Origin of the sequence: Winogradskyella sediminis (assembly GCF_003387355.1) — a bacterium.
GTDB lineage: Bacteria > Bacteroidota > Bacteroidia > Flavobacteriales > Flavobacteriaceae > Winogradskyella > Winogradskyella sediminis.
This window is the reverse complement of the sequence record NZ_QUNH01000002.1, coordinates 214,620-329,962: the sequence shown is the minus strand read 5'-3', so window position 1 is coordinate 329,962 and position 115,343 is coordinate 214,620. Positions and strand designations below refer to the sequence as shown.

Annotated in this window: 110 protein-coding genes, 1 tRNA gene, 3 pseudogenes and 1 riboswitch (2 of these 115 cut by a window edge); of the genes and pseudogenes, 50 read left to right on the top strand and 64 right to left on the bottom strand. The window is 33.6% G+C overall.

From position 1 onward, the window contains the following. From C8N41_RS08805 to C8N41_RS16940, 6 genes are all read left to right on the top strand, one after another. Positions 1-393 carry the 3' portion of a glutathione peroxidase gene (locus C8N41_RS08805; protein WP_115838998.1) on the top strand. Its footprint begins 96 nt before the window's first position, so only the last 393 of its 489 coding nucleotides appear in the window; its start codon lies beyond the left edge, outside the window; its stop codon occupies positions 391-393. Between the two features lie 6 nt (positions 394-399). Next, positions 400-864 (top strand): TspO/MBR family protein, encoded by a 465-nt coding sequence (locus tag C8N41_RS08800; protein WP_115838997.1) that lies wholly within the window; start codon positions 400-402, stop codon positions 862-864. 37 nt (positions 865-901) lie between these two features. Then, complete coding sequence (locus C8N41_RS08795; RefSeq protein WP_115839530.1) at positions 902-1,369, top strand: SRPBCC family protein; 468 nt, start codon at positions 902-904, stop codon at positions 1,367-1,369. 50 nt (positions 1,370-1,419) lie between these two features. Beyond that, positions 1,420-2,721 carry a cryptochrome/photolyase family protein gene (locus C8N41_RS08790; protein ID WP_115838996.1) on the top strand — a complete coding sequence of 434 codons (1,302 nt, stop codon included), beginning with the start codon at positions 1,420-1,422 and terminating at the stop codon, positions 2,719-2,721. A 230-nt stretch (positions 2,722-2,951) separates the two neighbouring features. Continuing rightward, complete coding sequence (locus tag C8N41_RS08785; RefSeq protein ID WP_115838995.1) at positions 2,952-3,305, top strand: nuclear transport factor 2 family protein; 354 nt, start codon at positions 2,952-2,954, stop codon at positions 3,303-3,305. A gap of 49 nt (positions 3,306-3,354) precedes the next feature. Next, complete coding sequence (locus C8N41_RS16940) at positions 3,355-3,492, top strand: hypothetical protein (RefSeq protein WP_170137108.1); 138 nt, start codon at positions 3,355-3,357, stop codon at positions 3,490-3,492. 83 nt (positions 3,493-3,575) lie between these two features. Here the strand turns inward: C8N41_RS16940 and murA are convergent, their stop codons facing one another. The 3 genes from murA to C8N41_RS08770 form a co-directional block, all read right to left on the bottom strand. After that, positions 3,576-4,892 (bottom strand): UDP-N-acetylglucosamine 1-carboxyvinyltransferase, encoded by a 1,317-nt coding sequence (gene murA, locus C8N41_RS08780; RefSeq protein ID WP_115838994.1) that lies wholly within the window; start codon positions 4,890-4,892, stop codon positions 3,576-3,578. A 6-nt stretch (positions 4,893-4,898) separates the two neighbouring features. Continuing rightward, positions 4,899-5,558, bottom strand: a complete 660-nt coding sequence (locus C8N41_RS08775) for a DUF4290 domain-containing protein (protein ID WP_115838993.1) — start codon at positions 5,556-5,558, stop codon at positions 4,899-4,901. Positions 5,559-5,648: 90 nt separating this feature from the next. Further along, a complete protein-coding gene (locus C8N41_RS08770) occupies positions 5,649-5,942 on the bottom strand; it encodes a DUF493 family protein (protein ID WP_115838992.1) in 294 nt (97 codons plus the stop codon). A 78-nt stretch (positions 5,943-6,020) separates the two neighbouring features. Here C8N41_RS08770 and C8N41_RS08765 point away from each other — a divergent pair, with 78 nt between their 5' ends. The 5 genes from C8N41_RS08765 (at position 6,021) to C8N41_RS08745 (ending at position 10,773) form a co-directional block, all read left to right on the top strand. After that, positions 6,021-6,563, top strand: coding sequence for an AAA family ATPase (locus C8N41_RS08765; protein WP_092443768.1), 543 nt, complete (start codon positions 6,021-6,023; stop codon positions 6,561-6,563). Positions 6,564-6,717: 154 nt separating this feature from the next. After that, the gene (locus C8N41_RS08760) at positions 6,718-8,607 is read left to right on the top strand and encodes a RecQ family ATP-dependent DNA helicase (RefSeq protein ID WP_115838991.1); all 1,890 of its coding nucleotides are present in this window, start codon (positions 6,718-6,720) and stop codon (positions 8,605-8,607) included. After that, the gene (fmt, locus tag C8N41_RS08755) at positions 8,604-9,563 is read left to right on the top strand and encodes a methionyl-tRNA formyltransferase (RefSeq protein ID WP_115838990.1); all 960 of its coding nucleotides are present in this window, start codon (positions 8,604-8,606) and stop codon (positions 9,561-9,563) included. Before C8N41_RS08760 ends, fmt begins: the two co-directional genes overlap by 4 nt. Positions 9,564-9,760: 197 nt before the next feature. Further along, the gene (locus C8N41_RS08750; protein WP_092443773.1) at positions 9,761-10,033 is read left to right on the top strand and encodes an HU family DNA-binding protein; all 273 of its coding nucleotides are present in this window, start codon (positions 9,761-9,763) and stop codon (positions 10,031-10,033) included. Between the two features lie 185 nt (positions 10,034-10,218). Next, positions 10,219-10,773, top strand: coding sequence for a YqgE/AlgH family protein (locus C8N41_RS08745; RefSeq protein ID WP_092443775.1), 555 nt, complete (start codon positions 10,219-10,221; stop codon positions 10,771-10,773). A gap of 228 nt (positions 10,774-11,001) precedes the next feature. On the opposite strand, the gene C8N41_RS08740 is transcribed toward C8N41_RS08745, so the two are convergent. Further along, positions 11,002-11,856 carry an aminotransferase class IV gene (locus tag C8N41_RS08740; RefSeq protein ID WP_115838989.1) on the bottom strand — a complete coding sequence of 285 codons (855 nt, stop codon included), beginning with the start codon at positions 11,854-11,856 and terminating at the stop codon, positions 11,002-11,004. A 166-nt stretch (positions 11,857-12,022) separates the two neighbouring features. Then, positions 12,023-12,415 (bottom strand): START-like domain-containing protein, encoded by a 393-nt coding sequence (locus C8N41_RS08735; protein WP_092443779.1) that lies wholly within the window; start codon positions 12,413-12,415, stop codon positions 12,023-12,025. A 182-nt stretch (positions 12,416-12,597) separates the two neighbouring features. Between C8N41_RS08735 and C8N41_RS08730 the strand changes: the two genes are divergently transcribed. After that, a tRNA-Met gene (locus tag C8N41_RS08730) sits at positions 12,598-12,671 on the top strand. Positions 12,672-13,733: 1,062 nt separating this feature from the next. On the opposite strand, the gene C8N41_RS08725 is transcribed toward C8N41_RS08730, so the two are convergent. The 12 genes and pseudogenes from C8N41_RS08725 to C8N41_RS08675 form a co-directional block, all read right to left on the bottom strand. Then, entirely contained in the window at positions 13,734-14,105 is a 372-nt protein-coding gene (locus tag C8N41_RS08725; RefSeq protein WP_115838988.1) for a hypothetical protein, read from the bottom strand. 93 nt (positions 14,106-14,198) lie between these two features. Further along, entirely contained in the window at positions 14,199-17,102 is a 2,904-nt protein-coding gene (locus tag C8N41_RS08720; protein ID WP_115838987.1) for a type I restriction endonuclease subunit R, read from the bottom strand. Beyond that, a pseudogene (locus C8N41_RS08715) lies at positions 17,099-17,320 on the bottom strand (GIY-YIG nuclease family protein); the annotation flags it as partial. The pseudogene C8N41_RS08715 and the gene C8N41_RS08720, both read right to left, overlap by 4 nt. A 176-nt stretch (positions 17,321-17,496) precedes the next feature. Further along, positions 17,497-18,741: a restriction endonuclease subunit S gene (locus C8N41_RS08710; protein WP_115838986.1), complete on the bottom strand. Its 1,245-nt coding sequence runs from the start codon at positions 18,739-18,741 to the stop codon at positions 17,497-17,499. A gap of 101 nt (positions 18,742-18,842) precedes the next feature. Beyond that, positions 18,843-20,447 carry a type I restriction-modification system subunit M gene (locus C8N41_RS08705; RefSeq protein ID WP_115838985.1) on the bottom strand — a complete coding sequence of 535 codons (1,605 nt, stop codon included), beginning with the start codon at positions 20,445-20,447 and terminating at the stop codon, positions 18,843-18,845. 127 nt (positions 20,448-20,574) lie between these two features. Further along, positions 20,575-21,189 (bottom strand): hypothetical protein, encoded by a 615-nt coding sequence (locus C8N41_RS08700; protein WP_115838984.1) that lies wholly within the window; start codon positions 21,187-21,189, stop codon positions 20,575-20,577. A gap of 7 nt (positions 21,190-21,196) precedes the next feature. After that, positions 21,197-21,991, bottom strand: coding sequence for a hypothetical protein (locus tag C8N41_RS08695; protein WP_115838983.1), 795 nt, complete (start codon positions 21,989-21,991; stop codon positions 21,197-21,199). Positions 21,992-22,057: 66 nt separating this feature from the next. Then, positions 22,058-22,225 (bottom strand): hypothetical protein, encoded by a 168-nt coding sequence (locus C8N41_RS16935; protein WP_170137107.1) that lies wholly within the window; start codon positions 22,223-22,225, stop codon positions 22,058-22,060. A gap of 58 nt (positions 22,226-22,283) precedes the next feature. Further along, positions 22,284-22,757 (bottom strand): hypothetical protein, encoded by a 474-nt coding sequence (locus C8N41_RS08690; RefSeq protein ID WP_147298946.1) that lies wholly within the window; start codon positions 22,755-22,757, stop codon positions 22,284-22,286. A 50-nt stretch (positions 22,758-22,807) separates the two neighbouring features. Next, positions 22,808-23,026 (bottom strand): hypothetical protein, encoded by a 219-nt coding sequence (locus C8N41_RS08685; protein ID WP_115838981.1) that lies wholly within the window; start codon positions 23,024-23,026, stop codon positions 22,808-22,810. A gap of 526 nt (positions 23,027-23,552) precedes the next feature. Then, positions 23,553-24,353 carry a hypothetical protein gene (locus tag C8N41_RS08680; RefSeq protein WP_115838980.1) on the bottom strand — a complete coding sequence of 267 codons (801 nt, stop codon included), beginning with the start codon at positions 24,351-24,353 and terminating at the stop codon, positions 23,553-23,555. Positions 24,354-25,202: 849 nt separating this feature from the next. Then, positions 25,203-25,715, bottom strand: coding sequence for a DUF421 domain-containing protein (locus C8N41_RS08675; RefSeq protein WP_115838979.1), 513 nt, complete (start codon positions 25,713-25,715; stop codon positions 25,203-25,205). A 206-nt stretch (positions 25,716-25,921) separates the two neighbouring features. On the opposite strand from C8N41_RS08675, the gene gntA reads away from it, so the two are divergent. Genes gntA through C8N41_RS16930 form a run of 3 tightly spaced genes read left to right on the top strand, consistent with a single transcriptional unit; the run spans position 25,922 to position 27,438 of the window. Then, the gene (gntA, locus tag C8N41_RS08670; protein WP_115838978.1) at positions 25,922-26,605 is read left to right on the top strand and encodes a guanitoxin biosynthesis heme-dependent pre-guanitoxin N-hydroxylase GntA; all 684 of its coding nucleotides are present in this window, start codon (positions 25,922-25,924) and stop codon (positions 26,603-26,605) included. Next, positions 26,602-27,222, top strand: a complete 621-nt coding sequence (locus tag C8N41_RS08665; protein WP_092443807.1) for a DUF1989 domain-containing protein — start codon at positions 26,602-26,604, stop codon at positions 27,220-27,222. The genes gntA and C8N41_RS08665 overlap by 4 nt, the downstream gene beginning before the upstream one ends. A gap of 54 nt (positions 27,223-27,276) precedes the next feature. Beyond that, complete coding sequence (locus tag C8N41_RS16930; RefSeq protein WP_170137106.1) at positions 27,277-27,438, top strand: hypothetical protein; 162 nt, start codon at positions 27,277-27,279, stop codon at positions 27,436-27,438. A gap of 97 nt (positions 27,439-27,535) precedes the next feature. On the opposite strand, the gene C8N41_RS08660 is transcribed toward C8N41_RS16930, so the two are convergent. Next, positions 27,536-27,892, bottom strand: coding sequence for a hypothetical protein (locus C8N41_RS08660; RefSeq protein ID WP_092443809.1), 357 nt, complete (start codon positions 27,890-27,892; stop codon positions 27,536-27,538). A gap of 289 nt (positions 27,893-28,181) precedes the next feature. Here C8N41_RS08660 and C8N41_RS08655 point away from each other — a divergent pair, with 289 nt between their 5' ends. Both C8N41_RS08655 and C8N41_RS08650 read left to right on the top strand, forming a co-directional pair. Beyond that, positions 28,182-29,414 carry a cation:proton antiporter gene (locus tag C8N41_RS08655; protein ID WP_115838977.1) on the top strand — a complete coding sequence of 411 codons (1,233 nt, stop codon included), beginning with the start codon at positions 28,182-28,184 and terminating at the stop codon, positions 29,412-29,414. Between the two features lie 128 nt (positions 29,415-29,542). Next, complete coding sequence (locus C8N41_RS08650) at positions 29,543-29,986, top strand: hypothetical protein (protein ID WP_115838976.1); 444 nt, start codon at positions 29,543-29,545, stop codon at positions 29,984-29,986. 55 nt (positions 29,987-30,041) lie between these two features. On the opposite strand, the gene C8N41_RS08645 is transcribed toward C8N41_RS08650, so the two are convergent. From C8N41_RS08645 to C8N41_RS08595, 11 genes are all read right to left on the bottom strand, one after another. Further along, positions 30,042-30,404, bottom strand: coding sequence for a hypothetical protein (locus C8N41_RS08645; protein WP_115838975.1), 363 nt, complete (start codon positions 30,402-30,404; stop codon positions 30,042-30,044). Positions 30,405-30,712: 308 nt separating this feature from the next. Further along, positions 30,713-31,378: a DNA-binding response regulator gene (locus C8N41_RS08640; RefSeq protein ID WP_115838974.1), complete on the bottom strand. Its 666-nt coding sequence runs from the start codon at positions 31,376-31,378 to the stop codon at positions 30,713-30,715. Positions 31,379-31,380: 2 nt separating this feature from the next. After that, on the bottom strand, positions 31,381-33,036 hold the full coding sequence (locus tag C8N41_RS08635) for a tetratricopeptide repeat-containing sensor histidine kinase (RefSeq protein ID WP_115838973.1): 1,656 nt from the start codon (positions 33,034-33,036) through the stop codon (positions 31,381-31,383). Positions 33,037-33,289: 253 nt separating this feature from the next. After that, the gene (locus tag C8N41_RS16925; protein ID WP_170137105.1) at positions 33,290-33,436 is read right to left on the bottom strand and encodes a hypothetical protein; all 147 of its coding nucleotides are present in this window, start codon (positions 33,434-33,436) and stop codon (positions 33,290-33,292) included. A gap of 211 nt (positions 33,437-33,647) precedes the next feature. Next, positions 33,648-35,108, bottom strand: coding sequence for a hypothetical protein (locus tag C8N41_RS08625; protein ID WP_115838971.1), 1,461 nt, complete (start codon positions 35,106-35,108; stop codon positions 33,648-33,650). Positions 35,109-35,343: 235 nt separating this feature from the next. Continuing rightward, a complete protein-coding gene (locus C8N41_RS08620; RefSeq protein WP_115838970.1) occupies positions 35,344-36,918 on the bottom strand; it encodes a T9SS type A sorting domain-containing protein in 1,575 nt (524 codons plus the stop codon). Positions 36,919-37,329: 411 nt separating this feature from the next. Then, the gene (locus C8N41_RS08615) at positions 37,330-38,058 is read right to left on the bottom strand and encodes a LytR/AlgR family response regulator transcription factor (protein ID WP_092443827.1); all 729 of its coding nucleotides are present in this window, start codon (positions 38,056-38,058) and stop codon (positions 37,330-37,332) included. Beyond that, positions 38,039-39,091 carry a sensor histidine kinase gene (locus C8N41_RS08610; protein ID WP_092443829.1) on the bottom strand — a complete coding sequence of 351 codons (1,053 nt, stop codon included), beginning with the start codon at positions 39,089-39,091 and terminating at the stop codon, positions 38,039-38,041. The genes C8N41_RS08615 and C8N41_RS08610 overlap by 20 nt, the downstream gene beginning before the upstream one ends. Before the next feature lie 16 nt (positions 39,092-39,107). Beyond that, on the bottom strand, positions 39,108-39,458 hold the full coding sequence (locus tag C8N41_RS08605) for a DUF4907 domain-containing protein (protein ID WP_115838969.1): 351 nt from the start codon (positions 39,456-39,458) through the stop codon (positions 39,108-39,110). 130 nt (positions 39,459-39,588) lie between these two features. After that, positions 39,589-40,587, bottom strand: coding sequence for a Kelch repeat-containing protein (locus tag C8N41_RS08600; RefSeq protein ID WP_244266703.1), 999 nt, complete (start codon positions 40,585-40,587; stop codon positions 39,589-39,591). Positions 40,588-40,597: 10 nt separating this feature from the next. Next, positions 40,598-41,497, bottom strand: a complete 900-nt coding sequence (locus C8N41_RS08595) for a hypothetical protein (protein WP_115838968.1) — start codon at positions 41,495-41,497, stop codon at positions 40,598-40,600. Positions 41,498-41,711: 214 nt separating this feature from the next. On the opposite strand from C8N41_RS08595, the gene C8N41_RS08590 reads away from it, so the two are divergent. Together C8N41_RS08590 and C8N41_RS08585 are read left to right on the top strand one after the other, a co-directional pair. After that, positions 41,712-43,010: a DUF4270 family protein gene (locus C8N41_RS08590; RefSeq protein WP_115838967.1), complete on the top strand. Its 1,299-nt coding sequence runs from the start codon at positions 41,712-41,714 to the stop codon at positions 43,008-43,010. Beyond that, positions 43,003-44,238 carry a hypothetical protein gene (locus C8N41_RS08585; RefSeq protein WP_115838966.1) on the top strand — a complete coding sequence of 412 codons (1,236 nt, stop codon included), beginning with the start codon at positions 43,003-43,005 and terminating at the stop codon, positions 44,236-44,238. The genes C8N41_RS08590 and C8N41_RS08585 overlap by 8 nt, the downstream gene beginning before the upstream one ends. 7 nt (positions 44,239-44,245) lie before the next feature. On the opposite strand, the gene C8N41_RS08580 is transcribed toward C8N41_RS08585, so the two are convergent. Together C8N41_RS08580 and C8N41_RS08575 are read right to left on the bottom strand one after the other, a co-directional pair. Continuing rightward, the gene (locus tag C8N41_RS08580; protein WP_115839529.1) at positions 44,246-45,247 is read right to left on the bottom strand and encodes a PorP/SprF family type IX secretion system membrane protein; all 1,002 of its coding nucleotides are present in this window, start codon (positions 45,245-45,247) and stop codon (positions 44,246-44,248) included. A 7-nt stretch (positions 45,248-45,254) separates the two neighbouring features. After that, positions 45,255-51,320, bottom strand: coding sequence for a PKD domain-containing protein (locus tag C8N41_RS08575; protein ID WP_115838965.1), 6,066 nt, complete (start codon positions 51,318-51,320; stop codon positions 45,255-45,257). A gap of 450 nt (positions 51,321-51,770) precedes the next feature. Between C8N41_RS08575 and C8N41_RS08570 the strand changes: the two genes are divergently transcribed. Then, complete coding sequence (locus C8N41_RS08570; protein ID WP_115838964.1) at positions 51,771-55,022, top strand: LamG-like jellyroll fold domain-containing protein; 3,252 nt, start codon at positions 51,771-51,773, stop codon at positions 55,020-55,022. Between the two features lie 59 nt (positions 55,023-55,081). On the opposite strand, the gene hisS is transcribed toward C8N41_RS08570, so the two are convergent. Continuing rightward, a complete protein-coding gene (gene hisS / locus C8N41_RS08565) occupies positions 55,082-56,782 on the bottom strand; it encodes a histidine--tRNA ligase (protein WP_115838963.1) in 1,701 nt (566 codons plus the stop codon). A gap of 279 nt (positions 56,783-57,061) precedes the next feature. On the opposite strand from hisS, the gene C8N41_RS08560 reads away from it, so the two are divergent. Further along, positions 57,062-58,303 (top strand): ABC transporter permease, encoded by a 1,242-nt coding sequence (locus C8N41_RS08560; protein WP_115838962.1) that lies wholly within the window; start codon positions 57,062-57,064, stop codon positions 58,301-58,303. Positions 58,304-58,471: 168 nt separating this feature from the next. Here the strand turns inward: C8N41_RS08560 and C8N41_RS08555 are convergent, their stop codons facing one another. The 5 genes from C8N41_RS08555 to rpsF form a co-directional block, all read right to left on the bottom strand. Next, on the bottom strand, positions 58,472-58,954 hold the full coding sequence (locus tag C8N41_RS08555; RefSeq protein ID WP_092443848.1) for a DUF6495 family protein: 483 nt from the start codon (positions 58,952-58,954) through the stop codon (positions 58,472-58,474). Between the two features lie 144 nt (positions 58,955-59,098). Then, entirely contained in the window at positions 59,099-59,971 is an 873-nt protein-coding gene (locus tag C8N41_RS08550; protein WP_115838961.1) for a glycerophosphodiester phosphodiesterase family protein, read from the bottom strand. 112 nt (positions 59,972-60,083) lie between these two features. After that, positions 60,084-60,545 carry a 50S ribosomal protein L9 gene (gene rplI, locus C8N41_RS08545; RefSeq protein ID WP_115838960.1) on the bottom strand — a complete coding sequence of 154 codons (462 nt, stop codon included), beginning with the start codon at positions 60,543-60,545 and terminating at the stop codon, positions 60,084-60,086. A gap of 12 nt (positions 60,546-60,557) precedes the next feature. Then, positions 60,558-60,857, bottom strand: a complete 300-nt coding sequence (rpsR, locus tag C8N41_RS08540) for a 30S ribosomal protein S18 (protein ID WP_172837628.1) — start codon at positions 60,855-60,857, stop codon at positions 60,558-60,560. Then, positions 60,857-61,207 carry a 30S ribosomal protein S6 gene (gene rpsF / locus C8N41_RS08535; RefSeq protein ID WP_092443854.1) on the bottom strand — a complete coding sequence of 117 codons (351 nt, stop codon included), beginning with the start codon at positions 61,205-61,207 and terminating at the stop codon, positions 60,857-60,859. Before rpsF ends, rpsR begins: the two co-directional genes overlap by 1 nt. Before the next feature lie 199 nt (positions 61,208-61,406). Between rpsF and C8N41_RS08530 the strand changes: the two genes are divergently transcribed. Beyond that, the gene (locus C8N41_RS08530) at positions 61,407-62,102 is read left to right on the top strand and encodes a LytR/AlgR family response regulator transcription factor (RefSeq protein ID WP_092443855.1); all 696 of its coding nucleotides are present in this window, start codon (positions 61,407-61,409) and stop codon (positions 62,100-62,102) included. Positions 62,103-62,208: 106 nt separating this feature from the next. On the opposite strand, the gene priA is transcribed toward C8N41_RS08530, so the two are convergent. The 5 genes from priA to C8N41_RS08505 form a co-directional block, all read right to left on the bottom strand. Then, positions 62,209-64,662 carry a replication restart helicase PriA gene (priA, locus tag C8N41_RS08525; RefSeq protein ID WP_092443857.1) on the bottom strand — a complete coding sequence of 818 codons (2,454 nt, stop codon included), beginning with the start codon at positions 64,660-64,662 and terminating at the stop codon, positions 62,209-62,211. Next, the gene (locus tag C8N41_RS08520) at positions 64,662-65,087 is read right to left on the bottom strand and encodes a DUF2147 domain-containing protein (protein ID WP_115838959.1); all 426 of its coding nucleotides are present in this window, start codon (positions 65,085-65,087) and stop codon (positions 64,662-64,664) included. The genes priA and C8N41_RS08520 overlap by 1 nt, the downstream gene beginning before the upstream one ends. 136 nt (positions 65,088-65,223) lie before the next feature. Further along, a complete protein-coding gene (locus C8N41_RS08515) occupies positions 65,224-66,105 on the bottom strand; it encodes a tetratricopeptide repeat protein (RefSeq protein ID WP_115838958.1) in 882 nt (293 codons plus the stop codon). Between the two features lie 23 nt (positions 66,106-66,128). After that, complete coding sequence (locus C8N41_RS08510) at positions 66,129-66,566, bottom strand: hypothetical protein (protein WP_092443863.1); 438 nt, start codon at positions 66,564-66,566, stop codon at positions 66,129-66,131. Between the two features lie 33 nt (positions 66,567-66,599). After that, complete coding sequence (locus C8N41_RS08505) at positions 66,600-67,133, bottom strand: hypothetical protein (RefSeq protein WP_115838957.1); 534 nt, start codon at positions 67,131-67,133, stop codon at positions 66,600-66,602. A gap of 178 nt (positions 67,134-67,311) precedes the next feature. Between C8N41_RS08505 and C8N41_RS08500 the strand changes: the two genes are divergently transcribed. Further along, the gene (locus tag C8N41_RS08500; protein ID WP_115838956.1) at positions 67,312-69,099 is read left to right on the top strand and encodes a tetratricopeptide repeat-containing sensor histidine kinase; all 1,788 of its coding nucleotides are present in this window, start codon (positions 67,312-67,314) and stop codon (positions 69,097-69,099) included. A gap of 1 nt (position 69,100) precedes the next feature. Continuing rightward, entirely contained in the window at positions 69,101-69,835 is a 735-nt protein-coding gene (locus tag C8N41_RS08495; protein WP_170137104.1) for a LytR/AlgR family response regulator transcription factor, read from the top strand. On the opposite strand, the gene C8N41_RS08490 is transcribed toward C8N41_RS08495, so the two are convergent. Together C8N41_RS08490 and nadC are read right to left on the bottom strand one after the other, a co-directional pair. Further along, complete coding sequence (locus C8N41_RS08490; protein ID WP_092443871.1) at positions 69,828-70,817, bottom strand: YihY/virulence factor BrkB family protein; 990 nt, start codon at positions 70,815-70,817, stop codon at positions 69,828-69,830. The genes C8N41_RS08495 and C8N41_RS08490 overlap by 8 nt on opposite strands. Before the next feature lie 67 nt (positions 70,818-70,884). Further along, positions 70,885-71,742, bottom strand: coding sequence for a carboxylating nicotinate-nucleotide diphosphorylase (nadC, locus tag C8N41_RS08485; protein ID WP_092443873.1), 858 nt, complete (start codon positions 71,740-71,742; stop codon positions 70,885-70,887). A gap of 198 nt (positions 71,743-71,940) precedes the next feature. Here nadC and rlmH point away from each other — a divergent pair, with 198 nt between their 5' ends. Then, positions 71,941-72,414, top strand: coding sequence for a 23S rRNA (pseudouridine(1915)-N(3))-methyltransferase RlmH (gene rlmH, locus C8N41_RS08480; RefSeq protein WP_115838954.1), 474 nt, complete (start codon positions 71,941-71,943; stop codon positions 72,412-72,414). A 46-nt stretch (positions 72,415-72,460) separates the two neighbouring features. On the opposite strand, the gene C8N41_RS08475 is transcribed toward rlmH, so the two are convergent. The 3 genes from C8N41_RS08475 to C8N41_RS08465 all read right to left on the bottom strand — a co-directional run bounded on the left by C8N41_RS08475 (position 72,461) and on the right by C8N41_RS08465 (position 76,068). Further along, the gene (locus C8N41_RS08475) at positions 72,461-72,760 is read right to left on the bottom strand and encodes an HPF/RaiA family ribosome-associated protein (RefSeq protein ID WP_092443876.1); all 300 of its coding nucleotides are present in this window, start codon (positions 72,758-72,760) and stop codon (positions 72,461-72,463) included. Between the two features lie 126 nt (positions 72,761-72,886). Continuing rightward, positions 72,887-75,046: a prolyl oligopeptidase family serine peptidase gene (locus C8N41_RS08470; RefSeq protein ID WP_092443879.1), complete on the bottom strand. Its 2,160-nt coding sequence runs from the start codon at positions 75,044-75,046 to the stop codon at positions 72,887-72,889. Between the two features lie 71 nt (positions 75,047-75,117). Beyond that, a complete protein-coding gene (locus C8N41_RS08465) occupies positions 75,118-76,068 on the bottom strand; it encodes a DUF4421 family protein (protein ID WP_115838953.1) in 951 nt (316 codons plus the stop codon). A gap of 93 nt (positions 76,069-76,161) precedes the next feature. Here C8N41_RS08465 and C8N41_RS08460 point away from each other — a divergent pair, with 93 nt between their 5' ends. From C8N41_RS08460 to C8N41_RS08445, 4 genes are all read left to right on the top strand, one after another. Continuing rightward, positions 76,162-76,731 carry a non-canonical purine NTP diphosphatase gene (locus tag C8N41_RS08460; protein ID WP_115838952.1) on the top strand — a complete coding sequence of 190 codons (570 nt, stop codon included), beginning with the start codon at positions 76,162-76,164 and terminating at the stop codon, positions 76,729-76,731. A 121-nt stretch (positions 76,732-76,852) separates the two neighbouring features. Continuing rightward, positions 76,853-77,614 carry a YoaK family protein gene (locus tag C8N41_RS08455; RefSeq protein ID WP_092443885.1) on the top strand — a complete coding sequence of 254 codons (762 nt, stop codon included), beginning with the start codon at positions 76,853-76,855 and terminating at the stop codon, positions 77,612-77,614. A gap of 279 nt (positions 77,615-77,893) precedes the next feature. Further along, entirely contained in the window at positions 77,894-79,771 is a 1,878-nt protein-coding gene (locus tag C8N41_RS08450) for a DEAD/DEAH box helicase (protein ID WP_092443887.1), read from the top strand. A 210-nt stretch (positions 79,772-79,981) separates the two neighbouring features. Then, on the top strand, positions 79,982-80,713 hold the full coding sequence (locus C8N41_RS08445; RefSeq protein WP_317124575.1) for a carboxypeptidase-like regulatory domain-containing protein: 732 nt from the start codon (positions 79,982-79,984) through the stop codon (positions 80,711-80,713). 74 nt (positions 80,714-80,787) lie between these two features. Here C8N41_RS08445 and C8N41_RS08440 read toward each other — a convergent pair whose 3' ends face one another. Continuing rightward, positions 80,788-81,150, bottom strand: coding sequence for a VOC family protein (locus tag C8N41_RS08440; protein WP_115838951.1), 363 nt, complete (start codon positions 81,148-81,150; stop codon positions 80,788-80,790). Positions 81,151-81,184: 34 nt separating this feature from the next. Then, positions 81,185-81,841, bottom strand: a complete 657-nt coding sequence (locus C8N41_RS08435; protein ID WP_115838950.1) for a TrmH family RNA methyltransferase — start codon at positions 81,839-81,841, stop codon at positions 81,185-81,187. Positions 81,842-81,931: 90 nt separating this feature from the next. Here C8N41_RS08435 and C8N41_RS08430 point away from each other — a divergent pair, with 90 nt between their 5' ends. After that, positions 81,932-82,618 carry an SIR2 family NAD-dependent protein deacylase gene (locus tag C8N41_RS08430; protein ID WP_115838949.1) on the top strand — a complete coding sequence of 229 codons (687 nt, stop codon included), beginning with the start codon at positions 81,932-81,934 and terminating at the stop codon, positions 82,616-82,618. 42 nt (positions 82,619-82,660) lie between these two features. Further along, the gene (locus C8N41_RS08425; protein ID WP_115838948.1) at positions 82,661-83,524 is read left to right on the top strand and encodes an RluA family pseudouridine synthase; all 864 of its coding nucleotides are present in this window, start codon (positions 82,661-82,663) and stop codon (positions 83,522-83,524) included. A gap of 136 nt (positions 83,525-83,660) precedes the next feature. Here C8N41_RS08425 and C8N41_RS08420 read toward each other — a convergent pair whose 3' ends face one another. Both C8N41_RS08420 and C8N41_RS08415 read right to left on the bottom strand, forming a co-directional pair. After that, complete coding sequence (locus tag C8N41_RS08420; protein ID WP_115838947.1) at positions 83,661-83,861, bottom strand: helix-turn-helix transcriptional regulator; 201 nt, start codon at positions 83,859-83,861, stop codon at positions 83,661-83,663. After that, positions 83,861-84,310: a hypothetical protein gene (locus C8N41_RS08415; protein WP_147298945.1), complete on the bottom strand. Its 450-nt coding sequence runs from the start codon at positions 84,308-84,310 to the stop codon at positions 83,861-83,863. Before C8N41_RS08415 ends, C8N41_RS08420 begins: the two co-directional genes overlap by 1 nt. Positions 84,311-84,489: 179 nt before the next feature. Between C8N41_RS08415 and C8N41_RS08410 the strand changes: the two genes are divergently transcribed. The 7 genes and pseudogenes from C8N41_RS08410 (at position 84,490) to C8N41_RS08385 (ending at position 90,753) form a co-directional block, all read left to right on the top strand. Next, positions 84,490-84,795 (top strand): ArsR/SmtB family transcription factor, encoded by a 306-nt coding sequence (locus C8N41_RS08410; RefSeq protein WP_115838945.1) that lies wholly within the window; start codon positions 84,490-84,492, stop codon positions 84,793-84,795. Positions 84,796-84,847: 52 nt separating this feature from the next. Next, positions 84,848-85,084, top strand: a complete 237-nt coding sequence (locus tag C8N41_RS08405) for a thioredoxin family protein (RefSeq protein WP_092443904.1) — start codon at positions 84,848-84,850, stop codon at positions 85,082-85,084. A gap of 11 nt (positions 85,085-85,095) precedes the next feature. Beyond that, complete coding sequence (locus tag C8N41_RS08400) at positions 85,096-85,503, top strand: OsmC family protein (RefSeq protein WP_115838944.1); 408 nt, start codon at positions 85,096-85,098, stop codon at positions 85,501-85,503. Then, the gene (locus C8N41_RS08395) at positions 85,496-86,470 is read left to right on the top strand and encodes a permease (protein ID WP_115838943.1); all 975 of its coding nucleotides are present in this window, start codon (positions 85,496-85,498) and stop codon (positions 86,468-86,470) included. Before C8N41_RS08400 ends, C8N41_RS08395 begins: the two co-directional genes overlap by 8 nt. A 201-nt stretch (positions 86,471-86,671) precedes the next feature. Then, positions 86,672-86,929, top strand: a pseudogene (locus tag C8N41_RS17145) (nitrophenyl compound nitroreductase subunit ArsF family protein); the annotation flags it as partial. Next, positions 86,930-87,639 (top strand): annotated as a pseudogene (locus tag C8N41_RS17250) (aromatic aminobenezylarsenical efflux permease ArsG family transporter). It abuts the pseudogene before it with no gap. A 156-nt stretch (positions 87,640-87,795) separates the two neighbouring features. Then, on the top strand, positions 87,796-90,753 hold the full coding sequence (locus tag C8N41_RS08385) for a DUF7619 domain-containing protein (RefSeq protein ID WP_115838942.1): 2,958 nt from the start codon (positions 87,796-87,798) through the stop codon (positions 90,751-90,753). A 7-nt stretch (positions 90,754-90,760) separates the two neighbouring features. Here the strand turns inward: C8N41_RS08385 and C8N41_RS08380 are convergent, their stop codons facing one another. Together C8N41_RS08380 and C8N41_RS08375 are read right to left on the bottom strand one after the other, a co-directional pair. After that, complete coding sequence (locus tag C8N41_RS08380; protein WP_115838941.1) at positions 90,761-91,993, bottom strand: glycosyltransferase; 1,233 nt, start codon at positions 91,991-91,993, stop codon at positions 90,761-90,763. Positions 91,994-92,073: 80 nt separating this feature from the next. Further along, complete coding sequence (locus C8N41_RS08375; RefSeq protein ID WP_115838940.1) at positions 92,074-92,547, bottom strand: heme-binding domain-containing protein; 474 nt, start codon at positions 92,545-92,547, stop codon at positions 92,074-92,076. Positions 92,548-92,599: 52 nt separating this feature from the next. On the opposite strand from C8N41_RS08375, the gene C8N41_RS08370 reads away from it, so the two are divergent. The 3 genes from C8N41_RS08370 (at position 92,600) to C8N41_RS16810 (ending at position 94,855) form a co-directional block, all read left to right on the top strand. After that, positions 92,600-93,187: an adenylosuccinate lyase gene (locus C8N41_RS08370; protein WP_115838939.1), complete on the top strand. Its 588-nt coding sequence runs from the start codon at positions 92,600-92,602 to the stop codon at positions 93,185-93,187. 84 nt (positions 93,188-93,271) lie between these two features. Continuing rightward, positions 93,272-94,615 (top strand): adenylosuccinate lyase, encoded by a 1,344-nt coding sequence (purB, locus tag C8N41_RS08365; RefSeq protein ID WP_115838938.1) that lies wholly within the window; start codon positions 93,272-93,274, stop codon positions 94,613-94,615. Positions 94,616-94,627: 12 nt separating this feature from the next. Further along, positions 94,628-94,855 (top strand): hypothetical protein, encoded by a 228-nt coding sequence (locus C8N41_RS16810; RefSeq protein ID WP_147298944.1) that lies wholly within the window; start codon positions 94,628-94,630, stop codon positions 94,853-94,855. A 13-nt stretch (positions 94,856-94,868) separates the two neighbouring features. On the opposite strand, the gene C8N41_RS08360 is transcribed toward C8N41_RS16810, so the two are convergent. Genes C8N41_RS08360 through C8N41_RS08345 form a run of 4 tightly spaced genes read right to left on the bottom strand, consistent with a single transcriptional unit; the run spans position 94,869 to position 96,998 of the window. Beyond that, a complete protein-coding gene (locus C8N41_RS08360; RefSeq protein WP_115838937.1) occupies positions 94,869-95,414 on the bottom strand; it encodes a DUF4252 domain-containing protein in 546 nt (181 codons plus the stop codon). A gap of 13 nt (positions 95,415-95,427) precedes the next feature. Continuing rightward, the gene (locus C8N41_RS08355; protein WP_092443924.1) at positions 95,428-95,997 is read right to left on the bottom strand and encodes a DUF4252 domain-containing protein; all 570 of its coding nucleotides are present in this window, start codon (positions 95,995-95,997) and stop codon (positions 95,428-95,430) included. Between the two features lie 13 nt (positions 95,998-96,010). Further along, complete coding sequence (locus C8N41_RS08350; protein ID WP_115838936.1) at positions 96,011-96,502, bottom strand: hypothetical protein; 492 nt, start codon at positions 96,500-96,502, stop codon at positions 96,011-96,013. Continuing rightward, positions 96,489-96,998 (bottom strand): RNA polymerase sigma factor, encoded by a 510-nt coding sequence (locus tag C8N41_RS08345; protein ID WP_092443928.1) that lies wholly within the window; start codon positions 96,996-96,998, stop codon positions 96,489-96,491. The genes C8N41_RS08350 and C8N41_RS08345 overlap by 14 nt, the downstream gene beginning before the upstream one ends. Positions 96,999-97,163: 165 nt before the next feature. On the opposite strand from C8N41_RS08345, the gene C8N41_RS08340 reads away from it, so the two are divergent. Beyond that, complete coding sequence (locus C8N41_RS08340) at positions 97,164-98,594, top strand: S41 family peptidase (RefSeq protein WP_249033260.1); 1,431 nt, start codon at positions 97,164-97,166, stop codon at positions 98,592-98,594. Positions 98,595-98,702: 108 nt separating this feature from the next. Here C8N41_RS08340 and C8N41_RS08335 read toward each other — a convergent pair whose 3' ends face one another. Next, the gene (locus C8N41_RS08335; protein ID WP_249033259.1) at positions 98,703-99,749 is read right to left on the bottom strand and encodes a YncE family protein; all 1,047 of its coding nucleotides are present in this window, start codon (positions 99,747-99,749) and stop codon (positions 98,703-98,705) included. Positions 99,750-99,759: 10 nt separating this feature from the next. Further along, positions 99,760-101,610, bottom strand: a complete 1,851-nt coding sequence (locus tag C8N41_RS08330; protein WP_115838934.1) for a TonB-dependent receptor plug domain-containing protein — start codon at positions 101,608-101,610, stop codon at positions 99,760-99,762. Between the two features lie 29 nt (positions 101,611-101,639). Continuing rightward, positions 101,640-101,867, bottom strand: a riboswitch (cobalamin riboswitch). Between the two features lie 242 nt (positions 101,868-102,109). Between C8N41_RS08330 and C8N41_RS08325 the strand changes: the two genes are divergently transcribed. From C8N41_RS08325 to C8N41_RS08295, 7 genes are all read left to right on the top strand, one after another. Next, entirely contained in the window at positions 102,110-103,258 is a 1,149-nt protein-coding gene (locus tag C8N41_RS08325) for an ABC transporter substrate-binding protein (RefSeq protein WP_115838933.1), read from the top strand. Continuing rightward, on the top strand, positions 103,259-104,290 hold the full coding sequence (locus tag C8N41_RS08320; protein WP_115838932.1) for a FecCD family ABC transporter permease: 1,032 nt from the start codon (positions 103,259-103,261) through the stop codon (positions 104,288-104,290). Continuing rightward, on the top strand, positions 104,291-105,085 hold the full coding sequence (locus C8N41_RS08315; protein ID WP_115838931.1) for an ABC transporter ATP-binding protein: 795 nt from the start codon (positions 104,291-104,293) through the stop codon (positions 105,083-105,085). It begins immediately after the preceding gene. 84 nt (positions 105,086-105,169) lie between these two features. Next, positions 105,170-106,555, top strand: a complete 1,386-nt coding sequence (gene rmuC, locus C8N41_RS08310) for a DNA recombination protein RmuC (RefSeq protein ID WP_092443940.1) — start codon at positions 105,170-105,172, stop codon at positions 106,553-106,555. A 105-nt stretch (positions 106,556-106,660) separates the two neighbouring features. After that, positions 106,661-107,272: an HMG-box domain-containing protein gene (locus C8N41_RS08305; RefSeq protein WP_115838930.1), complete on the top strand. Its 612-nt coding sequence runs from the start codon at positions 106,661-106,663 to the stop codon at positions 107,270-107,272. Beyond that, the gene (locus tag C8N41_RS08300; protein ID WP_317124572.1) at positions 107,269-107,985 is read left to right on the top strand and encodes a DUF3307 domain-containing protein; all 717 of its coding nucleotides are present in this window, start codon (positions 107,269-107,271) and stop codon (positions 107,983-107,985) included. Before C8N41_RS08305 ends, C8N41_RS08300 begins: the two co-directional genes overlap by 4 nt. Next, on the top strand, positions 107,978-108,517 hold the full coding sequence (locus C8N41_RS08295) for an acyl-CoA thioesterase (protein WP_092443944.1): 540 nt from the start codon (positions 107,978-107,980) through the stop codon (positions 108,515-108,517). The genes C8N41_RS08300 and C8N41_RS08295 overlap by 8 nt, the downstream gene beginning before the upstream one ends. Before the next feature lie 57 nt (positions 108,518-108,574). On the opposite strand, the gene C8N41_RS08290 is transcribed toward C8N41_RS08295, so the two are convergent. The 3 genes from C8N41_RS08290 to rpmH form a co-directional block, all read right to left on the bottom strand. Next, complete coding sequence (locus tag C8N41_RS08290) at positions 108,575-108,925, bottom strand: T9SS type A sorting domain-containing protein (RefSeq protein WP_092443946.1); 351 nt, start codon at positions 108,923-108,925, stop codon at positions 108,575-108,577. 166 nt (positions 108,926-109,091) lie between these two features. After that, positions 109,092-111,947: a carbamoyl-phosphate synthase large subunit gene (gene carB, locus C8N41_RS08285; RefSeq protein WP_092443948.1), complete on the bottom strand. Its 2,856-nt coding sequence runs from the start codon at positions 111,945-111,947 to the stop codon at positions 109,092-109,094. Between the two features lie 118 nt (positions 111,948-112,065). Continuing rightward, positions 112,066-112,227: a 50S ribosomal protein L34 gene (gene rpmH / locus C8N41_RS08280; protein ID WP_091426250.1), complete on the bottom strand. Its 162-nt coding sequence runs from the start codon at positions 112,225-112,227 to the stop codon at positions 112,066-112,068. A gap of 172 nt (positions 112,228-112,399) precedes the next feature. Here rpmH and C8N41_RS08275 point away from each other — a divergent pair, with 172 nt between their 5' ends. Beyond that, positions 112,400-112,978 (top strand): tetratricopeptide repeat protein, encoded by a 579-nt coding sequence (locus C8N41_RS08275; RefSeq protein ID WP_092443950.1) that lies wholly within the window; start codon positions 112,400-112,402, stop codon positions 112,976-112,978. 4 nt (positions 112,979-112,982) lie between these two features. On the opposite strand, the gene cls is transcribed toward C8N41_RS08275, so the two are convergent. Continuing rightward, on the bottom strand, positions 112,983-114,431 hold the full coding sequence (cls, locus tag C8N41_RS08270) for a cardiolipin synthase (RefSeq protein ID WP_092443952.1): 1,449 nt from the start codon (positions 114,429-114,431) through the stop codon (positions 112,983-112,985). A gap of 3 nt (positions 114,432-114,434) precedes the next feature. Continuing rightward, positions 114,435-115,343: the 3' portion of a lytic transglycosylase domain-containing protein gene (locus tag C8N41_RS08265; RefSeq protein WP_092447698.1), read on the bottom strand. The gene runs 45 nt beyond the window's last position; the window shows 909 of its 954 coding nt (coding positions 46-954); its start codon lies off the right edge, out of view — the gene reads right to left on this strand; it ends in the stop codon at positions 114,435-114,437.

Sequence of the window (115,343 nt, the reverse complement as noted above, 5' to 3'; positions counted from 1 at the left end):
TTATTTGTAAATGTAGCTTCTAAGTGCGGCTTTACGCCACAATATCGAGATTTACAGAAACTACTAGATAAGTATAAAGAGACACTCGTCATCATTGCCTTACCGTGTAATCAGTTTGGAAAGCAGGAACCTGGTACTGCTAAGGAGATTCAAGAATATTGCGAAATTAATTATGGAATTTCATTTTTAATTACTGAAAAAATTAAAGTTAAAGGAGCAGACCAACATCCTTTATATCAGTGGTTGACGAAGAAAGCACTCAATGGAAAACAAAATACGACTGTAAAATGGAATTTTCAAAAGTATTTAATAGACGAAAACGGTGAATTCTTAAACTATTATTATTCAATCACTAACCCTACAAGTTCTAGAATTACGAAATATTTAAAATAATGTAAATTGAAAGAATTATATCTTTTCATACTATTTCTAGTAATCAATTTTGGTGCACTTGCATTAGGTAATTATTTTATGGGAGATGCCGTTTCTGGGGAATGGTATAAAGATTTAAATAAAGCTCCCTGGACACCTCCAGGATGGGTTTTTGGAGCAACTTGGACCTTGATTATGATTTGTTTCTCTGTTTATCTGAGCTTTTTATTTTCTATTCGTAATTCAAAATATGTTGTATTTGTATACGCTCTGGCTTGTGTATTGAATGTGAGCTGGAATTATATTTTTTTTAATCAACATTTAATACAATTGGGATTTGTAAATATTATACTTCTCACACTGGTTATTCTGTACTTCTTTATTTCATTTTGTGACGATACATTAAGCAAACTAAAATACTTGTTATTACCATATATTATTTGGCTCTGTATAGCTATATCTTTAAATGGATATATCTTGTTTAATAATTAGACTTAATAAACGTATTAATACCCTCTTTTTAAGCCTTATGAAAATATATACTTTACACAAAAAACAGAACCTTCCTATATCAGTTGATGCTGCTTGGGATTTTTTGTCAGATCCTGAAAACTTAAAAACTATTACACCAGATTATATGGGTTTCAATATATTGTCTGGAGCAGATAGACCAATGTTTCCTGGTCAAATTATACAATATATAGTGACACCTGTATTGGGTATTAAAACAAAATGGGTCACAGAAATTACACATGTTAAAAATCGAGAGTATTTTGTAGATGAGCAACGATTTGGTCCCTACTCCTTATGGCATCATAAACATTTTATAAAGGAAATAGATGGTGGTGTAGAAATGGAAGATATTATTGATTATAAAGTTCCATTGGGCATACTAGGACAACTTGTGCATCCAATTCTTGTAAAACCTAAGCTTGAAGAAATTTTTAATTATAGAACCAAAAAGCTACAAACCTTGTTTGGAACCTATGACAACTAGTTTTTTGCACTACAAGCAAGTTTTTAATATTCTAAACACTTATACATTATATGCAAAAGATTAATATTTTTTGGTTTCGAAGAGATCTTAGATTAGATGATAACCTCGGATTTTATGAAGCTTTGCGAAGTGATTATTCAGTTCTTCCAATTTTTATTTTTGATACTGAAATCTTAGAACATCTACCTAAGGACGATGCTCGGGTGACGTTCATACATCAAACACTACAAAGTATGAGGCAAACTTTGCAGCAAGAGCATCAAAGTAGTATCGCTTTGTATCATGGCAAACCAACAGATATCTTTAAATCCTTAATAAACGATTACGAGATTGAAACTGTTTTTACGAATCATGATTATGAGCCTTATGCTACCGAACGCGATAATCAGATTAAATCTATTTTAGAATCCAATAGTATTCAATTTAAAACGTTTAAAGATCACGTTATTTTTGAAAAAGGCGAGGTTGTTAAGAAAGATGGAGACCCTTACTTGGTTTACACACCTTATATGCGTACATGGAAGGAAAAATTTAAAACGATTGATTTAGAAATATACTACACCAAATCATATTTAAATAATGTTATTGAACATACTAGGCTCCCTAATTTAAGTTTGTCGGATATTGGTTTTACGAAATCGAGTCAAGACATTTCTCCATACGATGTAACGCCTACGTTAATTCAGAATTATGAAGCCCACCGAAATTTCCCTGCCCAAGATGCGACTTCTCATTTAGGGCCACACTTACGGTTTGGGACTGTAAGTATTCGTAAAATGATTAAAAAGGCTATTGCTGAACGGAATGAAGTCTTTTGGCAAGAATTAATTTGGCGTGAATTTTTCACACAAATCCTATGGCATTTCCCACATACCAAGGACAACGCTTTTAAACCACAATACGACCGAATCGAATGGAGGAATAATGAAGAAGAATTTAAAAAATGGTGCGATGGTCTTACAGGATATCCACTTGTGGATGCAGGCATGAGGCAACTCAAACAAACAGGGTTTATGCACAACAGAGTGCGTATGCTTGTGGGTAGCTTTTTATGCAAACATTTATTAATTGATTGGCGACTTGGCGAGGCCTATTTCGCTGAAAAATTGCACGATTACGACATGGCAAGTAATGTTGGGAATTGGCAATGGGTGGCAGGTTCTGGTGTAGATGCCGCTCCCTATTTTAGAATTTTTAATCCCACAACTCAGATTCAGAAATTTGATAAAAATCACGACTATATAAAACAATGGGTTCCGGAGTATCAAGAATTGACCTATCCACAGCCTATAGTCGATCATAAAATGGCGAGAGAGCGATGTTTAGAAACATATAAATCGGCTTTAAAATAAACAGATATAAAATATTGGTGTCATTTGTATAATAAAACCAAAATAATGACGTTGCTATTTACAAGACCTTTAGGGTCTTACATGAAATAACCATTTCAATAAACAATTTTAAAAGCTCTGATTAGTCATCAGAGCTTTTTTATTTTACTATTTGCGATTGCCTTAAAAAAACATTTAAAGAAACAATCTTTTTATTAACTTTAAAGCACTAACATAAAATCAACAACATTATGAATACGTGGGGAGTTGCAAAAAAATGGAAAGAAATGTGCGAAAAGGGTGACAACTTAGATTGCATTAATGAACTTTACGCAGACGATGTGGTAAGTAGAGAAATGCCTGGAACATCTGGAGAAGTAATTACCGGAAAGCAAAATGTGTGGAATAAAAGTAAAAAATGGATAGACAGTGTTGAAAACATCCATTTTAGTAGTATCAGTAACCCTTTAGTTGCTGGTAACTTTTTTACAGCTAAAATGGATTACGATTGTACCTTTAAAGATAAAGGCAGACAAAAAATACAAGAAGTCTGTGTTTATGAAGTTGTGGATGGTAAAATTACAAGTGAGCAGTATTTTTATTAAACTCATTTAATGATCCCAAATGCTCTAAAAAAAGGTCTAATTCCTATTAATGATACTTTTTAAAAAGACTTCTTTCAATTACACACAGGCTCAAACAACTTATAGACAACTGATTAAACAACACAAAAGAAAAGACCTCTTAATTAATTATATAGACAACGGACAACAACAAACCATTGGTATATAAAAAAGCCTCAAGATACAACTTGAAGCTTTTATATATCGTATTATACTTGGTTTACAAAATATAAAAATGGTTTAAAGAGCACTCTAATTGCCCTCTACACGTTCAATTTTAGCACCAATAGCTCTTAATCGTTCGTCAATATTTTCGTAACCTCTATCTATTTGTTCAATATTATGAATAGTAGACGTTCCTTTTGCTGATAATGCCGCAATTAATAAAGAAACACCTGCTCTAATATCTGGAGACGTCATTGTAGTAGCTTTTAATGTCGATTTAAAATCGTGACCAATAACAGTGGCTCTATGTGGGTCGCAAAGAATAATTTTTGCACCCATATCTATTAACTTATCAACAAAGAACAAACGACTCTCAAACATTTTTTGGTGTACAACTGCACTTCCTCTTGCTTGAGTTAAAACTGTTAAGATAATACTCAATAAATCAGGTGTAAATCCTGGCCATGGAGCATCTGAAATAGTTAAAATAGAACCATCAATAAAGTTTTGTACTTCATAACCATCTGTATGAGCTGGAATATGAATATCATCTCCCTGACGTTCTACTGTCACTCCTATTTTTCTAAATACATTAGGGATTTGCCCTAGATCATCCCAACTAACATTAGTAATTGTTAATTCACTCTTTGTCATAGCAGCTAAACCTATCCAGCTACCAATTTCAATCATATCTGGTAGCATTCTATGGTTTGTACCACCTAAAACATCAACACCCTCAATGGTAAGTAAATTAGAACCCACACCAGAAATCTTAGCTCCCATTCGGTTCAACATCTTACATAATTGCTGTAAATAGGGTTCGCAAGCCGCATTATAAATAGTGGTCGTTCCTTCTGCTAAAACAGCAGCCATTACAATATTTGCAGTTCCGGTAACGGAAGCCTCATCTAAAAGCATATACGTACCTTTTAACTTCTCTGCTTCTACTCCATAGAACAATTCTTCTCTGTTATAACGAAATTTAGCACCAAGATTAATAAAACCTTCAAAATGCGTATCTAAACGACGACGACCAATTTTATCACCACCTGGTTTAGGAATATAACCTTTTCCAAAACGTGCTAAAAGCGGTCCAACAATCATAATAGAACCTCTTAAGCCTTTACCGTCTTCTTTAAATGCTACGGATTCTAAATAGTTTAAATTAACCTCGTCGGCCTTAAAGGTATAAGACCCTTTATCGAGTTTATTAATCTTAACTCCAAGCTTTTTTAATAAAGCAATTAGTTTGTTAACATCAATAATATCGGGAATGTTATCTATTTGAATTTCTTCGGCAGTTAAGAGCACTGCGCATAAGATTTGTAAGGCTTCGTTTTTGGCACCTTGAGGCTGAATTTTACCTTTTAATCGGTGACCTCCTTCAATTTTAAATGTACTCATCCGTTTTTAGTAACGTTTTCTATTATTAGTATATTTTTTCTTATTTGAGGATGAATTCTTTTTGTTTGAATTGCTTTTACCACCATATTTAGATTTGGTGCGCATTAAACTTGTAGAATCACTTAGCGCTTCTTCGCTGTTTTTTAAATCAATTTTACCGCCAGAAAGTTCTAATAAATGTGCATAAATCACTTCATCTTCAACGGTATCTTTATTCCAATTTAGAAAACACTTTTTCATGTGATTGGCAATAGTATATGTTAAAGCTTCTTTTAGCTCTCCTTCTTCCCAACCAACAGCAACATCAATCATCGTTTTAATATTATTTCCGTAGAAACGATACTTGGGATGGTTCTGAGGATATTTTAAAGGTTCTGGTTTCGCTAATATTTCATCTTTCGATGGTTCACCAAATGGAGCGTCTACATCAATTTCAAAATCTGCCATTATAAACAACTGATCCCATAACTTATGCTGAAAATCTGGCACATCTCTTAAATGTGGCTGTAAATTTCCCATTACAGCGATAACCGCTTTGGCTACTTTATTACGTTCTTCTTTGGTTTCGCGAGACTTAGCGTAATTAATCATCTTTTGCAGATGACGGCCATATTCTGGTATAATTAAATGCTCGCGCTCTGTGTTGTATTCTAAATCGTCAATCAAAATTGTAAAATGTGTGTGGTATATCGTTATAACCTGAAGTCTCTAGGTTTTGTTGCAAAGTACAAAAAAATATGATTCTTGAACAAATTATTACAGGGAAATTACTCCTTCTACATTTTCTGCGACTTCCTTATATTTAGCTATAACCGCTTCAGGGTTTTTCATTCTCACATTTATAGAGACACTAGTGTATTTTCCGTTCTTAGACACTTTCGTAGAAATAACCGCTCCTAAATTATCAAAAAGGGCTTCAATATGATTGATACTTGGCCCTTTAGAAACTACAATAAACTTATATAAATACTCCGATGGCCAAAGGGCTGTATCGTAAAGTTGTGTTTTTAATTTGTCGTAAAACTCGTCTGTTTTTTTTGAATTATCCATGTTGAAATTTTTCAGTTGTAAAGATACGTTTAACTTTACATTTTTATCTTTTATTTTTACATCAAAAATACTGCCAATTTGAATCCGAAAAAAGTCGTTATCGCAGGTGGACCTGGAACAGGAAAAACCACTATTATAAATGAGTTGAAGAAACGTCGTTTTTTATGCTACGACGAAATCTCTAGACAAATCACCTTACAAGCTAGAAAAGATGGTATTGAGCAACTTTTTTTAACCGAACCTCTGTTATTTAGCGAAAAACTTTTAGAAGGTAGAGCAAAACAATTTGTATCGGCCGAGAAAGAAACCCAAAACGTTGTTTTCCTAGATAGAGGTTTGCCAGATGTCATTGCATATATGGACTATATTGGTGATACCTATCCTGAGCACTTTGTAAACACTTGTCACAGTCATAAGTACGATGCAATTTATATTTTAGCACCTTGGGAAGAGATTTTTACCAGTGATAGTGAACGCTATGAAAATTTTGAAGAAGCCAATGCTATCCACCATCATTTAGTAGCAACGTATAAGCGCTTTGGGTACCATTTAGTTGATGTGCCGTTTGGAAGTGTAGAAACAAGAGTAGATTTTATTCTCGAATCTCTTAATTTGCCTTAACGGGTTTTAACACTACAATGTTGTATTACAAATTTCAATTATCTTTAACTCGGATAATCACAGTACATTGTATACGACACCACTTTTTACCATTTTAAAAATATCGGTAAAAATAATAGTCATAAATACGGTATTATAGAGTGAAAATGACAGTATGCATCCTATAGAAGTTTTAGAACGGTATTGGAACCACACGTCCTTTAGACCGCTTCAAGAAGAAATTATTACGTCGGTTCTCAACCGTGAAGACACCTTTGCACTTTTACCAACAGGAGGTGGTAAATCTGTTTGTTTTCAAATTCCGGCATTGATTCAAGATGGTATATGTATTGTTATTTCGCCATTAATTGCTTTAATGAAAGACCAGGTTAATACCTTAAAGGCAAAAGGAATTAAAGCCATCGCATTAACTTCTGGCATGTCCTATAAAGATTTAGATACCCAATTAGACAATTGCATTTACGGTAATTATAAGTTTCTTTACCTGTCACCAGAGCGTTTGCAACAAACCTTAGTACAAGACCGCATACAGCAAATGCGTGTTAACTTAATTGCTGTTGATGAAGCGCATTGTATTAGTCAATGGGGAAATGATTTTAGACCCGCTTACAAAAACATTTCAGTCTTAAGGCAAATGCATCCGCATGTTAATTGTATCGCGTTAACAGCTACAGCTAAGCATAATGTTGTTGAGGATATTGTTAAAAATCTCGATTTTATAAATCCAAATATCTACAAAGCATCTTTTGCCAGGCCTAATATTGCGTATAATGTTATTCATACAGATGATAAGTTGTTTCAGCTAGAACACCTGTTAAAAACATATAAAGGCACATCTATAATATATGTTAGAAATCGCAGAGCGACTTCTGACATTCATAATTTTCTTAGTGCTAAAGGATTTTCTTCTACATTTTACCACGGAGGTATTACAAATAAAGAAAAGCAAGAGCGCTTGTACCAATGGAGTCATGGTCAAAAACACATTATGGTGGCCACTACTGCCTTTGGTATGGGTATAGATAAAGCCGATGTTAGAACTGTAATTCATATTAATTTACCAGAAAGTCTAGAAAGCTATTATCAGGAAGCAGGACGCGCTGGAAGAGACGGAAAACTGGCACAAGCTATCATTTTAAAACAGCATGTAGATGAAGATCATCTTAGAAGTCAATTTTTAAGTACATTACCTTCGGTTGCTTTTGTGAAAACGGTTTATAACAAACTGTGTAACTATTTTCAAATTTCTTATGGTGAAGGTGAAAATACAATGCATCAATTCGATTTTAAATCCTTTTGTAGTCGATATAAATTAAGCGCTAGTATTACCTATAACGCTTTATTGTTACTAGATCGCAACGCTATACTTACCTTAACGCAGCATTTTAACTTTAGAACTAAAATTCAATTTATCACCTCAAATGCCGTTTTGTTTAAATATCTAGAAACGCATCTCGACTTAAATGTCTTAGTAAAAGTACTGTTAAGAACCTATGGAGGAATTTTTGATTATGAAACCAAAGTAAATCTCAGTTTGGTGGTTGACAAAGTAAAACTTCCAGAGAAGCTAGTCATTGCGCAATTGCAACGTCTAGAAAAAGATGAAGTTATTAGTTTACAAATGGCAAATACAGATTCGGAAATTACGTTTTTAAAACCTCGTGAAGATGATATTACTATTAATCCTATCGCGAAAACAATAAAGCAACAACATACTTTAAAACACCAACAAATAGAAGCTGTTTTGCAATACGTACGTAACAACACTGTATGCAAGAGTCAACAATTATTGCATTATTTTGGCGAAACAGCCGAAGTATCTTGTGGTATATGTTCGGTATGTATGGCTAAAGCTTCAGGAGAAAACTTAGATAACACAATAACGTTTCAAATTTTAAAAGCATTAGAAACTGAAGCCTTATCTTCGCGTCAATTATTACAACAACTTAAATGTTCTGAACATAATCTTTTAACAGGATTATCAGAACTTATAGAGTTACATAAAATAACATTAACACACGCTAATACTTACACACTTGTATGACACAAAAACGTGATTTACGTATCGTTTTTATGGGGACACCAGATTTTGCGGTGGCCACATTAAAAGCCTTACTAGATAATAATTATAAAGTTGTAGGAGTTATAACGGCTCCCGATAGACCTGCAGGACGTGGGCAGAAATTAAGAGCTTCGGCTGTAAAAGAATTTGCTTTAGAACACAAGTTAACAGTTCTACAACCAACCAATTTAAAAGCGGAGTCATTTTTAGAAAAACTGAAAGCACTCAATGCTAACCTTCAAATCATTGTAGCGTTCAGAATGTTACCAAAAGTGGTGTGGCAAATGCCAACTTATGGTACCTTTAACTTGCACGCATCCTTATTGCCACAGTACCGAGGAGCTGCACCAATCCATTGGGCCATAATAAATGGAGAAACTCAAACAGGAGTCACCACTTTTTTTATTGATGAAAAAATTGATACAGGAGCTATTATTAAAAGTGAAACCACAGCAATTGGTCCGCGTACAACGGTGGGTGAATTGCACGATGAACTTATGACCATTGGAAGTAAACTGGTTATTAAAACCGTAGAGCAAATTGAAACAGGAACAGTAACAACAACGGTACAGCCGCACACAGATGACCTAAAAACCGCTTACAAACTGCATCGAGATAACTGTAAAATAGATTGGTCACAACCTTTAAACACTATCTATAATAAGATTAGAGGTTTAAACCCGTTTCCTGCCGCTTGGTGTTATTTAGAAACTGATGATAAAAAGCCTTTGGCCGTTAAAATATATGCTATTGAAAAGCAAGAACAAGAACACAATGATGCCAACGGCACCATTTTATCGACCAAAGATGAATTAAAAGTCGCATGTCAAGGAGGTTACATTCATATTTTGGAAATTCAATTACCAGGAAAACGTAAAATGAATGTAAAATCATTACTTAACGGGTTTCAATTTTCTGCATCTGCAAAACTGCTGTAAACCCCTATTATCATTGGTTTTATAAAATATTCGATGAAATACACATGCTTTATTAACAAATGCTCGAAGTTATTAACAAAAAGCCGTATTTCCCTTACTATTACTTGTGTAGCTTAATATTCCTAATAATTTTGTGTACAGATTTTAAAGAACTATTAATTTAGAATCTAAATTTTAACAATTTAAATTAAATATTTATGAACAAAACAGATTTAATCAATGGAATGGCAGAAAATGCTGGAATTACAAAGGCAGCTGCTAAAAAAGCATTAGACTCTTTATTAATTGATATCGAAGGATCTTTACAAAAAGGGAACAGAGTATCTTTAGTTGGTTTTGGTTCTTGGTCAGTTTCTAGAAGAGCTGCAAGAGACGGTAGAAACCCTCAAACTGGAAAAACTATAAAAATCAAAGCTAAAAATGTAGTAAAATTTAAGGCAGGTTCTGACTTAAGTAACGCTGTAAACTAAGACATTTTTTGTTTAAAATACAGAAACCTGCTCAATGAGCAGGTTTTTTTTTATTTGCACTTTAAAGGTGCTATACCCCAGAATAATATAAATTTCATACTGTTTATCGCATAATAAACACATATTAGTTGTTTTTTTAACAAAAAAAACATAGATTTAATACTATTAAATTTAGATAAGCCAAAATGAACAAACCCGAAAAAGGCAATTTACTCATTGCCGAGCCATCTATTATCGGTGATATTTCTTTTAATCGTGCTGTGATTCTTTTAGCAGATCACAACGCCTTAGGTTCAGTTGGGTTTATTTTAAATAAGCCTTTAGATTATAACCTTAAAGATCTCATTGAAGGAACTGAATCTGAATTCCCGGTATATAACGGAGGTCCTGTAGAACAGGATAATCTGTATTTTATTCATAAATCGCCAGAATTAATACCAAATAGCGTAGAAATATCTAACGGTATTTTTTGGGGAGGTGATTTTAGTATTGTATTAAACCTAATTAATAAAGGAGATATCTCTAGTGATGATATCCGGTTCTTTTTAGGTTATTCTGGTTGGGATGAACAACAGCTAGACAACGAACTAAAATCGAATGCCTGGTTAATTTCTGAAAACATTTATAATAAGGAAATCATAGCGAAATCTTGTAACTCGTTTTGGCGTGAAAAAATGCTAGAATTGGGTGGAGATTACAGTATTTGGTCTAATGCTCCAGAAAACCCTAGTTATAACTGATGCTTTAACCATACCGTTAGCTCTCATTATTTTATTACTGAACGGCAAACTATAACATGCGCGTTATTTTATAGAATACTACACCAAACCGTTATGTCCTTAGATGCATACGTATGTTTAGATTGAAAAAAAGAAATACTAAGGCCTAATGACTCTTAGCCATAAATAACATATTACAATGCTTACACTATAATGTATTACGTTAACACAATATTGTTCGGCTTCGTGTTATGACAACAGCCTTAGTTTAGCATTCAATTTATTAACGAGTCCTTGAGCGAAATCACTACCATATGTTTTCTTACGATATTTAGTAATAGGAACAATGCCTTTAATCACATTAGTAATAAATAATTCATCAGCTTTTTGAAGTTCAAATGGGCTAATGGAAGCTTCTTCTACTGTAATATTTACATCTTTTGCTAAGAGTTCTAAAACTTGTTTACGCATTACCCCTTTTAAGCAACCATCTTCTAAAGGTGGAGTTTTTATATGATCTCCTTTCACTACAAATAAATTACCATTTAAGGCTTCAATCACACTTTTATTGGTATTTAAAACTAAGCAATTATCAAAATCATTTTCTTGAGCATAAATACTTCCAATGACTTGTATAGCTTTGTTATTCGATTTTAAACCAGAAAGTAATCCTGGGGCCACAAAGTAATCTTTATACAAATCGACAACACATTTTGCTTCGGCATCAATGGTATAAAAGGGTTGGTGATAAGGCTCTGCACTTATATTAAAATGCACTTGAGCGGTACCCGAAGGCAAATATTTTCCACCTTCACCTCTATCGACATTTAACCGTACACGTGCCGATGCATGTAATAAATGACTCGCTTCTAATGTTTTAAGTATTTCGGACTCTAAAAATTCCATAGTAAAATTCATAGGAATATCCATCCTAAGGATTCTCATAGAAGACATGAGTCTGAAATAGTGATCTTCCCAAAAGAAAATCTTACCATTCACTACTTTTAGAGTTTCAAAAAGGGCATCACCATATTTATAACCTCTATTATTTATTGTAAGATCTGAAGTGGCTTGTGAACGTAATGAACCGTTAAAATTTATCATAAAAAAACATCCCTAAACGTCTCTTCTAAGAGACTATACATATCATAATATTATGTTCTAGATTTTATAGTGTAGACGGCATTATAAAATGGTATCTAAATAAAAATCTCGATTTAGTAAAGCAACTAAATCGAGACAAAGATATATTAGATTAATTATTCTGCGGCTATCTAGAGCCTAAAACTTGTTTAAGGCTAGAAATTTGGTTTTCCCAAAGCATTTTACCTTCGTCAATTTCATCTTCTTCGGCATAATCGGTAATCATTAAGGACACATCTTTAGTAATTTCGTCAACTTGGATACGAATTTCAAAAAAGTAAGGTGCTCCGTCTTCATCATCGCTTAACCACCGAAACTTCACACGTTCGCCACTTTTCTTACTTAGTAGTTTTGCTTGCTCTTCAGAGCCATCCCAAATAAAAGTATATAGTTCCCCACGCGAGTTAACGTTATCTGCATACCATTCCGACAAACCAGAAGGTGTTGATATGTAAGTATATATTAGCGCTGGTGATGCTTGAATCACAAACTCCATTTCATATTTTTCTTTATCTTCCATATTACATTGTATTATGTGCTCAATATATACATTTTATAGGTGAGTTTTAAAGATTCAACTAAAATTATTTTTTTTACTTTTTATTGTTTGCTGTACTCGAAATTGTTTTTATATTTGCAGCCGCAATTACGCATATGTTTAAATACATTATTTTGAAGCTTTATATGTAAATTGTGAATTATGGCGAGGTAGCTCAGTTGGTTAGAGCGTTGGATTCATAACCCAGAGGTCACGAGTTCAAATCTCGTTCTCGCTACATCAGTAAAAGTCCTGCACGAAAGTGCTGGACTTTTTTTATGCGCTGCACTGAAGCTTTGCTTCAAAGTGCATAAGCATAAAAAAAGGCCATAGCAATGCGCTAGCATTGTGGACGTTTACTAGTGTACAGCTCACCCGCGAAGATTCACTGAAAGTAAATCAAAAAATAATAATCGTTAAAGCATAAAAAAAGGCCATAACAATGCGCTAGCATTGCGGACGTTTACTAGTGTACAGCTCACCCGCAAAGATTCACTGAAAGTAAATCAAAAAATAATAATCGTTAAAGCATAAAAAAAGGCCATAGCAATGCGCTAGCATTGTAGACGTTTACTAGTGTACAGCTCGCCTTGCGAAGATTCACTGAAAGTAAATCAAATAATATATAAATCGTAAAAGCATAAAAAAAGGCCATAGCAATGCCCTAGCATTGCGGACGTTTACTATTGTACAGCTCACCTTGCGAAGATTCACTGAAAGTAAATCAAATAATATATAAATCGTAAAAGCATAAAAAAAGGCCATAGCAATGCCCTAGCATTGTGGACGTTTACTAGTGTACAGCTCACCCGCGAAGATTCACTGAAAGTAAATCAAATCATATATAAATTATTAATGCATAAATTTTGTGCTCTTGTAAGGGGCTCTTTTTCTTCAATGCTCATTTTTATTATGTTTTAACACGTGTAGTTAATCAATTTTGTCATTCCTTCGAAGGCAGGAATCCACTTATTTACCCTTAATAAATTCATTTTAACCTGTGACTTATTGGTAAAAAGTTATCGATACTAACACATTTGATTAGGAGTAACAACGTTAAATTATTACAATTGCCTGCTTGAGCAAATCATAAGCAATACAATAATTAATTCGGTGTGTTGCTTATTTTATTATGGCGTTCAATTGCACTTATATGTTTATTATTTAGGGTTGTCCCCTTCAGGGGACTTGAGGGGTGTTGGCCCTATGATTTTTTTATAAATGCTTACCTCCCTCTGGAAAGATTGTTTCGCCAGACTTGCCACGACCTAAAAAACACCCGAGACCTCAACTGTAGTGGTCAATTAATATGTTGTTGTTGTTGTTGTTGTTGTGTGTTTACCCTATAACAACGTTCCTCACCAAGATACAACGGATTACCATGCTTCTCAGACCAAAAACCATCTAGCAAGTCCTTAGTAATACATTTATAAACCACAACCCCTTTATATGTATTGGTATCATCACCTTTATAATTAAAGTTAATGACTAAGATATTATCCTTAAAAAACCCAATCCCTAATTGCTCTTGATTAGTATTAATTAACCACTTCGCCTTTATTCTGTTGTGTTCATTTAAGGCTAATTCTAAGGTGCCTTTGTAAGCGATGCCGTTCTCATCTTGGTTACTCCCTATAATGTTGTAGGTTCCGGGTAATTGGGTTATGGTCATTGTATTCTTTTACTTTTCTAATTACTAGCCTGTCATTGCGAGGACGAAGGACGTGGCAATCTCATGCCCCCAATCAAATCAACCACAATCCAACTACCCAGCCATCCCATTTACAAACACCTGAACAAATTCTTTCATCTTATCTAAAATGCGCTCTCCTATTTCACGTGCCTTTAAAATACTTGGTCTATTATCCAAACATTTAAAAACCTCATCGCGTAAAGGTTCCCTACCAGAATAGGTATAACTTTCTATTAAATTCTGAAACTGTTTTTGGTCTAACTGTTCTTCTTCGCACATTTTTGATAAGGCCAATACTTTTTCTTCATGCCAAAAGCGTTCAAACTCATCTTCTATAGCATCTACATCACTAATATGCGGTAGGTTTTCTTCTATAAATTTTTCGATTAATTCGCGTTTACTTCGTAATTCTACATCACCAGAGAGCATATCTATAATGGCTTTTTTCTGTGCTTTTGCTTCTGTAGATTTAGCGTCTTTTAATTTGGCTAAAAGTTGTAGAATATAAGCGACATTGATCTGATCGCGATGAATGAGTTCTAACTCAAAATCAATATCATTAAGTATAGAAGCTTTATCTACTTTACTATCTTTTTTTACTTTATCACTTATACTCCAATAGCGATCTATATATTCATTGAAGGTTGCTTCATCTATAGGTAAATCATCCCAACTAAAATCTGTGTACGATTGTAGCACATTTATAGTTCTTAATACGCGTCTAAAAGCTTGTACAAATGCCAACTCTTCATTTTCATCCTTAAGAGAATCTATGTCGTTAAAACTGGGTGTTACTTTAAATAAATGTTCTAAAGCTGTATCTAATTTGCTTGCTACAACGTCGTAGTCTGGCAAAATAATAGCTTCTATAGCTTCTTTATTAGAAAACAAGGTAATAGCATCGTCTGTTGCTCCTTTTAGGTTTCTAAAACATAAAATATTTCCTTGCGATTTTACATCTCCAATAATTCTATTGGTTCTAGAAAAGGCTTGAATTAAACCATGGTACTGCAAATTTTTATCAACATATAAAGTGTTCACTTTTTTAGCATCAAAACCTGTCAACATCATATTTACCACTATAACAATGTCTAAACGGTCTTTATCTAAAAAGGTTGTTTTTTCACGCTCTTTTAAGCGTTTGGTGATATCTTTAAAATAACCATCAAACAATTTTTGGTCTTTGGTAGAAAACGCTTGCGTAAACATTGTATTGTAATCTTGAATATACTCATCTAGCTTTTCTCTAGTATGGTTTTCTTTTCTGTAGGTAGCATTGGGTTCTGCTGCATATTGCGCTTTCTCCTCTTCTGTAGAGGGTAAAACATCATCTGCCCCTACACCATCCTCATTAGTGCCATACGTAAAAATGGTTGCAATACGCAAATCGTGTTCGCCAGCTAATTTTTTACGTTTAAAAATGTCGTAATACTTAATTAATGTATCAATATCGCTTACCGCAAAAAGTGCAGAAAATTGACGATTCTTAGTTTTAGTATCGTGATAAGCAATAATATAATCTACAATTTTTTCTAGTCGTTTTGGATCTGCAAACACCTCAGCTTTATCAATATCTTCTACTTCAATATCTATAAAGGTGTTACTTTTTTGTTTGTATTTACCAATATATTCTATTCCAAATTTTAAAACATTATCGTCGCGTATAGCATCTGTAATCACATATTTATGTAAACATTCTCCAAATAAATCTTTGGTAGTACGTTTTCCTAAATCGTTTTTAGAGGCATTTTTAGCAAAAATTGGCGTACCTGTAAACCCAAAAAGCTGACTGTTTTTAAAATACTCAGTAATCTTTTTATGCGTATCTCCAAATTGGCTGCGATGGCACTCATCAAAAATAAAAACGACACGTTTGTTTTCTAAATCTTTAAAACTCTTATTGTAGTGCGCTTTTGTTATGGCATTATTTAGCTTTTGTATGGTAGTGACAACCAATTTAGAATCGTCTTTTAATTGACCAACTAAGTTTTTTGTATTTGTTGTACCGCTTACACTATCTTTTTTAAAGCTGTTAAACTCTTTCATGGTTTGGTAGTCCAGATCCTTTCTATCCACCACAAAAACTACTTTATCTACATTAGGCAAGTCCATAATAATCTGGCTTGCTTTAAAAGACGTTAGTGTTTTACCAGAACCTGTAGTATGCCAAATATAACCGTTTGCAGCAACTGTATCTGCTGTATCGGTTTGTTGTTTGGCTTTGTTTACTAAGGCTTCTACTGCGTAATATTGATAGGGTCTTAATACCATTAAAACCTTGTAGGTTTCGTTATAGACGACATATTGCGCCATCATTTTACCCAAATGGTCTGGGTTTAAAAACAAGTTGGTAAAACTTGTTAGGTCTTTTATGTTTTTATTATTGACATCACTCCAGAAATAAGACTGTTTTATAGATTGCCCTTTATTATTTACAAAATACTGCGTTTCTAATTCATTACTAATTACAAATAATTGCACATATTGAAACAAACCATAATTGCTATCAAACGAATGTCTTTGATAACGATTTACTTGATTAAAAGCTTCCTTAATCTCTAAACCACGACGTTTTAACTCTATTTGCACTAAGGGTAAACCGTTTACTAAAAGTGAAACATCATAACGATTTTTGTAGGTGCCTTCTTGTGTGATTTGGTTAGTGACTTGAAACAAATTACTTGTCCAATCTTCACTATTAAAAAAGCGGACATAAAAACTATCGCCATTGTCTCTGGTAATATTGAAACGATCACGTAGCGTTTTGGCTTTTTCAAACACATTGCCTTTTGCTAAATGGTTAAGTATGGCATCAAACTCTTTAGTAGAAAATACTGTTTTATTAAAGGCTTCTAGTTGGGTTTTTAAATTAGATACTAAAACCTCTCCATCTGGTATGGTTACATTTTGGTAGCCTAAACCTACTAATTGTTTAATTAGGTTATTTTCTAGTTGTGCTTCGGATTGTTTTGTCATAATTCATTAAAAAGGTCTTCCCATTCAGGATTTATACTTTCTATTAATGCTATTTTTTTTGCTCTACTGCCTGCTTTTAATTGTTTTTCTCTGCCTATGGCATCACCAATTAGTTGGTGTGCTTCATGATATACTAATTTAGTTAAATTATATCTAGCAGAAAAAGACTTTTTATCGTGCTTTTCTTTATGCTGAACAATACGCTGTTTTAAATTAGCGGTTACACCAACTTAAAGCGTTGTGTTATTTTTATTGGTTAATAGGTATACATATCCTGGTTTCATGTCATTGCGAGGCTTTTTTTGCCGAAGCAATCTGTTAATTGTTAGTCCTTCACTTCATGAGACTGCTTCGTGCCTCGCAATAACGGTTCCTTGCGAACGCAGCGCGGCAATCAAACAAACATTTGCTGCAACAACCCTTTTTTAAACGCTTGCGTTTGCGTAATTTGCGTTTGTACGGCTTCTATTTTTTTATCTATAGCACTTAAATAATTGGCTATTTTTTGTTGTTCTTTTAGGGATGGAAAATTGTATTTAAGGTTTTTAATAATCTTTGATGATAAATTACCTTGTCCACCTTGTAAATATTTTGATGTAATTCTGTCTTTATTTAGCAATAACACATAATACAAATATTCAATTGATTCATTAGTTCTAATACATAAAACTGCCTGATTTATTGCTCCGCTTAACTTTGAAATTGAAACTTCTCCACTATTCGCACCATAAAGAGCATATAATAAATCTCCCTTTTCAACAATTTTAGCTGAAGAACCATTCAATGCTTCTTCAGAAATGAAACTGAATACTTCAGAATCATAAATATTTCCTGAACCAATAAATGGAATTGTACCTGAATAATACTCCTTATTTGTACTAGTTGGTGTTCCTCCTGAAAAGAAAGTACAAGCCTCTCCCAACCGCTTCTCTTCCCAATCTGGGAATTGCGTTTCATTTGGTGAGATTGCTTCGTGAGATTGCTTCAATGCGTTCGCAATGACGTCTGGTTTAAAACGCAATTGTTGGCTAAACAGTTGTTGCATCACGCCTTTTTTGTATAAGGCTAGTGTTTCTTTTTTGGTGGTGAGTTGCTGTAGTTTGGTGTCTACTGCGGTTAGAAAATTGGCTATTTTTTGTTGTTCTGGTAGGTTGGGAAGGTTAATTTTTAATCTATAAAAGTCACCATGATTTAAATCAGGAATTGTTGAAGTTCCTGCTAATTTCATAATTGTGTGTTGCGTTTTATAATCAGTTAAAAAATAATATAAAAACCATTTATCACAATCTGAATTAAATTTTATCTTAAAAAAATTATTATGAAAAGCTCCTTTAACCCCTGTAACAACCTGACCAGTATTTCCAGTTCTTGTCATTAAAATATCATCTTCATTACATAATACTGATTCAGTTGGGTTCTTTATAAAATATTTTTTTGTTGAACCTGCTCTTAAAAATTCATTGGTAATATAAAAATGTAATCCTTCTGCTTCTTCCGTAAACCTTTCAGCAATAGCAATTTGCAAACCTTGATTTATTTTGGTAAAATCTTTTAGTTTCTTTTCTTCCCATTCCCCTTCAAACTCTTTAAAGCGTAGTTTGGGTAGTAGTGATTTTGTATGTGTTGTTGTGTGGGTCATTTGGTTTTGTCTGTCATTGCGAGCGTAGCGTGGCAATCTGTTTCTTGTTTATTCTAAGCTTCATGAGATGGCTTCACTGCGTTCGCAATGACGGTTCGATTTTAAAAAGGAGTTTCAATATTTAACTGTTTACAAAAGTCTGCAATGGTAGCATCTGTTTTTGCTATGTCTTGTTCTAAGGCTTTTAGGTCTTGTGAGACTGCTGCGAGGTCTACAGGTGCTTCTTCTTCAAAGGTATCTACATAACGTGGTATATTTAGGTTGTAGTCGTTTTCTTTTACTTCTTCTAAACTGGCAACATAACTGTATTTATCTTTGGTGTCTCGGTTTCTGTAGGTGTCTACAATTGCTTTAATATGGGCATCTTGTAAAACGTTTTGGGTTTTTACTTTCTCAAAATGTTGGCTGGCGTCTATAAATAGAATGGTCTCGTTTCTTTTAACAGACGTTTCGACTGCGCTCAACGAGACATTTCGGTTTTTTTTGAGTACTAAAATACAGGTTGGTATGCTTGTACCATAAAATATGTTGGCTGGCAAACCTATTACGGCGTCTAGGTAATTTTTATCCTCTATTAAAAACTTACGTATGTGTCCTTCGGCTGCTCCTCTAAACAACACACCATGTGGTAATACGCAAGCCATGGTGCCGTTGTCGTCTAATTGGTGTACCATGTGTTGAACAAAGGCAAAATCTGCTTTAGATTTTGGTGCTAGTTTTCCGTATGCAGAAAACCTTTCGTCGCTCATATACAAAGGACTTGCACTCCATTTCGCAGAAAATGGTGGGTTGGCAACTATGGCTTCAAAACGTTTGTCTATATGGTTAGGGCTTGGGTTGACTAAGGTGTCTTCGTTGTAGATATCAAAACGTTTGTAGTGCACGTCGTGCATAATCATATTCATTCGGCACAGGTTATAGGTAGTTGGGTTACTTTCTTGCCCAAAAAACTCGCCTACGTCGTTCACTTCTTTAGCAACACGCAATAATAAAGAGCCAGAGCCACAAGTTGGGTCGTACACGCTTTTTAGTTTCTCTTTTCCTGTGGTGACTAATTGTGCTAGTATTTTAGAAACTTGTTGTGGTGTGTAAAACTCACCTGCTTTTTTGCCCGCTCCACTTGCAAACTGCCCAATAAGATATTCGTAGGCATCACCAAGGATATCGCTATCTGTATTTTCTAGGTCAAAATCGATAGTTTCTAAATGGGTAAGCACTTTTACGATGAGTTCGTTTTTGGCGTCTTCGGTTTTCCCTAGTTTACTACTGGTTAAATCGAGGTCTTCAAACAGGTTGCCAAAATCGTCTTCGCTTTCGCTTCCCATGGTACTTTGCTCAATGTTACGTAATACATTGGCTAAATCTCCTAAAATAAACTGGTGTTTTCCCCCAGAGTTACCGCGTTTAGCGAGTTCGCTAAACAGCTCGCTTGGTTTAAGGAAATACCCTAATTTTTCTAAAGCAAAGTCTCTAACGTTATTTATTAGTAAGTCTTCTTGCTCATGTCCTTCTATATCATCAAAGGTTAATCCATCTGGTTGTAGAATTTCGTTAGCGTAAAGTTTCATTTTTCGGCTTAAATATTTGTAGAAAATAAAGCCTAGTATATAATCTCTAAAATCGTCTGCATCCATATTACCACGTAAGTCGTTGGCGATATTCCACAGGGTTTGTTTTAGTAATGCTTGTTTTTGGTCTTCAGACATTTAAATAGTTTGTAAAATTAAGCAACCTCAATAAATGAGGTTAACATAGGGTGAGCTAAAAGAAATTATTCTAAGGGAGTTTAAAGATAGAAAAAGCCCTTAAATTTGCAAGGGCTTTTATAATTATTTAGTTTATAATATGATGTTCTAGAAGTTTTGATTTTAACCCAGGACATAAGTCGTTTTCAAACGCTCTTAAATCTTTACCATCACGATATAATGCTAGCATATGAGCCAAATCACCAATGACATAAGACGGATCACATTCTTGCCCTTTACTATTTTGTTTTGGATGAATTACACAAAAAGAGTGAACTCTTTCATGAATTAAAGTATTAAGTATTGAATATTTTGTTCTATCTAGGTTGTGCTTATTAAGCCTTGTTGATTTAACACATTTAGTAGTCACAGCGGTTGTACGTGAAAATGGATTCCATTTTCTCCATAAAAATACTTCATCTATTTTATAACCCCCAATTGTTTTATATTGGTCTATTAACCAACTAGCATTATCATTATAATTAGAGAGTTCGTCTGCGTTGACATGATCTAATCTACCATTACTCCAGTCAATTCTATTTTCTTGTTCCATTTCTTTAATAATCTTATAAAACAAATCATCATCAAGCACAGCTTGTTGCATCTTAACCGCCTCAACAACAGTTATATTTTCAGCGCCTTTTGTTACAGCGCAGCTTTGGATAACCAAAACAAATACTAGTAATTTAAAATAATGTTTCATAGTTTAATTATTGTTTGTTTTTAGGGTTAGAAATAGATATGGTAAAAACATTGAAACCTAATCCAAAACCAAACCAAAGGTTGCCATTACTTTTCCATTGATAATTAGATTGATTATTAATTTGATCAACTCCAGCATATAGACCTATTTGCACTTTTTTGTATTGAAGCATTAAGCCAGAAAACATTGTTAAAGTAGCGATATCCTGAGATTCACCATCTGTAATACCCAAAGCGTTTTCTGAATCTAAACCCACACTACTTATGCCTGCACCTAATTGTGCATTCAAGGATGAGCCATATACATCAAAGATTCTGAAATTAACAGTAGTACTTAGATTAAATTCTGTGTCAAATGAGAAATCATCTTGCGGTCTTGCTCTAAACGGAAGCGTTATCAAACCGACACTAATTCTATCATCAAATTCAAAGGATTGAGCAAAGGCACTAAAGTCTTTTAGAGATACGGTATAGACTTTATTGTTATAATAGTCACTTTTAAGTTTTTCGCTTGGCTTACTAGCAAGTAATTTTTCTTTTTGTTCTTCAGTTTTAGTTTTATAAGATAATGCCATTAATTTTACCTCTGTATTCGATAATTCTAAAATTCTAAATATGATACCCGATTCAAGATAATTTACTGTTTTTCCAGAATTTGAATCATCGGAATATACAGAAACAACTGTATCCTTAACTGGCACAGTATTACTTAGTTTAATTAAATCACCTACTTTAAAGTTTTGTGATGTAGAAATAAAGGTAAAAACACTAAAAAAAATTAGAAAGAAATTTTGAGTTCTCATAATATGGTTGGTTTTGGTTAATAATTCAAACTAAAAGCATTGAGTAAAGCACGCCCAATAAGCACACTAAATAATAACAGCATCCTCTAACACCACAGACACAGGTCGATAACCACTAGAAATAGTCTTACTGTTAGACTCGGCATTCACCCGTTCAAAAATCTCATGCTCCACTTGCCCTGCTTTCGCATTCACTTGTAACGGAAAATGACCATTGCACAAAGGTTGGCTCATTAATATATGATCGATAAGCAAAGAGTTTTTACTCGCTGAAATCTTAATAATAGGATCTCTATAGCGTGCTGTTCAACGCAGGTCTATTAGACATATCAAACAACACGTGGTTAAAATACTTTTCAGCCCTCAGCACTTCACCTTGCAGGTTTTGTATCAAATCAAAAAACAAATAATTGGACTCAAAATAATCTTGACCAGAACCATCATTACAATCTCCTAAATTCATTAAAGCAGTGTTCACATAGTCACCAGTGAGGTTCTGCGCAGCATCATAAGCAATGGGTTCTTTATTAATCTTAGATTTAAGATGCACACCGATGCATTCAATTTCTTTACCGTTAGCCAATTTATATATGAGAACTTGCGGCTGACGGTAATGCTCATGGTTGTCGCGTTTAAACTGACCCCAATAATGCACCTGCAAATTTTCACCACCAATAAAAGAGTGCCATACTGTAGCGGCTTGTATACGGCATGGCGGTAATACCGATGGCTTTACCAAATACCACATCCATTGCGTACCGCGCATATCGTAACCATAATCCCGATCCCGATCTCCCACCTCATCATCCGAACCCTTTAAAAGCATAGGCACCAAGTATTATCTAAGACCTTATCGCAAAAGTCAATAATCTTAGCTTCTTCTTTTAGACCTTCAAAAAGCATTAGGATGCCAGCATTAATGAGAGCTATAGTGTCTTTAACACACCCAATCCGTTCTAAGAGATCTGCAGAGCGATCGTCTTCAATAAGTTTTTGGCTGTGTTTAACATTCCAAGTTGAAATTTTTACTAACATAATGCACTGATATGATGCTAACTAGTGATAAAAATAATTATTATATATAAAGCAAACCATTCCCAGTACTGGGGAATCTTGCTAGCATTTGTCAACAACGAATTATATAAATTTATACGGCTAAGGATACCGTATGTAAGGGATGTAATAAAACTACAAATAATAGTTAAGTCCCTAATAATAAACAAGATAAAACACCAAATTCATCTTTATAATGCATTTTTCACATCATAAAAGGAAATATATCCCCAACACCCAATCCCCTAATCCCTATTCCCTAATCCCTATTCCCTATTCCCCAATCCCTAATCCCTAATCCCTAATCCCTAATTCCCTAATCCCTAATCCCTAATACCTAATACCTATTCCCTACTTCCCCAATCCCCTAATCCCTATTCCCTAATCCCTAATCCCTATTCCCTAATCCCTATTCCCTAATCCCTATTCCCCCCCACAAAAAATCCCGCAAAGGAAACCAATGCGGGATTCAATCAAAACCTAAAGCCTATCAGCCAAAGGCCAAAACCTAGCCACCAACAGCAATTTTCATACTATGGCCTTGAGCAAGCTCATAGAGCTCACCATTAACCTCCTGAAAAAATACAATGGCAGTAGCACCAAATAGCACTGTGGTCGCTGGGATGGGAGCAAACGCCGTTAAATCCGTCGTTAAACTCGTTGCTGCACCAACCATACCGCCAATGGCAATAGCATTGCTGTAAGTCACAACACCAACACCATTAGGCGCTTCTTCTACAGGTACATAGCCCTTAGTAGCATCATCCCACTCGTAATTACTCATATAACCGGCCGCCAAGGCGAGTTTAAAATGCGTAGCTCCTACTGGAAAATTAACGTAAGTATCAGTATTAAAATCAGGAATATCCCAAGTAATACTATCTCTACCCGCAGTAATCACAGGCTCATCACTGGGTGCATTAAAATTGGCATCAAATGGTTTTAAAATATTAAAATCAAAACCAATAAATTGGATGACGTTGTCAACAACATTATAAAGGCGTTGACCACGCAGGCCTACTCCACTGCCTACAATACCTCTAAACTTTCCCGTAATTCGAGAACTGATATAAGAATCTGCAACTAATCGTGATATCGAAGCAAATGAAGATCTAAAAGCTTTACCACACTTGGCGGCACCTCCAAATTCTTGCATGTTCTCACGGGTTCTAATGTACGCAGGATCGTTCAGAATACGATTTTTGCTCACACGGTTCTTTGTCTTTACAAAAGACTCACCGTTCTTTCTGTAAAAGGTCAACCCATCCAGGGTACCTTCTAATCTAATAAAAGAATTGTTTCTGGCCATACTGTTAAGTTTTATGACAAGTTGGGCGTTATGGCATTAAGCCCAACCAGTCTGGTTAACGTTGTTCAAACCATTTGAACATACGACAGATGAGGGATTACAGTTGCAAACAATACCGGTAATTATCAGTAAGCAAATTCATAATTCGCTAACCAACTGTTTACCAAACATATACAAAATAATTTAAATCATAAACAACTCATTTTCAAGTATTTTCAATAAAATCTAATATTTTTAGAAAATTCACTAATCCAACCGTAGATTTTAAATCGTTTTTTGAAAAAAAATAACCTACACCCGAAATACCCTTGAAAATTTCATAAAAATGCACACCACACATCCCTAAACACACCATAAACCCATAACTAACAACGACTTACAAAATAACAACAAGAAAAAAAACAAACCTAACCAACCTCCATTTCCCCATTTCCCTTAGCCCTTTCCATCACTAACAACACCCCTTTTCCCCCTCTCAACCTCACACGTTTCACTTCCTAATCCCCAATACCAAATCCCTAATCCCTATTCCCTAATCCCTAATACCTAATACCTACCCCCTAATCCCCAACACCAAATCCCTAATCCCTAATCCCTAATCCCTAACCCCTAACCCCTAACCCCACCCTTCATACTTCACAAGAACATCATAAGCGGGTCTTAAGCGGGTCTTAAGCGGGTCATAAGCGGGTTAGCTATAGTTTTTTCCTACAACCAAAAAATCAATCATGAAATAACACCTAATTGTGAGATTAACGGCTTTAATATTAGCGAAAGTGTTAGCATTTGATATAGCAAGACCTAAAGAAAAGAATTAGATTAGCTTTCCCTCTTACCATAGTCGCAACCCTACAGTTCCTCAGTATCCACATCATATAACAATTCTGGCGCCACTTCCTTACCTGTATCATTATGAATGATAGAAACGTCTCCTGTACTTTCAAAAATCACGGCTTTAACCTCGTTAAAATCGTGAACGTTGGCTTCTCTTAATTTAGCTATTAAATCATTTTCGCCCACATTACAAGCTTTGAGACGCTTATGCAATATTTTGCCATTATACATTATAATTTGAGGTTGATTGGTAAACCAGCGTTTAAACCAGGTCTGCGTTCTTACAACATATGAGAAAAAGGTTTGAAAACCAATTATTGAGAGAAGTGCTATTCCCCCTTTAAGTAATGAGTCGTCCGAATTAAGAATAATCGATGCTAGTACCGAACCGATGGCGACTGTAGATGCAAAATCAAAACTAGACATCTTAGCAAATGTGCGCAGTCCGAATAGCCGAGTAATTATAATGGTTATAATAAATATGCCTAATACAGAAAAAACAAGGGTTATTGCATCTTGAAGAGTCATAATCGTAGTATTTGGTGAGGTCTAAAACTACAAGTTACATGTGTTTTTTATGATCTCAATTGTAAATAAATTGAACTGAAATCATCTGTTTTACACTCAAAAACAGTAGGCTCATCTATTGAGGTAATGATCGCTCTAATAGAGGAAACCTACTCTATAATTCTCTATTACATTTGGATAAAACGTATTGTTAATACCCAATAATTATGGAAACCATTTCAAAATCACTACCGCTTTTTAAAACTATTGATGACGCCTATAAAGATTTTATATTAACACAAAAGCATCCTTGTGTGATGGCTAAAACGTTATTTATGACGGACAATTACCATCTTCATGTTTATAATTCTTCGCAGGATACTACAATTTTAAAGCAATTATTAACCGATTTAGACGCCTTCATTGCACAGTATGATTTTAATTCTAATTCGTTTGAATCGTTCTTAGCCGTTTTTCCATTAGAACATTTTGAGTCTGAAATTGGATTTGAAAACAGTCTATGGAAAACATTACAGAAATTACACGAGTTAGATGATTGCGATTGGGATGCCTCTGTAAGCGATGACCCTGAAGATCCTGAGTTTAGTTTTAGCTTAAAAGGGCATGCGTTTTATATTGTAGGACTTCATCCTAATAGTTCTAGGATGGCGCGGCAAAGTCCTTATCCAACTATTGTGTTTAACCTCCATGCGCAGTTTGAACAGTTAAGAGCTATGGGCAGTTATAAAAAAGTTAAAAAGCGTATACGAAAACGAGATAAAAAATTACAAGGACATATTAACCCTGTGCTTAAGGATTTTGGTAAAGATTCCGAAACCAAACAATACAGTGGTAGAGCTGTAGATAATGCATGGAAATGTCCATTTCATAAAACTTCTAAATTGGCATGAAACCTTTACTTAACATTATAGAAAAACAATCTGGAGCGGCTTTTACGCTTAAAAAGAACGATATCCTTACGGTTATAGATCCAATGGGTAAACAAGTAAGCGATATGGTATTATTTAATGCCGACGATTACAAGGAAAAAATATCTTCAGGGAAATCTTTAGATTTTGAGGAGAATTTATTGCTTACAAAGGGCCATAATTTATGGTCCAACCGTTCTCGAAAAATGATGCATATTCTAGAAGACACCAACGGAAGAAACGACTTTTTATTAGCTCCTTGCAGTCCAGAGACCTTTAAGATAATGTATAATCACAATGGTGAGCATCCTAGTTGTTTAGGTAATTTACATCAACATCTGCAACCTTATGGTATTGGCATTGATGATATCCCAACAGCGTTTAATATTTTTATGAATGTGCAATTTAATAACGATGGAAAACTATCTGTATTACCACCAACGTCTAAAGCTGGAGATTATATAAGACTGCAGGCACAGATGGATTTGCTTGTGGGACTAACGGCCTGTTCCGCAGAAGATAGTAATGGCGGAACTTTTAAACCTATTCATTATTATATTGAAACCGCACCAGAATACACAAACAGAAAATTACTGTAATCCAGAAGGCCCCTTTACAAAACAACAATTATTAATTATTTAAAAAACTTTATTATGAAAGAAGACAAAGATGAAAACCCAAACACAGAACACGAAAAGCGTTTACATCAGAATGCTACTGACGAAAAAGGAGCTTTAAAAGACAACCATTACAACCAATATGGTAAACAGAATGAAACACGACGAGAACGAGCTGAAAAGCTAAAAGAAGACTAATGTCTTTCCTTTCTATTTCGTTGCCTTAGCATGGCACATAAAAAAAAGTCCAACTTAATAAAATTGGACTTTTTATTATCTTTAAATTCAGATGGCTTTAGGCATCTTTAGAAGTTTCATCATGATTGATATTGGCTTTTTCAGAAATTTGAGAATCAGGAATAGCATTAAAAAATTCTGATAATTCTAAATCTGCCGTGGGTCCAAACCCAACCAACATTGTTCCTTTTTCACCAGAATCGGTTTCTATAACATATAAGATAGACATATCCGATGGGTTACTCATACCTTCATAACGATGCTCTGCCACAATTTGGAGTTGCTCTGGTGTGTAACTTTGAGAGGAATCGTTTCCATACAACTTACCTTCCTTAAAGTGAAAACCTGAGGTATACCCCTTAGATTCATAAATCTTTATATAATCTTTTTCGTGTTTAGCAAATTCATTTTCCATAATAACTTGATTTTGAGTTGATCACAATATATTTTAAAATAATGCTTTAGGCTAACGGTATCCATTTGCTTATTAACTTAATTACGTTTTATAATTTTAATTTTAATATAGTAGAGCAATACTTTGAAAATGTCTATAGAAAAGATTGTTAAAATGAAATAAGCCATCAATTCATCCAAATGCATTAAGCCCATTTAAAAATTAGTCAGAATTTGTACCGCGGAAAGCCTATGGTCGCGATGATCTTTATGGTTTAAGACAATAGCTAAGTATTAATACTACCTAAGATATGAAACCGTATTACACTTTATTACTCATTGTTGGGATTACGTCACTTGTGGCAAGTTTTTTACCGATAATCTTAAAAACTTTCAAAATGAGTTTTACGGTCCCTCTATTAGTATTAGGTGGCCTCTTATTTTATCTAGAAACCCCTTTACCTTGGCCAAATCCGGTTTGGGATATTGATACCACTTTAAAATTTTCGGAACTAGTTGTTATTATTAGTCTAATGGTTGCTGGACTAAAAATTGGCCTGAATTATTCTTGGAAAGAATGGCGCAATCCCTTTCGGTTAATTGGGGTTACCATGCCATTATTTATGCTAGTAGTTTTTTTATTAGCTTACTATCTCCTAGAGTTTAGTGGTCCGGTTGCTCTACTCTTGGCTGCAGTTTTAGCTCCAACCGATCCTGCATTGGCCTCAGATATTCAATTGAATAAAAAACAAGAAATCGGTTCAAAAAATGTAGGAGTTCAATATAATTTAACGGCCGAAGCCGGACTTAATGATTCGCTTGCTTTTCCGTTTGTATTCCTGGCAATTCTGTGGTCTCAACACGATAGTTTAGACTACCAACAGTGGAAAACCTGGTTAGGCTATTATCTTGTCTATAAACTTACTGTTGGTATCATTGTTGGAATCGCCATTGGTTTTGCATACAGCTATATAACTACAAAAATGGCAAAATATAAATGGCTTAAAATTCAAAAAGCATTTGTTGCCATTTCGTTAACCTTAATCTCTTATGGTGCTGCCGAACTTTTAGAAGGTTATGGCTTTTTGTCTGTATTTTTAACAGGACTCTTTGCACACTATCATAAACATGCTAAAAACCAATCTACAGAAAGCGAACCCAGTATTGGATTTATTACCGATGTTGAACGCTTCTTTATTATTTTTTGGATGATTTTCTTTGGTGGGTCTATTGTTGGAGGTATTTTAAATTTTAATACAATACCAACTTTACTCTTTGGAAGCATTTTAGTACTGATTGCCAGACCGCTTTTAGGTTATATAAGCTTGTATAAATCGGGACTCAATGCTAAAAAGAAATGGGCTATTTCTTTTTTTGGTATTCGTGGTATTGGTTCTGTGTTTTATCTCACCTATGCCATAAAGTATGGTAATTTTAGTGATATTAACAGCCTCTTCTCTATTGTTGCATTTATCATTTTATTGTCTATTGTGTTGCACGGCTTTACGACCAAACGGCTTATCCCTAAGCTTACTAACGATTAAGTTATTATTAACGTACTCTGTTAGCCCCTAACAGCTATAAGATGTAATCCGTTAATTTTCAAACGATATGCGTTAATATGTATTGGAAATCACATTTATATTCTACCCAAACTTAAAATATTAATTATATGAAAACTAAATATCATATCTTAGGCTTAGCCCTATTGACATTGTCTCTTTCGTGTAAAGATGAAACATCTAAAAACGCTTCAGACACCAGAAACCCAATGAACGAAGAACTTACGGACACCAGAAATTATGAGAATAGCGGTAATCTAGAGGAAAAGGTCTATACCTATGAAGAAAAAATTGGCGAACTAGAGACCAATTGGGATTTGAATGACCCAGAACGCCAAATGCGTCTATACGAACGTTTTGAAATGAGTGATCAACAACAAGAACGTTATGAAACTGCGCTAGCAGAATGGATGGAATCGCATACCGAGAACCCATACGAAACGTTATCTGCTCACGACCGTATCGCTGCTGAAGCTGATATTTTAGAAACTATTTTAGATAACAACCAATATGATGCTTATAAAGATTGGGCAGATGACAATGATAAACGATAAATTCAATTTAAAACACTATGCGTTTTAAAAAGTGGTTTAATGGCTTAGCTATTTACTAATTCATTAACTCAGGTTGCTCTGTGCCTATTCTAAAACAGCGCTCTACACCTAGGTATAACGGATTGCCATGCTTTTCGGACCAAAAGCCTTCAAATACATTTTTGGTAATACATTTATAAACGGCAACTCCCTTATAAACTTGTGCGTCAGCTCCTTTATAATTAAAGTTAATGACTAAGATATTGTCTTTAAAAAAGCCTGTACCAAACTGTCTTTGATTCCCATTAATTAACCAAATGGCCCGAATTCTATTATTGTCATCCAAAGTTAGCATAAGCGTACCTTTATAGGCTACGCCTTCAGCATCTTGATTGCTACCAATAATATTATAAGTTCCTGGGAGTTGGTCTACGGTCATTTTAATTTATAATTTTTTATCTGAGTTGCACTTAATAATCATTGAAACGCCAAGTTGTATTTTTAAGTAGCACTTCAACTTATAAGGGTATTTTCATATAAGAAACTAGGACTTTTAGCACAAAGAAAGGGCTCTATTTTTTAGTGTTATATTAAATACACTACCCTTTATTATGGAAAACCGTAACGCTTTATATAAAGCACAAAAAAAAGGCAACTATTCCTAATTGCCCTTTTCCCATATACACTTGCCTTATAATATTCCCTACAATACTATATCTCTAGGCAAATGCTGGATTTTCTATTACCCTATATAACTCCTAAATCTTTAGTGATGGCTACCAAATGAATGGCATTATTGGCCTTAAATTGTTCGCGAAGTTTATTAAGACGTTTTTCAATAGTACTTAAACTATTAGGTTGAATTCCATTTGATTTCAATTTGATGCTAATTTCATCTTGTGATTGCCCTTGGGATAATAAGGTAAGTAAACGAATATCAAAATCATCAATTTCTAATTTAGACTTTGGACTCAGTGCTTTTTTCACCTGAGGAGACACATATACTTTATTATGATATACCGTCTGTATAGCTTCATGCAATTCTACCATTCCCTTTCTGTCTTTACAGACATAACCATTAATTTTATAGGTATTGACTAAAGCCCGAATCTTTTGAATTTGATCTTTCATAGAATACACTATAATCGGTACCTCGGGAAATTCTGCACGTATTTGCGCAATTAACGATTCTCCTGAATCTAATGTTGTGGCTCTATGATCTTTCTTAAATGACAAATCGGTAATTACCAAATTGAATGGAGCATCCTCTATGTTGGCGCGTTTTAATTTAAGATACGCTTCGTCACAATATTGAGATGTTTCAATGGAGGCGACATTTAATTCTCTTAATATCTTTGTGATATTAGAGATAATCGCATCGTGATCTTCATTAATTAAAACCTTCTTAAACATGGTTACAAAATAATTTGTGCTTTAAACCCTTTTTCTGGATTGGTATCAAAAGTAATACTTCCGTTAATAGATTGAATACGGTTTTCCGTATTCTGAAGTCCCATCCCCTTCTTTAGTACGCTACCACTACCGTTGTCGCTATAATTAATTTGTGTTTTTTTATTTATTTTACTAAACATGATTACTACTAACGATGCCGAACTGTGTTTTTTCATGTTAATAAGCAGCTCTTGAAGTACTTTATAGATGGTTGACCTATGCAGTTGTGGCATTAGATCCCAATTAATTTCTGATAGACCTTTAACAATGACACTGGTATCTCCGTCATTGAAACTTTCAATTAATTCATCTAGATGATCTGTAAAGGGATAATCTGTATTTAAAACACTATGTTTTTTGGAAATATCCCGTGTTTTGTAATATAAATCGTGTAAATCATTAAGCAACGCATCACGATGTACCTGTTGATTTTCAAGTTTACACATGGTTTGATATACATCGTTAGCCACTTCATCATGTATCTGTTTAGAGATTCGAGACTCTGTATTAAACACTTGCTGCAGAGTTTCTTTCTTATATTTTGATTTCAGAATAAAATACAATAACACCGATAGTAAGGTGATAAAAGATGCGGTTAGCACGGCATAGATGGTTCTGGCTTTATGTTTTTCGTTTTCAAGTTCACTTTCTAATACTTTTCTTTTGTATTCGGAATTGTCATATTTAAGCAAAGCATATTGATTAGAACTTTCCTTTTCTGCGGTATAGATACTATCGTTTAATTTTTTGTAGGCTCTTGCATAGGGATCCTCACTTAAATTTACCAATAACCCTAGGGCGTTATTTTTATAGGCATCCGAATTAATATGTGCGGCGAGTTCTAGAGCCCTTAAGGCGTAATTTTTAGCAACCACTTCATTATTTAAGCGCGTGTAATATTCTGCTAAATGCGAATAACTGGTATAAATTGTAGAAGTGTCACTTACCCCTTTTCTAAGTTCTAAAGCACGCCTCATTAAGTCTAGCCCATTTGCGTTGTTAAGCTTGGATGAGATGACACCATAATTATCTATAATTAGAGCTTGGGTTAAAGTATCTGACAGTTTCGGGATAAGATTATAGGCTTTCCGAATAACATTTTGAGCATTATCTAAATCATTAAACTTTCTATAAACGAGGGACAGATTATTGTAAATAGTGGCACTATCTGAGGGTGATTGTGCCATTTTAAACGCATTAGTATATAGTTCTATGGTTTTTGTTTTATGCTTTTGTTCGGTATACATTAGCCCTAACAGGTTATAGAAGCTCATTCTAGTAGACGACATATGTGCAGCATCACTTCTTTTGTCAATAAGTCCTAAGGCTTTTACTGCAAATTCTTCACTTTCATCATACTCTCCTTTTTTATATGCAATGCTTGCTTTGTAATATAAATATTTAATGGTTTTAGTGACTTCTCCTTGACTAGAGGCCCTTTTATAATGACGATTAAAATAGGTTTCTGAAGATATAAGATCTTGCGCATTTTGCGGTTTTAACGCTAAGCGCATATAATAACGCATACTATCTATAGGTTTTTGTGCAAAACCGTAAGATGCATAGATCAGTATCCATGCTGTAAAACAATAGAGCAATGAGGTCTGGTTAAATTTCATTCCTCTAAAGTAATAACAAAATATTATTTATGCTCCACATTACTAGGAAGGTCTCGGATATTTCAAAAGAGCTTAAACCGTTTTTCCCTATAGGTTTGTGGGATGACTTCAGCGTTATAGGCGTAAAAGGTGATATGGTTAATATATCTAAAAATATAAAACTAAACCGTTTTATAATTATGGTTTAAAACAAAACAAGCGGATAACTTTGACCTAAAGTGACCGCTCTTTTAGATATTTAGTGTAAGGAGTCTTAGATAAACATAAACGTATCTTCGTCTTTAGTAAAGGTACGTGTAATCATCGTTTTAGGAGCTGTTGCCTCCTGACTTGCATCAACTTTATCCAGTTGTGGCTTTGTTGGAAAGAATTGTTTTTTTAGGTTTTGTAGTAGTTTCATAGCACATATCATTTGGTGTTTATAAAGGTACGTTATAAAACCTAATTTTGGATCTCCAAAACCACCATAAATCACCTAAAAACAAATACTTAGCATTATCTTAACATTTGAATAAAGCTCGGATAAAATACTGACCAAAACCATTTAGAAGCAAAAAGCCTTGGGTTTAATAACCGAAGGCTTTGTTATATTATTAGATTAAAAAAAATGTCTAGTTCATAATTACGTTATAAGTATCAATCAAAATCTGTTCATTGTTCGCAGATGTTTTTCGCACATATAACTCAATATAATCATTCTTTTTAACCGTTACGGTACCAATTACAGAAACCGACTGCCTCTCATTAATATTTAAGACATTGACAATGGCTTCTGTGCCTGTAACTTTAACTCCATTTTTATAAATAGAAAAAGCAAATTGTGTTCCGTTAGTAGTTGTAAACGATATTGAGGCAAATACATTTACAGCCCTTGTTTTTTCTCCTTCATAAACAATACGATTTTCACTATTGGCACCCGTACCTTCTGCTGTTCTAAACATTCTAATAGCTTTTGTATTAACCGGCAATTTAAATGGTGTTGAATTTGTAACTGTAACCACACCATATGGATCGCTTTCATCGTAATATAAATTTGCAGAAATGACATCATCACTTTCCCTAGGAATACCAGGTGCATTGACATCCCAAGACGTACTAAAGTTGTAACCATCGTAAGAATTTGATGAATAACCGTTAATATAGCCAGATGGATTAGATGTTGTTCCGGTAAACACTGTGCCTTCTATAATACCAGTGCCAACATTAAGCGTACCATTACTAACGTCAATTGCCACATCTGAACCGTTTACAGTAGTAAAACCACTTCCTTTTTCTATTAAACCGAAGTTACCCGTAAAAGTTTCAAAAGTTCCGTTATTACTACTTAACCATGCTTGCGTATTAAGTAATAAGTTACCAATTTCCGAAAAAGTAATTCCATTTGCATTGTTTATAAACTGATTGGTATTACCAAAATACATTCCTAATCCTGAAACACTTCCTACACTTGAAGTCATACCATCGACAATGACATTTTGAACTAAAAGTGTTTCGGAGGTTGCTAGTCCTGGCCCTGTAATTTCAAAAGCTTTCGTTCCTTTTAATGTTAAATTCCTAATACCACCACCTGTATCACCTTTAAAGACAACTCCAGTTGCTGAGAGTACATCTTCTCTAGCGTCTAAACCAATAATGTAGGCATTATTTAAGTCTATTGGAGACGATAGTGTTATGGTGCCGTTTACTTCATAAAGGGTATTTTCATCTAATTTATAGCTAGAGCCTCCACCAGATACTAATTCTGATGCTAAATCATCAGCAGATTTTATTAATTTGTAATTGTTTCTTTTTACGGCATTATTGTTCGCTAATTCTACCCAAGTGCTGGTTGTGGTATTATAATAATAAAATGCATCTAAGTCGGTGTCAAAAACTAATAAACTTTCAGCAGGACTTGCAATAGCATTCCGTTCTAGAGTTGTCATTCGCGGTGCCAGTAGGCCTTGCGAATTTGATTGTAAATCTAACAACGACGAAGCGTTTGGCTCAGTTGTACCAATGCCTACTTGAGCGGTAGAATATCCGGTAACCGTAAGTAGTAAACTAAAAAATAATGTTTTAAAATGTCTCATAATTTAAGGGGTTGTATAATAAATGTAGTTTTGGGGTAAATGAATAGTTACATCCTTGCGATGCCTATTTTTATTAAGTTTTGTAATATAATTAATGTTATTCTACCAGTTAAAATGGGCTTTAAAGAAAGTAGAATTATTTTTTTCTTTAAGAATTAACTCCGGTCTTAGTACTATCTCATTATACCTTATAAATAAGATCCTACCTATACAGTGTTAAATTCTTAATTAAAATTTATTTAAAAATGACCTTCTTAGTTTGTTGTTGTACTGTGTTATTCAATTTAACGACATACATACCTTCGCTAAGATTAGAGGCATCTATAGTGTTACTTTCTGATATTCCAGTTAAAACCGAAGAAAGCACCAATCGTCCTTGAATATCATAAACCGAGACAGTTGTATCAGCTAAAAGATGTCCGTTAATAACAAGCATCTTTTTGTCTGCAAAAATTTGTAAAATTTCAGTAGTCACCTCTGTTGTTGATAATGAATTATTTTCAAATCGAAGGAAAAACCGTCCTGTACCCGAAACATTAGTGTTTGCAGTAAAAGCATAGTCATTGGCATTCAATAAAGTAAATACATTCGTTTGCCTATCCTCTAAATAGATCTCAATCGCATCAGACAAAGTAGACCTCTCAATACTAAAAGTAATTTGCTGACCTTGAGCTACTTTTACACCCAAAGGTATGATTATATCATTTAGGTTATTAAGACCTAAACTTTGGATTGCCATGGCTTTACCATTGTTATTTTCAACCAAATGAGAATATAAACTTAAGTTATAACCAGCACCGTTATACAGCGCAGCATCATAGCCCAAATCTAAACCTAAAGTTGAATTATCATTAAAGTATATTTCTGTAGCAAAATTTTCGGTTTCATTTTCAATTTGTAAACGCAACATTTGAGTTGGGTTTGCGTCTCTACCTAATATAAAATCATCAGTTCCGTCTGGGGTTCGCATAGCTGTAGTAAAACTGATCAGATTTGTAGGGTCAGCAGGATCATTTGCAACTAAGAATCCTTGACCAGGCGCAATATTTATGTCTGTATTAGTTAAACTATTAATAATAGTAAAGTCACCAAAGGTTCCAGGCCCTAAATCCGTATTCGTACCACTATTATAAGCATAAATCGCTACTGCATTAGGATCTAACACCCCTGAATTTACCGTTAAGAAATCTTGAGAATCAATAAATGTAGGATAGGGATTACCAATTAAGTTCCAATTATTATTATTTGTAGAAATTTCAACAGATTCAGAAACCATAGAAACTGTACCTGTAAATCGTACAGTTTGCCCACTATAACTTGCTGCTCTATAACCGACTCCTCTTTCAAGTAGTGCACCTCCATCGACTGCGGTATTATAGTTAATATAAGATTGATTGACGTTATCATATGGCCCAAAAGCATATAATGTAGGTAATGATGGAGCATTAGGTATAATGACCGAATTCGCATTTATACCATCGGTATAACTTAAAAAATTGGAGAACGTCGGGTCGGTAAGCGTTTTTACAGGTAAGGCTATTAAATCATTGCCACTTCCGCTAGAAGTTCCTATTACATTAACGTAACGATCGTAGTTAACTACAGTTGAAGCCTCTAGTGCTTCATTTAAAAATAAACACGCAAAACGGTTTGAAGTTGATTTGAGATTAATCTCTGATGCCGAGAGCATAGTTCCTGAGGATACGATAGCAGTCGTACCAGCACTTATGTGCATAGTTGTTGATAAATCTTGAGCTTTTGACGTATAGCCAAAAACCACAGTAAGTACTGAAAGGTAAAGTATTTTCATTTTAGGTAAATTTGGGTGAGCGCAAGAAACAACTTTTTAGCAATAAATTATATATAAAAACCAAAAAGTTATTCACTTTTAAAACCTGTTAACCAAATACATACGGTCAAAAAATGTAAGAATAATCACCTCATACAATTTACTTCTAAAATAGTAAAATTAAGATTATATAGTACCTCACAGTATAAAGTTCATAATTGAAGAAGTGCTGTTAAAAAATAGGAATTTTATTACCTTAAAAAAAAATCAAAATATGTTAAAATAACATATTGAACTTAAAATTAGAAAATTACTCTTCGATTTAGTCCTCTTTTAAGCTTTTTAATTAAGCTATTTTGTCATTTAGTACGCAATAATATTATAGTTAAAGGGACTGAGGTAGTAAAATTAATCTCGGATTGATAGGGAACCTTAAATATTAAGCCGATTATACACCATAGCCTTATAGCTTTCTCCAATAGGAATACGTTCGTCGTTAATAATAATTCTATTTTTTTGAATAGAGGTGATTTTATTAACGTTGATAAGATACGAACGATGCACTCTTATAAAGGTTGCTTCTGGTAATTTAGATTGCATTTCCTTAAAACTCATTAAAGTTAATATCGGTTTTGCATTTTCGGAATGAATCTTTAAATAATCCTTTAATCCCTGAATATGTTTAATAGCGTTGATATCAATTTTTAAGTTCTCGTATTCCGATTTCACAAAGATAAAACCATCTTCGTGCGATGGAGCTTCACCTCCTGCGGAAGACACATTAAAAGACGTACTAACGTCATTGAGTTTTATCATTTCCTTTACCCTATTCACCGCTTTTATAAACCTTGGAAAAGGAATAGGTTTTACTAAGTAGTCCATTGCATTAAGATCAAACCCTTCTAATGCATATTGTGGATAAGCGGTTGTAAAAATAAAATAAGGTACTTTACCTTCAAGCGAGCGTATTAATTCTATTCCTGAAATATTTGGCATTTCGATATCTGAAAACACCAAATCGATACGATTGTTATTTATAAAATCTAAAGCTTCTATGGCATTAGTAAATGTACAAATAACCTCTACCGACCCAAGAGCTTGACAATACGATGCAATTACATCTATTGCCAATGGTTCATCATCAATTATTATGCACTTCATTGTCGTTTAGGTTTAAAGTTAGAAATACTCTATAATACGAGCTGTCCTCCTCAATGGTTAGCTCATGCTTGTTTTTGTATAAATAGTTTAATTGGTTTTTGATATTCTCTAAACCAACACCAGAATTTTTATCGTCGCGTTTATATAAGCCTATTATATTCTCAACATTTAAAGTAAGTTTATTGTTATCTACCACTATTTTAATATCTATATGAGTATTCCCTTTATAGTCTGTACCATACTTAAAAGCATTTTCTATAAATGAAATAAGTAACAAAGAATAGATTTTTAAATTTCTGGTCTCACCTTTTATGTTAAGTTTAACAGCTTCTGTGTTTCTAAGTCTTAAACGCTGTAAAGCTATATAGTTTTTTATGTAATTGATTTCCTTTTCTAGTGTTACTTGCTCATTTCCGGCTTCATATAACATATATCGCATCAGTTCAGATAATGTGATAACAGCCTCTGGTGCATCATCAGATTTACTTCTCACTAAAGCATAAATACTATTTAAGGAATTGAATAGAAAATGTGGGTTAAGCTGATTTCTTAAAAATTGTAATTTAATTTCTTTTTGTTCATTCTCTAATTCTTTAGATAAACGATCTCGTTTATAAAAATGAACCACTAAGCTAAAAATAGCACCTAAAAGATAAATGGTTAAAGAAAAAACCATTGGTAAAGCGTGGCGAAATCTAAAAGCCCCTCCTGGTCTATCATTTAGCGGTCTAACTCTATCGTTAAAACCTGGTGCTAAATTAGAAAGAAATTCTGTACCAATATAATTAAAGAGGGCTAAGAACAATATGGAGACGACTATGTATAAAAGCAATTTGCGCTTCAGCAATATATAGGGTACAAATATTAAATAATTGGCATAAAACAACACTGGTCGCATGAGTTGTTTTATAATTAATTCTGAAGGAATTGTACCTAAATCATTATAAGCATTAAGTAACGGAAATATACTAATACATAACCATACAACAATGTGTACTATCAATTCTTTATAAGAAACCTTTCCTGTTAGCATGCTTTTCCAAAATACATTAATTTTTCTCGAAATTTATAGCATTTGTATATAAATCCGTCATACTTATTACAGGCATTTTATTTTCTGAAAGCTTACGGATTACAAGGTTTCCTATTTTTTCAGCATCTTCTTTAGTTTTAAACCCTTGTTTTCCTTTTACTGCAGGTATATATACTTGACGAATAAATAAACTTTCTTTATTATACACTTCGTAAATCCAGGTACTATCTTGCTTTGTTATATGCAAGGCAAAAGGTGATTCGTTAACAGAATTATTTTCAGTGTTTACTGTTAAAACGTATAAGGCCAACCCGAAAAGAACTGTAATTCCGAGCAAAACGATTTTGTAGTTATATTTTATTTTCATCTCATCTTCTTTAAAAAAAAAGAGCCAGAATTAATGAAGGATATCAACATTATCCTGACTCTTAATCGGTTATTAACCATCAATCACAAAAGTAATAACCATTCAATCAATCTAAACAATGCTATATATTTTAATTATCGTCGTCATCTTGTTCCTCATTAGGGAAAAACTCCATATTGTCATCTAGGTACAACGTTCCATTTCTACCTAAAGCGACAAAGGCACGAGCTCCATCACTAAAAGCAATGGCATCTCTTCTGGCGTAAAGCTCAAAAGGTGTTTTCTCTTTCCAAGTTTCTGTTGAAGGTGTATATTCATATACCGTGCTTAAACTACCTGAATACTCACCACAAGCAATATAACCTTTACCGTCAATTGTAAAAGCAACCGCATTAGATCGGTACACATAATCATCATCATCTTCGTCTATATCCTCAAGTTGAGTCCAAACTTCAGTATTTAAATTAAAAGACCAGAAATCTAACTCATAGACTCCATTACTTATTCCTGTTCCCAGATATACTTCATCACCAATGGTAAACGTTACACCATCTCTTCTTTTATCACCTCCAAAACCGAAAATTTCTTCCCATGAATCTGAAGTAGGGTTGTATCTCCAAAAGTCTTTTTTATCGCTGCCATCATAACCAGTACCGACATAACCATAAGAATCGGATCCAAAACCAACTGCAGCATATCTTGCCGAACCACCAAAATCCGCAATTGCTGTCCAGCTGTTTGTACCAACCTCATATTTGTAAAAATCCGATAATTCTTCATTAGAATCACCATTATAACCAGTACCAATATAACCGTCATTACCAATAACAAAAGATACAGCAGAGCTTCTTTCTATACCCGGAAAATCTGATAATTGTTGCCAAGAATTGGTATCCATATCATAAGCCCAAAAATCCTTATAATAATCACTACCATCATAACCTGTCCCCATATATCCAATACTTCCAATGGTAAAGGCTGTAGAACTACTTCGTGCTTCTTCATTAAAGGTAGATTTCTTTACCCAGTTTCCTAAGGTATCGTCTCCGTCATCATCATTATTACAACTAGAAAACAATGCCATTACGGCACCGAAATAAAGTAATCTTATGGCTGATCTGCTATTCATTTTTCTCATTTTACTTTTTATTTAAATTAAAACTAATTCCTATGTTTAATGCTATTGATTCGTTAGAACCAAAATCATATACTGTATTGTCGTTTTCACTTATACCAAGTTCGCTTTCCATAACGTAACCCATATTAAAATAAGTAGACCAGTTATCATCAAATCGAAACTTATAGCCCAAACCTAGTGTTATGGCTTTAAATTCTAATTTAGAATTACGTAACACTTCATCATTTTCTAAACTAAATGCTGCAGCATTATTTGCATAAATAGATTCTGGTTCTGCTTTTAGATCAAAACTGCTTTGCTCATTAACTTGGTAATAAATTCCTGTAACAGGTATACCTATTTCGTATTTTAATTTTTTATTGACCTCTTTTGCATACGATATTAAAGGATAAAAATTAGGCTTACCAAATAAAGCACCATAACCTGCTCCCAGTTTTAAAGTGGATTTTAACCCATCATTATCCCAAGTTTTTATAAAGTTAGTAGCATAACTAAAGTCCACATCTTCACTAGACATACTTTCATTAAGTGTTGACGACAGATATGGTGCTACAGTAATATTAAGATCCCAATTATTTACTAAATTCATTTTATATCTAGCGTAGATTTCAATACTATGCAATTCTTCAAAATCCGCATAATTATGATACCTATTATAGTCATCAAAATCGAGACTATGGTTGGTATAATCTACACCAAACCCAAACGTTGAACTGTCTAATAGCGATGTAAAATCCATAACCACAGATTTATGGTCTAATTGAATCTCATTCAAATTCAAATAATTGCTATATTCTAATGCCAATACATCTCCTGCGTCTGTAGTAGTGAACATCTTTTGTCCATAAGACACCATAGAAACAAGGCTAAAGGTTAAATAATGTAATGTGCGTTTTCTCATCGGGTGCTAACTTACTACCTCAATCTTTTACTATACCTACGAAATATACCTAGACACTTTTTTTATAGACAAACACCTTTTTTTAATCTATAAAACCGCGTCTAATTCTTTATAGTAAAAATCAGCCCTTCTGTAGATAAATATAAACCATAGGTATATTTTACTTTTTATTACATCAATTGGTTAGTTGATTTGTAAAAATTCTACAAAACAAATGTTGAAATCATTTATTAAATTATTTGCAGTAATTACCATAATCATGGTAGTGATATCTTGTTCCACAGATACCGAATACGATAGCTTAGTGGCAGGTGAAGATTTTACAGGTACCAATATTAGAGTACTTTCTATTGACACCTTTTCGGTCACCTTATCCACCATGAAGTTCGATTCTATAACGACCTCAACAAGCGGACGGTTACTTATAGGACAATACAACGATGACGATATGGGTATCATTAACACCTCGGCATATGTACAAGCAAGTCCTTCTGCGTATTACCTTAGTAATGATGCTGTTTTAGACAGTGTGGGATTAATACTTGGATATGATACTTATTATTACAATGATACTACCCAAGTAGCTACACTGAATATTCATAAGCTCACAGATAAGATGACCACTGATGATACTTATTTTTATAATACAACAGAAACCGCTTACGAAAACACGCCATTGCTCTCTACAACATATGTCCCTACTCCAAGCAATGATTCGCTTTATTTAACGCTACCTTATGATTTTGGCGAAGAACTTTTTAATGGCATTAGAGATAATCTTATTACAGATCAAGAATCACTGTATCAACAACTAAAAGGCTTAACCATACAGCCAGGAGCCGACGACAATGGTTCTATTATTGGATTTTCTACAGATACTGGCGAAAGTTACCTCCGCTTCTATTACACTATTCCAGATGAAGTAGAGACCGATGAATACACTTACGATATGACGATAAATACGTATTATAATCATATTGAAAGTGACGTTACAGGTCTCCCTTTAGAAGCCATTACAAGTCAAGAAGATAATCTCACATCCGCAGAGAGTGGAAATATAAGTTATAACCAAGCTGGTACTGGTTATGTGACTAGAATAGAATTTCCTTCTATTAAAGACTTGTATAATATTGATGGAGAAGGTACAATTTTAGAAGCTACACTTTATATTGAACCTAACTCGGAATCACATTCAGATATTCAACCTTTGAGTGAAACCTTATTACTTTACACCATAGATCAAAATAATGATTTAGCGAGTCAAGTAAGTAATAGTGTAGATGTAGTCACAGCAACTACAACGGATATCGATTCTGAATTTAATCAGGTAGCTTTTACAGTGCCTGTCATAGATTTTATAGATCAAAAATTATCTGAAAGTCCTGAAACAGAAGATGCGCTTATCTTAATTCCGACGGACTATAACTCTACCATCAATAAGATCATTTTTAATGATAGTCAGCGATCTAACTTTAACACCAAATTAGTACTAACATATGCAATCTATGAATAAATCGCAATCCCTTATATTTATCTTGCTACTCTGTGGATTATATGGCTACTCACAATCTAACAACCTCACTGGCTCGCCTTATTCTTTATTTGGTCTGGGTACGGAAAGTAATTCTGGCACAGGTAGAAACAGTGGACTTGGTAATACAGGAATATCACTAGATTCAAATTATGGAATTAACCTCTATAATCCTGCTGCTTTTGCTACCCTAAAAGAAAATGAAATCACGTTTGATTTTGGAGGTTCTGTTGAATACACTAATCTTATTGGCGGAGATGCTAATGAGCAAAGGTCAAACTATAATTTTACAAATATTTCTTTAGCCTTTAATCACAATAACGATTACGGTATAGGTATAACCTTAAAACCAGCTACCAATGTTGGGTATTCCTTAATTGGTTTAGAAAATAACATTGAAGGTAGTGATGAGCAATTTACAACTAATATTACAGGTACAGGTGGTATTAACGAGCTACGATTAGACTACGCCAGAACCTTCTTTAAAAACTTTAATGTTGGTGTTAAAGCTTCTTTTCTATTTGGTAAAATCGAAGAAAGTGAGTCTATTGTAACGTCTGATAGTGATTTAGAAATTGCAGAAAGTAACTATTATAATGGTGCACAATTTGGTTTAGGTTTACAGTATCAATTATCAGAAAAACACAATTTAGGGTTTACTATAGACTTACCAACGGTATTAAAAGGCTCTAAAGACATGGTGGTTGGCAAATACTCTAATGCTGCTTATAGTACATTAGAAGATACTGAAGGAGAAAATATTGATAATTTTTACCTTCCATTAAAATTGGGATTTGGGTACAGCACCAATTTTAAAAATCTACTTTTAACGGCAGATTATAGTAGAAAATTCTGGTCAGACACTAACCAATCTGATGCGATAGGCGATTACACTGACCAAAATATTTTTGGATTGGGAGCATCTTATGCCGTTGACCCAACAAGCTATAAATATTGGAAACGTGTAGATTTTAGAATGGGACTTAATTACAATTCGGGTTATCTTAAAGTAGACGACACCAATATTGATACTTACTCTGCTTCCTTAGGAATTGGTTTACCGATTGGTAATAGATCTCTTGTAAATATTTCATATACCTTGGGCAAAAAAGGAACCACGGAAAGCATCTTAATTCAAGAATATGTGAACACAATAAATGTTAATATTTCCTTATCTGATCTGTGGTTTCAAAAACGAAAACTCAATTAAGGAGCTGTTAGCGCTTTCTACTACGGTCTGTTTTACAACGTCTACAACGCGATAAATAGGTTACTGATATTTCATAAACACCATTGGTTCGGCCTATTTTTGAAGTATTCATATCATAAGATAAGCCAAATCTAAATGCTGTATATTCTAATCCTAAAAAACCATTTATGGATGTCAACATATGACTGTTGCTATCATTTTTAGCTGGATTAGTAGCTGCGGTTACACCAATAAGAAATTGATTTACCATAAATAAAGCACCTATATCTAATCGGTTATATTCTCCTTGCTGCATGTAATTGGCTGTCGTCATAATACTGTAATCATTCATAAAAGGAAATCTAAAATTACCATGTAGAGAATAGAATATATCTAAAGGCAATTCTTTACCATCTACAAATGAAATATTTGGTCGGTTGAGGTGTTTTGCCGAAACACCAAACCAATAGGCCAATCCATTAAATGCTTCCTTTTCAAAAACAAAACCTCCAGAAATATCACCAAAAAACACATTATCTGCCGTGTTACGCAAAGGATCCACAGAAACAGCATTTACAATACCTGAATTAATATTAATTTGATCAGCCAATGTAAGATTACTAAAACCAATATCTTTAAAACCGAGTCCAACTTCTAAAGCTGGTCTAAAATACCAACCACCATTAAGATTAACACGATGGGCATAATTGACATTAAGTTGGTAATAATTGTAATTATTAAAGGCTTCGTGTTGTCTTAAAAAATTGACTCCTACACCAAAACCTAGGCTTGGACCATAATCATAAGATTTATTGACATACGCATATTGTGTATCGACTCTTAAGTCTAGATTAGGCCATTGCGTTCTGCTTAATATTCCGGCTGCGATTCTATCACTATCTTCAAATCCCGAAAACCCAGGATTTATAGTTTCTTGTATGTAGTTAGATTGTGTAAAAATTGGATCTTGTGCTTGGGCTTTAAAACCTACTACAACTACGAGTATAATTATAAATCTTTTCAATGTCATTTCGGTTTTATCTGATAAATACAAAAGCTCCTTGTTTCTTAATGTCATGTCCATAGAAGGTCTTAGCAGTAAAAGTGTAATAGTAATTGCCATTTTCAGCTTCTTCATCTTTTACTTTTCCATCCCACCCTCTAATAGCATCTCCTTTTTCAGTATAAATTAAGCTTCCCCAAGTATCATAAATATGAATTTCCAAACTACTAAGTCCTATAAAAACAGGACCAAAGAAATCATTAATACCATCATTGTTTGGAGTAAAGGCATCTGGCATAATCAGTTTATAACCTTCTTCAATAAATAGGGTTATTATTTTTTCGTATACACAGCCAAAAGGATATGTCACCGTTTGTTTTACCTCGTAAATACCTGGAGTAAAATACGTATGAATAGGGTTTTCTTCACCCGAAAAACTACCATCGCCAAAATCCCATAATATGGCTTCATAATCTCCTGTAGCTTCATTTATAAATTCTATAGGATCTTGAATGGCGTATAAACCATAATTTAAATATCCAAAAGAAGTCGTGTCAAATCCTGCATCTCCTATAGATGTTAACTCTACATTATAGGTATATTCTGTTGTACATCCTAAACTATCAGTAACTTCTAAAATTACTAAACCATTTTCGTTGGTAGTCATAAATTCATTATGAGCACCACTCACAATTCCGCTAGACCATTGGTATTGAAAAGGAGGTACTCCTCCACTTGCCATAGCAATAAACGTATGCTCTATTGTTCTAGTGTCACAATTTACGAGTCGTTCTGTTTCAACATTTAAAACTAACGGTTCAAATCGGCTGACTTCCCAACTCCCTTCAATCTCGCAGCCATTAGCATCTGTAACCGTTGCGACGTATGTATTTGGAGGAATATCAATTAAATCTTCGGAGACTGCACCATTAGACCAAACCACATTAAATGGTGGTGTCCCTCCTTCTATAACCAAATTAATCGATCCACTATTAGGATCTTCGCATGCTAATGCATTGGTAATATTTGCAGATAATGCTAATGGAGCTACATTATGAATGGTAAAACTCTCTTGAATTACACACGGGACGCCATCTGTGATGGTCACAGTATAAGTACCTGGTGCTAAGTTATTGCGTTCAGTTCCTGCTGTTGCATCATCGTCCCACACTAATGTTACCGGATCAATGCCTCCCAGAAAATTGAGCATTATACTTGCATCATTTTCACCTGCACAGGACATTTGAGTCACCACAGGATCTATTAAAAAAACTGGAGGTTCATCGATTACCACCGGAAATTGACGTTCGCAGTTTTCAGCGTCTGTTATCGTAATGGTATATATTCCTCCTGAAAGGTTCGTCTGACTATTACCAGTACCCAAATTACTCCAGGCAATAGTATAAGGAGCCACACCACCAGAAATTGCATTAATCACAATCGATCCATCGTTATCTCCATAACACACCATTTGTGTCACAGTTACATCAATGTCTATTTGCTCATTTTCAAAAATCTCGACTTCCAGAATGTCGGTACAACCAGAATTATCGGTTACGGTAAGATTATAAACACCTGCAACTAATGCATTAATATTTTGGTTTGTACTCAAAAAACCATTTGGCCCAGACCAATTATATATATAATCTACTCTACCGCCAGTAACGTTTACGGTAATCGCTCCTGTGGCGTCACCATAACAAAGCACATCTGTTTTAAAATCTAAACTCACATCCAACATCTCTGGTTCTATAATACTAAAATTCATAGTTATAGGGTCACAATCATTGGCGTCTGTCACGGAAACCATATAATTTCCTGGTCCCAAATTAGATATATCTTCATCGGTAGAAAATGGAGTTCCCTCTAATGTCCAATTATAAACATATGGTGGTGTGCCTCCAGAAACATCAATGGCAATGTTACCATCATCTGCTCCAAAACACGAAATGGTATCGGGATCAAAATCAATAGTACTAAATACTAATTCATCGGGCTCTGTTATCGTTATCACTTCAGAATAAGGACAACCACCATCATCTTCAATATTTAAGGTATAATCACCCGCTTCTAGGTTAAAAATATTCTCGTCTGAACTCGTAAATCCGTTTGGGCCGATCCAACTTATATTATAAGCATTCCCAGTTGAAAAAGGAATACCACCAACAATTGAAATTTCTATTGAAGCTGTATTAACTTCATAACACGCATTCTGTTCTATATTTGAAGTTACAGAAATCGAAGGATTCACCGTTACTACGACATCAAAATCTAGACCTGCACAATTTCCTGAAATTGGAGTTACTGTATACGTTACAGTCGCCGAATTCGTTGTTGTATTTTCTAAAAATTGAGATACTGTTGCTATTGGTGTAGACTGTTCTGTTGCTCCTATTACACTTCCTGCAGGACTCACTACTGGTGTCGACCAAGTATACAATGTATTTAATGGCACAATATCTCCAGTGTTACTTGTATCAGGTAGAAATTCAAAGGTATTTCCACTACAAATCAATAAATCTGAATCATCTATAATAGGAGTTTCATTTACAATTATTTCTGCGGTATCCGAAATAATTTCAGTACATCCACCAGAGCTAAAAGTGATAATCGCATAATAATATGTTGTTCCTACAGCATTGACGTCAGGACTGTAGGTATCCGTAGTGGCACCAGCAATTACAGTGCCTGTAGCTGTATCATTTATTCCATTTTGATACCATTGGTAAGAAGCTGTTCCTGTGCCGTTTGTATATGCTACTGTTAATGGCAAAGTAGTTTGCCCTAAACACAATTCATTAGACACTGGTTGTGTACTAAACTGAGCTCCTGCGCTAACTTCAACCTCAGCAATTGCGCTTGTAACTTCACAACCAGAAACAACTTGAGTAATGATACTATAATAATAAAAGGTACCTACAGTATTTGATGGAGGTGTATATATACTTGAAGTTGCTCCAGCTATTGGTGTTCCTGAAGTTGTATTATTTATTGTGTTGACATACCATTGATACGATGTTGTGCCTAAACCACCAGAAACATTTAATTCTAAATCTTGAACGGTTGAATTCTGACATATACTTTGAAAATTTATAGGTTGCAAGGTTATTTCTGGATCATTAATCACTTCAATTTTTGCGACATCACTTGTAAGTGTTGAACAGCCATTGGAAACAAAAGTGACTTCTACATAATAATAAAAAATTCCAACCGTATTAAATACAGATGGTGTGTACGTTGAAGTTGTAGCACCTGGAATTATCGTTCCTCCTGAATTACTGTAAGTAGAATTACTAAACCACTGGTATAAAGCTGTTCCTGCTCCTCCCGAAACTTCAACAGATAATTCGTTAGCGCTTCCACCAACACAAATTGTTTGGGAAAAGAATGGTTGACTATCGATTTGCGGTGCACTACCAACTTCAATCTCTGCTGTATCTGATATAATTTCATTACAGCCACCAGATGAAAATGTAATTACAACATAATAATACGTTATACCCACAGTGTCTGTTGGTGGAGAAAACGTTGCAGATGTAGCTCCTGCAATAGCAGTTCCGGAAGTGATATTGTCTACTGTATTTTCAAACCATTGATATACCGGAGTGCCAGTTCCTTGATAGGCTACAGATAAATCATCTGTGATACCATTCTGACAAACTCCATTAGACAACGGTTGTAACGTAATTAAAGGTGAGGGTTCAACGATGATTTCAAAATCTATTGGAGTTCCTTCACAACCGTCAAGTTCTGGTGTAACCGTGTAGATTAAATTGATAGCTGAGGTCGTTGTATTAACTATAGTTTGTGCCGGAATACTATTTGACATACCGCTAGGTATATAACCTGTAAGTCCTGCTGGAGAATTAGACACCCAGCTAAATGTAGTGCTAGGATCGTCCGAGGTTAATACTATATTAGATGTTAAGGCACCTGAACACGTGGTTTGTAAAATATTGGTATTCGTAATTGTTGGAGAATCGTTGACGGAGAACGTTTGGGATTCTGTGGTGGTTCCACAGCCATTAGTAACGCTAAAAGTCACCGTATAATCGCCGACAGTAGAATAATTAATAACGCCAGGATCTAACTGATTTGATGTTGCAGGAGAACCTCCCGGAAACGACCAACTATAGGTTACTGTATCTGAAGCAGGCGCACACGTGTCTACTGTAGCTGTAGGATTAAAAGTTAAGGCACCACAAGCATCATCAATAGGATCTAAAGTTACTGTAGGCGGTTGTTTTACCTCAATAAATTGAGATGTAGATACCGCACCACATGAATTGGTGACCGTCATCACAACTTCATAAGTACCTGCTGTATTAAATTGTAATGATGGGTTTTCAGTATTTTCATCAGTACCATTTGTAAAGCTCCAAGATTCTGTTGTTCCACAAAAATCTGATGTATAAAGGACTTCCCATTGGTAAGTTTCTGAACCACAAGATTGCGAAAGATTTGTAGTATTTGTTATATCAATTTCAAAAGGAGTACAACCCGATACTTCACTTGCAGCAAAACTGGCCACCAACTCTGGTTCTATACAAATCGTTTTACTTATAGGAGTTGTAGATCCACAAAAATTTTCTTCACTTAGAGTTACAGTATATGTTCCTGGTAAAGTATAAATATGTGATGGGCTTGCTAAATCGGAAGTGGTACCATCACCAAAATCCCATAAGTGATTGGCTTGCTCTGTGCAATTGGGTCCATAGCCATTTTCTGTTAAATTCGTAAATTGAATTTCAGTATTAAGACAACCTGGTGAATCAAACTCAAAATCAACTTCAGGTAATGATAGCAAAGTAATAGGACCTGCTGTTGATATAGTTTCACCACAAGACGTTGCAATTATTAGCGTTATCATATAACCAGAACCTGGACAATTAGACTCCGTGTAAATATGATACAGCGGAAAGGGGCTAGCTGCAGCCGGATTAGCAGGATCGTAATCGGTAGATGCAGCGATTAGGTTAGCCTGCGTAAAAGTTTCTTGATATCCATCTCCATAATCTAAAAAATATGTGGTATCCTGAGGATTTTCTCCCCAATCTGCGATAGTAAATCCTAAATCTCCTACAGGTAAGCATAAATTGGTAGTATTTCCTGGATTCGATACATTACCCCCAGGATTACTAGAGTTTTTTACAAGATAGGTGTCATTAGTAATACAACCATTTGTACCATAACCAGTAATCACCATATCAAAAGAACCTAATACATTATATGTGTGAGTTAAAGGAAATGTTACATTGGTTTCTGTAACACCATCTCCCCAATCGATATCGTAAGAGGTAACACAACTGTCTGAAGGAGACACATTACCAACATCAACAGTATACGAAGGATCCACAGTATTATTTCCACAATTATCGAAGGGAAGAAATTGCGAATTAAGATCCTCAAAACTAAGATTAGGACGCTGCTTAACACTTATTGTTTTGGTAATTTCTTTAGTACAACCATTACTATCTGTAACGGTTAACGTCACCGTAAAATTTGAAAATCCACAACCAAAAGCATCATAACTATGTGAGGGATTGGCATCAGTAGAGCTACTCGCATCCCCAAATTCCCAGTCATAAGTAAAAGGCCCATCTCCTGTTACCGTAGATGAAAAACTAACAGGAGTACCAGAACACGCATCATTATTAAAAGTAAAATTAACGGTTGGTGGTGCAGCTACAGTTATAGTCGCAGTACCATTAGCAGTTGCTGTTGTATTAGAGCCATCGGTTACTGACATTAACTCATATACATAACTACCAATTGTATTTGTATTGACATTAATAGAAACTGAAGTATCACTCCCAGACGTTGAAATGGTTTGTTCCGCTCCTCCATTGATGGTATAAGCAAAAGTATATGGCGTAGAACCTGCAGCACCTGTAAAAGTGATTTCTGGCTGTGGACTTTCATTTCGACAAACAGTTGTTGTACCAGAAATACTGGCATTAGGTGCCAATCGCACTGATATCTCAGTTGTTTTTTCTAAAGGATTCTTCTTTGCAAGTACCCGACTAGTTATATTAACTGCACTAATAATTCCAAAAGTCAAACCGACAACTGCCAGAAGACCAAATTTAATTTTCCACATAAACACGTAATAGCTAATTACTTAAAGATTTTCAATGTAGTTAAAATCTTGTTAAGTCAATATTAAACTTTAACATTTTTCGACAAGACTATTGAAATCACTATGAATTACACTTTTTGTAAAATAATGACGCATCAATCAGCACATTACACCTGTCCAACCGACTAATTAAATATGATTTTTTACTGCTATAATTAAAAATGTTCTTTAGCTTATATTGTATTAGAAATAAACATAATCCACACAGTCTTTATTTTTCCAAATCCAAATGTTCCCAATTACTATTATTACTAAGTAATACGTTCGATTTTGCTCCGCTTTGGATGACTATTACAACTATAAAATCACAACAAAATATGTATTTTGTCGGATTTATTTGCGTTTTGTGGATGAAAATTGAAAAATTATTCTATATTAGCGCCATAATAATTTCATTCCAACCCAAATCTGATGAAAAATATTGCACTCATTTTTAATTTATTGCTCATGGTATTCTCCTCTAGTTTTGCACAACAGCTAAACCAGAGAGAAATTACTGATACACAATACAGTGCTGAATTAGATGGGGCTCAATTAGCTAACTATAATCACCAACCATCAATAATACATCGTAATAACACTACAAGCGTCCTACAGTCTACTATAGAAAACAGTACCAACGCACCATCTTCTCGTGATGTATTACACGTAAGTTTAGTTACGCCTAACACCGATAACAATCACAATTCAAATGATTTAAACACCATTAACCCTATAGTATATTGGGGAAATAACGGAGCTCAACTACGTGCAGCCGCTTATCCTATAACAACCGACTTAAGTGCTGATATTTCTTCGGAAATTAACACAACAGTTTCTTATATGCCTTTACAACGTATTTGGAAATTTGTTCGTGTGGATGACACAGTGCCAAATGTTCGACTTCAAATTCCACAACATATTATAAGAAACAATGGAGTACCTGGACATTATTATATGCTTATTTCCGATTCAGACACTTTTGATTCTCATGTCGATTTTAGAATTATGACTTTAAATGAGGCTCATAATTTAGAAACAGCATATCGTTTTAGTAGAACTTCATACATCACCTTTGGCTTTTCACCGCAAATCATTAAAGAACGCTCCATTTATTTTAATGGTGTAGACAGCTATATCGATGCAAAAAATACAACGGATTTAAATCCTAATGGCTTTACGCTTTCCGCTTGGATAAAACATAATGCTGAAGACAGTGGTACGATGTCTATACTTTCTAAAAGGGATGTGCCTTTTTCCAAAGGATTCGATTTAACATTGACGTCTGCACATAAGATTCAAATGACATGGAAAAACAATAGCAATCAATTGCTAACTTCATATACTTCCATACCAGAGCAGCAATGGCATCATATTGCTGTCACTTATAATGGTTCTACAGTCTCTATTTTTATTGATGGAGTATTAGATAGCACTGCCGAAAGAACGGCTCCTATAGAAACGGATGCCTCACTTTATATTGCTGCTGCAGGTAACGCAGTTCCTTCTCAACATTTTAAAGGTCATATCGATGAGGTTCGCATTTGGAACACTTGCCTAACTGAAAAACAATTGCGTTTTATGATGAATCAGGAAATAGCAAATGATTCAGGGCATGTTATTGGTAAAGAAACATCAAACATTTCCAAAAATGATATTCAGACTTTACTCTGGTCAGATTTAGCAGCTTATTATCCTATGCGCCATTTCACCTTTAAAAATACTATTGATGCTTCTAATCACCACCATAACGGTCGTCTTGTACGCAACCTCACCGTAGATAAAGAAACGGTTCCACTGCCTTACAGATCAAAAGAACATGGAGATTGGAACAATCAAACCACTTGGAAAAATGGAACCATGCAATATATTCCAGGTTCAGCTTCTATTGTCAATCCAAATACCACTATAGATTGGAATATTGTAAAAACCACGCACAATTTATCTATGGATAATTTGTTTTTACCAACTCAAAATAATCAAAATAGAACAGTCTTAGCCTTATTTGTTGAGGCCAATACATTACAGCTTACTGGCGAAAACTCCTCCTCTACCGGACAAGGTTTAACGGTTTCGCACTACTTAAAGCTTCAAGGAAAAATAGATTTGGAAGGAGAATCACAACTTATACAAACATTACAAAGTGATTTAGATGTTCTGCACAATGGCTATATAGAACGCGATCAACAAGGTACTGCTGACACATTTACCTACAATTATTGGTCTTCTCCAGTAAAACAGATCAATTCTGAAATGGAAAGTTTTAGAATTATGGATGTATTAAAAGATGGCACCTATTCTGACAATCCGGAAGCGATTAATTTTTCATCTTCTGGATATAACGGAGCTCCAACACATCCTATTACCATTGCTGATTATTGGATTTGGAAATACACCAACGCTTCTAATAATAGCTATTCTACATGGCAACATATTAGACGTACAGGTTCTATTTTACCTGGAGAAGGTTTTACTATGAAAGGACCTGGAACTGGTTCTGTTTCTACACCTCAGAACTACGTGTTTTCTGGTCAACCCAACAATGGTGATGTTAATATATCGGTACTTCCAGATAACGATTATTTAGTGGGCAACCCATACCCTTCTGCCATAGACGCATTACAATTTATTAAAGATAATGGACCAGATGTGGGTACAAACAGCCCTGCATTAATCAGTGGTACACTCTATTTTTGGAATCATTGGGCAGGCGGTTCTCACTCTATACAAGAATACGATGGTGGCTATGCTACATATAACTACTCTGGATCCGTAGCTGCAGCCTATAAAGGCAATAGTCTTCAGCTTTTAGAATCTGATGGTGAGCCCACTAAAGCACCAGGACGTTATATTCCTGTGGGTCAAGGATTTTTTGTAACAGGAAAGCATACAGGAACACTTCAATTTAACAATAGACAACGCGTCTTTAAAAAAGAGGGACAAGAATCTGTATACATGCGAAACTCTAACAGCACTAATAGCATGGCAACGGCATTAGAAGACCTTAGAATGAAATTTAGAATAGGTTTTAGTTCTGTAAATACAATTCGGCGTCAGCTATTATTAACTATAGATGAAAATGCAACGCCTGGAATCGATTGGGCTTATGATGGTGAAATGAATGAACAACAAATAGATGATATGTTTTGGGTTATTAATGAAGACCATTATATTATTCAGGCCAGTAATGAAACAGAAACCACAACACGCTATCCCATAGGAATTAAGACCAATACCAATGGCATCAATTCTATAATGATAGATGCTTTAGAAAACGTACCTAGTACTATTGATATCTATTTACATGATAACGAACTTGACATATATCATGATTTAAGAAATGGTAGTTACGATATTTTCTTACTAAGCGGAACGTATCTCAATCGCTTTGCCATAACATTTGGAATACAAGAAGATTTAAGTCTTGAAGACCACAACCTTATCGGTATTGATGTATTATACGCTAATAACATAGACAGCATTGTAGTCATCAACCCCAACCAACACCGAACAAACACCATGAAGGTATTTAATATGTTAGGCCAGTCTGTATCTACCATACCTAATATTAAAACCCAACGTTATACCGAATACCCGATACAAAATTTAAGTGCAGGTACTTATATCGTCACTTTACAAACCAATACAGGTACAGCAATAACAAAGAAAATTATAGTTGATTAGATTAATTGTTTTTAGTTAGTGATTAGAAAGTCTCAGTTTATAAAAAGCTGAGGCTTTCTTTATTTTAACAGGCTTAAGAGTTGATCAAAATTTACTGTTTGTTGCTCACCAGAAACCATATTTTTTAAGGTATACATTTCAGATTTTAATTCTTCTTCTCCCATAATAACTACAAACGGAATGTTACGACGGTTAGCGTAATTCATTTGTTTTTTTCGTTGCTTCCCAGAAACCGCAGCATCTGGAAACAATTCTGCTTTCACTTGGGCTTGCCTTAATTTGGTTACTGCATTTAAGCTAAACATAGCTTCATCTTGCCCAAAATTAATAAAGAGTACTTTAGTAGATTCTGTAATAGTAGATGGAAACAAATTTAATTCTTCTAGCACCAAATAAATACGATCGAGTCCGAAACTAATCCCAACTCCACTCATATCTTTAAGTCCGAAAATCCCAGTAAGATCGTCATAACGACCACCACCACCAATGGATCCCATTTTTACTCCATGTGGTGCTGACACTTCAAAAATAGCACCTGTATAATAATTTAGTCCTCTTGCTAAAGTCACATCGAGCTGTAGTATTGCTGTTTTTAATTCTAAGTTGGAAATGGCTGTATTTATAAATTCGAGTTCTTCAATACCTTTTAAACCAATTTCTGAAGCACTTAAAATAGATTTTAAACTTTCAATTTGCTCACCGAACTCGCCTTTTAACGTAAATAAAGGTTGAAGTTTAGTTATTCCATCTTCAGAAATACCTTTACCTCGCATTTCTTCTTTCACCTTATCTTCACCAATTTTATCTAACTTATCTAAAGCTACTGTAAAATCGATCAATTTATCTTGTGCGCCAATCACTTCTGCAATACCAGATAAGATTTTACGATTGTTAATTTTTATGGTAACACCTTCTAATTTTAATGCTGAAAACACCGCATCATATAATTGTACAAATTCTACTTCTTGAAACAAAGACTTAGAACCAACCACATCTGCATCACATTGATAGAACTCTCTAAAACGGCCTTTTTGCGGACGGTCTGCACGCCAAACTGGTTGAATTTGGTAACGTTTAAACGGGAATTCAATGTCATTTTGGTGTTGCACCACATATCGTGCAAAAGGCACTGTGAGATCGTAACGAAGGGCTTTTTCTGAAATATATGGACTTAAATATTTTGAATCAATAAATTCAGAATGTTTCTCAAAAATTTTCGTTGCCTCAATATATAATTCTTCTCTATTAAATTCAATAAACTTTAACAAATAGTCGCCTTTTGTTGAAACTTCTTTAAGAATAATATTTAAAAAATCATCATTTTTCTCTTCATTATTATCATATTTTTCCTCACCTAGTACTTCAATTACTATTTTTCCTATTTCGCTAGAAGCTATTTTTCTTATTTCATTAGTTGTAATATTTTTAAAATTTAATATTTCTTCGTCAGCAATATCATCTTTCATTTTTAATAAATACTCTTGATTCTTTTTCAAAACTGATAAAATCAATTTTATAATTGAATCTTTGTATTTACTTAGATAGTCTCCACTATTCAAAATCTTAAAAATCAAGCGATCTCCTTCGTCTCCGTATTTTCCCATTAAAGTATCAGAGTTTTCAAAACTTGGAGTTTCAATAGGTTGAAAGCCATAAATTTGAAATTGCTCTTTTATCGTTTCCATAATATAAGTACGCTTTGCAACGTCGCTAGCGTTAAAATCTCTGGTGCCTTTTGGGATACTCGGTTTTTGTGCCATATTAATCTCCCACAACATTGGGAGTCTCTTTAAGTGAAACTTTAGTTTTAATCTTAAGCATAGCTGAAACAACAATTGGTTTCAAGATATTTTTCTCTAAAAAACTCTTTAACTATCCTCTGTACGACGCTATTCTAAAAACCGTAAAGTTTAGAGAATAACATCACAAAAATATTATAATTTTTAGAGGTCTTACTAAGATAATTAGAATTTATAGTAACTTTATGCTACTTAAGTAGTCTTATACTTAGAATAACTCCATTAACGCGACAAAAAACTATGTTTTCATTAGCTAAAGAGACTATTAGAATTGCTTTCGACTCTATACGAAGTCAATTATTAAGAACCATTTTAACCGTTTTAATTATCGCTATTGGCATTATGGCTTTGGTGGGTATTTTAAGTGGTGTGTCTGCGTTAGAAAACACCATTACTGGGAATTTTTTATCTATGGGTTCTAATACTTTTAATTTTCAGCGTTATGAATTTACAGCACAACGTCAGAGCAGTAGAGAGCGTCAGAAAATAAATCCTGTAATTAGCTACAGAAATGTTAAGGAATTTGAAGAGAATTACACCTTTCCTTTTACCAAAGTAGCCGTTTCTTTTTTCGGAACGTCTACAGCCGAAGTAAAATATGAAAGTAAAAAAACAGATCCGGAAGTCGCTGTGATTGGTGCTAATGAATATTTTATTGAAAACTCTGGTTTAGAAATAGCTTACGGTCGCTCTATCAATGTATTTGATGCACAGAACGGTAACTCCGTCTGTGTCATAGGTAGCGATTTGCACAAAGCATTATTTGCGGATGATAATCCTATTGGTAAAACTGTTAGTGTTAGAGGTTCCAAATTTAAAGTGGTAGGAGTATTAAAAGAAAAGGGTTCAACGTTTGGGAATAATCAAGATTTAAGAGTGATCATGCCTTTAAAAAAAGCACGTTCTATTTTTACGAATGCCAATATTAATTACAACCTCAGTGTCAAAGTAGATAAAGGAGATATGCTCGATGCCGCAAAAGATGATGCGATAATAACATTTAGGAATATAAGAGGTCTCAATCCTATTGAAAAAAATGATTTTGGCATCACTGGTAGTGATGATTTGTTGAACCAAGTGGCTCAAAACACAGCAGCTCTGTATATTGCGGCTTGGATTATTAGTATTATTACAATTTTCGGATCTACAATTGCTTTAATGAATATTATGCTGGTTTCGGTAAGCGAACGCACTAGAGAAATCGGTGTAAGAAAAGCCCTTGGTGCTAAGAGTAAAACTATAGCATTTCAATTTTTTATGGAAACGATTATTATTGGTCAGCTTGGCGGTCTATTAGGAATCGCATTAGGTATTTTAATAGGTTTAGCCGTTGCTAATGGCTTTGACTTGGAATTTTCAACACCATGGGTCGCGATGATTTGGGCCACCAGTATTGCTTTTATTGTCGCTATAGTTTCGGGGTTATATCCTGCCACCAAGGCAGCGAGATTAGATCCTATTGAATCGTTACGCTATGAATAATTTTTGCCGCCTAACTTTATGTAGATGACAGTACTAAATCTTATTCATTTTAAGGTGCTTACCAACGTATCATAATGCTTGGTTAAAGCCAAACTCTCAACACTTAAGACTGACTTATGGTTAAAAAAATCATGTTGGCAATAACAGTGCGCATCTTATGGCTAGAACTTAGTTACCACTTCCTTTAATTAAATTAGCGAAGTAGTTAAATAATTCACCTTTAGTAATATTAGCGCCAGATTGAATCATTTTAAATATATCCAAATGCTTATCGTCAGAGTAGTCTTTTTTAGCATTAAAAAATTCAATCGCATCAGATAAGAGATTATTTCGCAACCACTCAAACCCTTCCTTAGTTGTAAAATCCACATCTTTAACATCTATTTTAATAGCAATTAAACGCATACTCTTTTCGTTACATTCAAAAAGGTGTATTTGTTGTGGTGAAATATGTTCTAAGTATTTGACTTTACTTAATACTCCAAACCAGACTAAATCACTGAACACATCGAGTTCTTGTTCTGCTGCTTCTGGTTTATTTTTTTTAATATCTTCCCACTCGTCAGCAGTAATAGACTGAGTTGCTAAAAAGTTGATGAATTCTTGGTGTAATTCTTCAAATTGTTCTTTTGTTAATCTTGAATATTTCATCGAAACTCTAAATTTCGTTTCCACAGAAGTGGAAATCTGTTTTTCTTCTCGCACGTGATACGAGAGATTATTTATTGTACTATCTATTTTTCACTTATATTTTGACGGTGTTCAACATCACAATCATAAATACTTAAATTAACCTTAATTATTAATCGCCTTAAACACTTCAAAAGGTCGATCGGTTGCCATAATATCTACCCCTTTCTCTTTCCATTGACGATAAAGAGCCTCACCTTTAGCTGCAGCGCTTTTATCCAAGTTTCCTAAGGTACCCAACATACACACAATATTATTATCGTGTAGTCTTTGGTACAATGACGACTCTGATAAACGTGTTCCTGTAAAAGCTAACATATTTTCCGTAGGAATCTTGGCGTTTAATAAACGTTCAAATTCTTCATTATTACGCGCTGAAACAGACAGTAATAATTCTGGAGCCAATTGATACGCTGAACTTGCCTGCTGCGCATTATAAGTAATAATTATACTATTATCTTCTGCATTCGCTGATTTAATAGCATCGATAACCACTTCTTGACCTACCGTTTTTTTGATATCAACGGTAAGGATTACATTGTTTTTAACACACCAAGCTAACACATCTGAGAACAATGGTATTTTAAATGTAGTTTCATTACCGTGATCATCTACCAAATTAAATTGCTTTATTTCGTTATAAGTAAGATCATCTACTTTTCCGGTACCAGTAGTTGTTCTATCAATTGTTTTATCGTGTAGTAATACCAATTGTCCATCTTTAGTTTGTGCCACATCCACTTCATAGACTGCTAATATACTATCGTTTACATATTTTAAAGTTTCTAAACTATTTTCAGGATAATTTTTTAATCCTTTACCACCACGGTGCACACTGATATTAGGGTAATTAGAATTAGACGCTTTAAAAATTGAAATAAGTTTAGAAGGCTTTATCTCAGAACTTGTAACTGTTTCTGTAGATTGCTTGCAACTAATGAAGGTGCAAAAAGTAAAAATTAATAGAAAATATTTCATGTTAATATTGGTTATATGCTAGCTCAACTAAAGTTCTGATAGGATTCTAAAAAAAAATTATAAAAAAACCGCTTAGAAAACTAAACGGCTTTTAAAATTTGTAATAAAAAGATTATGCGTCAGCGATAACTTCGAAAGTTAAATCTACAGTTACCGATCTGTGTAATCTAATTGCAGCTTCGTACTGACCTAAACGCTTAATGTTACCACCATTGATAGAAATAAATTTCTTTTCAACATCGTGACCTGCGTTTTTCAATGCAGCGGCTAAATCTATTGTGGTGATAGAACCAAATAATTTATCTCCAGCAGTTGCACCAGTTCCAGCTTTAGCTGTAATTTTAATATCTAAACCTCTTAAAGCTTCAGCCGTTTTTTCAGCATCAGCAATAATCGTTTTTTCTTTGTAAGCTCTTTGCTTTAAAGTTTCAGCTAATACTTTCTTAGCAGAAGCAGTAGCCATAATAGCTTGTCCTTGAGGAATTAAAAAGTTTCTACCATAACCGTTCTTAACAGATACAATATCGTCTTTAAATCCTAAATTTTCAACGTCTTGTTTTAATATAAGTTCCATTGTTATGATATTTTATTTTAATAAATCAGCAACGTATGGCATAAGTGCTAAATGTCTAGCTCTTTTTACAGCCACAGATACTTTTCTTTGATATTTTAAAGACGTTCCTGTTAAACGTCTTGGTAGTAATTTACCTTGCTCGTTTACAAAACCTAATAACCAGTCTGCATCTTTATAATCTACATACTTAATTCCAGATTTCTTAAAACGACAATACTTCTTAGTTTTAGAAGTTTCTATGTTAAGAGGAGTAAGATATCTAATCTCACCGTCTTTTTTTCCTTTTGCTTGTTGTTCTATTGATGACATAATTACGCTTTTGCTTTTGCTTTAACTTTCATTTTTTCTCTTCTTCTCTCAGCCCATGAAATAGCATGTTTATCTAATTTCACAGTTAAGTAACGCATAAAACGCTCGTCACGTCTAAATTCAACCTCTAAAGGCTCAATAACTTCACCAGATACCTGGTATTCAAATAAGTGATAAAAACCACTTTTTTTGTTTTGAATTGGGTAAGCTAACTTTTTTAGTCCCCAATCTTCTTTTGATACCATCTTAGCTCCTTTAGAAACGAGGAAATCCTCATATTTCTTTACTGTCTCCTTTATCTGATCTTCAGATAAAACGGGATTTAAGATGAAAACAGTTTCATAATGATTCATAATAAATAATTTTGTTTATTGTTAAAACGGCTGCAAAAATACAACTAATTTCTATATTTGACAACGTTTTAAGCCTAAATAATCAAAGGAAATTACCCAATAAAATTAATGTTAAATTCTACGGTTTGTCGGTATTATTTGTTTTTTAACCGAAATTATCGTACTATTGTCGATATCTTAACCTAAAATTAATAATGTTATGACTTTAAACTGTGTAGTTGTTGATGATTCTGCGATTCAGCGCCTCTCTATAGTAAAGTTAATTGAGAATCATTCCTCACTTAACCTTATTGCAGAGTACAGTAGCGCGTTAGAAACAAAAAACGGTCTTAATACCCATAAAGTTGATCTTATCTTCTTAGATATAGAGATGCCTGTATTAAACGGTTTTGAGTTGCTAGATGTGCTCAACAACAAACCCCAAATTATTTTTGTTACCGGCAAAACTGAGTATGCTTTTAAAGCATTTAATTATGATGCCACTGATTATCTTCAGAAACCAATTACCAAAGAACGTTTTAATACGGCCGTAGAAAAAGCCATTGAACAACATAAATTAAAACTTGATTTTAACGAAACTGATGGTGAGCATATCTTTGTAAAAAGTAACCTAAAAAAACGTAAAGTTTACATAAAGGATATTAAATGGATTGAAGCCCTTGGAGATTATGTTAAAGTAGTCACAGAAGAAAACAGCTTAGTTGTATTATCTACAATGAAAGCTTTTGAAAGTGAGCTGCCCGAAGGTAAGTTCTTAAGAATCCACAAATCTTATATTGTAAATCTCGATAAGATTGACCGCTTTAACAGTAAAAATGTTGAAGTTGGCGCCTATGAGATTCCATTGAGTCGAAATAAAAAGACCCAATTAGTAGATGCTTTAAATAATATGTAGAATCATTACATTAACATTCAAAACATTACATTATACATTATAAAGAATCCCAAGTACTTAAAGGCTTGGGATTTTTTAGTTAAATAAGTGAAAGACTTAATGAGGCTTAATAATTATCGACATTAATAACTACTCTCACAGGTCTAAAATCTTTAATAGCATTAAAACTATTATCTATTTTTTGAATGGCTTCTTTTGTTTTTACCAACGATTGTTTTTGAGGAATCTTTACCAACACATTTTTATGGTACAAATTTCTAATACGAGATACTGGTGGAAACTCAGGTCCTAAAACATTGGCTTTAAAAAGTTGCCTTAATGATTTAGCATACCAATCTGCAGCTAAATTAACACGGTTGTAATCTTTGTGCTTAAACGTAATTTTAATTAATCGGTAAATCGGTGGATACTTATAATTATAGCGTTCATTCATTTGCTCGGCATACATCTCTTTATATGAATTGGTAGACACTTGTTGCAAAATATTATGATGCGGATTATAGGTTTGAATTAATACTTTTCCACGTAAATCTGTTCGTCCTGCTCTACCAGACACTTGAGCCATTAATTGATAACTACGTTCATGGGCTCTAAAGTCTGGAAAATTCAATAAATTATCGGCATTCATAATGCCAACTAATTTTACAAACCTAAAGTCGAGACCTTTTGTAAGCATCTGTGTTCCTACTAAAATATCTATTTCACGTTGTTCAAAACTGTTGATTATTTTATCGAAACCGTATTTACCTCGTGTAGTATCTAAATCCATTCGTGCTACTTTCTTTTCAGGAAATAACACCTTAACCTCTTCTTCTATTTGTTCAGTACCAAAACCTTTAGTATCTAATGTAGCATTTCCGCAGGCCTGACAACTTTTTTGCATTGCAGAGTTATAACCACAATAGTGACAACGCAACTGATCTCTGTATTGGTGATAAGTTAAACTAACGTCGCAATTGGGACATTGAGGAGAAGTGCCGCAAGTGGTACACTCAATAATGGGAGAAAACCCACGACGATTTTGAAATAATATAATTTGAAACCCTTCTTCTAAAGTTTCTGTCATCTCTTCAATTAATCGATCGCTAAAATGCCCTTTCATGCGTTTCCGCTTGTACTTATCGGCTAAATCGACCAATTCAATATCTGGCATTAACACATTATTGTAACGTGTATTTAATTCCACCAATCCATATTTTCCCTGGCTGGCATTAAAATAACTCTCTAAACTTGGAGTTGCAGATCCTAATAGTGTTTTGGCCTGAAACATATGCGCCAAAACAATGGCAGCATCTCTGGCATGATATCGTGGTGCCGGATCGAATTGTTTATAGGAAGACTCATGCTCCTCATCTACAATGATTAACCCTAGGTTTTTAAAAGGTAATAACAAGGACGAACGTGCGCCGATAATAACTTGCGCTTTTTCAGTGTTTAGCAACATATTTTGCCACACTTCTACCCTTTCATTCCCTGAGTATCTAGAGTGAAACACAGCAACTTTATCACCAAAATAATCCTGAAGTCTATTTACCAATTGTGTTGTTAGAGCAATTTCGGGTAACAAATAGAGCACCTGTTTCCCTGTATTTAGTTGATTTTGAATGAGCTGTACATAGATCTCAGTTTTTCCGGAAGAGGTTACACCATGCAGTAAAGCAACCGATTTGTCTTTAAAAACGGCTTCAATTTGTTGATAAGCCTCTTGTTGTGCGTCACTTAAATGTTTTGCATCTGCATCTCCTTCACCATCAAACTGCACCCTATCTACCTGAATATGATATTCCTCTAAAATGGCCTTATCAATTAAGGTTTTTATTATTGAAGTTGATGCACCACTTCGTTCCGCAAGATCCGAAACTTTTATAGGCTGTTTTAAAGAGGCTTCCATGGTAAACAAAGTGAGTACCACTTCGCGTTGTTTAGGCGCTCTACTTAATTCTTTTAATAACGCTTGTAGTTTTTCTTGCGATTTATGATTGTGATGTAACTTAACATAACGCACCAATTTTGGAGTATACTTTTCGTATAGTTCTTCTTGTAAATTTAAAACGCCCTTCTTTACCAAACCATTTATAATAGGTAGTACACGTTTTCTATCTAAGATAGACACTACATCGTTAATCTTTAAAGATGATTGATGCTGTAACGCTTCATAAATTAAATATTCCTCATCTTTTAATTCGGAAGTTTCAATCGTGTTTTTTTCATTTCTAGAAATAATTGTTTCACTTTCTAATAGAAATGCGTTTGGCATTGCTGCTCGCATTACTTCTCCCAAACTACACATATAATACGTTGCAATCCAATCCCAATGTTTTAATTGATTTGGAGTGATAACTGGTGTATCATCTAAAATTTGATGAATAGTTTTGGCTTCATAAGCCGTGGGAGGATTTTTATGAATACTATAAACCAAAGCCGTATATACCTTGCTTTTACCAAAAGGTACAGCCACACGCATTCCTGGTGCCAGAAATTTAGATTCGGCTTCAGTGATATGATAAGTAAACGCTTTTTGAAGCGGAATTGGCAGTATGACGTCTATAAAATGTAACATTATTTTACGCGTTTCCAATATTGTGTTCTGTAAAAAAATGCGAGGTATCCTCTAACCTGAAGCGTATCTGTGTCCTCTTCTAATTTAAGACGGCAACGATAGGTTTTACCATTTTCTGGATTTAAAATTGTACCACCTTCATATACGTCATTATTTCGCTTTAAACCTTCTATAAAGACTAATCCTACTATAGGCTGATCCTTGTGTGGACCACTACAATCGTTACACGTTCTAAATTCTACTTCAGGATTAAAAACAGCTATAATTTTACCATAAATTTCACCATCTTCTTCATAGATTTCTACAATAGATTTAGCATCACCTGTATTGTCGTCTATGGTTTTCCACTGGCCTAAAATGTCCTGAGCTGAGAGGTTAAAAAACACCATAAACAAAATAATAAATGCTAAAGTGTCTTTACTCATATTTGGTTTTATTAGAAGTTTATACCTCAAATGTAATGGGTTTAATTTAAAAAACCATCTCGATTTGAGATGGTTTTTTAAAACTTAAACCCGAAATAGCTGTTTTTTTACTGTAGAAATTGTCTACTTAAACTAGTTATCCTCCTATTTTTAACAACTTACGCAGAGTTGCTGTATCTTTCTTTGTTTTAACTTTTACTGCACGACTTTCAGTATTGGACCTTAGCTTTTTTTCAATTTCTTGTGTAGAAGTATTTGTTTCTAAAGTTCTCCTTCGTGCCGTGTCATTATCATCCTTTACAGTTTGTGATGGTTCCGTTTTGGCAGCGTTTGCGACAGTACCACCTGCTTTTCTATCAGCTAATGCACGTAGTTTAGCCACTTCTTGATCATAATAGCCCATGTAAATTTTATTGTAAATCCCAACAGCTTCAGTATATTTTTCTTGTTCTTCATATATCCAAGCTAGCAATAACAGTTCATGTCTGGTGTGCTTTACACTTTCTTTATAAGGGTTAACCTCTAAACTTTTATTTAGATCAGCTTCAGCTTCTTTAATATTTCCTAAATTAAACTGAAACTGAGCCCTCATATAATAAGATATTGCGTTTGGTTTTAAAGCCACCATTTGATTATACCTTTCTAATTCGGATTTTTTAGTATTTTCTCTCGTAATGAGTTTTGTACTTCTTCTTTGATCATCGATATGTTTAAAATAGACATCGCAGGTATAAATTAATTCATAGGACATCGCAACGAGTAAATCTCTACGCGCTATTTGACCTTTTTGAAATTTCTTTCTAACATCGGGTTCATCAATTTGCGCATCAATTTTATCTGCATATTTAGGCAGAACTTTCCGTAAACATGCTTTTAATGTGTTTTCTGTTATGGATCGCTTTAGACTTTCAGATTCTAAACACGCACAAACATCAGTTCTATAACCGTTTTTATAGCTTTGTGCGCTAACAGCATAAAAACCTAGCAAAGCAACCATATATAACACCTTTCGTTTCATATCCTCATTATTTATATAGTAGTTTAATTACCTTCCTCTTCGTCCTCTTCAGTACCAACGAAATAGGTTTTTACAGCCATCATGCAAAACTTTAGTGCGTTTTTTGTTCTATTTAAATTGAAAGTGGCTTTTGCTTGTCTCATAAAAGGCGCGTCACTAATATCTTCGGCAATATCTGGTACCTCTTGCCAAAGACTATCTACATCTCTTTCTGCGCGCTCCATTAATTCATCTTCAATTTCGACAGGGACTTCAACTTCTGCCTTAATTAAACTATCGTAAACAAATACCTTGTGATACAATTCAAAAGAATGATTAACAAAATTATCTACACTTGCTATTTTCGATTTTCGCTTTGGTTTTTTTATACGCTTTTCTTGAGTCCAACCCTGTATTGGAGATAAGAAAAGCAACATCATACTTATTAAAAGGACTTGTGGCAATCGGTTGGCTGTTTTCATAAAAGATGATTTTAAAATAATTTCTATGCTTACTTAATCGTAATTAATAGTACCATCCATAGTTAAAATGGTAGCAGTATCTACATTAATTACTGTAGTATTATCAAAAACAACCACTTTTGCCACCTTATCGACACTAAAACCTGTACCACAATCTGTATTATCTGCAGCACTAGTTGCTGGTGTAGAACAGACATAACTAAATTCTTCTCCATTTTTTAAAATTGTCATAGAAATTGCCTTCTGTACATCTGCACTACCAGTTGTACTAAACTCAGCAGCTACAATAACAAAGCCGTTTAGAAGATCACTAATATTGGGCTCTCCATTTACAAAACTGGTATTTTCATCTGAGAGCACCACTGAACTTGAAGTCCCTGTGTTATCTAAAGCATCGGCATCAATATTTCCAACAGATAGTGTATTTCCTAAAGAAGACGTGTCCGATCCTGATAACTGAATAGTGCCATACACCGTAGTACCTTCTGAACTGTCGTCATTGCTAGAACAACTCACTATTAATAATGCAATAAAAGCGATTGTTAAAGTGTGGAGTATTGTTTTCATAAGCTTTTTAATTTTTTTGATTTTAGAAATGATATTGTGTATTTAAAGAAACTGATTATTCTCTATTAAAACCACAACCGATCTATAATCGTTGACTTTGAACCTATTAACGTAGAATCCGTTGCTTGTTTTTAACAATAAATCACTACTTTTAACCTGCTATTAACTGAATTTGTAAATGAAAAACCTCCTCTTTTTCTGTTTCGCTGTCATGTCGATGTGTTCTTTTTCTCAAAATAAAATGCTCGATTCCTTAGCGCATGTTATTCAGAATTATAAAACACAAGACACCAATTATGTTAATTTGAGAATCAAGTATACAGCCAGAAAAATGTTCTTAACTCCTGCAGATACCACATGGCCTGGATATGTTACCAAAACATTAGAAATTTCTAAAAAGCTAAACTACCCAAAAGGCATTGCGATATCTTATAACAATCTAGGTATTATAAATCACTACTTTTTATCTGACCCTTTAGAGGGATTACATTACTACCAAAAAAGTTATGATGTTTTTGAAAAAGCACAAATCTATAAGCGTTATGAAGTTGGTGTACTTACCAATATTGGACTTATAAATTACGAACAACAAAACTATGACAAAGCCTTACAAAGTTTTAAAACCTTATTAAAAAACCCTGAAAATAAAAGCAAATTCAGCACTCAATTTTATATTGGTAATGTTTATGGTGATCAAAAGCAGCTCGACTCCGCATTGCACTATTATACGGAAGCACTTAAAGGAGCGGAACAAAATAATCATTTCATTTTCCTCGCTAATATTAAAACTAATTTAAGTATTGTTCAAGCCAATGTTGGATTACTAAAAGATGCCTTAGCGAGCACTAAAGAAAGTCTAAACCTTATAGAAAAACACAATATCGAAGGACTCCGTGTCACTGCTTACACAAATGCAGCTGAAGTTTATTTACAAAATAAGGACATTGAAAAAGCAGAATATTATGCCCTTAATAGTTTAAAATTACATGAAGCCTTAAATAGTTTGGCTACAAAAAATGCGGCTTTAGAAACTTTAGCACATGTGTATCTTGAAAAAAGAGATTACAAAAACGCCTTTAACACCTACAAAAAACATATTGTTTTAAGAGATAGTCTTATAAATGCCGATCGTAAGCTCGAAATATCTCGAAAAGAAATTCAGTACGAAGCCGATAAACATAAAGCAATTTCTGAAATAGAAATTGAACGTCAAAAATCTATTAAAAACGCTTCGATTATAGGTGGCTCTGGACTTCTTATAGCCACTTTAATTGGATTTGTATTATACAGAAGAAAGCAAGAAGCCGTATCAAAATCTAAAGAAGCAGAGTTTAATGCTAAGGTTTCGGATACAGAATTAAAAGCGCTACGTTCGCAAATGAATCCGCATTTTATTTTTAATTCTTTAAACTCTATAGGAGATTATATTCTAAAAAACGATACGCAATCGGCAAGTAACTACTTAAGTAAATTTGCAAAACTGATGCGACTTACATTAGAAAATTCTGAAAAAAAAGAAATTCTTTTAAGTGATGATATAGCACTACTGAAGACCTATATGGATATTGAGCGCAAACGTTTTAATGATAAATTTGAATATACAATTGAGGTCGCTAAAGATCTCGATGCAGACAACATCTTAGTTCCACCAATGATACTTCAGCCGTTTATTGAAAACAGTATAATACATGGTTTATCTCAAAAGGATACTCCAGGTCTTCTCAAAATTTCATTTAAAATGGAAAATAACATGCTCATTTGTAGCGTAGATGATAATGGTATTGGTCGAAAAAAATCGATTTCAAATAACACTAATGATGACAATAAATCAATGGGAATGGCGATTACCAAAAATAGAATTGAAATTATAAATAAACTAAAAAACACTAATGGTAGAGTAGCTATTACAGATAAATCTGAAGGTACCAGAATAGATGTTTCACTTCCTATACAATTTGCGTTTTAATATGATAAATACTGTAATTATAGACGACGAACAACATTGTGCAGATCGTATTATAAACCTTATTCAACAACAACCACAAACGTTTAATCTACTTTCGGTTATAGACAATATTGAAGAAGCTCTTAATGTTGTGCCGCAACTGCAACCCGATTTAGTATTTCTTGATATTAAAATTCACGATAAAACCGGTTTCGATTTTTTACAGTCAATTAACCCAATTAGCTTTAAAGTAATTTTCACTACGGCTTTTGACAATTTTGCCATTAAAGCCTTTAAATTTAGTGCGTTCGACTATCTTTTAAAACCTATAGACACCGATGATTTTAATGAGGCCATAGAGCGTTTAAAAGCCAATTTAAACACTCAAAACATTGAACATCAACTTCAAAATTTATTTAAAAACCTAAAGCCAGAGCAAAATAAAATTATTACGATTCCTACATTAACTGGATTTGAAACGCTTAAAGTTGAAGATATTATCCATTTAGAAGCAGATACAAGTTACACTCATATTTATTCTAAAGAAAGTAAATTAATGGTATCTAAACCAATTAAATTCTATGAAGATTTATTAACTGAATATGCATTTTTTAAAACACATAAATCACATTTAATAAATATAAATCATGTAAAAAAATACTTTAAAGGAAAGCAAAGTTATGTGTTAATGTCTAATGATCATCATGTACCTGTTTCTGTACGACGGAAGGAAGATTTTTTAAAACACTTCAGTTAATAAGCTCTTCGATATCCTTCTGCTTAATCTCCTTCCTAGCTCTAGGATGCTTCCTTAAAAACTGTAGAGATGCATTAAGCTCATAACCCAATAGTAAAATATTAGAATTTAACCATAAGTAAAGGAGCAAAATTAATAGTGCACCAATAGAACCATAGAGCTCGTTATATTTTGAAAAGTTTTCAATATAAATTCCGAATAGAAACGAGGTTAACATTATTAATAAGGTGGTTAACAATGCACCAACTGAGAAGAACTTAGACGCTCTCCCTTCTTTGGTTCCAAAATAATACAATGTTGCCGTGGCTAAATAGGTCATAATCACAAAGAATAAATACTTTGCAAAAATAATCCACCCTAAACCTTTATCATCTTCAGTAATGGCATGTCCGCTTAATCCTTCATATATAGGCTGAATAATGTAAATTTGAAAATATCCAAATACCGCTACGGTTAGTAAAAGTAAAAACGCTAGTATTAAGGCCACTCCAAGAGCAAACATATATTGCTTAATAACATTTCGGTAAAGTTGTTTGTGATACGACGTTTCAAATCCTGAAAACACTGCATTTACACCATTTGCCATTAAAAACATAGACAATAAAAAGACTGAAGAAATCAATCCACCATTGGTGTTACTACTCATGTCTTTAAAAATACTATCAATTAAAAAATCGGAAGTCTGAGGTGGTAAGATGGAATTTAGAAAATCTAAAAAATCAGCTCGAAAACCCGCTATTGGTACATAAGGTATAACGATTATAACAAATAATAAAAACGGAAAAATTGCGGTAAAAAAACTAAATGCAATAGCACTTGCTCTGGTGGTTAGCGCACCATTGACAATACCCATAATATACAATTCTAACAAATCATAGACAGATAAACCTTCAAATCCTGGTAATTTTATTTGTTTAAAAAAACGTACAAGTACATTTACAACCGGAATCTTATTTAATTTATCTTCTATGGGTTTAGTCATTCTTTAGCTTTTGGTCTTTAGCTTTTTAAAAATTTATATGCGTTTCAAAAAAAAATAGCAACTAGACTTATACCGCTTTTAGGCTTAAATCTTTATTGTAAACTGAATGTGTTAATGCGCCAGAGGAAATATAATCCACACCGCATTCGGCATATTTCCTTAGCGTGTTTTCATTAATGCCACCAGAAGACTCTGTTAAACACTGATCTCCAATTAGCTTCACTGCTTTACGAGTGTCTTCATAATTAAAGTTATCAATAAGGATGCGATAAACACCACCACAATCTAAAATCTCTTTTATTTCATCGAGGTTTCTAGCTTCAACAATAATTTTTAAATCTCTATTGGTTTCTTTTAAATATTGCTTTGTAAGGTTAATAGCTTTAGCAACACCACCAGCAAAATCAATATGATTATCCTTTAGCATTATCATATCGTATAAAGCGAATCTATGATTTTCTCCACCTCCAATTTTCACAGCCCATTTTTCTAAAGCTCTAATACCTGGTGTGGTCTTACGAGTGTCTAAAATTTTAGTTTTAGTACCTTCTAATAAGTCTACAAATTCTCTTGTTTTAGTTGCAATAGCACTCATACGTTGCATAGCATTTAATACTAAACGTTCTGCCTTAAGAATAGATTGTGAAGCACCTTCTACATAAAACACGATGTCACCATGTGTTACTTTTTGTCCATCTTCAATTAAGGTTTCAACTTTTATATCAGCATCAACGTATGCAAAAACCTGCTTAGCGAATTCTACACCTGCAATTATTCCATTATCTTTTACCAATAATTTTGCTTTTCCTTGAGCCGAAGTTGGTATACAGGCTAAAGAACTATGGTCTCCATCACCAACATCTTCTCTGATGGCATTAGAAATTATTAATTCTATTTCTTTATCGAATTGTGCTTGTGAAATCATCTGTGTACATATTTGTTGTAAAAATAGGAATTGAAAGGTAAAAAATATCAAAAAGTAAATGTCAAATTATAAGGAGTCGAACTTTTTGAATGCTTTTAAATCCGTAAATTTGAAATTCAATTAGGCAGATTCTGCCACCTCGAGCGCAGTCGAGAGGTCATTTAACTAGGTCTCGACTGCGCTCGACCAGACATTACAATGCAAATAAAACTCGTAGCCATTGGCAAAACTGACAATAAAAACTTAATTGCCTTAATTGCTGATTATTCTAAACGCCTTGGTCATTACATTAAGTTTGAATTTGATATAATTCCAGATTTAAAAAAGGTTAAAAATTTATCTGAAGCCCAACAAAAGGAAAAAGAAGGTGAATTAATTTTAGCTAAAACCCAAACCTCTGATATTTTAATTCTTTTAGACGAAAATGGTAAACAAATGGATTCCGTAGCCTTTTCTAACTACCTACAGAAACATATGAATTCGGGCATAAAAACTTTAATTTTTGTCATTGGTGGTCCGTATGGTTTTTCAGATAGTGTTTACGCCAGAGCCAATGGAAAACTAGGCTTGTCTAAAATGACATTTTCGCATCAAATGGTACGTTTATTCTTTATAGAACAATTGTACAGAGGGTTTACAATTCTTAGAAATGAGCCCTACCATCATCGCTAAAAACTATAAACCCTCTGGGTATTAAACGTCGAAACGTTTCTTCAATTTAGTGTGTTTTAAATACTTCTTTTCGTTTTTTAAGTTGTCTTGTAAGATCGTTAATTGTTTCGTGCATCGCCATTTCATACGTTTTAGCATTAGAAGTAGCAAATAATCGTGGTCCTGGAAGGCTTAATTCTATATTGCAAATTTTCCCTGTCTCGTGATCCTTCTCGTCGTGTTTATAATATACTTGAGCTGAAATAAGAAATTCGAATTTATTAGCTAATTTTTCTAATTTTTCCTCTGTTAATGCTGAAAGTGTTTCACTTACATCAATGTTTACATATTGAAAATTTACCGTCATAATCTATCTTGTTTTTAATGAATTATTCTTTTCACTAAGATACGAGATTTAGTATATTCTTTGACTGATATAAATCATAAATTGGAGCTAAATTTCACACAGCTATTCAAATCTTTTACCAGCATACTATTCAATTTTCAAACCTAATTGGCTGAATAAAAAGGCATACTTATGTGTGATTTTTTGAGTAAAATCATGGTCGTTTAAAGCTCCACCATGGCCTGTTCCCTCTACCACATAAATTTCATACAAAGACTCTTCACTTCCTTTTTCTTGTAAATTGGCTAAAAACTTATAAGAATGAAATGGAGGTACTCTATCATCATTCTCGCCAACTATAAGTAAAACATTAGGATATTTTACACCTTTCTTTATATTATGTAGTGGAGAATACGACTTAAGATTAACATAATCTAAAGTATCTGTCACCGTACCAAACTCATTGACATTGGTGTTTGCAGAACCCACTGTAAATTGCTCAAATCGCAACATATCATAAGGTCCAGATTCTGCTATTGCCGCTTTAAACAATTCTGGTCTTTGTGTAAGGGCAGCTCCAACTACTAAACCACCATGAGACGTACCATTGATCGCTAATTTTTCACTACTCGTATAATTTTCAGAAATTAAAAACTCAGCAGCTCCTATAAAATCATCTATTGTATTTTGTTTTTTTAACCGTCTTCCATCAAGACTCCAATCGGTTCCATTAGCACCTCCTCCTCTTACATTTGGTACTGCTAAAATACCTCCGTGCAGCAGCCAAAGCGTCGAAGATTCGTCAAAGAAAGGTCTCACCGTAGTCCCATAACCACCATAACCATAAATTAATGTCGGGTTATTACCATCAAGTTTAGTGTCTTTAGCACATGTAATATACATTGGCACTTCTGTACCATCTTTAGAAGTGTATTTTACATACCGAGTTTCTAAACTTTCGGCATCATAAGGAACAGTTAAAACTTGAGCTGGTTTAAAGGTCAAATCTGAGAGTGATAATTGATACCAAAGCTCTGGATGAAAAAATGAAGACACACTAAAATTAGTATGTGTGGCATTATCTTCTTTTTCATAAAGTCCATGTATTTTTTTACCTTCAGGAAAATCAATAGTTCTTAACAACTGTCCTTCCAAGTCAAAAATCATAGCTAAATTTTTTCCTTCATTAGCATACATACATGCCATTTTTCCCTTTCCTAATTTGTTAACTTCTATTAATCTAGAGTCGTACTCAGGGATAAATTCTGATACTTTATTCAGTTGCGTAATATCTGCTTTTAATACACGACCATTTTCAGCTTGCCAATTGGTTTTTAAATACACTGTATCTTCGTGTAACTCCTCTATTTCAACATAAATATTATCCGCATTTGGGTATAATAAAAAATTAGATAAATAAAATGAATTTGGTTTTATAAAAGCTACCGATAATGCTTTAACCGTTTGACCTCTCACAGTATAATAATGCTTAAAAAACACCTTATCTCCTAATTTAAAATAATGAAATGAATTGGTCCCTGTCACATCTGGATTTTGATATAACATAGTATCTTCAGACTGCTTATTCCCTAAGATATGATAAAACAATTTTTGACCTTTCGGTTTATCTAATAATTCTCTACCCTTTTCAGGTCTTTCAAAAGTATTGTAAATTACATCGCGTTTATCCCAAATTAAACCATACCCTCTTAAGTTTTCTAATTTATCTGAAAGCCGTTCACCGGTCAACAAATCGAAAAAATAAACTTCTCTCCAATCACTCCCGTTATGAGAAAATTCAATACCTACTAAATTATATTCCTCGTTAATATACCGATTGGTGATACTGACATTATCATCTTTATCTAATCTGAAATCTTTAAGATTTACTAATTTTTTATAATTCTTATCACCACGTCGTCTAAACATTAAGTCTGAAGCACGTTTTGAAGATGTGCGTACATATTTAAATTGATATTTAGACTTTAAACTATCCGCTTTCTTTTGGTACGTTTTTTTATTCTTAGCCTTTGTTTTATTATACATTGTGGACAATTGCGATCTTAATGTCCACATACTAACATATTTTTTATGCTGTTTATTTGTAAGTTTTTTCTGAGACGCTAACCATTCCGCCAATCTAGGATCATTTGAATTTTCCATCCATTGATAAGGGTCCTCAACGTTATCATTGAAATAAACGTCTACAAATGTATCTTTAGGTGTTTCGGGATAATTAAAGGTTTTCTGTGCATAATTACTAAAAACAACACACGACATTAGGGCAAAAGAAAAAAACAGTTTCATTTATATTATTTTGTTGGTATGCTAATATAAAATAACTGTTTAAGAATGAGAATATAAATAAAACTATATTTTTATTTACGATTTCCAAATTTATAACCCACGGCCAATTTGGCTTTAGTAAGATTTAAGAGGTAATTATTTCCATAATCTAAATCTGTGGAATAAATACCATTATTATAAGTTAAACTCACGTAATACCGATTGAGATTATAACTCAACCCAACAAGAAAATCTAACTTGTATAACATAGGATCCGAAGGTTTAAAACTATCATCTTGTAATTGCACTCTCTTATCTACCAACCCAATGCCAGGCATAACATTTAGTGTTGCTGAGATATTATTAGACAATTTAAAAAAAGAAATAAAGCCTGCTAAGACACCAAAAGATAAACCTTTGTATCTTTTTACATCTGCTTGTTCATTGTAGTAGGGACTTGTAGTTTCAGATAAAATACTTGGGTTTCCTGAGAAATAATCAAAACTTCCAAAAGCTCCTATTCCACCTGTTATAAAAACATTATCATAGTTTTTATTTGCCAAACCGGCTTTTAATACTGAATACGAAAATTCGATATCACTAAAGGTGTATAGATAATTTAATCCTACACTGACAGATCTTATATCACCTCTAAAAACGGTAGGTTCATCAAAATCATTCTTAACATTAAAACCTTTATATACTTGTGTAAAAATCTTAACGTAATTTTTATTCTTCAAAATTGTAGTGCCTTGTAAATCGAAACGACTGGTTTTCTCCTTATTGGGATTTTTAATATTTATCGCAATATCTATGATAATTTTTTTGTTAGCAAAACCAGCTCCTAAACCATATCTATTATTGGGAACAAATTTGGTTTTTGAATCCGAATCCGTAATATTAAATTTATTAACTTTAAAATTCGAAAATATACGAAGCGAATAATTTCTATCATCTCTGTCAACTAATAATGAATCTAAATCTTGCCCATAAAGACTTATACAACCTAAACAACAAATAAATAATAAAAAAGGTTTCCGCATTACAGTAAGATTAAAATGTTTTGTTTTGATAATTGATACTAAATTAGATTGTTACTTTTACAGCAGTAAAATTAAACTAAATAAGCCTATAATATGCAACTTGTTTTCGCAACTAACAACTTAAATAAACTTAAAGAAGTACAAGAAATGTTACCAGCTCACATAAAACTTTTAAGTTTAGCCGATATAAATTGTAATGAAGACATCCCTGAAACCCAATCTACAATTGAAGGTAATGCCATACAAAAAGCCGAATACTTAAAAAAGCATTACGGTTACGATTGCTTTGCGGATGACACAGGGTTAGAAGTTGAAGCCTTAAATGGTGAACCTGGAGTATACTCTGCGCGTTATGCTGGTCCTCAACGAAATGCTGATGACAACACTTATAAATTGCTTACCAAATTAGAAGACAAAACCAACCGTAATGCGCAGTTTAAAACCGTAATCGCACTTCTACTTAATGGCAAACTTCACACCTTTACCGGTATTTGTAAAGGTGATATTACCAAAGAAAAACAAGGTGAAGGTGGTTTTGGTTACGACCCTGTTTTTAAAGCTCAAGGTCATAATAAAACCTTTGCTGAGATTTCTTTAGAAGAAAAAAATAGTATTGGTCATCGTGGTAAAGCCGTAAAACAGCTTGTCGAATTCTTAAAATAACTATATCATAATATTTAATATATAAACATATAAAACACATCTGCGAATATGATACAATTAATATCACTTTTTTAGTTGCTACTTTATAAAATATAAAAAAACCAACCTAAATGGAAATCTAATGTTTAGACATCAAGGAAAAAGTAGAACGTTACAACACAACCTTCGCATCGCTATTATTTTGTCTTTTGTTGCAGGCGTTGTCAATGTTTCAGGGTATTTAGCGTTTAAGCAATTAACCACAAACGTCACCGGACACTTTGCTTTATTTATTGATGATGTAGCGCGTTTTCAATTTTGGAAAGGCACCATTTATTTTCTTTATATTTTTTCGTTCTTATTAGGCTCTTTTTTTTCAAGTTTTCTAATTGAAAAATATAATGAAAACAAACGGCTTAATGTTTTTGCAATACCGACCATAATAGAAAGTTTCATTTTAATTACTATCGGAATCTTAAGTAATTTTGTAAATATCACCTATCCTAATTTAGTGATTTGCACACTACTTTTTGCTATGGGACTTCAAAATTCATTTGTTACTAAAATTTCTAACGCAGTTGTAAGAACAACTCACCTTACTGGTCTCTTTACGGACTTAGGGATCGACATTTCACATTTATTTTTTGCTAAATATAAGCCGCAAAGCAAAACAATACAATCCAATATAAAACTACGGATTTATATCATTTTATTCTTTTTTGCTGGTGGATTGCTTGGTGGATTTCTATATTCTAGAGTGCATTTAGAATTAAACACCTTAATTTTTGGTGCTTTTATCTTATTAATAAGTTTATTTTATGATGATATACGATACAAATTCATAAAAGGTAAAAGAAAATATCATCAAAAAAACCAATACTTAAATACCAAAACAACAACTTAAGTCGTAATAAAATAAAAATTTTTAAAATAATATGCCATTTTTTTGAAACAAACCATACACATGTTTCTTATTTATAATAGGCATATTTATCTAATCCGCAGACTATAGATTGAATATCCAATTAATTGTCGTAGTTTTGCACCTTGCAAAAAAATCTATTTAAGGATTTTGTAAATTCCTCAGAGTGAGGATGTGTTACCTAGAAGTTTTAGTGTTTAGTATGTCGATTCGCTTCTCTTGTAACACCAACAGAACATAATCGAATACATATACTCAAGAATGAGCACATTTCAAGAACTCGGTCTTAATGAAGACCTTTTACGCGCTATTACGGATTTAGGTTTTGAAAAACCAAGTGAAGTACAAGCAAAAGCTATCCCACTTTTATTAGAAAAAGAAGACAAAGACTTAGTGGCTTTAGCACAAACCGGAACAGGAAAAACGGCAGCCTTCGGATTTCCAATGTTACAAAAAATTGATATAGATAGTAGAACCACACAAGGTCTCATCTTATCACCTACTCGAGAACTTTGTCTACAAATTACCAACGAATTAAAAAATTATGGTAAATATTGTAATGGTCTTAATGTTGTAGCCATTTATGGTGGTTCTAGCATTTCAGATCAAGCCAGACAAGTTAAGCGTGGTGCACAAATCATTGTAGCAACACCAGGTCGTATGAAAGATATGATTAGCCGAAGAATGGTTGATATTTCTAAAATACAATACAGTGTTTTAGACGAAGCTGATGAGATGTTAAACATGGGCTTCTATGAAGACATAACAGATATTTTATCTCACACACCAGATGATAAAAGTACATGGTTATTTTCTGCTACGATGCCAAAAGAGGTGTCTACTATTGCAAAGAAATTTATGTACGATCCAACGGAAATTACCGTAGGAAATAAAAATGAAAGTACCAGTAACGTTACACACGAGTACTATTTAGTAAACGCAAGAGACCGTTACCAAGCCTTAAAACGTTTAGCAGACGCTAATCCAGATATTTTCTCTGTAATATTCTGTAGAACAAAAAGAGACACTCAAAAAGTAGCGGAGAATTTAATTGAAGATGGTTATTCTGCAGGAGCTTTACATGGCGATTTAAGTCAGAATCAACGTGATTTAGTAATGAAATCCTTCAGAAATCAGCAAATACAAATGTTGGTTGCAACAGATGTAGCTGCTCGTGGTATTGATGTCGATGATATTACACACGTTATTAATTACCAGTTACCAGACGAAATTGAAACGTATACACACCGCTCTGGCCGTACAGGACGCGCAGGAAAAACTGGTGTATCAATGGTTATTGTTTCTAAAAGTGAAACACGTAAGATAAAAAGTATTGAGCGTATTATTAAGAAGCAGTTTGAGAAAAAAGAGATTCCATCAGGATCTGATATAGTTGAAGTACAGTTAATGTCTTTAGCAAATAAAATTCACACTACTGAAACAAATCATGAAATAGATAAACATCTTGACAGTATTAATGAATTATTTGCTGATACAGACAAGGATGAATTAATCAAAAAATTCTTCTCGGTAGAATTTAATCGTTTCTTTAATTATTACCAAAAATCAAAAGATTTAAGTGTGGTAGATTCTCGTGGAAGTGATAGAGACGGAGGACGCGATTTTGGAAAGCAATCTAACGATTCTCGGTACTTTATTAACGTAGGTCGAAAAGATGGTTTTGATTGGATGAAATTGAAAGATTTCTTAAAAGAACAATTAGAATTGGGTAGAGATGACGTATTTAAAGTAGACGTCAAAGAGAGTTTTTCGTTCTTTAATACTGAGAAAGCCTTACAAGAAAAAGTACTCGCCTTCTTTACTGACTTTAAGCACGATGGTCGTTATGTTAATGTAGAAGTAAGCGATAATAAAGGTGGCAAAGGTCGTGGAGGAAGAAGTCGTGGTGGAAACGATAGAAACTCTGGCGGAAGAAATCGCAGACGTAGTGATAAACCACGTGGAGATAGACGTACAAGCGGAAGACGTTCTGAAGGTGCAGGTTCTGGAAACCGAAGTGACAGACGTTCTAGCGATAGAGGAGACCGAAAGTTTAACGACTCTAGAGGAGATAGACGCCCATCAGAATCTAGTAGCTCTGTATCAGAAAGACCAAGACGTTCTAGACGAAGAGATTAAGCAATAAACCGCTTAATATATAGATTATAAAAATCCAAAACTCGAGCTATATTCTCTGTTTTGGATTTTTTATTTTTAAGCACATTCCTATGCATCAAACCAATTGTCTTTCTTTGTGCGACTCGTAAAAAAGTTAATATTTAGTCAAAAAGAAAAGTCTAATATGGTAAATCCGTTTTCTTTATTACCTTTACCTCGTAACATTTGTACATGCGATATCTATTTTTACTTATTATATGTTTAACTACAGTTAACAGCTATAGCCAAGACAGTACTGCAACCAAAACAGCTACCAAAGTGAAGGGAACTTTAGTAAGTTCTTCAACAGACCTCCCTTTAACTGAAGCTAATATTGTAAATATTAATGAAGTTGTAGGTACAGCAACAGATGATAAAGGTGTGTTTGAAATAAGAGCTAAGGTTAATGATACACTACATTTATCTTACTTGGGTTATAAATCTATTAAAGTAAGAGTAACTAACGACTGGTTAAAGTTTGGTAATACAGAAATTAAAATGACCGAATCTGCTTTAGCCTTAGAAGAAGTCACCGTAAAACAACTAGAATTAACCGGTTACCTAGAAGTGGATATGAACCAAGTTCCTATTACATCTAATAACCGTTACCGTATTTCTGGCTTACCAGGACAAGGTTATGAAGCAGGAAAACCCAATCTTGCTACACGCGTACTTGGAGCTATTTTTAACCCTGCAGATTTCTTGTACAACATGTTTGGCAGAAAGCCTAACGAAATGCATAAGCTTAAAAAAATGAAGGAAGATGACGAGATTAGAAGTCAGTTATCTAAACGTTTTGATAGAGAGATGCTCTTGGTGCTGTTACAAGTTACTAAATACGATTTAGACGAGTTAGTTAACCAGTGTAATTACTCTAAAGATTTTATTAATACTGCTAATGATCTTCAAATTTTAGATGCATAAGCGTCTGTTATGAAGAATATAAAGTCATAAAGAACAGTAAAGAAAGAAAAAATCGCAAGAATAAGTCTTAATCACTAGGCATCAGAATGTAATGCTATTTTATTACCTTCAGTATCTATAAACATGCCCATAAAGCCATTATTTTCGGAAATTTCGGTTTTTTCTAAACCTATTTTACCACCTGCAGCCTCTACTCTATCTAATTCAATCTGAACATCTTTAGAGATAAAATAAATTAAAGTTCCTTCTTTACTTGGAACATAAGAATTCTGCTTTATCAGTGCACCCGAAGCACCATAAGCTCCGTCGTTATCAGGAAACCATCCCATTTTTAATCCATCAAATTCAACATCCTTTATTTTAACATTAAAAACAGTTTCATAAAATGTTCTTGCGCGTTCCATATCGTTTACAGGAATTTCAAACCAACCTACCATAAATTATTTTTTTAGTTAGCTAAATTTACAAAAATTATGCTTTCGAATTATAACGCACAACTATTGCATCATAATCTTTTATTGTTTTTTTAATCCAATCAAAACGTTTGTCTATAATTTCTTCTTCTGTTAATTGCCACTTAATATCTGATTTTCGTAATCGTGCTGTAACGTGCTGAAGAATAATCGCTGCAGATACAGATATATTTAAGCTTTCGGTAAACCCAAACATCGGAATTTTTAAGAAACAATCGGCTTCCTCTAAGACTTGCTGGGATAACCCTTGAGATTCTCTTCCAAAAAAGAAACAAGACTTTTTAGTAATATCAAAATCTATCAACTCACAATCATCAATATGAGGTGTGGTTGCTACAATTTGATAGCCTTGAGACTTAATATCACTTATACAATCTCCTATACTGTGATATCGATTTAAATCTACCCACTTTTGAGCTCCCATAGCAATTTCTCTGTCTATACTTTTTGAGTTGACTTCTTCTACTATATTTAATTCTTGAATACCAAAAACATCACAAGTTCGCATCACTGCACTAGTGTTATGCAATTGATACACGTCTTCTGTAGCCACTGCAAAATGCTTCGTTCGGTTGGGTAAAATTGCTTTAAATCGATCTATACGACTTGATGTTACAAATGTTTCTAAGTATTCTAAAAGTTCTAAGTCTTGCATAGGTCAAAAATACTAAAAATAGACCTGAAAATATTCTCAAAATTATAGTAACGGTACATCTATTAATCTAAATTTGGTTATTTTTAATTTATGAAAAAACACATCGTCATATTAACAGGAGCAGGCATCAGCGCTGAAAGTGGTATTAAAACATTTAGAGATGCTGATGGTTTATGGGAAGGCCATGATGTTATGGAAGTTGCCACTCCTGAAGGTTTTGAGCGCAATCCGGAATTGGTTTTAGATTTTTATAATCAAAGAAGAAAACAATTAAACGATGTTGAGCCCAACCAAGCCCATAAAGATTTAGCCGCTTTAGAGCAAGATTATAACGTAACCATAATCACCCAGAATGTAGACGATTTGCATGAGCGTGCTGGGAGTAGTAATGTTATTCATCTACATGGAGAACTACGAAAAATACGAAGCTCAAAGGATGAAACGGATATAAAACTATGGACAGAAGATTTGCGTTTAGGCGATCTTTGTGAAAAGGGATACCAATTGCGTCCACATATCGTTTGGTTTGGCGAAGCAGTGCCAATGATCGACCAGGCTATGGCTGTTTGTAAACAAGCAGACATTCTAGTAATTATAGGTACAAGTTTGCAAGTGTATCCAGCTGCAGGATTAATGGATTTTGCACCTGCTGATACTCCGATTTTTTATATTGATCCCAAACCTGCTATAGGAAGTGGCGGACAAATTAAGGTAATTCCAAAATCTGCTACAGAAGGAACTGTAGACTTATTAAATATACTTCATAAAAACGGATAATCACTCGCAATCTTTCAACTTACAAACAACACTTAAAAGCTAATCGAAAAAATCGAAACCCATATTGTTCCTAAAACTATAACTACTATCCGTCTTCAAGAGTATGGTGTTGGATTATTTAAAGCTTATCCTACAAAATCTTCTTTTAAAAAAGCTTTAAAAAAAAATTACATTTCTGTTAATGGTGTTATTGCCACTTCAGCAACATTTATTAACGGTGGAGAAACGATTAGATTAAGCATTCCTGAAGAGACAAGCATTAAAAAGCAATTAAACTTTAAACTCACTGTACTCTTTGAAGATGATTATTTAGCTGTAATACACAAACCTGCTGGTATTTTAGTAAGCGGCAATCATTTTAAAACAATTGCTAATGCACTTGTTCAGAATATTAAACAAAGTACGCTATCAGATGCAGCAAAACCACAACCAGTACATCGCTTAGATTATGCGACTACAGGAGTTTTATTAGTAGGAAAAACAAACGATAGTATTAGAAAATTAAATAAACAATTTGAACAAAAAAACATCGAAAAAATCTACTATGCAGTCACCATTGGTCATATGAATAACGAAGGTATAATTTCGTCTGATATTGATAACAAACAATCGCAATCAAAATATAAAGTTATAAAAACCGTTTCGTCAGAAAGATTCAACAAACTAAATTTAGTACAATTAGAACCTTTAACAGGACGACGGCATCAATTACGAATTCATTTATCAGAATTTGGTCATCCTATTTTAGGAGATAAAGATTATGGAATTGACCATTTAATATTAAAAGGTAAAGGTTTGTATTTACATGCTTATGCTTTAAAATTTAAGCATCCCTATACTAATGAAACTATCTATATTAAGAGTAAATTTCCTCAACGGTTTAGTAAGATATTTGGCAATATATAGTGTATTAGGTTTCTTAACAGTAACCCTCTACAACTGTATTTCTAATAATTAGTGGCGTCTATTTTTAATAGAGGCAAACTACTTAAACTTTACAACATATGGTTTATAAAAAAATAGCATATGTTAAGACACTCCATTAATCATCATTACTTAATTTAAAAAAATCATTTACCGGTTTATTAAACACATCAGAAAGCTTTAAAGCTAAAACCGTTGAAGGTACATAGCGATTAGCTTCAATAGAATTAATGGTCTGACGAGAAACACCTATTCGTTTCGCTAAATCATCTTGAGTAAGATTTAAGATAGCACGTTCTACCTTTATAGTATTTTCCATTATCTGTAACGTTTTAAGTTATGATAAAACATCAGTTGAACCATTAACATAAATAATAATACCTGAAAATCACCTAAATTTTTAAAGGATTCTCCTCCTGAATTTATAACATTAGAAACACCAAACTCAACATAAGGCATAACTAGCGCGTAAATAACACCAACGACAAAGGCTATAGCGTAAGATTGTGCTCTCAAAGCAATAGTCATTTCGTCTTCAAGTTTATCTTTAGACAAGGACATTATTAACATACCAACCAAAAGGAATTTCTGTAATACTAATTTTAATCCCTCTGTATCTCCATCCATTGCAAAAGCACGAATAAACATCATCACAATTGATAGTAATACTACAGCAATCCCAATAATCATAAACTGAGATGGTAGTCTAAAATTAATGAGTTTATAAAACGTATTCCTTTCGCATTCCATAAGTTTATCTATTTTCATAATTGACAAGTTTACTTTAAATTAAGTAAAATTATTTTTACCATATGACAAATATACTTTACATTTTAATATTAAGCAAACGTTTATGAATAAATGTAATATGATGGTAACCGAAAATAAATAAATTCCTTTTAAATTATGAAAACCCATAAATCAATCGTACATTTGCGATAAGAGATATGAAAAGAACTTTAGAAACTATAGCATATAAAGAAAATACAGAAGCCTTAGCAAAGTTTGCTAAAGCTTTAGGACACCCAACACGAATCGCTATTTTGAAACACTTACAAAGTCAATCGTGTTGCTTTACTGGAGATTTGGTTGATGTATTTCCATTAGCACAATCTACAGTGTCTCAACATTTAAAGGAATTAAAGAACGCGGGTTTAATTCAAGGTGAATTAAAATCGCCTAAAATAAAATACTGTATTAATCAAGAGAATTGGAAAATTGCCAAATCCTTGTTTCAAGATTTTTTTGATTGATATTTTTTTTAATAACCATATCGTCTATTGGCGATAAACAAATACTAGCATTATGAGTAAAGTAATTAAAATATTAGGAACAGGTTGTCCAAAGTGTAAATCAATGACCAGCGTCGTAAGCGATGTCGTATCAGAAAACAATATTGAGGCCACCATTGAAAAAGTTGAAGATATTATGGAAATCATGAAATTCAATGTCATGTCCACACCTGCTTTAGTCATCGATGATGTGATTACTATTAAAGGTCGAGTACCTTCAAAAGCTGAAGTATTGGCACTGTTAAATTAAAATGCAATGTTATGAACTATCAAGTCAACGCTTCTTCGTTTTCAAATGAAGATGCTGTTATTCATATTAAAGCATCGGACATCGCTTTTGGAACCACATCAAAAACAGCAGACGTTTTACCCAATCCGGCAGAATTATTCTTAGGATCATTTGCAGCGTGTATGCTTAAAAATGTGGAACGTTTTTCAGAGATGATGAAATTCAATTATACAAAAACCACACTCAAGGTTAATGCCACTCGTCTTGAGCATCCTCCACGAATGGATAATATCAATTATGAGTTAACCATTTACAGTAACGATGAGAAATTGAATGTCGATTTGCTAAAAAAGAACATTGAGAAACACGGCACCATTTATAATACCATAAAATTAACCTGTACTATTTCTGGCGCTATTAAAACACAAAGCGATGTTTGATTGGTTACAACATTTCGCCGATTGGTTAATCTATTCCGTATTTGGAATTGGTACAGAAACACATTTAGGAATTGCTCTTAATTTCTTTGTATACGATACCATCAAAATTCTGATTCTGCTTTTCGTTATCGTTTTCATCATGGGCATTGTAAATACCTACTTCCCAATTGAACGCCTAAAAAATTACCTGAACAGGAAAAAACTATACGGTTTAGAATACTTTTTTTCTTCGATTTTTGGAGCCATAACACCATTTTGTTCCTGCTCTTCAGTACCACTTTTTATTGGTTTTGTACAAGGAGGCATTCCTTTGGGTGTTACCTTTTCCTTTTTAATTACCTCACCATTAGTCAATGAGGTTGCCGTAGCGATGTTTATTGGTATGTTTGGCTTAAAAGCAACCTTAATCTATGTTATCTCAGGTATTTTATTAGGAACCATTGGAGGTTGGCTGCTTGGTAAATTCAATCTTGAACCTTTATTGTCTGATTGGGTAAAACAGATTCTTGATAACAACATGCAACAGGCCGAATTTCAAGAAGAGAAAAGAACATTTTACCAACGCTTACCTGAAATTACAAATAGTGCTTGGGATATTGTAAAAGGTGTACTCCTTTATGTCATTATAGGAATTTCCATTGGTGCGGCGATGCATGGCTATGTGCCCGAAAACTTTTTTAATGACTATTTAGGAGGTGGAGAATGGTGGACCGTTCCTCTTGCCGTTATCATTGCTGTGCCCATGTACGCTAATGCCGCAGGTATTGTGCCAGTCATAGAAGTTTTTGTAGCCAAAGGTGTTCCTTTAGGAACTGCTATAGCTTTTATGATGGCAACCGTAGGCTTATCTATTCCTGAAGCCACCTTGCTAAAAAAAGTAATGTCCTTAAAACTGATTGCCATCTTTTTTGGTGTCGTGACGCTGTGTATTATACTTTCCGGCTTTGTATTCAACATATTATTATAAACTATAAATCAATAAAATTATGCGACAAACATTTCACTTGTTAGTAGTTATAACTCAAAGTTTAATACTGACATCCTGTGTTGATGAAACAAAAAAAGACAATTCAGCTTTAGATCAATCAATTTCTAAAATAGAGGTTATGGACTTCCACTCTACACACAGGTGTATGACGTGTAAGGCTATTGAGGCTACACGAAATTCACATTAGATACTTATTTTTCGCACGAATTAAAAGCGGATAAAATTAGCTTCCAAGTCATAAATGTAGATGATGAAAAAAATGAAAAACTAGCTGAAAAATTTGAAGCATCAGGAACCGCTTTAATTCTAAATGTGATTAAAAACGGAAGTGAAAACAAGATAGATTTAACCGAATTTGCATTTATGAATGGTACAGATCAAGATGTTTTTTCTAAAGCACTAAAATCTAAAATTGAAACCCAATTAAAAACACTCTAAATGGAGTTTCTAAAAGCACTGTTAGAAAATTATAACATTCCCATTTTATCAGCCTTAATACTCGGACTAATGACTGCCATTAGTCCGTGTCCTTTGGCAACCAACATAACAGCGACCGCCTTTATCTCTAAAAATATTTCGAGCAAACGAAATGTATTTTTAAACGGCTTATTATATGCACTCGGAAGAGGCTTTAGTTATACTGCCATTGGATTAATTTTATACTTTGGTGCGAGTAAGTTTCATATAGCGCGATTTTTCAATCAAAATGGTGAAAAATATTTAGGGCCATTATTATTATTATTGGTTTAATAATGCTCAATATTATTAAACTCAATTTCTTAGGAACATCTAATTTTCAAGAACGACTATCCGAAAAATTTAAAGATAAAGGGGTATTAGGGTCATTTTTGATTGGAGTTGTTTTCGCTTTGGCATTTTGCCCTTATAGTGGAGCCTTATTTTTTGGAATGCTTATTCCCATGACTATTGCGTCTGCAGATGGTCTTTATTTACCGATGGTATTCGCGTTTGGTACAGGATTACCAGTAATTCTATTTACGTATTTATTAGCCTATACTGCTGGAAAAGTTGGCATATTTTATAACAAAATCACCAAAATTGAAAAAGTCATGCGTATCGTGGCTGGTGTTGTTTTTATTATCACTGGGTTATATTATGTGGCTATATTTACTGGGATACTAGCATAATTTACGATAAGAATATAAGGCCTTAGTCACAATACCTTTTTCTATCTCCTTTTAATTAATCGATGTATTTATATATTGTAGTTAATCGAAAAAAATGAATTGATGTTTAAAGTTTAAACTAAATATGTTTATTATTGTCTCTCAAGCTACTATCCAATGAAAAACCATTTTCTTACATCATTCTTACTATTCTGCTTTTTAGATTTATTTAGTCAAAACGTGACTTTTGAAGATCCAAATTTCAAAAATTACTTAGTAAGCTCTATCTGTGCTGATCTAAACAACGATGGATATCCAGAATCTGTTGTAGATACCAATAACGATGGAGAAATACAAGTTTCTGAAGCTGAAGCTGTTTTTATGCTAGAAATAAATGAAAATTGCTTAGCAACATCAGCAGAAGGGATAGCGGCTTTTACTAATTTAAATGAACTTTTGTTCGAAAACACAAATTTAAATACTATAGACTTAAGCTTTATTTCTCAAATCAGTGAATTAGAAATCTCAAGCAATCCCAATCTGACGTCTATTAATTTAGGGCAACTTACATCTGTTACTAGACATGTAACCTTTGATTTAAATCCTAACCTACAATCTATTGATTTATTAAACTTAACAACCGTTGGAGGTCGTTTTACCTACCGATATAACGCAACGACATCTAACACAGCTATAAACTTAGACTTAAACAGTCTCACTAGCATTGGTAGTAGCTTATATATTACAAATAATGACTCAGTTCTACCTATGAGTATCAATTTATCTAATCTAACTACGGTTAACCAATCTATGATTATTAATTATAACAATATCTTAGATATCGATTTAAGTAACTTAACCTATATCCATGGCTTTAGATTTATCGGTAACGATACTATAACGGATTTAAATTTGAGCAACGTAGTTTCTAATGAAGTCTATATAACGTCATCAGATGAGATTAGTATTCAGAGTTATAATCTAGAGTCTATAGATTTATCAAGTTTAGAATATTCCGTTGAACGCCTTATTATTAATGGTAATCTCATGGATGTCAATCTAAGTAGCCTCAACAATGTCGATGGTCATATCACGCTATCATTTGATTCTCCAATTGTTAGCTTGCCAAGCCTTCAAACAGGCGACATAACGATTGGTGGAGATGTGCAACATATTGATTTAAGCGCTTTAGAAACTGGTGGTCTGTATGTGAACACAACAAATCATGACTTAAACACCATAGATTTAACAAATTTAATTGACGGAAGTATCAGTCTATCAAATAATCAATTGACAGAACTAAACCTCCCAAGTTTAGTTAATGCCGTAGATTTAAATGTTAAAAACAATCAATTAACTAGTGTCAATTTACCTCTACTAGAAACCGTAGAGGATATTTTATTTACAGGAAATCAATTAGACAATTTTGAATTAACTAATACTGCGGTTACAGGTAACTTAAATTTAAGTTCAAATCCATTGACAAATATAAATTTACAAAATAATACAATTCGAAATTTATCATTAAGCAATACAGAATTCTCTTCTTTAGACTTAAGCACCACAACAGTGGAGAGTTTTAGTATTTATAATAACGTAAATCTCTTTAATATAAACATTAAAAACGGGGACATCATGGAATCTGTTAATTTCTTGAGTGATCCCACATTAACCAATGTGCCCAATCTAGCATATATCTGTGTTGATGAAGGCGAACTAAACTACATTAGTGATTTTATTCCCACTAATTGCAACATCAACACTTATTGTTCCTTTGTACCAGGAGGTGAGTTTTTCGTTATAGAAGGAGAAAATAAATTCGATTCTAATTCTGATGGCTGCGATGCCACTGACACACCATTTCCTAATTTAATGTACTCAATTTCAGACGGTAACGTTGAAGGGATTAGCATTTCAAACATTAACGGAAGTTATAGCATTCCACTAGAAGTGGGAAACTACACCATTACGCCAAAGTTTGTTAATGAAGATTACTTTTCAATTAGTCCAGAAAATATTGCTGTAAATTTCCCAGATGAAAACAGTCCTTATATTCAGGATTTTTGTATTACTCCTAATGGCATAAAGAATGATTTACAGGTTTATATTATTCCATTATCGTCAGCTCGTCCAGGTTTTGATTCAACTTATAAGATTGTATATAAAAATGTTGGAAATACAATTTTATCAGGAAATGTCACGTTCACTTTTGAAGACGACTTTATGGATCTAGTGTCGTCTGTGCCTGCTGTAACAAGTCAAAATGAAAACCTATTGTCATGGGATTATAACAATCTACAACCTTTTGAGAACAGATCTATTCTTGTTACAATGAATCTCAATCCGCCAACGCACTTAACATTCCCCTTAAATAATGCGGATATTTTAAGTTTTGATACGAGAATAAATCCTATTCCAAATGATGAATTTATTAGTGATAACAGCATGGGTCTTAAACAATTGGTTGTTAACTCTTTTGACCCAAATGATATAACTTGTTTAGAAGGTCCACAAATTCTTGAAGACGAAGTTGGAACATATGTACATTACTTAATTAGGTTTGAAAATACTGGTTCTGCCTCTGCTATAAATATTGTAGTTAAAACTATACTTGATGAAACAAAATTTGATAGCTCTAGTTTTATACCTCTAGATAGTAGTCATATTTATAGTACTAAAATAACAAACAATAATGAGGTTGAATTTATTTTTGAAAACATTGAACTCCCATTTGATGATGCCAACAATGATGGGTATGTTGTATTTAAGATTAAAACACTATCAACCTTAGATTTAGGAAACACCTTTGAAAGCACGGCTGATATATACTTTGATTATAATTTTCCAATTGTTACGAATACTTATTCTACTGAAATTGTAAACGAAAGATTACATACCGATAAAAACAGTATAAACGCCATTCAAATTTACCCAAATCCTGTTACAGATATTTTGAACATTGAAGGCACAAATTTATTACAATCAATTTCACTGTATACTTTGTCTGGTCAATTAATAATAGAACAAACGGAATCTCTAAATAAACTAGACTTAAGCAAACTAAAGAACGGTATTTACATGCTAAAATTGAAAACATCTTTTGGAGAAATGAATAAGAAGATTGTAAAATTATAGCATAGTTTTATCTATTCTTAGCTTCAATCCACTTGCTCATATATTTGGTACTTTGCATGGATTGCATCATAAATAATTGTCCGATAAAGTTGTTTTCGCGATGTGCATTTATATCCTTAGAAAGTTCCATTAGTTTGGATGCAAATGCTTTTTCAAAATTTACATTATTGAAGCGCTTATGCATCACTTTAAAACCCTGTTGTTGTTTTTGTTCCCAGGTTTCAGCGTCACTATAAAGTAAGACAGCTTTTTTAGCAAAGTCTTTTGGGTTATCGGAGATAAAACCGTTGACATCTAATTGACCAAACATACCTTCGGCTGCAATATTCGTCATAACACAAGGAGTTCCGTTTTGCATCGCGTCAATTAGTTTGCCTTTAAGTCCTGCCCCAAAACGTAAAGACGCTAAGCAAACTTTGGCGTTTTTCATGATGTCATTCACATCTTCCGCAAAACCTTTAATAAAAAAGCCTTCATTAGGTTTATGAAGTTGGGTCACTTTTTGAGACTCATAAGATCCATAAATATGTAGTTCTAGTTTTGGTAGTTGTTGCCGTATTAAAGGCCAAATCGTCTGTTTTAAATACAATACCGCATTATAGTTTGGTGCGTGAAGAAAATTACCGATGGTTACAAAATGTTGTCGTGCTTCAAATTTTGGTAAGAGTTTTATATCCTCTTCAGAAATAGGTTCTAGCAGAAACGGTAAATAATATAGCAAACTTGCATCAATGTTAAATTGATTGGTTAAAATATCTAGTTCTGCTTCAGAAATTATTAAGCTCAAATCACAACGATAAATACTAGCTATCTCACGTTTGGTCGTATCATTTTGAAGATGCTCTAACGTAACCACTTCATTTCGTTTTAAAGCCACTTCCCTAGCCTTTCGTAAGCCATGAAAATCTTCGGTATCTAAAATCCGTAATGCATTAGGACATTGTTCTGAAACGCGCCAACCATATTGTTCTTCCGTCATAAAACGATCAAACAACACAGCATCCGGATGTAATTCTTTTACAAATACATCAAAAGACGAATCGTTTAAAAGAATCGGTTTGGTGTTAACATTTATGGTATCTAAATCAAACGTATTGTCAGACATTTTAGCCGCAGAAGAAAACGATACCTCATATCCTTGATTTTGAAATTGCGTTATCAATTGTAGCATACGACTGCCAGCTGCAGAACTTTTGGGTTCTGGCCAAACGAAACCGATAACGAGTATTTTTTTGTTCATTAAAGCAAAACTATTCTATTTCTAGTATTATTATACTTAAATATGATACATATTAGCACTTCTGATTTAAAATAATGAATTTACTGAGCTTCTTTGAGAAACACATATTTTAATCGTACGGTACTTGCCCACTCATTAATGGCTGCGATTTGATCCTCGGATAATTTAGCCTCGCTGTGCACCCACGTATAACTTTCTAATGGCATCTCTTTACGCTCAACCATTTCGATTAGTTCATCAAGTTTATGATCTTTTCTTCTATCATCATAATCGTTCCATTTTGAAACATTAAAATGTTTTTTACCCACTTTAATATGATTTGCTAACCAATAATTTACAGGTGTAATTTGACTATACCAAGGGTAACGGGTTGTATCACTATGGCAATCTAAACATGCGTTTTTTAAAATCGTCTTTACATCATCAGGTGGATTGGTGTCCTCAAAAAAAGCATCTACAGATGCTAAATCTCCTTCATTTTTTTCAGGTCCAAAAAATTGAGCAATTCCAAAGGCTAATAAAAGAAACCACAGTATGTTTTTTATAATCTTCATATTTGATTAATTTTAACTCGCATGTTAGGGACTAAAAATAACCAATTTTCAATTGACAAAAGCACAACTTTATAAAGAATTAAACTACGTCAACCATTCGCGCGAAATGCGCTTAAAGTATGCTAATTTGGTTATTGACAATCCAGAATTAATTACTCCACTTTTAGATATTCTCTTTGAAGTGAATGATAAAATTTCGTGTAGAGCTGCATGGGTTTTAGAGTTTATGTGTGGTAAAAATCTCAATGCTATAATTCCGCATCTCCATACGTTTACAGCACATATGGGAAAAGTTCATTTAGATTCTTCTGTAAGGCCAGTAGCTAAGATATGCGAATATTTAACGACAGCTCATTATTCTAAAACGGAAAATCTAATAAAAACCAAACTCTCTCAAACCCATAAAGAAAATATTGTAGCCGCATGTTTTGATTGGATGATTAATGACGAAAAAATTGCGCCCAAAGCGTATAGCATGAATAGCTTATATCTTTTGGGTACAGAGTATGACTGGATTCATCCGGAACTCGCCATTATTCTAGAACGCGATTATGAAATGCAAAGTTCAGGTTTTAAAGCTAGAGCTAAGCATATTCTAAAGAAGATAAAGAACCGTCAGAACTTTAAAATTCGGAGTTAGTAAATATCGAAAAAACTTCGTGCTTGGCGTTTCAAACTTCAAACTTACTTCCATATATTTACCACTTCAAAAAAACTGACATACATGGCACTTTCTCCTCTTAATGCAATTTCACCAATCGATGGTAGATACCGATCTAAAGTTGAAGCTTTAGGCAATTATTTTTCAGAAGAAGCACTGATTAAATATCGTGTTTTAGTAGAGATTGAATATTTTATCGCTTTATGTGAATTACCTCTACCGCAATTAGATGCGGTGTCTAGTTCTATTTTTGAAGATTTAAGAGCTATCTATAAAAATTTTACAGCGGTTGACGCTTCAGCCATAAAGGAGATTGAAAAAGTTACCAATCATGATGTTAAAGCTGTTGAATATTTTATTAAAGAGAAATTTGATGCTTTAGGTTTATCTGATTATAAAGAATTTATTCATTTCGGATTAACTTCTCAAGATATAAATAACACAGCTATTCCTTTAAGTATAAAGGATGCTATGAATGATGTCTATGTTCCTGAATATAATGCCTTATTAGAAAAAATAGAAGGTTTAGGAAAAGATTGGGCAGATATCCCAATGTTAGCAAGAACTCACGGACAACCAGCCTCACCTACACGCTTAGGTAAAGAAATTGAGGTTTTTGCAGTACGATTAAAAGAGCAATTCAACTTATTAAACGACGTGCCTAGCGCTGCTAAGTTTGGTGGTGCCACAGGAAATTTTAACGCACATAAAGTCGCTTATCCTAACATTGATTGGAAAGCCTTTGGAACTAAATTTGTTCAAAAAAAATTAGGCTTGCATCATTCTTTTCCAACCACACAAATTGAGCATTACGACCATGTCGCTGCTTTATTTGATGCTTTAAAGCGTATTAATACCATTATCATTGATTTAGATAGAGATATCTGGACCTACGTGTCAATGGATTATTTCAAACAAAAAATAAAAGCTGGAGAAGTTGGAAGTTCTGCAATGCCACATAAAGTAAATCCTATAGATTTTGAAAACAGTGAAGGGAATTTAGGTATTGCCAATGCTATTTTTGAACATCTTTCTGCAAAACTACCAGTTTCTAGATTGCAACGCGATTTAACAGATAGTACCGTTTTAAGGAATGTAGGTGTACCTTTTGGACATACCCTTATTGGGTTTAAATCTACCGTTAAAGGTTTAGGAAAATTATTATTGAACGAACCTAAATTTGCACAAGACTTAGAAAATAATTGGGCTGTGGTCGCGGAAGCGATTCAAACGATCTTAAGACGTGAAAGCTATCCAAATCCATATGAAGCTTTGAAAGGCTTAACGCGAACGAACGAAGCGATTACGCAAACATCTATTTCTAATTTTATTGATACCTTAGAGATTTCTGATGCTATTAAAACAGAATTAAAAGCGATAACACCAAGCAATTATACTGGTATTTAATTTTTGAACATTGTGAAATTTATTCCAAAATCTACAGACGCTATTGTTTTGTGCTGTGTTACTATTATAGCACTAAGCATGTTTATGGCAGGCTTATTTGATGTTCTCGATTATATTATTGTAAAAGCAACGTTGTTTATAGGTTTTGCTGCTTTATTTGTTACCGCAATGTTTTACGCTTATAAAAACGACAAAAAAGAAAATCGTCTTGAAGACACTCCTCAAGACGATTCTCATTAACATAATAGTCAGATTATTTAAAGAAATCTGTTAATCCGTTCAATTGATTCTCATCAAAATCTGCCTTTTCTAAAACAGAACTTAAGGATATTAATTTATTGGCATTCATGTCATCACCTAAAACTCGAGCAATGATAAAGCCTCTGTTTTTGGCATGTCCGAATAATATAAGTTCATCCACGTTATCTAAGTCACCTAAAAACTTCACTACAAACTTTCCGTCTTTAGGATTTCCACCGCGAATTAACTCTTCGTATTTAGAGTCTTTTAGAATGGTATTTACTTTAGCTAATTCTAACTTGTATTCTTCAGCATTGGTATCCTCGGTCATAAATGTTAATACATTCAATTTATCTACGGAATTGTATGCTTCTTCCTGTTCTTCGGTGAGATCCACCTTTTCAACATTAATAAAACTCGTAGGTACATCAAACGATGCAAAACCGGGTTTTAACTCGTTATCTACATAATAGGTTTGCAATGTAGGCCCTTGATTACAACTTGTAAAAGCTGTAACCAAAAGCAACATTACTATTGATTTTTTGATTGATTGTATCATGTGATTTGTCTGTTTATTGTTTTTTTCCAGCTTTCTTTAACTGCTCACCTCCAGGAATATCCATTGAATTAGTGATTTTAGAAATCTGTCTTAAATCAATATCACCCGTTAAAGACAACACTACGGTTTCAAACACACGTTTTTTACCATTAATTTCTATATCCTGTCCTTCGGTTAATTCTTTAAGACCTGTCATAAACATCAATAATTCTTTAACGTGGTTCTCGTCTTTACCTTCTTTTACATAAAACTTTACGGTTTGTCCACCATCTTTAAATCGCATTAACTCTTCAAGTTTCGTGGATTTCAAATAAGAATTAACCGTAGATTTCATATCTGTAGATACTTTATCATCACCTGTGGTAAATACTTTAAGACCTGTTATTTTCTTCACCATTTCCATAAACTCTTTTGCTTCTGGATCATCAATATCCATATCTATAGTAGCTAACATTCTAAAGGCCTTCTGGTTAATTACAAAAGAAGCGACCTCTTCATAATCCTCATATTTATCAAATATGCCTTGAGCAAAGGTTAAAACTGGCGTCAGTAAAAGGGCTGTAATTATTATTAATTTTTTCATCTTTTTAATTTTTTTAGTTTGAATTGTTTTTTAAAATCTTGTTTGTTATTGTACTAAATGTTCCTAGTTTACTGGCTTGTTGAGCACCTTCATTAATGTTCTCACCTACTAAAGCTAGATTTGTTAGTTGTGTTTTTCCTTCATTCATCCCTAAAGAGATTAAACTAAAAGCTTCCATGGTTTGGTTATAAACCAAAAGAGCTTCTTGTTTTTCTGCTTCGGTAGGACCCATAAAACTTGGTACAACTAAACCAAGCATTAGAACGGCAACAGCTGCGACAGAAATCCATTGATACAATGTTGTTTTCTTAGATTTTAATGGAACGTCTTTGGTATACTGTTCTTTTTGCGATTGTGAAAAGTATTGAAACATAGGTTTGTAATGCTCAAACTCGGGCGCTACAGAATCTCCATTGAAATATGCTTTTAGTTGCGCTTCTTCTTTTATAGAGGTTTCGGCATTATGATACTTTTCTATTAATTTTTCTATATTATTTAATACCATACTGATGTGTATTAGTTAATTTTTCTCGTATTGTTTTTCGTGCTCTCGATAAATTGACGCGAATCGCAGTTTCATTCATGTCTAACATTTTAGCGATGTCGTCATAATCATACTCTTCAATATCTCTTAATTGCACAATTATTTTTTGTTGTTCTGGTAACTCTTCCATAATTTTAGACACCCAATCTACACTATCTTTAGCTTCCACCTGGTGTTGTAATGACGTATTGTTATCGGTATAATTACTATGAACAATTTTTAAATTTGATGCTTGTTTTGATTTTAATCGGTCTAAGCAAAAATTCTTAGTCATCGTCATGGAAAACGCTTCAACATTTTTATAATCACCAATCTTTTTGTTATTCTTCCATAATTTCAAAAGTATTTCTTGTGTTGCGTCCTCGGCTTCTTCACGAGACACCAATAATCGCTTTGCTAAACGAAACACTTTATCTTTAAATGGCATTACTAAGCTTACAAAATCTGCTTGCTTCATTACTTTTAATTGATTGGTTGATGAAGTCAATTTTACTCTCCTTCATAATTACGACGATACACTTTAGGTTTTGTTACAAAGATTTCTTTTTTTTATAATATTGTGAGTAAATTTAGAGTTTTACTGAAAGAGAAAAAACAATTGCTACACATTAAAAAAATGACTATGAAAAATTTTAAAACTTTATTACTTGCTTGTTTTACCTTATTAGCAATGACAAGTTGTTATGACGACATGGATGATAATATTATTCCAGCGACGACGTTAGAACTTAACGACTTTGTATGGAAAGCTATGAATTATGTCTATTTATACAAATCTGAAATACCTAATTTAGCGGATGATCGTTTTATAAGTATAGACGAATATGAAACGTATTTAAATAGTTATGCGTCTCCCGAAGAATTATTTGAATCCCTTTTATATCTACCAAACGAAATAGATCGATTTAGTGGTATTTACAGCAATTATTACGATTTGCAAAATGCACTATCAGGCACATCTCTTAGTAATGGTATTGAATTTAATTTGTATTATGTACCAGGTAGCAGCGCAGAAATTTTTGGCGTTATAACTTTGGTCTTGGCTGATAGTCCTGCTGAAAGCTTAAATCTACAACGTGGTGATTTTTTTAGAGCAGTTAATGGTGAAAATTTAACAGCCAGCAATTATATTAACTTATTAAGTGCTACATCTTACACTTTAAATTTGGCAACTTACTCAGATAACGGAACTCCAGACATTTCTGATGATGATACTGTAACTTTATCTGGTAATAGCGCAAGTCTTAGCAAAGTCTCATATACCGAAAATCCTGTTCACAAAACAAATGTTTTAAATGTAGGAGGTATCTCTGTCGGTTATTTAATGTATAACGGTTTTACAAGTGAGTTTGATAACCAGTTAAATAATGCCTTTGCTGAATTTAATGCTGCTGGTGTAACCGAATTAGTTATAGATTTAAGATACAATGGAGGTGGTTCTGTGCAAACTGCCGCGTATTTGGGAAGCATGGTAACTGGTCAATTTACAGGACAAGTCTTTTCTAAATTATTTTATAATGATAATTTATCTAACAATGATACAGAATACGTATTTACAGGTTCTATTAATGGTAATTCTATAAATAGTCTCAATCTGTCTCGCGTGTATGTATTAACAACAAATAGACAAACAGCCTCAGCAAGCGAATTGGTAATAAACAGTTTAAGCCCTTATATAGACGTTGTCGTTATTGGTGAGAATACCGTGGGAAAAACACAAGCTTCTAGAACAGTTTATGATTCTCCTACACTTTTTTCTGATTCAGAAGCAAATACAGGTCACACATACGCTTTACAACCATTAGTTGCTAACTCTACTAATATAAACAATGAATTAGTGCCTTCTACAGGTTTAATTCCAGACATTGAACTTTCAGAATCTATCACTAATTTGGGTGTTTTAGGTGATGTTAACGAACCGCTCTTAGCAGCTGCCTTAGCAGACATTACTGGATCTGGCAGACCTGCAAATCTAAGCGAAAGTTTTTCTTTAGAACTCGAAGAAATAAGAATGCCAATAACTCCTCTTCAGCAAGACATGCACATCGATTAGTAAGAAATTCTATTTTATAGGATACAAAAGCCGCTTCTACACATGGTAAAAGCGGCTTTTTTGATTCAAAAATGAAACAGACTTAATTATCCAAAGTCATGTTTATATTTAATTAAAATATATTTTTGAAGCAACGACAGGAGCATTAAAGCTATTGATTAATGAATAGCTCGTGTCATCATAGATAAATAATTGTCCTGCACTAGTATAATCAACGGCATCTGCAAAATACAAACGGTCATCTTTTGCTGCCATTCCATATAAAGTCGTCGCTGCTGTTGTAAAAAGAGGGATTGACGTTACAGCAGTAGCATCATCTGTAATACTTAAAATGGAACTTCCTAAGTTGTAATATAGATGTCCATTTAAATACGTCATCAATTCAGGATGTTCTCCATCTGAAAACTCTAGTGTTGTAGATACCGTATTTGTATCCATATCTATTTTTGTAATGGCAGCTTTAGTTTCATCACCTGTCCATGCTGGTTTCCCACTACTTAAAACGACTAAATCACCATTGTCATCCACAAGCATTTCATCTGGATTGTCATTTACAGTAATTGTAGTTGTTAAAACATCTGAAGACGTATTTATTACCGAAACAATATTATTTGTAGTGTAAGCTCCTTTATGAGACACATATACAACATTATCTTCCGCTAAAATTTGCTCAGGTCCATTACCTACAGGTATCGTACTAATGACTGTATTGGCAGTTAAGTCTACCACAGCTACAAAATCATCAGTTTCATCATAAGGATCTCCCCAATTTGTAATATAACCTTTACCATTTGCAAAAGCAATATATCTTGGAGTAGTTAACCCTGTAGAAATAGTCCCTAATTTTTCAAACGTATAACGATTAACAACCGTAATTGTACCAGCATCTACGACAATATATGCTTTATCATCATTGAAACCTAAAGACTGTAAATACACACCTGTTGCCTCATTATTAACATTAAAATAAATTTGGTTTTCTGAGGTCATTAAATCTTCTGAAATAAAAGAAATAGAAGAAGGTCCACCTTCTCCACTAACTATAATTCCGTCTTCATAAGCACCTAACGGCTCTGATGGTGTTGCATCATCATCGCTAGAACAAGACACGATTAATAATGACATTGCAAAAATTGATAGGATAATTTTTTTCATTGTAATTGGTTTAAAATTTATATTGTATTTGAAAATTAAAATTACGATCTGGCATGGGTCTAAACGCCACGTTCTCGTATACGGTGTTAAATAGATTGTTCACTTTTAAGCCTAAATCTATTTGCTGTTTTTTTGCTTGAAATAATTTAAAATCTATACCAAAGTTGGTGAGTTGATAGGCTTCTACACTGTAAAATCTGCCAGATAAATTTTCTGGAGTTGTATATACTTCGCCGGTATATAAATGCTGTATAAACATTGACATTCGTTTATAGGCATATGCCAAATTGATATTTGCTTTATGATAGGGCACATAAATGAGTTGAGCATCGGTTTCTAGATCTTCAGAAACGGTGTACGCATAATTACCTTGTAATGAAAATTGATGCGCTTTAATTTTATGTGTTATCTCTATAGTTGCCTCCGCACCATAGTTTTGAGTTTCCGCAATATTTTCAGGACTCCAAAAGCCAGAATCATTCGGTGTCCATTGGATTAAATCAGAGGTTTTTATATAAAAAGTATTCACCTTTAGACTTGTGTTTTTATAGGTAAATTCTTGACCTAAATCTAATTGATAAGAGGTTTCAGGTACTAAACTTAAATTACCTCCCGGTTGCCAGTACAAATCATTAAATGTTGGCACTCGGTAATTTTTAGAGCCATTCAATTTCAGCTGGTAAAAATTTGAAACGTTATAAGCCACATCGAAAGAAAATAATAAAGGACTCTCAAAACCCGAAGTTACATCTTGCCTAATATTTAAACCGTAGTGCCATTTCTCATTTGGGTTATAAAGTAACAAGGCTGTCGTTGAAAATTCTTTTCGATTAGGATTATTAAAACTACTTCCGCTGCCCTCGTAATAATTATAGGATACGATGGGGTTTAATTTTAAATCCGTCAACAAATCAATATCTGCAGTATAATTTACTAAATACGTATTCACCTTTCCGAAGGTAAAATTGTCCGTATTTTTATTTCCAAAATATTTAAAATGCTCTTGTAAGTGTGCTATTTTTAATTTTGAATCGATAGCAGTTCCAAAGCGCGACCATTCCAACATGGTTCTAAAATTTTGATCCTCGTATTTTGCTAAAGAAGGCGAGGAAACCGTTCCTGAAAATTCGCGATCACCAATAAATGTTTGATGATAGAGTTTTAAAACATCTTTACTAGACAATACATAACCTAAATTTGCATTTATACTCCCATTCTGGAACGCACCATTTTCATTAGATTGATCTGTATTTAGATACTTATAATCATTCTCAGAATCAATATAATTTAATCCCACATTTACGGAAAATTTCTCATTACTATAAGAAGATAGATAACTTATATTTTTAGTCTCATAACTGCCATAGGACAACGTAGCCGTATGGTCAAAATGCTGTTTAAAGCTCAAAGTATTATTTAGGTGAATACTCCCACCAATGGCTCCACTTCCATATTGCACTGAGCCGCCACCAGAACGAATAGCAATACTATTGAAATTAGTAGTGTTTATGGTATTAAAATCGGTTTGACCTGTGAGCTGAGAATTAATAGAAATTCCATTCCAAATTACAGCAGTTTGCGAAGCATTAGTCCCTCTAAACGATGGTGACGATACCATACCAAAACCATTTTCTTTAAAATAGATATTGGTATTAAATCGCAGTAAATCCGTAAAAGAAGCCTTGTTTTTTTGTAATAAAGAATCTTTAAGAATACTAAGCTTATAACCTTTAGAATAACGTTTTAGCTTCGCATCACTCAACACCACTTCATCCAAATGCTGAACAGAATCTGTAACGATTTGGGCTTGTGCCAAGTTGCCAATAAGCAACACAAAAAATAATAGTAGTCTATATCTCATTACTCAAATACTTTTCTCCCGAAAGTTGTTTTGATGTTTGAATAATGGCAGGTCTCCTGACTTGTTTCTTATTATTTCACCTTCCCAACATACATGTCAGTGGCTTTGAAGAAAATAATAACTCATTAAAAATGAGACGCTCAATCTGCTTGAGCATAAAACTTACAGTTGCGGGAACAGTTCTGGACTTGGTATACACACCTCACCAGATTCCCTTTTAATCGACTTTAAAAACTTCCTTTAATTTAAGCGAAAGAAACTTTTAACGTCGAACCAAAAATTCGTGACAAAAGTACTATTTTATTATGAAGACATCTAAGTAAATTCACTACTTTTTATTATTCATTTTGTAGATTAAATAAATGAACCCAATTAAAAAATGTGCTAGGATTATTCCTGCAACGATATATAGTGTTAAATTTGAATCGTCTCTCATGACTCTATTAATTTTAACAAATTTACCTATTCACCTCAATACGAATAGTTACAAAGGTTACATATGAAAATTACACGCGTTTTATTACTATTTTTAATCGTCTTTTATAATTGTAAAGAAGAACACAAGACGGCTTCAAAGCTGCCTGAACAACAAAACAATGTAATTGATCTAAAATATGCAGAAGGCTTTAAAGTCTATGAAACAAACCATCTAAAAACCATAGAAATTACCAAAGCTTGGCCAAAAGCAAAAAAAAGATACACCTATTTATTACTCACTAAAGAACAAGCTGCCAAAACTACTTATAATAAAGCCGATTACGATGGTGTTATAATTACTCCCGTTTCAAAATCTGTAGTGACCTCTACAACGCATATACCTGCCTTAGAGCTTTTAGGTGTAGAAGAAACTTTAATTGGGTTTCCTGGCACTAACTATGTGTCTTCTCAACACACAAGAGAGCGCATAGATCATGGAACCGTGAGAGAACTTGGCAAAAATGAAGGCATCAATACTGAAGTTTTATTAGATTTAAATCCAGATGTGGTGGTTGGGTTTGGTGTTGATGGAGTTAATAAAACCTTTGAGACTATTAAAAAGGCAGGAATTCCTGTAATTTATAATGGTGATTGGGTGGAATCTTCTGCCTTGGCAAAAGCCGAATGGATTAAATTCTTTGGTGCACTTTTTAATAAAGAACACAAAGCAGATTCTATTTTTAATCGCATTGAACACGATTATTTAGCGGCTAGAAAAATTGCAAAACAAGCCAAGTATCAGCCCACTGTTTTAAGTGGCGCCATGGAAAAGGATGTCTGGTATTTACCAAATGGTTCTAGTCCTGAAGCTCAATTTTTAAAAGATGCTAATGCCAATTATTTGTGGAGCGACACCACCGGAAATGGGAGCTTAGCCTTAAGTTTTGAAGTGGTATTAGATAAAGCTAAAGATGCCGATTTATGGTTAAGTCCTTCTTATTATTCTAGTTTAGAGCAGTTAAAAGATGCAAATGCTCTTTATACCAATTTTAAAGCATTTAAAGACCAAAACATTTATAGCTTTACCAATACAACAGGTGCCACAGGGGGAGTGTTATATTACGAACTAGGCACAGCAAGACCCGATTTAGTCTTAAAAGATTTGATAAAAATTTGTCATCCTGAATTGTTAAAAGATTACACACCCTATTTTTTTAAACCGCTTAATTAATTGAGTGCACAGAAAACATATCGATTTCAATTTATTGGACTTACCATAGGACTTTTAGTTTGCTTTATGGTGAATATAAGTCTAGGTTCCATTCATATTCCACTCAAAAATATTATAGCAAGTTTACTTGGTACTAACGAGGTAACTTCTAATTGGAATGTGATTATAATGGATTATAGATTACCTAAAGCCATTACAGCTATTATGGTGGGTTCTGGTTTGGGAATTTCAGGATTGTTGATGCAAACATTATTTAGAAATCCGTTGGCTGGACCTTTTGTGTTAGGTATTAGCTCTGGTGCAAGTTTGGGTGTCGCTTTGGTGATTTTAGGATCGGGACTTTTTGGAAGTTTATTTGCAACTGCACTGATGACAAAATGGAGTATCGTTATCGCGGCAAGTTTGGGAAGCTTTTTAGTTTTACTAGCGGTTTTAGCGGTTTCTAATAAAGTTAGAGACACCATGGCTATACTTATCATTGGCTTAATGTTTGGAAGCATTACTGCTGCCGTGGTAAGTGTATTGTCTTATTTTAGTTCTGCAGAACAGTTGCAACAATACATTTTTTGGGGATTTGGTAGCGTTAGTAATTTATCTTGGTACGAACTTTTAATTTTCTTCGGAATTTATGCCGTAGGACTTGCTCTGAGCATTACTTCTATCAAAGGATTAAACAGCTTATTGCTTGGTGATAATTATGCTAAAAGTTTAGGTTTAAATTTAAAACAAAGTAGACTCATTATCATATTAGCCACCAGTTTAATTGCTGGCACTGTTACAGCTTTTGCCGGACCAATTGCGTTTATTGGTTTGGCTATTCCGCATGTAACACGACAAATTTTTAAAACAACCAATCACAAAATATTATTACCCGCTGTATTTTTATGTGGTGCTATTGTTATGCTTATCTGCGATACCGTAGCACAAGTTCCAAATAGTGATTATACCTTACCTATAAATGCTATAACTGCTTTGGTTGGTGCACCTGTGGTTATATGGTTATTGGTACGTCAACGCAAAATGATGTTTTAAATGAAAACAGAAGCATCTCATACCATCCTCGCAGCAAAGCAACTTTCTATAGGTTATAAAACCAAGAAAGCAGAAATGGTTATTGCTTCAAATATTAATTTTGAATTGCAAAAAGGTCAGCTTATCGGTTTAGTTGGAGCCAATGGTATTGGGAAATCTACATTATTACGCACGCTCATTCAGGTGCAACCAGAATTATCAGGATCCATTTCACTCAATGGCAAAGATCTTAAAACAACATCGACTTTAGAGCTCGCAAAACAACTAAGTATTGTATTAACCGAACCTTTAATCTCAAAAAACCTATCCGTGTTTGAGCTTGTGGCTTTGGGCAGACATCCTTACACTAACTGGATTGGAAATCTAACCGAAGTAGATATTGCCATTATAAATAAGTCCTTAGACCTAATTAAAATAGTCGATTTAAAGGATAAAAAATGTTATGAATTAAGTGATGGACAGCTTCAAAAAGTAATGATTGCTCGTGCGTTGGCTCAAGATACAGATGTTATTATTTTAGATGAGCCTACTTCCCATCTCGATATGTATCATAAAGCTTACATCTTAAAACTGCTGCAGAGATTAACGAAAGACACTGGTAAAACCATATTGTTTTCTTCACATGAAATTGATTTAGCAATTCAATTATGCGACACCATGATTGTAATGCAAAAGGAAAAGGTCGTCTGTAATCAGCCCTGTCAATTAATTTCTGAAGGTATATTTGAAACTCTTTTCCCTAAGGATTTAATTGTTTTTGATGAAAAGACAGGAAGCTTTAGAGTGACAAAATAAATTGAATATTTCCGTATTTCGATTTCATTTTCAACTTTAGTTTCCGTTTTATAAATTATCTTTGATAAATTTCCATTTTCAACTATGAACGACACCATCATTCTTTTCATCGCTATTCTTGTTTCTGCAGGTATAGGTGTATTTATTGGGCAAAAATTTTCACAACTAAAAAGTAAAAGCGACAAAAGTACGCTTGAAGAACGCAATGCTAATTTGCAACAGCAATTCAATGAATTTAAAGCGTATTCTGAAACGGAAAGTTCAAAACAAAATCAGTATTTCTCAGAACAATTAACGGAATTAAAAGCTACAATTTCTAAAATTGAAGGCGAGCGTGAGGAGATTAGACGCGAAAAGGATTTTTTAAATACAGAATTGTCTAGACGTAATTCGGAATATGAAAATCTTGAAAAAGCCAACTTAAAACGCGACGAAGAATTAGCATTGCAGCAAGAACAACTGCGTAAAGATTTTGAGTTGATGGCTTCTAAAATTTTAGATGAAAAATCTGAAAAATTCACACTACAGAATAAAGAAAACATTAAAAACATTTTAAATCCTCTTGAAGAGAAAATAAAAACTTTTGAGAAAAAAGTTGAGGACACGCAAAAGGAAAGTATCAGTATGCATTCTGCTTTAAAAGAGCAATTATTGGGTTTAAAAGACTTAAACCAAATTATGACTAAGGAAGCCACAAACCTTACCCGAGCTCTAAAAGGTGATAGTAAAACCCAAGGTAATTGGGGCGAATTGGTATTAGAACGTGTTTTAGAAAAATCTGGACTTGAGAAAGACAGAGAATATTTTGTGCAACAGAATTTTCAAAGGGAAGATGGTTCTCGCGTTATGCCAGATGTAGTATTATACCTTCCTGATTCTAAAAAAATGATTATTGACTCTAAAGTATCATTAACGGCTTACGAACAATTTGTAAATGCTGAAGACGAGCAACGTTCTATTTTTTTAAAAGCGCATGTTAATTCTATAAAAAAACATGTAGATCAATTATCTGCTAAAAATTACCAAGACTTGTATGATATTGAATCGCCAGATTTTGTGCTAATGTTTATTCCTATTGAACCTGCTTTTGCTGTTGCTATCAATGAAGACAATACACTATATAATAAAGCTTTTGAACAGAATATTGTAATTGTTACACCTTCTACGCTATTAGCAACTTTGCGTACTATAGATTCTATGTGGAATAATGAAAAACAACAACAAAATGCGCTAGAAATTGCAAAACAAGCTGGTGCACTCTACGATAAATTTGAAGGCTTAGTTGTTGACTTAACTGGTGTTGGTAAAAAGATTGATGCAGCTAAAAGCGATTACTCTGCTGCTATGAATAAGTTAGTAGATGGAAAAGGGAACCTAATTAGCCGCGTAGAACGTATTAAAAAAATGGGCGCTAAAGCTAAAAAATCACTACCAGAAAGCTTCATTAAACGCGCTACAGAAGAGGATTAATAGAACATGCCTATTTCAAGGCATAACTCAGAATATGCCACAATAAAGGCATAAATTAGATTATTCCACTTTAAAGGCATATATTTACATATAATACATAAATATATGACAGGTATAATTACTGGTGATATTATAAAATCTAGAGAAGCTACGAGTCAAGACTTATGGTTAAACACCTTAAAATCAACACTAAACTCATTAACTCACAACACTTCTAATTATGAAATATATAGAGGTGATAGCTTTCAAATAGAATGTAGTAACCCATTGCATAGTTTTAAATATGCTGTATATATAAAAGCCTGTATTAAAACCATAAAAGGTTTAGATGTTAGACTTGCCATTGGTATTGGAGGTAAATCATACCAAGGTAACACCGTAAGCGAATCTAACGGTGAGGCTTTTATATATTCTGGTGAAACCCTAGAAACCTTAAAAAAAGAAAAAGTCAATTTAAAGCTAAAAACCCGTAGTTCTACCATAGATACAGAGCTTAATCTTTATTTTAAACTGGCTTTAATAGCCATGGACAATTGGACAGTAAATTCTGCTGAAATCATGAAACTTAGTATAGAACACCCTAACATGATTCAGTCTGACCTTGCAAAACTCATTGGTATAAGTCAGGATGCTGTAAGTAAACGCCAAAAGCGTGCATATTTAGACGAAATTTTAGAATTAGAACACTTGTTTAGACAGAAAATAAACCAATTATGATGCTACTTATTTTAAAACTCTTTTTAGCACACCTTATTGGAGATTTTTTTCTTCAACCAACCGCTTGGGTTAAACACAAAGAAAAGAAAAAACTAAAATCTATTTGGTTATACATACATGTTGCGGTTCATCTGGTATTAATGTTTCTATTTGTATGGGATTTATCTTACACTCTATTAATCTTAGGCATTACTGCATTACACCTTATTATCGACGCTTTAAAACTCTTATTACAACGAAAAAAAACAAAACGTCGCTACTTCTTTATAGATCAACTCTTACATGCTATTTCCATTATTGGCTTAACTTTTCTAATGGATATTTCTGAAATTGACATACATTTATTTTTAGATGCTAACCTTCTCACGTTACTCATTTGCGTGGCTTTTTTAACAAAACCAACCTCGATTATAATGAAGGTTATTTTTTCGAAATGGAACATCTCTAAACTCACCAAAGATAACGCGTCGCTAAAAGATGCCGGAAACTATATTGGTGTGCTAGAACGTCTTTTAGTATTTGTCTTTATTATCACAGAACATTGGGAAGCTGTCGGGTTTTTAATAACAGCTAAATCCGTTTTTAGATTTGGTGATCTTACAGCTTCAAAAGAAAGAAAATTAACGGAGTATATTTTAATAGGGACATTAATCAGCTTTGGCATTGCTATCCTCACTAGTTTGCTATACTTAAATCTTATAAATTATGTTTAAACCCACTGAAGATTCTACGATTCAAATTTCAGAATTAATGAAACCATCTCATGCCAATTTTGGAGGCAAAATTCATGGAGGTTATATTTTAAGTTTAATGGATAACGTCGCGTTTGCCTGTGCATCTAAACATTCGCGTAGTTATTGTGTGACGGCTTCCGTAAATAAAGTTAACTTCTTAAACCCAATTGAGGTTGGTGAACTTGTAACAATGAAAGCATCGGTTAATTACGTAGGAAGATCATCTATGGTTGTTGGTATACGAGTAGAGTCTGAAAATATTAGAACAGGAGTCATAAAACATTGTAACTCCTCTTACTTTATTATGGTGGCTGTAGACGAAGAGGGCAATACGGTTAAAGTTCCTGGTTTAATCTTAACCAATAAATTAGCTGCAAAACGTTTTATAAAATCTATTATAAGACAAGAAAGTGATTCTAAACGTAGTGAAGATTTAGAGAATTTATATAAAAACTTAGATCAACATTTAGAAAAACTAAAAGACTATAAAGTTAAGCTCGATTTTAAATAAAAAAAGCCAGTTCAATACATGAACTGGCTTTTCTTTTATCTTTAAACTATAATTATATCAGCGTTTAATAAAGCGTTTGGTCACTGTTTCCGTATCATCAGAAATCCTTACTAGATACACTCCATTTTTCCAATTAGAAACATCAATTGACGATTCTAACTTTGTAATGAGACCGTTATAAATTCGTTTTCCTAAGACATCAAAAACTTCTAGTTTTAAATCTTCACTCGACTTTTTAAGTTTAATATTTAAATTATTTTTCGCTGGATTAGGCGCAATTGTAAAGTCGTTATTTTGAATTTCAATAGCATTTAGGCCTGTTCCATTAGTATCTATTTTAGACACCGATCCCTGAGCAAATGAAAATGCTGCAACAAAAAATAGTAATAAAAGTAATTTTAGTTTCATGTGTTTGAATTTATAAATTTCCAACGGTCACATGTGACATCCATATTAAATTTCATTTGGGTGAAACCTTTTTTTGTCGTGGATGTTTCATATAAGTAGGCATTAATGAATGCTAAGTTAGTAATTATTAGTTAATAACACTTACACTTTATCGAAAACTATGCCATTATTTACTTAAATACATTTTTCTTCTAGCATATAAATCATAAAACTGATCGTCTCTTAAATTGTCTATAAATAAGATACTTTCTCCGGTACTTTTCATTTCTGGTCCTAATTGTTTATTTACGTTAGGAAACTTGTTGAAAGAAAAGACAGGTTGCTTTATTGCATAGCCTTCCAATTGCGGATTAAAATCAAAGTCCGTTACTTTTTTAGCACCTAACATCACTTTTGTCGCATAATTAACATAAGGTTCTTTGTATGCTTTTGCAATAAAAGGCACTGTACGAGACGCTCTTGGGTTTGCTTCAATGATATAAACCACATCGTCTTTAATAGCAAACTGAATATTAATAAGACCAACCGTATCTAAAGCCCTAGCTATAGTATGTGTATGATCTATAATTTGTTGCATCACTAAATCACCTAAGTTAAAAGCTGGTAGCAAGGCGTTACTATCACCTGAGTGAATACCACAAGGCTCAATATGTTCCATTATTCCAATAATATAAACATTACCATCAGCATCGCAAATAGCATCTGCTTCAGCTTCAATAGCTCCATCTAAATAGTGATCTAATAATAATTTATTTCCTGGAATTGATTTTAATAAGTCGATAACATGAGATTCTAATTCTTGTCTGTTAATTACAATCTTCATGCCTTGTCCTCCTAAAACGTAAGACGGTCTTACTAATATTGGAAAATCTAAAACATCTGCAATAGCTAAAGCTTCATCTGCCGATTCTGCAACATCAAATTCTGGATAAGGAATGTTATGTGCTTTTAAAATGTTAGAAAAACTACCTCTATCTTCAGCTAAATCGAGCGATTTAAAGCTAGTTCCCATAATCTTAATTCCCCATTTCTCTAACTTCTCAGCTAGTTTTAATGCGGTTTGGCCACCTAATTGCACAATAACTCCTTCAGGTTTTTCATGCTGAATGATATCGTAAATATGTTCCCAGAACACGGGTTCAAAATATAATTTATCTGCAATATCAAAATCTGTTGACACCGTTTCAGGATTACAATTAATCATTATAGTTTCGTATCCACATTCAGCTGCAGCTAAAACCCCATGCACACAACAGTAATCAAACTCGATACCTTGACCAATTCGATTAGGACCTGATCCTAAGACAATAATTTTCTTTTTATCTGAAACTACACTTTCATTATGCACTGATACTGTACCATCTGGTTGTTCTACTTCACTCTCAAAAGTTGAATAGTAATATGGTGTTTGGGCTTTAAATTCTGCGGCACATGTATCTACCAATTTAAAAACACGGTTGATGTTAAGATCCATTCGTTTTTTATGAACTTCACTTTCCAAACATTTTAGCATATGTGCTATTTGTCTATCTCCGTAACCTTTTTGTTTCGCTTCAAGTAATAAATCGCGCTGAATAGTATCTATTGAGAACGTCGAAATCTCTTTTTCAAGTTGAAACAATTCTTCATATTGCTTTAAGAACCACATGTCGATTTTTGTGATTTCATGTATTCTACTTAATGGAATACCAATTGCAATAGCATCATAAATTACAAATACACGGTCCCAGCTTGCGTAAGTTAATTTTTCTATAATTGTATCATAGTCTTTGTATCCTTTACCGTCAGCACCTAACCCATTTCTCTTAATTTCTAAAGATTGTGTGGCTTTGTGCAATGCTTCTTGAAATGATCGCCCAATAGACATCACTTCACCAACAGCTTTCATTTGCAGACCTAAAGTTCTATCAGAACCTTCAAATTTATCAAAGTTCCAACGTGGTATCTTTACAACTACGTAATCTAAAGTAGGTTCAAATAAGGCTGAAGTGGATTTGGTAATTTGATTATCTAATTCGTCTAAAGTATAACCCGTAGCCAACTTAGCCGCAATTTTAGCAATAGGATAACCCGTAGCTTTACTGGCTAATGCAGAAGAACGTGATACCCTTGGATTAATTTCGATAGCAATGATTTCCTCTTCATCATCCGGACTTACAGCAAATTGTACATTACAACCACCTGCGAAATCACCAATACTTCGCATCATATGAATAGCCATATCTCTCATTTTCTGAAATGTCTTATCAGATAACGTCATCGCTGGTGCCAACGTAATAGAATCTCCAGTATGAATTCCCATAGGATCCATATTTTCAATTGTACAGATAATAACGACATTATCATTTTTATCACGTAGTAATTCTAATTCGTATTCTTTCCAACCGATTAAGGCTTTATCTATCATAACTTCATGAATTGGAGATACTTCCAAACCACGTGTTAGCATTTCATCAAAATCTTCTTCTTTAAAAACAAACGATGCACCTTCACCACCTAAAGTATAAGAGGCTCTAATAACCAAAGGAAATCCAAATTCTTGTGCAATTTCTTTTCCTTTTAAGTAAGATGTCGCTGTTGCTTGAGGCGCCATACCAATGCCTATTTTCAACATTAACTCTCTAAATTGCTCTCTATCTTCTGTAATGTTTATGGCATCGATATCTACACCTATGATATCTACATTAAAATCTTCCCAAATCCCCTTTTCATCTGCTTCTATACATAAGTTTAAAGCGGTTTGACCTCCCATAGTAGGCAATACAGCATCAATCTGTGGGTGATCTTTTAAAATCTGAATTAAAGATTTTGTTGTTAAGGGCAACAAATATACATGATCCGCCATTGTAGGGTCTGTCATAATCGTTGCAGGATTAGAGTTAATTAATATCGTTTCTATGCCATCTTCTCGTAATGAACGTAATGCTTGAGTACCTGAATAATCAAATTCACAAGCTTGCCCAATAACGATAGGACCTGAACCGATAAGTAAAACTGATTTTATATTTTTATTTTTAGGCATGAGATAGAGTATTTATAGTTGTAATTTTAATTTGGCTGTGCAAAAATAGTTAAGAATAGGATACAAAAAAAGGCGTTACACCTAAGTAACGCCCTAATATATTAACAATTGTTAATCATTATTTTTTATGTCTTGTTTCTGTAGATACAGACAATTTCTTTCTTCCTTTAGCTCTTCTACGTGCTAAAACTTTTCTTCCGTTAACAGAAGCCATTCTTTCTCTGAAACCGTGCTTGTTTCTTCTTTTTCTTTTTGACGGTTGAAACGTTCTTTTTGGCATGTCTTATATTTTTATAAACTAATAATCTTTTTCTAAAATTGAGAGGTCTCTCAAAACTGCGTGCAAATATACAACAAGTTTTTACTTTAGCAAGTAGCAAAAGAAAAATTTTGTTTAGAATTTAAACTCTTAGATTTTATTATCTTTGCGCTCTGCAAAAATACACATAAATATGTTTAATAAAAATATAAAATTAGTCATTGCCGCGTTAATTATTGGTTATGGCATCTATCAATTCACTGAAGGCTACATTGGTAACGGTATAATGTACCTCTTACTCTCTACGATTTTTATTTTCCTTTATTTTAAAAATGAATTGATTCTACTCGCATTTTTAAAGTTAAGAAAGCAAGATTTTGTTGGAGCGAAAAAGTGGTTAGATAAAATAAAGAATCCAGAAGGAGCTTTAGTAAAAAAACAACAAGGGTATTTAAATTACCTTAATGGTATAATGGTATCGCAGACCAATATGAATGCTGCAGAAACCTATTTTAAGAAAGCCATTAGCTTAGGCCTTTCTATGGATCATGATTTGGCTATGGCAAAATTAAACTTAGCAGGCATTGCTTTTTCTAAACGTCGCAAACCTGAAGCGCAGAAGTTATTAGCTGAAGCCCAAAAGTTAGACAAAAGAGATATGCTTGCGGATCAGATTAAAATGATGAAAAATCAAATGAAAAAAGCATCTATTCCGAAGCAACAATATGGTCAGCCTACCTCTGCAAGACAAAACCGAAGAAGTAGACGCTAAGCTTTTATAATATTGGAGCCATTAAACGCGCAACAGCTTCTACAAGTTTTGTGCGTTTAGAGCGGTTCTTCCAAGATTCTAGTTCTAATTTTTCGCTGTGTTTTAAGTCATCATTAAAAAATTCTGTTAGCTCAGAACTTATAGTTTCATCGTAAATTAATGCGTTCACTTCAAAATTAATATTGAAACTTCTATAGTCCATATTAGTTGTTCCGACTGAGCTAAACACACCATCAACAACCATTGTTTTTGCATGAATAAAACCTTTAGTATATTGGTACACCTCTACTCCGGCTTCTAAAAGCATTTCTAAATAAGAATTAGTGGCGTATTCTGCAATCCAAGAATCTGACTTTTTAGGTACAATAACCTTTACGTCTTTATTACTACGTGCCAAAACTTGAAGCGCAGTTACAATTTCACTGTTGGGAATAAAATAAGGAGTTGTAATATAAACATGATCTTCTGCATTGGTAATAGCTACAAAAATAGCCTCCATTACATTAGACCAATCGGTGTCTGGACCACTCGCTGCAATTTGAAGTGGTACATTATCTTTACAATTATGCTCCGGAAAATAGGTTTTAGAAATTTCCAGTTCATCTCCGCTCACAAAATCCCATGTTGTAAAAAATAAAATTTGCAGTGGCTTTACAGCTTCACCTGTTAATCTAATATGTGTGTCTCTCCAATATCTGTCGTTATATGCATTAATATAGTTATCTGAAACATTCACTCCACCGACATACCCAATCTTTCCATCTATAACTACAATTTTACGATGATCGCGATAATTCATCTTTCCTGTAGAATTAGAAAATCGTACAGGCATAAAGGGATGCATCTCAATACCGCAATCCTTTAATTTGCGTTTCATTTTAGAACTTATAGAACTTCCTACATCATCGATTACAATTCTTATTTCGAGACCGTCCTTTGCCTTATCACATAATATATTAAGCAGTTCTGTGCCAATTTTATCATCTTTTATTACAAAATACTCTAAATGAATATGATATTGCGCTTCCTTTAAATCTTTAAATAAGATTTTAAACTTTTCATCACCATTTTTTATCAGTTTTACTTCGTTTCTAATGGTAAGTTTAGAGTTTTCATTATTATACAATAACGGAATAACTTTAGATTTTTGCTCTAGTACATCATCTACTTCATTAATATCCTCACTATCAAGCTCTAGTTCCTTTTGAATTTTTTTAATGATAGACTGATTTAAAACATGCTTTCGGCTGAATATTTTATTCTTTCGATATTCTTGACCAAAAAGATAATAAATAAGCAAACCTATAAAAGGCAAAGCCAACAAGCCAATTATATAACTTAACGCTTTTGTTGGATTTACCTTTTTTAGTAAAATAGTAACCACAGCAGATAAGGCAACTGTATAATTGAGAATAATTAAAATTTGCCAAGTATGGTTTTTTAAAAAGTCCAAATTTTATGGATTAGTGTTATAATAGCCTTTTTCAGGAATCTCTATTGAATATAATTTTCTAGATTTATTATTTAAATGTGGCTCTCTTAACCAAGGATTATGAAGTTTTAAAATCTTATAGTTGATACCAAATTGTTTTGCGAATTTTGCAAAATCTGTTACTGCTGTATCTACTTCAACTTTATAAGTTGGTACTTCTTTGTATAAGTGCGATTTATTAAAATTAAAACCATACTTATCTGGATTAGAAAGTATTTCTTTTAAAGCGACAATTCTAAAAACGTAGCGTCCCGTTTCTTCGCCTAACAATAAATCGTAGTAACCGTTAACTCCTTGTTGCTTTAAACGTCTAGAAACCCCATAGTTTCCTGCATTGTATGCTGCTGCTGCTTTTGTCCAAGACCCCAAGCTTTCTTTTGCTTTCTTTAAATATTCGCAAGCCACTTCTGTTGCTTTTTCTAAATTATAACGCTCATCAACATTGTCATTCACTTCTAAACCATTCTCTCGACCTGTGGCAGACATAATTTGCCAAATTCCTGTTGCACCTGCAGGTGATTTGGCTGTTTGTACCAACCCACTTTCTATAACTGCTAAATATTTAAAATCATCTGGCACACCATGTTTCTTCAAAATAGGCTCTATAATTGGAAAATATTTTTGAGCACGTTTAAACATTAGAAGTCCATTAGACTGCCAATACGTGTTAACAAGCAATTCTCTATCCATGCGCTCGTATATATCCGGATTTTCAATAGGAACAGGTTCGCCTGCAAAATTTAAATTCTCTGGCATTTCTAAAGCATAAACATTGTAATTATTTACAATAGGATTCTCTTTTCCTATAAGGTGATCTTGTGTTGCTTCATCATCTGGTGATTTTTGCATTGAAAAAATAAATAAGCCTGATAT

Coding starts and splice junctions, on each gene's coding strand:
- C8N41_RS08405 (WP_092443904.1), top strand. CDS start 84,848: ATGAGTAAAGTAATTAAAATATTAGGAACAGGTTGTCCAAAGTGTAAA.
- C8N41_RS08735 (WP_092443779.1), bottom strand. CDS start 12,415: ATGGAAGATAAAGAAAAATATGAAATGGAGTTTGTGATTCAAGCATCA.
- C8N41_RS08685 (WP_115838981.1), bottom strand. CDS start 23,026: ATGTTAGTAAAAATTTCAACTTGGAATGTTAAACACAGCCAAAAACTT.
- C8N41_RS08315 (WP_115838931.1), top strand. CDS start 104,291: ATGAAAACAGAAGCATCTCATACCATCCTCGCAGCAAAGCAACTTTCT.
- C8N41_RS08740 (WP_115838989.1), bottom strand. CDS start 11,856: ATGATAAATTTTAACGGTTCATTACGTTCACAAGCCACTTCAGATCTT.
- C8N41_RS08635 (WP_115838973.1), bottom strand. CDS start 33,036: ATGAAATTTAACCAGACCTCATTGCTCTATTGTTTTACAGCATGGATA.
- C8N41_RS16930 (WP_170137106.1), top strand. CDS start 27,277: ATGAAAGAAGACAAAGATGAAAACCCAAACACAGAACACGAAAAGCGT.
- C8N41_RS08460 (WP_115838952.1), top strand. CDS start 76,162: ATGCAACTTGTTTTCGCAACTAACAACTTAAATAAACTTAAAGAAGTA.
- C8N41_RS08665 (WP_092443807.1), top strand. CDS start 26,602: ATGAAACCTTTACTTAACATTATAGAAAAACAATCTGGAGCGGCTTTT.
- C8N41_RS08795 (WP_115839530.1), top strand. CDS start 902: ATGAAAATATATACTTTACACAAAAAACAGAACCTTCCTATATCAGTT.
- C8N41_RS08600 (WP_244266703.1), bottom strand. CDS start 40,587: ATGAATAGCAGATCAGCCATAAGATTACTTTATTTCGGTGCCGTAATG.
- C8N41_RS08395 (WP_115838943.1), top strand. CDS start 85,496: ATGTTTGATTGGTTACAACATTTCGCCGATTGGTTAATCTATTCCGTA.
- C8N41_RS08305 (WP_115838930.1), top strand. CDS start 106,661: ATGACAGGTATAATTACTGGTGATATTATAAAATCTAGAGAAGCTACG.
- C8N41_RS08570 (WP_115838964.1), top strand. CDS start 51,771: ATGAAAAATATTGCACTCATTTTTAATTTATTGCTCATGGTATTCTCC.
- rplI (WP_115838960.1), bottom strand. CDS start 60,545: ATGGAACTTATATTAAAACAAGACGTTGAAAATTTAGGATTTAAAGAC.
- C8N41_RS08430 (WP_115838949.1), top strand. CDS start 81,932: ATGAAAAAACACATCGTCATATTAACAGGAGCAGGCATCAGCGCTGAA.
- C8N41_RS08380 (WP_115838941.1), bottom strand. CDS start 91,993: ATGAACAAAAAAATACTCGTTATCGGTTTCGTTTGGCCAGAACCCAAA.
- C8N41_RS16925 (WP_170137105.1), bottom strand. CDS start 33,436: ATGAAACTACTACAAAACCTAAAAAAACAATTCTTTCCAACAAAGCCA.
- C8N41_RS08300 (WP_317124572.1), top strand. CDS start 107,269: ATGATGCTACTTATTTTAAAACTCTTTTTAGCACACCTTATTGGAGAT.
- C8N41_RS08720 (WP_115838987.1), bottom strand. CDS start 17,102: ATGACAAAACAATCCGAAGCACAACTAGAAAATAACCTAATTAAACAA.
- carB (WP_092443948.1), bottom strand. CDS start 111,947: ATGCCTAAAAATAAAAATATAAAATCAGTTTTACTTATCGGTTCAGGT.
- C8N41_RS08415 (WP_147298945.1), bottom strand. CDS start 84,310: ATGAAAATAGATAAACTTATGGAATGCGAAAGGAATACGTTTTATAAA.
- C8N41_RS08580 (WP_115839529.1), bottom strand. CDS start 45,247: ATGACATTGAAAAGATTTATAATTATACTCGTAGTTGTAGTAGGTTTT.
- hisS (WP_115838963.1), bottom strand. CDS start 56,782: ATGGCACAAAAACCGAGTATCCCAAAAGGCACCAGAGATTTTAACGCT.
- C8N41_RS08680 (WP_115838980.1), bottom strand. CDS start 24,353: ATGGCCAGAAACAATTCTTTTATTAGATTAGAAGGTACCCTGGATGGG.
- C8N41_RS08590 (WP_115838967.1), top strand. CDS start 41,712: ATGTTGAAATCATTTATTAAATTATTTGCAGTAATTACCATAATCATG.
- C8N41_RS08770 (WP_115838992.1), bottom strand. CDS start 5,942: ATGGATAATTCAAAAAAAACAGACGAGTTTTACGACAAATTAAAAACA.
- C8N41_RS08330 (WP_115838934.1), bottom strand. CDS start 101,610: ATGAGATATAGACTACTATTATTTTTTGTGTTGCTTATTGGCAACTTG.
- C8N41_RS08620 (WP_115838970.1), bottom strand. CDS start 36,918: ATGAAAATACTTTACCTTTCAGTACTTACTGTGGTTTTTGGCTATACG.
- C8N41_RS08275 (WP_092443950.1), top strand. CDS start 112,400: ATGTTTAATAAAAATATAAAATTAGTCATTGCCGCGTTAATTATTGGT.
- C8N41_RS08375 (WP_115838940.1), bottom strand. CDS start 92,547: ATGAAGATTATAAAAAACATACTGTGGTTTCTTTTATTAGCCTTTGGA.
- C8N41_RS08495 (WP_170137104.1), top strand. CDS start 69,101: ATGATAAATACTGTAATTATAGACGACGAACAACATTGTGCAGATCGT.
- C8N41_RS16935 (WP_170137107.1), bottom strand. CDS start 22,225: ATGAGCCAACCTTTGTGCAATGGTCATTTTCCGTTACAAGTGAATGCG.
- C8N41_RS08595 (WP_115838968.1), bottom strand. CDS start 41,497: ATGAGAAAACGCACATTACATTATTTAACCTTTAGCCTTGTTTCTATG.
- C8N41_RS08455 (WP_092443885.1), top strand. CDS start 76,853: ATGTTTAGACATCAAGGAAAAAGTAGAACGTTACAACACAACCTTCGC.
- C8N41_RS08345 (WP_092443928.1), bottom strand. CDS start 96,998: ATGAAGCAAGCAGATTTTGTAAGCTTAGTAATGCCATTTAAAGATAAA.
- C8N41_RS08505 (WP_115838957.1), bottom strand. CDS start 67,133: ATGAAAACAATACTCCACACTTTAACAATCGCTTTTATTGCATTATTA.
- C8N41_RS08530 (WP_092443855.1), top strand. CDS start 61,407: ATGACTTTAAACTGTGTAGTTGTTGATGATTCTGCGATTCAGCGCCTC.
- C8N41_RS08700 (WP_115838984.1), bottom strand. CDS start 21,189: ATGAAACATTATTTTAAATTACTAGTATTTGTTTTGGTTATCCAAAGC.
- C8N41_RS08440 (WP_115838951.1), bottom strand. CDS start 81,150: ATGGTAGGTTGGTTTGAAATTCCTGTAAACGATATGGAACGCGCAAGA.
- C8N41_RS08745 (WP_092443775.1), top strand. CDS start 10,219: ATGAACAAACCCGAAAAAGGCAATTTACTCATTGCCGAGCCATCTATT.
- nadC (WP_092443873.1), bottom strand. CDS start 71,742: ATGATTTCACAAGCACAATTCGATAAAGAAATAGAATTAATAATTTCT.
- C8N41_RS08575 (WP_115838965.1), bottom strand. CDS start 51,320: ATGTGGAAAATTAAATTTGGTCTTCTGGCAGTTGTCGGTTTGACTTTT.
- murA (WP_115838994.1), bottom strand. CDS start 4,892: ATGAGTACATTTAAAATTGAAGGAGGTCACCGATTAAAAGGTAAAATT.
- C8N41_RS08785 (WP_115838995.1), top strand. CDS start 2,952: ATGAATACGTGGGGAGTTGCAAAAAAATGGAAAGAAATGTGCGAAAAG.
- C8N41_RS08645 (WP_115838975.1), bottom strand. CDS start 30,404: ATGACCGTAGACCAACTCCCAGGAACTTATAATATTATTGGTAGCAAT.
- C8N41_RS08790 (WP_115838996.1), top strand. CDS start 1,420: ATGCAAAAGATTAATATTTTTTGGTTTCGAAGAGATCTTAGATTAGAT.
- C8N41_RS08610 (WP_092443829.1), bottom strand. CDS start 39,091: ATGCTAACAGGAAAGGTTTCTTATAAAGAATTGATAGTACACATTGTT.
- C8N41_RS08360 (WP_115838937.1), bottom strand. CDS start 95,414: ATGATACAATCAATCAAAAAATCAATAGTAATGTTGCTTTTGGTTACA.
- C8N41_RS08325 (WP_115838933.1), top strand. CDS start 102,110: ATGAAAATTACACGCGTTTTATTACTATTTTTAATCGTCTTTTATAAT.
- C8N41_RS08475 (WP_092443876.1), bottom strand. CDS start 72,760: ATGACGGTAAATTTTCAATATGTAAACATTGATGTAAGTGAAACACTT.
- C8N41_RS08585 (WP_115838966.1), top strand. CDS start 43,003: ATGAATAAATCGCAATCCCTTATATTTATCTTGCTACTCTGTGGATTA.
- C8N41_RS08445 (WP_317124575.1), top strand. CDS start 79,982: ATGCGATATCTATTTTTACTTATTATATGTTTAACTACAGTTAACAGC.
- C8N41_RS08660 (WP_092443809.1), bottom strand. CDS start 27,892: ATGGAAAATGAATTTGCTAAACACGAAAAAGATTATATAAAGATTTAT.
- C8N41_RS16940 (WP_170137108.1), top strand. CDS start 3,355: ATGATACTTTTTAAAAAGACTTCTTTCAATTACACACAGGCTCAAACA.
- priA (WP_092443857.1), bottom strand. CDS start 64,662: ATGTTACATTTTATAGACGTCATACTGCCAATTCCGCTTCAAAAAGCG.
- C8N41_RS08295 (WP_092443944.1), top strand. CDS start 107,978: ATGTTTAAACCCACTGAAGATTCTACGATTCAAATTTCAGAATTAATG.
- C8N41_RS08760 (WP_115838991.1), top strand. CDS start 6,718: ATGCATCCTATAGAAGTTTTAGAACGGTATTGGAACCACACGTCCTTT.
- C8N41_RS08410 (WP_115838945.1), top strand. CDS start 84,490: ATGAAAAGAACTTTAGAAACTATAGCATATAAAGAAAATACAGAAGCC.
- C8N41_RS08290 (WP_092443946.1), bottom strand. CDS start 108,925: ATGAAACTAAAATTACTTTTATTACTATTTTTTGTTGCAGCATTTTCA.
- C8N41_RS08515 (WP_115838958.1), bottom strand. CDS start 66,105: ATGAAACGAAAGGTGTTATATATGGTTGCTTTGCTAGGTTTTTATGCT.
- gntA (WP_115838978.1), top strand. CDS start 25,922: ATGGAAACCATTTCAAAATCACTACCGCTTTTTAAAACTATTGATGAC.
- rmuC (WP_092443940.1), top strand. CDS start 105,170: ATGAACGACACCATCATTCTTTTCATCGCTATTCTTGTTTCTGCAGGT.
- C8N41_RS08655 (WP_115838977.1), top strand. CDS start 28,182: ATGAAACCGTATTACACTTTATTACTCATTGTTGGGATTACGTCACTT.
- C8N41_RS08750 (WP_092443773.1), top strand. CDS start 9,761: ATGAACAAAACAGATTTAATCAATGGAATGGCAGAAAATGCTGGAATT.
- rlmH (WP_115838954.1), top strand. CDS start 71,941: ATGCAAATAAAACTCGTAGCCATTGGCAAAACTGACAATAAAAACTTA.
- C8N41_RS08335 (WP_249033259.1), bottom strand. CDS start 99,749: ATGAAAAAAATTATCCTATCAATTTTTGCAATGTCATTATTAATCGTG.
- C8N41_RS08690 (WP_147298946.1), bottom strand. CDS start 22,757: ATGCGCGGTACGCAATGGATGTGGTATTTGGTAAAGCCATCGGTATTA.
- C8N41_RS08500 (WP_115838956.1), top strand. CDS start 67,312: ATGAAAAACCTCCTCTTTTTCTGTTTCGCTGTCATGTCGATGTGTTCT.
- C8N41_RS08520 (WP_115838959.1), bottom strand. CDS start 65,087: ATGAGTAAAGACACTTTAGCATTTATTATTTTGTTTATGGTGTTTTTT.
- C8N41_RS08650 (WP_115838976.1), top strand. CDS start 29,543: ATGAAAACTAAATATCATATCTTAGGCTTAGCCCTATTGACATTGTCT.
- C8N41_RS08640 (WP_115838974.1), bottom strand. CDS start 31,378: ATGTTTAAGAAGGTTTTAATTAATGAAGATCACGATGCGATTATCTCT.
- C8N41_RS08510 (WP_092443863.1), bottom strand. CDS start 66,566: ATGAAAACAGCCAACCGATTGCCACAAGTCCTTTTAATAAGTATGATG.
- C8N41_RS08695 (WP_115838983.1), bottom strand. CDS start 21,991: ATGAGAACTCAAAATTTCTTTCTAATTTTTTTTAGTGTTTTTACCTTT.
- rpmH (WP_091426250.1), bottom strand. CDS start 112,227: ATGCCAAAAAGAACGTTTCAACCGTCAAAAAGAAAAAGAAGAAACAAG.
- C8N41_RS08355 (WP_092443924.1), bottom strand. CDS start 95,997: ATGAAAAAATTAATAATAATTACAGCCCTTTTACTGACGCCAGTTTTA.
- C8N41_RS08400 (WP_115838944.1), top strand. CDS start 85,096: ATGAACTATCAAGTCAACGCTTCTTCGTTTTCAAATGAAGATGCTGTT.
- C8N41_RS08705 (WP_115838985.1), bottom strand. CDS start 20,447: ATGTCTGAAGACCAAAAACAAGCATTACTAAAACAAACCCTGTGGAAT.
- C8N41_RS08385 (WP_115838942.1), top strand. CDS start 87,796: ATGAAAAACCATTTTCTTACATCATTCTTACTATTCTGCTTTTTAGAT.
- C8N41_RS08625 (WP_115838971.1), bottom strand. CDS start 35,108: ATGAGACATTTTAAAACATTATTTTTTAGTTTACTACTTACGGTTACC.
- purB (WP_115838938.1), top strand. CDS start 93,272: ATGGCACTTTCTCCTCTTAATGCAATTTCACCAATCGATGGTAGATAC.
- rpsF (WP_092443854.1), bottom strand. CDS start 61,207: ATGAATCATTATGAAACTGTTTTCATCTTAAATCCCGTTTTATCTGAA.
- C8N41_RS08560 (WP_115838962.1), top strand. CDS start 57,062: ATGTTTTCATTAGCTAAAGAGACTATTAGAATTGCTTTCGACTCTATA.
- C8N41_RS08675 (WP_115838979.1), bottom strand. CDS start 25,715: ATGACTCTTCAAGATGCAATAACCCTTGTTTTTTCTGTATTAGGCATA.
- C8N41_RS08710 (WP_115838986.1), bottom strand. CDS start 18,741: ATGACCCACACAACAACACATACAAAATCACTACTACCCAAACTACGC.
- C8N41_RS08605 (WP_115838969.1), bottom strand. CDS start 39,458: ATGAAAATAAAATATAACTACAAAATCGTTTTGCTCGGAATTACAGTT.
- C8N41_RS08725 (WP_115838988.1), bottom strand. CDS start 14,105: ATGACCATAACCCAATTACCCGGAACCTACAACATTATAGGGAGTAAC.
- C8N41_RS08350 (WP_115838936.1), bottom strand. CDS start 96,502: ATGGTATTAAATAATATAGAAAAATTAATAGAAAAGTATCATAATGCC.
- C8N41_RS08490 (WP_092443871.1), bottom strand. CDS start 70,817: ATGACTAAACCCATAGAAGATAAATTAAATAAGATTCCGGTTGTAAAT.
- C8N41_RS08615 (WP_092443827.1), bottom strand. CDS start 38,058: ATGAAGTGCATAATAATTGATGATGAACCATTGGCAATAGATGTAATT.
- C8N41_RS08450 (WP_092443887.1), top strand. CDS start 77,894: ATGAGCACATTTCAAGAACTCGGTCTTAATGAAGACCTTTTACGCGCT.
- C8N41_RS08555 (WP_092443848.1), bottom strand. CDS start 58,954: ATGAAATATTCAAGATTAACAAAAGAACAATTTGAAGAATTACACCAA.
- C8N41_RS08435 (WP_115838950.1), bottom strand. CDS start 81,841: ATGCAAGACTTAGAACTTTTAGAATACTTAGAAACATTTGTAACATCA.
- C8N41_RS08420 (WP_115838947.1), bottom strand. CDS start 83,861: ATGGAAAATACTATAAAGGTAGAACGTGCTATCTTAAATCTTACTCAA.
- C8N41_RS08470 (WP_092443879.1), bottom strand. CDS start 75,046: ATGAAACTGTTTTTTTCTTTTGCCCTAATGTCGTGTGTTGTTTTTAGT.
- fmt (WP_115838990.1), top strand. CDS start 8,604: ATGACACAAAAACGTGATTTACGTATCGTTTTTATGGGGACACCAGAT.
- C8N41_RS08465 (WP_115838953.1), bottom strand. CDS start 76,068: ATGCGGAAACCTTTTTTATTATTTATTTGTTGTTTAGGTTGTATAAGT.
- C8N41_RS08550 (WP_115838961.1), bottom strand. CDS start 59,971: ATGAAATATTTTCTATTAATTTTTACTTTTTGCACCTTCATTAGTTGC.
- C8N41_RS08340 (WP_249033260.1), top strand. CDS start 97,164: ATGAAAAATTTTAAAACTTTATTACTTGCTTGTTTTACCTTATTAGCA.